General features: G+C 40.4%; 97 protein-coding genes and 2 pseudogenes (1 of these 99 running past the window's edge). 54 read left to right on the top strand and 45 right to left on the bottom strand.

The window, feature by feature from the left end; translation table 11 throughout:
• Positions 1 to 394: 394 nt before the first annotated feature.
• Positions 395 to 1,087 (bottom strand): TIGR04219 family outer membrane beta-barrel protein, encoded by a 693-nt coding sequence (locus tag GTU69_RS08185; RefSeq protein ID WP_166169668.1) that lies wholly within the window; start codon positions 1,085 to 1,087, stop codon positions 395 to 397.
• A 614-nt stretch (positions 1,088 to 1,701) separates the two neighbouring features.
• Between GTU69_RS08185 and GTU69_RS08190 the strand changes: the two genes are divergently transcribed.
• A complete protein-coding gene (locus GTU69_RS08190) occupies positions 1,702 to 3,180 on the top strand; it encodes a sodium-dependent transporter (protein WP_166169670.1) in 1,479 nt (492 codons plus the stop codon).
• A 10-nt stretch (positions 3,181 to 3,190) separates the two neighbouring features.
• Positions 3,191 to 3,334, top strand: coding sequence for a methionine/alanine import family NSS transporter small subunit (locus tag GTU69_RS08195; protein ID WP_086197760.1), 144 nt, complete (start codon positions 3,191 to 3,193; stop codon positions 3,332 to 3,334).
• A gap of 222 nt (positions 3,335 to 3,556) precedes the next feature.
• Here the strand turns inward: GTU69_RS08195 and rsmB are convergent, their stop codons facing one another.
• The gene (gene rsmB, locus GTU69_RS08200; protein WP_166169672.1) at positions 3,557 to 4,864 is read right to left on the bottom strand and encodes a 16S rRNA (cytosine(967)-C(5))-methyltransferase RsmB; all 1,308 of its coding nucleotides are present in this window, start codon (positions 4,862 to 4,864) and stop codon (positions 3,557 to 3,559) included.
• Complete coding sequence (gene fmt / locus GTU69_RS08205; protein ID WP_166169674.1) at positions 4,864 to 5,823, bottom strand: methionyl-tRNA formyltransferase; 960 nt, start codon at positions 5,821 to 5,823, stop codon at positions 4,864 to 4,866. Before fmt ends, rsmB begins: the two co-directional genes overlap by 1 nt.
• A 384-nt stretch (positions 5,824 to 6,207) precedes the next feature.
• On the opposite strand from fmt, the gene ilvD (GTU69_RS08210) reads away from it, so the two are divergent.
• The 4 genes from ilvD (GTU69_RS08210) to GTU69_RS08225 all read left to right on the top strand — a co-directional run bounded on the left by ilvD (GTU69_RS08210) (position 6,208) and on the right by GTU69_RS08225 (position 11,768).
• Positions 6,208 to 8,037 (top strand): dihydroxy-acid dehydratase, encoded by a 1,830-nt coding sequence (ilvD, locus tag GTU69_RS08210; protein ID WP_166169676.1) that lies wholly within the window; start codon positions 6,208 to 6,210, stop codon positions 8,035 to 8,037.
• 397 nt (positions 8,038 to 8,434) lie between these two features.
• On the top strand, positions 8,435 to 10,120 hold the full coding sequence (gene ilvD, locus GTU69_RS08215) for a dihydroxy-acid dehydratase (RefSeq protein ID WP_166169678.1): 1,686 nt from the start codon (positions 8,435 to 8,437) through the stop codon (positions 10,118 to 10,120).
• Positions 10,121 to 10,189: 69 nt separating this feature from the next.
• Positions 10,190 to 11,500 carry a hypothetical protein gene (locus GTU69_RS08220; RefSeq protein ID WP_166169680.1) on the top strand — a complete coding sequence of 437 codons (1,311 nt, stop codon included), beginning with the start codon at positions 10,190 to 10,192 and terminating at the stop codon, positions 11,498 to 11,500.
• Positions 11,481 to 11,768 (top strand): chorismate mutase, encoded by a 288-nt coding sequence (locus tag GTU69_RS08225; RefSeq protein WP_166169682.1) that lies wholly within the window; start codon positions 11,481 to 11,483, stop codon positions 11,766 to 11,768. Before GTU69_RS08220 ends, GTU69_RS08225 begins: the two co-directional genes overlap by 20 nt.
• Before the next feature lie 94 nt (positions 11,769 to 11,862).
• Here the strand turns inward: GTU69_RS08225 and GTU69_RS08230 are convergent, their stop codons facing one another.
• The 4 genes from GTU69_RS08230 to GTU69_RS08245 form a co-directional block, all read right to left on the bottom strand.
• Entirely contained in the window at positions 11,863 to 12,351 is a 489-nt protein-coding gene (locus GTU69_RS08230; protein ID WP_166169684.1) for a hypothetical protein, read from the bottom strand.
• Between the two features lie 526 nt (positions 12,352 to 12,877).
• A complete protein-coding gene (locus GTU69_RS08235) occupies positions 12,878 to 14,179 on the bottom strand; it encodes a solute carrier family 23 protein (protein ID WP_166169686.1) in 1,302 nt (433 codons plus the stop codon).
• Positions 14,180 to 14,476: 297 nt separating this feature from the next.
• The gene (ppc, locus tag GTU69_RS08240) at positions 14,477 to 17,161 is read right to left on the bottom strand and encodes a phosphoenolpyruvate carboxylase (protein ID WP_166169688.1); all 2,685 of its coding nucleotides are present in this window, start codon (positions 17,159 to 17,161) and stop codon (positions 14,477 to 14,479) included.
• A gap of 149 nt (positions 17,162 to 17,310) precedes the next feature.
• Positions 17,311 to 17,934: a TetR/AcrR family transcriptional regulator gene (locus GTU69_RS08245; protein WP_086196778.1), complete on the bottom strand. Its 624-nt coding sequence runs from the start codon at positions 17,932 to 17,934 to the stop codon at positions 17,311 to 17,313.
• A gap of 146 nt (positions 17,935 to 18,080) precedes the next feature.
• Between GTU69_RS08245 and GTU69_RS08250 the strand changes: the two genes are divergently transcribed.
• From GTU69_RS08250 to GTU69_RS08290, 8 genes are all read left to right on the top strand, one after another.
• The gene (locus GTU69_RS08250; protein WP_166169690.1) at positions 18,081 to 19,199 is read left to right on the top strand and encodes an efflux RND transporter periplasmic adaptor subunit; all 1,119 of its coding nucleotides are present in this window, start codon (positions 18,081 to 18,083) and stop codon (positions 19,197 to 19,199) included.
• A complete protein-coding gene (locus tag GTU69_RS08255) occupies positions 19,196 to 22,345 on the top strand; it encodes an efflux RND transporter permease subunit (protein ID WP_166169692.1) in 3,150 nt (1,049 codons plus the stop codon). Before GTU69_RS08250 ends, GTU69_RS08255 begins: the two co-directional genes overlap by 4 nt.
• Positions 22,346 to 22,478: 133 nt before the next feature.
• The gene (locus tag GTU69_RS08260; protein ID WP_086176574.1) at positions 22,479 to 22,856 is read left to right on the top strand and encodes a hypothetical protein; all 378 of its coding nucleotides are present in this window, start codon (positions 22,479 to 22,481) and stop codon (positions 22,854 to 22,856) included.
• A gap of 107 nt (positions 22,857 to 22,963) precedes the next feature.
• Complete coding sequence (gene dnaJ / locus GTU69_RS08265) at positions 22,964 to 24,076, top strand: molecular chaperone DnaJ (protein WP_166169694.1); 1,113 nt, start codon at positions 22,964 to 22,966, stop codon at positions 24,074 to 24,076.
• Positions 24,077 to 24,300: 224 nt separating this feature from the next.
• On the top strand, positions 24,301 to 24,867 hold the full coding sequence (locus GTU69_RS08275) for an IS607 family transposase (protein WP_205683474.1): 567 nt from the start codon (positions 24,301 to 24,303) through the stop codon (positions 24,865 to 24,867).
• A 2-nt stretch (positions 24,868 to 24,869) separates the two neighbouring features.
• Positions 24,870 to 26,252: a transposase gene (locus tag GTU69_RS08280; protein WP_166169696.1), complete on the top strand. Its 1,383-nt coding sequence runs from the start codon at positions 24,870 to 24,872 to the stop codon at positions 26,250 to 26,252.
• 64 nt (positions 26,253 to 26,316) lie between these two features.
• Positions 26,317 to 27,138, top strand: a complete 822-nt coding sequence (dapB, locus tag GTU69_RS08285) for a 4-hydroxy-tetrahydrodipicolinate reductase (RefSeq protein WP_166169698.1) — start codon at positions 26,317 to 26,319, stop codon at positions 27,136 to 27,138.
• Between the two features lie 58 nt (positions 27,139 to 27,196).
• Positions 27,197 to 27,841 carry an START domain-containing protein gene (locus tag GTU69_RS08290; protein ID WP_166169700.1) on the top strand — a complete coding sequence of 215 codons (645 nt, stop codon included), beginning with the start codon at positions 27,197 to 27,199 and terminating at the stop codon, positions 27,839 to 27,841.
• Between the two features lie 88 nt (positions 27,842 to 27,929).
• Here the strand turns inward: GTU69_RS08290 and GTU69_RS08295 are convergent, their stop codons facing one another.
• The 14 genes and pseudogenes from GTU69_RS08295 to GTU69_RS08360 form a co-directional block, all read right to left on the bottom strand.
• The gene (locus GTU69_RS08295; protein ID WP_166169702.1) at positions 27,930 to 28,952 is read right to left on the bottom strand and encodes an NAD(P)-dependent alcohol dehydrogenase; all 1,023 of its coding nucleotides are present in this window, start codon (positions 28,950 to 28,952) and stop codon (positions 27,930 to 27,932) included.
• Positions 28,953 to 28,983: 31 nt separating this feature from the next.
• The gene (locus GTU69_RS08300) at positions 28,984 to 29,556 is read right to left on the bottom strand and encodes a DNA-3-methyladenine glycosylase I (protein ID WP_166169704.1); all 573 of its coding nucleotides are present in this window, start codon (positions 29,554 to 29,556) and stop codon (positions 28,984 to 28,986) included.
• A 20-nt stretch (positions 29,557 to 29,576) separates the two neighbouring features.
• Positions 29,577 to 29,822, bottom strand: a complete 246-nt coding sequence (locus tag GTU69_RS08305; RefSeq protein ID WP_166169706.1) for a hypothetical protein — start codon at positions 29,820 to 29,822, stop codon at positions 29,577 to 29,579.
• A gap of 16 nt (positions 29,823 to 29,838) precedes the next feature.
• The gene (locus GTU69_RS08310) at positions 29,839 to 30,378 is read right to left on the bottom strand and encodes a M23 family metallopeptidase (RefSeq protein ID WP_166169708.1); all 540 of its coding nucleotides are present in this window, start codon (positions 30,376 to 30,378) and stop codon (positions 29,839 to 29,841) included.
• Positions 30,379 to 30,440: 62 nt separating this feature from the next.
• Positions 30,441 to 31,475: an A/G-specific adenine glycosylase gene (mutY, locus tag GTU69_RS08315; RefSeq protein WP_166169710.1), complete on the bottom strand. Its 1,035-nt coding sequence runs from the start codon at positions 31,473 to 31,475 to the stop codon at positions 30,441 to 30,443.
• A 90-nt stretch (positions 31,476 to 31,565) separates the two neighbouring features.
• Positions 31,566 to 31,955 (bottom strand): annotated as a pseudogene (locus tag GTU69_RS08320) (transposase); the annotation flags it as partial.
• Between the two features lie 203 nt (positions 31,956 to 32,158).
• The gene (locus GTU69_RS08325; protein ID WP_166169712.1) at positions 32,159 to 32,521 is read right to left on the bottom strand and encodes an HIT family protein; all 363 of its coding nucleotides are present in this window, start codon (positions 32,519 to 32,521) and stop codon (positions 32,159 to 32,161) included.
• A gap of 71 nt (positions 32,522 to 32,592) precedes the next feature.
• Positions 32,593 to 33,333: a dienelactone hydrolase family protein gene (locus tag GTU69_RS08330; RefSeq protein ID WP_166169714.1), complete on the bottom strand. Its 741-nt coding sequence runs from the start codon at positions 33,331 to 33,333 to the stop codon at positions 32,593 to 32,595.
• Between the two features lie 363 nt (positions 33,334 to 33,696).
• Entirely contained in the window at positions 33,697 to 34,398 is a 702-nt protein-coding gene (locus tag GTU69_RS08335; RefSeq protein ID WP_166169716.1) for an FKBP-type peptidyl-prolyl cis-trans isomerase, read from the bottom strand.
• A 49-nt stretch (positions 34,399 to 34,447) separates the two neighbouring features.
• A complete protein-coding gene (locus GTU69_RS08340; RefSeq protein WP_086196753.1) occupies positions 34,448 to 35,152 on the bottom strand; it encodes an FKBP-type peptidyl-prolyl cis-trans isomerase in 705 nt (234 codons plus the stop codon).
• Between the two features lie 180 nt (positions 35,153 to 35,332).
• The gene (locus GTU69_RS08345) at positions 35,333 to 36,403 is read right to left on the bottom strand and encodes an RNA-guided endonuclease TnpB family protein (RefSeq protein ID WP_166169718.1); all 1,071 of its coding nucleotides are present in this window, start codon (positions 36,401 to 36,403) and stop codon (positions 35,333 to 35,335) included.
• A gap of 247 nt (positions 36,404 to 36,650) precedes the next feature.
• Positions 36,651 to 38,843 carry a polysaccharide biosynthesis tyrosine autokinase gene (locus tag GTU69_RS08350; RefSeq protein WP_166169720.1) on the bottom strand — a complete coding sequence of 731 codons (2,193 nt, stop codon included), beginning with the start codon at positions 38,841 to 38,843 and terminating at the stop codon, positions 36,651 to 36,653.
• An 18-nt stretch (positions 38,844 to 38,861) separates the two neighbouring features.
• Entirely contained in the window at positions 38,862 to 39,290 is a 429-nt protein-coding gene (locus tag GTU69_RS08355; protein ID WP_166169722.1) for a low molecular weight protein-tyrosine-phosphatase, read from the bottom strand.
• Positions 39,290 to 40,369 (bottom strand): polysaccharide biosynthesis/export family protein, encoded by a 1,080-nt coding sequence (locus GTU69_RS08360; protein ID WP_166169867.1) that lies wholly within the window; start codon positions 40,367 to 40,369, stop codon positions 39,290 to 39,292. Before GTU69_RS08360 ends, GTU69_RS08355 begins: the two co-directional genes overlap by 1 nt.
• A 412-nt stretch (positions 40,370 to 40,781) precedes the next feature.
• On the opposite strand from GTU69_RS08360, the gene tviB reads away from it, so the two are divergent.
• The 32 genes from tviB (at position 40,782) to galE (ending at position 74,034) form a co-directional block, all read left to right on the top strand.
• Positions 40,782 to 42,059 carry a Vi polysaccharide biosynthesis UDP-N-acetylglucosamine C-6 dehydrogenase TviB gene (gene tviB / locus GTU69_RS08365; protein WP_166169724.1) on the top strand — a complete coding sequence of 426 codons (1,278 nt, stop codon included), beginning with the start codon at positions 40,782 to 40,784 and terminating at the stop codon, positions 42,057 to 42,059.
• Between the two features lie 26 nt (positions 42,060 to 42,085).
• Positions 42,086 to 43,111 carry an NAD-dependent epimerase/dehydratase family protein gene (locus GTU69_RS08370; RefSeq protein ID WP_166169726.1) on the top strand — a complete coding sequence of 342 codons (1,026 nt, stop codon included), beginning with the start codon at positions 42,086 to 42,088 and terminating at the stop codon, positions 43,109 to 43,111.
• Positions 43,108 to 44,280, top strand: a complete 1,173-nt coding sequence (locus GTU69_RS08375) for an oligosaccharide flippase family protein (RefSeq protein ID WP_166169728.1) — start codon at positions 43,108 to 43,110, stop codon at positions 44,278 to 44,280. The genes GTU69_RS08370 and GTU69_RS08375 overlap by 4 nt, the downstream gene beginning before the upstream one ends.
• Positions 44,280 to 44,873, top strand: a complete 594-nt coding sequence (locus GTU69_RS08380) for an acyltransferase (protein ID WP_166169869.1) — start codon at positions 44,280 to 44,282, stop codon at positions 44,871 to 44,873. Before GTU69_RS08375 ends, GTU69_RS08380 begins: the two co-directional genes overlap by 1 nt.
• A 94-nt stretch (positions 44,874 to 44,967) precedes the next feature.
• Positions 44,968 to 45,516 carry an acyltransferase gene (locus GTU69_RS08385; protein WP_166169730.1) on the top strand — a complete coding sequence of 183 codons (549 nt, stop codon included), beginning with the start codon at positions 44,968 to 44,970 and terminating at the stop codon, positions 45,514 to 45,516.
• A gap of 24 nt (positions 45,517 to 45,540) precedes the next feature.
• The gene (locus GTU69_RS08390) at positions 45,541 to 46,659 is read left to right on the top strand and encodes a glycosyltransferase (protein WP_166169732.1); all 1,119 of its coding nucleotides are present in this window, start codon (positions 45,541 to 45,543) and stop codon (positions 46,657 to 46,659) included.
• Positions 46,656 to 47,756, top strand: a complete 1,101-nt coding sequence (locus GTU69_RS08395; protein ID WP_166169734.1) for a glycosyltransferase — start codon at positions 46,656 to 46,658, stop codon at positions 47,754 to 47,756. The genes GTU69_RS08390 and GTU69_RS08395 overlap by 4 nt, the downstream gene beginning before the upstream one ends.
• Complete coding sequence (locus GTU69_RS08400; protein WP_166169736.1) at positions 47,753 to 48,901, top strand: glycosyltransferase family 4 protein; 1,149 nt, start codon at positions 47,753 to 47,755, stop codon at positions 48,899 to 48,901. Before GTU69_RS08395 ends, GTU69_RS08400 begins: the two co-directional genes overlap by 4 nt.
• A gap of 46 nt (positions 48,902 to 48,947) precedes the next feature.
• A complete protein-coding gene (locus GTU69_RS08405) occupies positions 48,948 to 49,487 on the top strand; it encodes a serine acetyltransferase (RefSeq protein WP_166169738.1) in 540 nt (179 codons plus the stop codon).
• A gap of 21 nt (positions 49,488 to 49,508) precedes the next feature.
• Complete coding sequence (locus GTU69_RS08410; protein WP_166169740.1) at positions 49,509 to 50,114, top strand: sugar transferase; 606 nt, start codon at positions 49,509 to 49,511, stop codon at positions 50,112 to 50,114.
• A complete protein-coding gene (locus GTU69_RS08415; RefSeq protein ID WP_166169742.1) occupies positions 50,111 to 50,773 on the top strand; it encodes an acetyltransferase in 663 nt (220 codons plus the stop codon). Before GTU69_RS08410 ends, GTU69_RS08415 begins: the two co-directional genes overlap by 4 nt.
• A gap of 16 nt (positions 50,774 to 50,789) precedes the next feature.
• On the top strand, positions 50,790 to 51,959 hold the full coding sequence (locus tag GTU69_RS08420) for a DegT/DnrJ/EryC1/StrS aminotransferase family protein (RefSeq protein ID WP_166169744.1): 1,170 nt from the start codon (positions 50,790 to 50,792) through the stop codon (positions 51,957 to 51,959).
• Between the two features lie 63 nt (positions 51,960 to 52,022).
• Positions 52,023 to 53,867: a nucleoside-diphosphate sugar epimerase/dehydratase gene (locus GTU69_RS08425; protein WP_166169746.1), complete on the top strand. Its 1,845-nt coding sequence runs from the start codon at positions 52,023 to 52,025 to the stop codon at positions 53,865 to 53,867.
• Positions 53,868 to 53,973: 106 nt separating this feature from the next.
• Entirely contained in the window at positions 53,974 to 55,164 is a 1,191-nt protein-coding gene (locus GTU69_RS08430) for a UDP-N-acetylglucosamine 4,6-dehydratase (protein ID WP_166169748.1), read from the top strand.
• Complete coding sequence (locus tag GTU69_RS08435) at positions 55,164 to 56,315, top strand: LegC family aminotransferase (protein WP_166169750.1); 1,152 nt, start codon at positions 55,164 to 55,166, stop codon at positions 56,313 to 56,315. The genes GTU69_RS08430 and GTU69_RS08435 overlap by 1 nt, the downstream gene beginning before the upstream one ends.
• A gap of 1 nt (position 56,316) precedes the next feature.
• Positions 56,317 to 57,453, top strand: a complete 1,137-nt coding sequence (gene neuC, locus GTU69_RS08440) for a UDP-N-acetylglucosamine 2-epimerase (protein WP_166169752.1) — start codon at positions 56,317 to 56,319, stop codon at positions 57,451 to 57,453.
• Positions 57,443 to 58,537 (top strand): N-acetylneuraminate synthase family protein, encoded by a 1,095-nt coding sequence (locus GTU69_RS08445; RefSeq protein WP_166169754.1) that lies wholly within the window; start codon positions 57,443 to 57,445, stop codon positions 58,535 to 58,537. The genes neuC and GTU69_RS08445 overlap by 11 nt, the downstream gene beginning before the upstream one ends.
• Positions 58,538 to 59,182 carry a sugar O-acyltransferase gene (locus GTU69_RS08450; protein WP_166169756.1) on the top strand — a complete coding sequence of 215 codons (645 nt, stop codon included), beginning with the start codon at positions 58,538 to 58,540 and terminating at the stop codon, positions 59,180 to 59,182.
• A complete protein-coding gene (locus tag GTU69_RS08455; RefSeq protein ID WP_166169758.1) occupies positions 59,175 to 60,233 on the top strand; it encodes a nucleotidyltransferase family protein in 1,059 nt (352 codons plus the stop codon). Before GTU69_RS08450 ends, GTU69_RS08455 begins: the two co-directional genes overlap by 8 nt.
• Positions 60,233 to 60,940, top strand: coding sequence for an acylneuraminate cytidylyltransferase family protein (locus tag GTU69_RS08460; RefSeq protein WP_166169761.1), 708 nt, complete (start codon positions 60,233 to 60,235; stop codon positions 60,938 to 60,940). Before GTU69_RS08455 ends, GTU69_RS08460 begins: the two co-directional genes overlap by 1 nt.
• Complete coding sequence (locus GTU69_RS08465) at positions 60,937 to 62,136, top strand: oligosaccharide flippase family protein (RefSeq protein WP_166169763.1); 1,200 nt, start codon at positions 60,937 to 60,939, stop codon at positions 62,134 to 62,136. The genes GTU69_RS08460 and GTU69_RS08465 overlap by 4 nt, the downstream gene beginning before the upstream one ends.
• Positions 62,109 to 63,047: a glycosyltransferase family 52 gene (locus tag GTU69_RS08470; RefSeq protein WP_166169765.1), complete on the top strand. Its 939-nt coding sequence runs from the start codon at positions 62,109 to 62,111 to the stop codon at positions 63,045 to 63,047. The genes GTU69_RS08465 and GTU69_RS08470 overlap by 28 nt, the downstream gene beginning before the upstream one ends.
• Position 63,048: 1 nt before the next feature.
• Positions 63,049 to 63,936 carry a glycosyltransferase family A protein gene (locus GTU69_RS08475; protein WP_166169767.1) on the top strand — a complete coding sequence of 296 codons (888 nt, stop codon included), beginning with the start codon at positions 63,049 to 63,051 and terminating at the stop codon, positions 63,934 to 63,936.
• Complete coding sequence (locus GTU69_RS08480; RefSeq protein ID WP_166169769.1) at positions 63,937 to 64,995, top strand: glycosyltransferase family 4 protein; 1,059 nt, start codon at positions 63,937 to 63,939, stop codon at positions 64,993 to 64,995.
• The gene (locus tag GTU69_RS08485; protein WP_166169771.1) at positions 64,992 to 65,987 is read left to right on the top strand and encodes an EpsG family protein; all 996 of its coding nucleotides are present in this window, start codon (positions 64,992 to 64,994) and stop codon (positions 65,985 to 65,987) included. The genes GTU69_RS08480 and GTU69_RS08485 overlap by 4 nt, the downstream gene beginning before the upstream one ends.
• A gap of 1 nt (position 65,988) precedes the next feature.
• Complete coding sequence (locus tag GTU69_RS08490) at positions 65,989 to 67,050, top strand: glycosyltransferase (RefSeq protein WP_166169773.1); 1,062 nt, start codon at positions 65,989 to 65,991, stop codon at positions 67,048 to 67,050.
• A complete protein-coding gene (locus GTU69_RS08495; RefSeq protein WP_166169775.1) occupies positions 67,040 to 68,188 on the top strand; it encodes a glycosyltransferase family 4 protein in 1,149 nt (382 codons plus the stop codon). The genes GTU69_RS08490 and GTU69_RS08495 overlap by 11 nt, the downstream gene beginning before the upstream one ends.
• A gap of 367 nt (positions 68,189 to 68,555) precedes the next feature.
• Entirely contained in the window at positions 68,556 to 69,176 is a 621-nt protein-coding gene (locus GTU69_RS08500) for a sugar transferase (protein WP_166169777.1), read from the top strand.
• A gap of 29 nt (positions 69,177 to 69,205) precedes the next feature.
• Positions 69,206 to 70,081: a UTP--glucose-1-phosphate uridylyltransferase GalU gene (gene galU / locus GTU69_RS08505; protein WP_166169779.1), complete on the top strand. Its 876-nt coding sequence runs from the start codon at positions 69,206 to 69,208 to the stop codon at positions 70,079 to 70,081.
• 11 nt (positions 70,082 to 70,092) lie between these two features.
• On the top strand, positions 70,093 to 71,349 hold the full coding sequence (locus tag GTU69_RS08510) for a nucleotide sugar dehydrogenase (protein WP_166169781.1): 1,257 nt from the start codon (positions 70,093 to 70,095) through the stop codon (positions 71,347 to 71,349).
• Positions 71,349 to 73,022, top strand: coding sequence for a glucose-6-phosphate isomerase (gene pgi / locus GTU69_RS08515; protein ID WP_240921610.1), 1,674 nt, complete (start codon positions 71,349 to 71,351; stop codon positions 73,020 to 73,022). The genes GTU69_RS08510 and pgi overlap by 1 nt, the downstream gene beginning before the upstream one ends.
• Entirely contained in the window at positions 73,015 to 74,034 is a 1,020-nt protein-coding gene (gene galE / locus GTU69_RS08520) for a UDP-glucose 4-epimerase GalE (protein ID WP_166169783.1), read from the top strand. The genes pgi and galE overlap by 8 nt, the downstream gene beginning before the upstream one ends.
• A 51-nt stretch (positions 74,035 to 74,085) precedes the next feature.
• Here the strand turns inward: galE and GTU69_RS08525 are convergent, their stop codons facing one another.
• From GTU69_RS08525 to GTU69_RS08600, 16 genes and pseudogenes are all read right to left on the bottom strand, one after another.
• Positions 74,086 to 75,456: a phosphomannomutase CpsG gene (locus GTU69_RS08525; RefSeq protein ID WP_166169785.1), complete on the bottom strand. Its 1,371-nt coding sequence runs from the start codon at positions 75,454 to 75,456 to the stop codon at positions 74,086 to 74,088.
• 198 nt (positions 75,457 to 75,654) lie between these two features.
• Entirely contained in the window at positions 75,655 to 77,247 is a 1,593-nt protein-coding gene (locus GTU69_RS08530; RefSeq protein WP_166169787.1) for a Tn7-like element transposition protein TnsE, read from the bottom strand.
• Positions 77,248 to 77,250: 3 nt separating this feature from the next.
• Positions 77,251 to 78,780: a TnsD family Tn7-like transposition protein gene (locus tag GTU69_RS17380; RefSeq protein ID WP_166169789.1), complete on the bottom strand. Its 1,530-nt coding sequence runs from the start codon at positions 78,778 to 78,780 to the stop codon at positions 77,251 to 77,253.
• 26 nt (positions 78,781 to 78,806) lie between these two features.
• Positions 78,807 to 80,489, bottom strand: coding sequence for an AAA family ATPase (locus GTU69_RS08540; protein ID WP_166169791.1), 1,683 nt, complete (start codon positions 80,487 to 80,489; stop codon positions 78,807 to 78,809).
• Entirely contained in the window at positions 80,486 to 82,606 is a 2,121-nt protein-coding gene (locus tag GTU69_RS08545) for a Mu transposase C-terminal domain-containing protein (protein ID WP_166169793.1), read from the bottom strand. Before GTU69_RS08545 ends, GTU69_RS08540 begins: the two co-directional genes overlap by 4 nt.
• Entirely contained in the window at positions 82,593 to 83,396 is an 804-nt protein-coding gene (locus tag GTU69_RS08550) for a TnsA endonuclease C-terminal domain-containing protein (RefSeq protein ID WP_166169795.1), read from the bottom strand. Before GTU69_RS08550 ends, GTU69_RS08545 begins: the two co-directional genes overlap by 14 nt.
• A gap of 783 nt (positions 83,397 to 84,179) precedes the next feature.
• Entirely contained in the window at positions 84,180 to 86,018 is a 1,839-nt protein-coding gene (glmS, locus tag GTU69_RS08555) for a glutamine--fructose-6-phosphate transaminase (isomerizing) (RefSeq protein WP_166169797.1), read from the bottom strand.
• Positions 86,019 to 86,031: 13 nt separating this feature from the next.
• A complete protein-coding gene (gene glmU, locus GTU69_RS08560; RefSeq protein WP_086196724.1) occupies positions 86,032 to 87,396 on the bottom strand; it encodes a bifunctional UDP-N-acetylglucosamine diphosphorylase/glucosamine-1-phosphate N-acetyltransferase GlmU in 1,365 nt (454 codons plus the stop codon).
• Between the two features lie 21 nt (positions 87,397 to 87,417).
• Positions 87,418 to 87,939 (bottom strand): phosphatidylglycerophosphatase A, encoded by a 522-nt coding sequence (locus GTU69_RS08565; RefSeq protein ID WP_086196723.1) that lies wholly within the window; start codon positions 87,937 to 87,939, stop codon positions 87,418 to 87,420.
• The gene (gene thiL, locus GTU69_RS08570) at positions 87,917 to 88,834 is read right to left on the bottom strand and encodes a thiamine-phosphate kinase (protein ID WP_086196722.1); all 918 of its coding nucleotides are present in this window, start codon (positions 88,832 to 88,834) and stop codon (positions 87,917 to 87,919) included. Before thiL ends, GTU69_RS08565 begins: the two co-directional genes overlap by 23 nt.
• Positions 88,835 to 88,852: 18 nt before the next feature.
• Complete coding sequence (nusB, locus tag GTU69_RS08575) at positions 88,853 to 89,302, bottom strand: transcription antitermination factor NusB (protein ID WP_086196721.1); 450 nt, start codon at positions 89,300 to 89,302, stop codon at positions 88,853 to 88,855.
• A gap of 4 nt (positions 89,303 to 89,306) precedes the next feature.
• On the bottom strand, positions 89,307 to 89,777 hold the full coding sequence (gene ribE, locus GTU69_RS08580) for a 6,7-dimethyl-8-ribityllumazine synthase (RefSeq protein WP_086196720.1): 471 nt from the start codon (positions 89,775 to 89,777) through the stop codon (positions 89,307 to 89,309).
• 18 nt (positions 89,778 to 89,795) lie between these two features.
• Complete coding sequence (gene ribBA / locus GTU69_RS08585; RefSeq protein ID WP_166169799.1) at positions 89,796 to 90,911, bottom strand: bifunctional 3,4-dihydroxy-2-butanone-4-phosphate synthase/GTP cyclohydrolase II; 1,116 nt, start codon at positions 90,909 to 90,911, stop codon at positions 89,796 to 89,798.
• Between the two features lie 583 nt (positions 90,912 to 91,494).
• The gene (locus GTU69_RS08590; protein ID WP_125502527.1) at positions 91,495 to 91,731 is read right to left on the bottom strand and encodes a VF530 family protein; all 237 of its coding nucleotides are present in this window, start codon (positions 91,729 to 91,731) and stop codon (positions 91,495 to 91,497) included.
• Positions 91,732 to 91,876: 145 nt separating this feature from the next.
• Positions 91,877 to 92,030: pseudogene (locus tag GTU69_RS17150) on the bottom strand (type II toxin-antitoxin system HipA family toxin); the annotation flags it as partial.
• Between the two features lie 64 nt (positions 92,031 to 92,094).
• Positions 92,095 to 92,397: a helix-turn-helix transcriptional regulator gene (locus GTU69_RS08600; RefSeq protein ID WP_125502623.1), complete on the bottom strand. Its 303-nt coding sequence runs from the start codon at positions 92,395 to 92,397 to the stop codon at positions 92,095 to 92,097.
• Positions 92,398 to 92,596: 199 nt separating this feature from the next.
• On the opposite strand from GTU69_RS08600, the gene GTU69_RS08605 reads away from it, so the two are divergent.
• From GTU69_RS08605 to GTU69_RS08615, 3 genes are all read left to right on the top strand, one after another.
• The gene (locus GTU69_RS08605) at positions 92,597 to 93,688 is read left to right on the top strand and encodes an ATP-binding protein (protein WP_005001570.1); all 1,092 of its coding nucleotides are present in this window, start codon (positions 92,597 to 92,599) and stop codon (positions 93,686 to 93,688) included.
• A gap of 330 nt (positions 93,689 to 94,018) precedes the next feature.
• Positions 94,019 to 94,297, top strand: coding sequence for a helix-turn-helix transcriptional regulator (locus GTU69_RS08610; RefSeq protein ID WP_005001571.1), 279 nt, complete (start codon positions 94,019 to 94,021; stop codon positions 94,295 to 94,297).
• Positions 94,298 to 94,481: 184 nt separating this feature from the next.
• The gene (locus GTU69_RS08615; RefSeq protein ID WP_005001572.1) at positions 94,482 to 97,829 is read left to right on the top strand and encodes a DEAD/DEAH box helicase; all 3,348 of its coding nucleotides are present in this window, start codon (positions 94,482 to 94,484) and stop codon (positions 97,827 to 97,829) included.
• A 17-nt stretch (positions 97,830 to 97,846) separates the two neighbouring features.
• On the opposite strand, the gene GTU69_RS08620 is transcribed toward GTU69_RS08615, so the two are convergent.
• From GTU69_RS08620 to GTU69_RS08655, 8 genes are all read right to left on the bottom strand, one after another.
• Positions 97,847 to 99,136: a HipA domain-containing protein gene (locus GTU69_RS08620; protein WP_004907127.1), complete on the bottom strand. Its 1,290-nt coding sequence runs from the start codon at positions 99,134 to 99,136 to the stop codon at positions 97,847 to 97,849.
• Complete coding sequence (locus GTU69_RS08625) at positions 99,133 to 99,441, bottom strand: helix-turn-helix transcriptional regulator (protein ID WP_004282130.1); 309 nt, start codon at positions 99,439 to 99,441, stop codon at positions 99,133 to 99,135. The genes GTU69_RS08620 and GTU69_RS08625 overlap by 4 nt, the downstream gene beginning before the upstream one ends.
• Positions 99,442 to 99,631: 190 nt before the next feature.
• On the bottom strand, positions 99,632 to 99,892 hold the full coding sequence (locus GTU69_RS08630; RefSeq protein ID WP_004907126.1) for a helix-turn-helix domain-containing protein: 261 nt from the start codon (positions 99,890 to 99,892) through the stop codon (positions 99,632 to 99,634).
• A gap of 295 nt (positions 99,893 to 100,187) precedes the next feature.
• Positions 100,188 to 100,550, bottom strand: coding sequence for an MbcA/ParS/Xre antitoxin family protein (locus GTU69_RS08635; RefSeq protein ID WP_004907123.1), 363 nt, complete (start codon positions 100,548 to 100,550; stop codon positions 100,188 to 100,190).
• Between the two features lie 130 nt (positions 100,551 to 100,680).
• Positions 100,681 to 103,896, bottom strand: a complete 3,216-nt coding sequence (locus GTU69_RS08640; protein ID WP_004907120.1) for a tyrosine-type recombinase/integrase — start codon at positions 103,894 to 103,896, stop codon at positions 100,681 to 100,683.
• Positions 103,880 to 106,207 carry a hypothetical protein gene (locus GTU69_RS08645; RefSeq protein ID WP_004907117.1) on the bottom strand — a complete coding sequence of 776 codons (2,328 nt, stop codon included), beginning with the start codon at positions 106,205 to 106,207 and terminating at the stop codon, positions 103,880 to 103,882. The genes GTU69_RS08640 and GTU69_RS08645 overlap by 17 nt, the downstream gene beginning before the upstream one ends.
• Complete coding sequence (locus GTU69_RS08650) at positions 106,207 to 106,875, bottom strand: hypothetical protein (RefSeq protein WP_010588950.1); 669 nt, start codon at positions 106,873 to 106,875, stop codon at positions 106,207 to 106,209. Before GTU69_RS08650 ends, GTU69_RS08645 begins: the two co-directional genes overlap by 1 nt.
• Positions 106,876 to 107,428: 553 nt before the next feature.
• Positions 107,429 to 108,847, bottom strand: coding sequence for a hypothetical protein (locus GTU69_RS08655; RefSeq protein ID WP_016165642.1), 1,419 nt, complete (start codon positions 108,845 to 108,847; stop codon positions 107,429 to 107,431).
• A 304-nt stretch (positions 108,848 to 109,151) separates the two neighbouring features.
• Between GTU69_RS08655 and GTU69_RS08660 the strand changes: the two genes are divergently transcribed.
• The 5 genes in view from GTU69_RS08660 to GTU69_RS08680 are tightly spaced (at most 18 nt apart) and all read left to right on the top strand, a layout consistent with a single transcriptional unit that may run on beyond the window.
• Positions 109,152 to 109,847 (top strand): TetR/AcrR family transcriptional regulator, encoded by a 696-nt coding sequence (locus GTU69_RS08660; RefSeq protein WP_016165641.1) that lies wholly within the window; start codon positions 109,152 to 109,154, stop codon positions 109,845 to 109,847.
• A 4-nt stretch (positions 109,848 to 109,851) separates the two neighbouring features.
• Entirely contained in the window at positions 109,852 to 111,249 is a 1,398-nt protein-coding gene (locus tag GTU69_RS08665) for an efflux transporter outer membrane subunit (protein ID WP_016165640.1), read from the top strand.
• Positions 111,250 to 111,267: 18 nt separating this feature from the next.
• Positions 111,268 to 112,326 (top strand): HlyD family efflux transporter periplasmic adaptor subunit, encoded by a 1,059-nt coding sequence (locus GTU69_RS08670; protein WP_005137629.1) that lies wholly within the window; start codon positions 111,268 to 111,270, stop codon positions 112,324 to 112,326.
• Positions 112,323 to 115,079 (top strand): ribosome-associated ATPase/putative transporter RbbA, encoded by a 2,757-nt coding sequence (gene rbbA, locus GTU69_RS08675; RefSeq protein ID WP_016165639.1) that lies wholly within the window; start codon positions 112,323 to 112,325, stop codon positions 115,077 to 115,079. Before GTU69_RS08670 ends, rbbA begins: the two co-directional genes overlap by 4 nt.
• A 1-nt stretch (position 115,080) precedes the next feature.
• Positions 115,081 to 115,343: the start of an ABC transporter permease gene (locus GTU69_RS08680; protein WP_016165638.1), read on the top strand. 862 nt of this gene lie beyond the right edge of the window; the window shows 263 of its 1,125 coding nt (coding positions 1-263); its start codon is at positions 115,081 to 115,083; its stop codon lies beyond the right edge, outside the window.

Below are 115,343 nucleotides of genomic sequence, written 5' to 3' on the forward strand. Positions count from 1 at the left end.
TCCCTTCCCGAACTCAGAAGTGAAACCTCTTAGCGCTGATGGTAGTGTGGGATTACCCATGTGAGAGTAAGTCATCGCCAGCTCATTATTCCTAAAAAGCCCCCTCAAACGAGGGGGCTTTTTTTTTGTCTGGAATTAATGAAATTTAAAAACCAAGAATAAAAAATGCTATATATGCAGACATAAAAAAGCCCCGACAGGATGTCGAGGCTTTTTCGTATGGGTTAAACATATCACTCCTGATCTACCCTCAGCATCCTGCTGTTTTGTACTTTTATTTTTGTTGTTTTAGAAACATCCTGTTTCGGTATGGGTTAACTATAATTTGAACGCTGCCGCATGCCTAGCCTTCATTTTCTGCAGTCCATGTACGCGAAAGCCTACAAGTACGGTTTTAAAAATGTGCTTCTATGCCCAGATAAGGACCTTTAAATTTGAGTTTGGTTTCTGCATTTGAACCTTCTTCTAGCTGAATGTCTAAAATGCGATACCCAACTCTGGCACCTACGTCGACCAAGAGGTTATCGATGAAATTATATTTGAGTTCTGCTTGAGCATCGCTAATTTGTTTATCATTCAGTGCAGCAAAACTGGCTTCAGCTCGAGCACTTAAGCCGGTAAAGGGCAGGTTTACCCCGGCCTTGGCATAAAGCATCGGTAGCGTACTAGTCACATCTAATGTGTCGGTATAGTTTTGCAGAATATCTCCGCTTAGACGTTTAGCTCCAAAGCCGACATCTGCATCGACAATATTGTCCAGCACTTCATAATAGAGAATGAAATCTGTATAAGTGAGGTCGACTTGATGGCTTTTTACACCTTCAAAACTTTGATCGCTATCAGCCTGTAAATGGCTATGTTTAATTTTTGCATTGGGTAAAAATGGCACCGGATGTTCTAGTGCAACCGAGAATGAGAGCGCATGATCATCTTCAATTTGTGCTTGTGTAAGCGAAGATGCCGGTTGAGTTACATCGGTGCTGTAGTACCAGTAATCAATATTGCCTTTAACCGCAATAACATCGGCTTGGGTGGAGCTGAATGCGCCCAGTCCTAGGGCTAAGCAAAGAATTTTGAATGATTGCATAAAAATCCTGAAGTGAGGTGAACTGTTATTTTTGGAAAATCTTTTTGTGACTTAAATGCAGCAGATACAGACTTAACTCAGCGCATCATATAGTGAATGATAAAAAATTGCATTGTTGTTGTTTCTCAAAATTACAGGAAATTTATCTTTCATCTTTAGTAAACGAGTTGAAAAAGCCATGCGGCATTTAATTTTTAAATCGTTATTCCAACACCATAAATAAGTAGATTGAAGCATCTTAAGATAACTTCAGGTTTTTATATGTAATTTATGTATTCCCAAAAGTTTATTATTCAATAATAAAGAGAGATTAAAAATAAGCCGATTAAATGAGCATTCAAACTCAACAGATTATAAAAATGAAATGTTTGGTAAATAAATTACAGAAAATTTTTATAAAAGTGAGTATTGTTAAGTTCATATAAAGGATGGGTATTGATCAACATTTTTAAGCAAAATTTGATCCTTACTAATCTGTTTGCAATTTAGAATACTGCACCCAAAAGGTGAACTCTAAATCAGACACAAGAATTATTTTTGAATGGTACTTTTTTGCTTGCGATATAAACCCGATAACAAGCAGCAACTGAAGATACCGAAGGTTTAGGTGTTGTATGACAGATTCTCGTGAAAACTGGACCTCACGATCCGGCTTTATTATTGCCGCTATCGGATCGGCGGTCGGTTTAGGTAATATTTGGCGCTTTCCATACGTTGCCTATGAAAATGGCGGTGGTGCGTTTCTTATCCCTTATTTGATTGCTTTAATTACTGCGGGTTTACCGCTGTTATTTCTGGACTATGCAGTCGGGCATCGTAGCAGTGGCTCGCCTCCGAAAGCATACCGTAAATTGTTCCGGGGAGGCGAAACCCTCGGGTGGTGGCAAGTCAGTGTCTGTATCATTATTGGCTTGTATTATGCCAGTGTTTTAACCTGGGCAGGCAGTTATGTTTATTTCTCGATTGGTCAAATGTGGGGTAGTGATCCGGAAGGGTTCTTCTTTAAAACCTATTTGCAGACTTCAGAGGCAACAGGGTTTGATCCCCGTTTTGTCAGTCATATTTTCTGGCCACTGGCCGGAATTTGGGTACTGACCTTAATCATTTTATATGGTGGGGTGAAAAAAGGCGTTGAGCTTTCCAACAAGATTTTCATGCCTTTATTGTTTGTTTTATTTACCCTGTTAGTGATTCAATCCCTGCGTTTGCCGGGTGCAGTGGAAGGCTTGAATGCCTTCTTTACCCCGAACTGGGCAGCCATGATGGACTATAAAGTTTGGCTGGCGGCGTATGGCCATACCTTCTTCTCATTATCCGTCGGTTTCGGGATCATGGTGACCTATGCGTCTTACCTGAAGCCGAAAACCAATCTAACCGGTTCAGGTTTGATTGTGGGCTTTGCCAATGCTTCAACTGAAATTTTAGCAGGTATCGGGATTTTCTCAGCGCTGGGCTTTATGGCGTATAGCTCGAACAGCAATGTACAGGATGTGGTGAGTGGCGGTATCGGGCTGGCCTTTATTGCCTTCCCTAAAATCATTTCCAGCCTGGGTGCTGGTTCGGATTTATTTGGTATCCTGTTTTTTACCTCATTGTTTGTTGCCGGTATTTCATCGATGGTCAGTATTTTGGAAGTTCCAATTTCTGCCATGATGGACAAGCTGAAATGGGGCCGTAAGAAAGCGGTTACCATTGTTGGTGGCGGTAGTGCCTTGGTTTCTATCGTTTTATTCTCCAGTGTCAATTCGATTAAACTGGTGGATATCATTGACCATTTCATCAATAACATCGGTATTATTGGTGGTGCATTAATTTCAATTATCAGTATTGCCTGGTTTAAGCGTTCAGCTTTGCTTGAGATCCGGAATCACGTTAATGCCATTTCAACCGTGCATTTAGGCAAAGGCTGGGATTTTACCCTAACGGTCATTACCTCATTGATTTTATTGATTACATTGGCCATGACCATTTATAACTTGTTATTAAAAGGCTATGGTGATTATAGTATCAGTATGCAGTGGCTGTTTGGCTGGGGCTGTGTGATTTTCTGTGCTGTGGTGGCGTTTGTTTTAGCCAGAATGAAAGATCGCTAGGAGAATAAACATGAATACTTCAGCAATTGTCATGATGATTATCTCGATGCTGTTTTTATGGGGCGGATTGGTGTTATCTATTCTACACTTGATGAAACATCCGGAAGAACTGGATGAGGTGCTGGAAGAAGTGAAAGACCAGCATACGCTTTAAATCCGTAAATACTTCAGTTCATACTGTTGCAAAAGAAAGCCATTATCATTGATGATAATGGCTTTCTTGTTTCTTGAATACTTGTGTCTTGAATGGAACATGCTGTTGCCCAACCTTGTGCTATCACAAGTCTGGGTCACATTTGCACCGATCTTCCTGGCAGCATGGCATATCTCAATAAAAAAGGAGGATTTTTGCTCCCTCCTTTTTTAAGTATATGGCTTAAGCTGTTTTCTGGATACGGCAATAGAAGAAGCCATCGCCCCGGCCGACTTGTGGCAGCAATTGGCGACCATGGATTTGTTCAATGCCCCAGTCGGCTTCAATTTTGATTTCTTTAGCATCTGGATGGTTGGCGAAGAACTCGATCATTTGCTGTTCATTTTCTGCTTTTAAAATCGAGCAGGTGATGTAAAGCAAGGTGCCACCGACTTTTAGTTGCTGCCACATGTTGTCCAAAATCTGTTTTTGCAGTTGGACTGTTTTGGCAATATCAGTTGATTGACGCAGTAAACGGATGTCTGGATGACGGCGCATCACCCCAATCGCTGAACACGGTGCATCTAAAACAATGCAATCAGCTGGTTCAGGTGCTGTCCAGGTTACGGCATCTGCGCTGACAATTTCGACATGTTTGCCATCGAGAACCAAACGTTCCAGGTTTTCAGAAACACGTTTTAAGCGTTTTTCATCTTGGTCGAGGGCAATCAGTTTTTTCGGCTGATATTTCTCTAAAATGTGCGCAGTTTTACCGCCTGGTGCCGCGCAGGCATCAATTACGATTTTGCCATTCAAGTTCGGCAATAAAGTAGCGCACAGCTGGGCATGTTCATCCTGTACCGAGAAACCGCCAGCTTCAAAGCCCGGCAAACTTGGAATGTGCAGGCTTTCGTCCATGACAATGCCGACTTCGGAAATTTCGCAGCGATGTGCATCGATGCCTTCATCTTCAAGAATGTCGAGATATTCGTCACGGCTGACCTGACGGGTGTTAACGCGTAAAGTCAGGGGTGCAACCTGTTTCAGCTCATAGCTGAGTTCAGCAAATTGATCGCCCCAGTCTTTTTTCAGACGTTTAGACAACCAGCTTGGTAAATTCGTCGCTTGTTCAAGCACGTCATAGAACTGCTCAGATTCACGGGTGGCACGACGTAAAATCGCATTGACCACGCCACTTAAACTTTCCATTCCCAATTGTTTGGTCGCTTCAACGGTTTCAGAAATCGCGGCATGGGCAGCCACGCGGGTGCACAGCAATTGGTATAAACCAAGGTACAAACAAGTTTCAACCACTTGATTATCCAGTGGTTTAGAGAGTAATGGTAAAGTCAGTTGTTTCAATGCATGCCATTGACGTAAACAACCCAGTACCAATTCATGGAACAAAGCACGGTCTTTGTCTGATACGATGTTCATTTGCTGCGCTAGCACAGATTGCAGCGATTGACCATTTTGGACAGCCAATAACGTCTTCACCACCTGAGCACGTAAATTAAGGTTTTTGGCTGAGGCGTTGGGAGATTGCTTCATTATAAAATTTGTCCAATAGTCAGTTTTTGGGTTTGTAAAATTTGTACAGGGTTAAGCGGTTTAGCGCCCGGCCATTGTAAAGCAGTCAGCGTGATGACCGTGTTATTTGCACAGGCAACATGAACGCCATCTTTATCAATGGCAATGATTTCACCCGGTTGAGCATTTTCCGCAGTAGCATGAGATAACTTGGAATTCCACACCCGCAAGTTGTTTTTCTCGTCGAGTACGATAAATGCCACTGGCCACGGATTGAAGGCACGAATATTGCGGTCAATCTGTGCGGCATCTATAGACCAGTCAATTTCCGCTTCGGCTTTGGAAAGCTTGTGAGCATAGACAGTTAATGCTTCATCTTGCACTTCACGGGTCGCTAGATAGTGTTGCAGTTTTTCTTCCGATGCTAAAACAGCTGCAATGGCGCTTGCACCTTGTCCAGCCAGTTTGTCATGCAATGTTGCAGAAGTGTCGCTTGCTTCAATCGGACAGATGGTTTTAAACATCATGTCGCCGGTGTCCAGACCCGCCGCCATTTTCATAATGGTCACGCCAGTTTCAGCATCACCTGTGGCAATGGCACGCTGAATCGGCGCTGCACCACGCCAGCGTGGCAACAGTGAACCATGAATATTGAGACAGCCATATTTAGGTGTATCGAGTACCACTTGAGGTAGAATCAAGCCATAAGCGGCCACCACCATCACGTCGGCATTTAAAGCGGCTAATTCTGCCTGTGCGGCTAAGCCTTCTTCAGTCGAAGATTTAAAATGAAGCGGCTGGTAGACTGGAATATTATTGGCTAAAGCCAGCTGCTTTACAGCAGAAGCCGTGAGTTTTTGTCCTCGTCCAGCTTTGCGGTCCGGTTGAGTATAGACCGCAACAATGTCATGTTCGGTTTTAAGCAGTGCAGCCAATGCAGTGGCGGCAAATTCTGGTGTACCCGCAAAGATGATTTTCACACAAAAGCTTCCAAATAAACGTGATGTCTATTATAAGGCAAAAGCATTTATTCACCTAAATTGCGTCTGAATACAGACCGAAGAAGCCTATTTTTATAAAAAAAACTTATGCAAAATTTAAAAATTATTCATGAAAGTTTTGCATTGTCTGGCCGGGGATGGCGGTATAGTAGATTTCAGTTAAAGATTTTTGTCATCAAATCACGAAGTTCAAATTATAGACCCATCTACCCCTATACTAAAATGAAAATGCCATCTTGAAAAACAATGGCTTGGTGTATGATAGGTTGGAAATTCGACTGATTTCATGCTCTCGATCTGTAAGATTTCGCCAGAGTGAATGAGCTCATTCAACTCAAGCACAAACTTTGTTGGAATAACACAATGCCTGACTATCGTTCAAAAACATCGACACACGGAAGAAACATGGCGGGTGCGCGTGGCTTATGGCGCGCAACTGGGATGAAAGATGAAGACTTCGGTAAACCGATTATTGCAGTGGTGAACTCTTTCACTCAATTTGTACCGGGTCATGTGCATCTGAAAGATTTAGGTCAACTCGTGGCTCGTCAAATTGAAGCATCAGGTGGTGTGGCCAAAGAATTCAATACCATAGCGGTGGATGACGGTATTGCGATGGGGCATGACGGCATGCTGTATTCACTGCCTTCACGTGACCTGATCGCTGACTCGGTGGAATACATGGTCAGTGCGCACTGTGCCGATGCCATGGTGTGTATTTCCAACTGTGACAAAATCACCCCGGGGATGCTGATGGCTGCTATGCGCCTGAACATTCCAGTGGTATTCGTGTCTGGCGGTCCAATGGAAGCCGGTAAAGTGAAAATCCGCGGCAACGACAAAGCCATCGACCTGATCGACGCGATGATCGTTGCGGCAGATGACAACTATACTGATGAAGAAGTGGCGGAATACGAACGTTCTGCCTGCCCAACCTGTGGTTCATGTTCAGGTATGTTCACTGCCAACTCAATGAACTGCTTAACTGAAGCTTTGGGTCTATCTTTACCGGGTAATGGTTCAACTTTAGCAACTCACGCCAACCGTAAAAAATTATTTGAACGTGCAGGCTCGTTAATTGTTGAATTGGCTAAACGCCACTATGAACAGGACGATTACAGCGTTTTACCACGTTCAATGGTGACCAAAGCATCGTATGAAAATGCCATGACGCTGGACATCGCCATGGGCGGTTCAACCAATACCGTACTGCACTTATTGGCTGCTGCAAATGAAGCGGGCGTTGATTTCACCATGGATGATATCGACCGTTTATCTCGTAAAGTGCCAGTACTGTGTAAAGTCGCGCCTGCGAAAAATGATGTGCATATGGAAGATGTACACCGTGCCGGCGGCATTATGTCGATTTTGGGTGAACTGGATCGTGCAGGTTTACTGGATACGTCTGTAGGTACCGTTCACGAAGCAACCCTGAAAGATGCTTTGGACAAATGGGACATCATCCGGACTGAAGATGAAGACGTTTACCAATTTTTTAAATCGGCACCGGGCGGCGTACCAACACAAACAGCCTTCTCACAAGACCGTTACTATTCACGTTTAGACGGTGACCGTGAAAATGGCGTGATTCGTAATGCAGAACATGCTTTCTCGAAAGACGGTGGTCTGGCTGTGCTTTACGGCAACATCGCACTGGATGGCTGTATCGTTAAAACTGCCGGCGTTGATGATTCAATTTTGAAATTCAACGGGACTGCCCGCGTATTTGAAAGCCAGGATTCTGCTGTAGAGGCGATCTTGGGTAATGAAATTAAAGCCGGTGATGTCGTGGTGATTCGTTACGAAGGTCCACGTGGCGGTCCGGGCATGCAGGAAATGCTGTACCCAACTAGCTACCTGAAATCGAAAGGTTTAGGTAAGGAATGTGCCTTGCTGACTGACGGCCGTTTCTCGGGTGGTTCATCAGGTTTGTCGATTGGTCACGTTTCTCCTGAAGCAGCGGAAGGCGGTGCCATTGGTCTGGTTGAAGATGGTGATTTAATCGAAATCGATATTCCAAACCGTACCATCCATCTGGCTGTGGATGAAGCAACTATGTCTGCTCGCCGTGAAGCACAAGAAGCGAAAGGCTGGCATCCAGTGGAAGAGCGTCCACGTAAAATTTCTAAAGCACTAAAAGCGTATGCTATGCATACTACCAGTGCGGCAAAAGGCGCGGTACGTGAAATCTAAGCTTTAGATTTTTACTAATAAAAAGCACTCCAGATCGGGTGCTTTTTTATTGATTATTGAAAATAGCACGGTCGCATTTTATTTTGTGATTTTGAAATAGGATTGCGTAGACGATATTTTACTTTTGACAGCGCAAAAGTAACAAAACGCTTTTGTTTTCCTGATGCAGCGTCCTGAACAAGTTTAAAGCACTGCTTTTAAATGCAGTGCAAGACAGGAAAACAGCGACATCCATGTCACTTTATCATGTGATTTGATTCGGGTAGAAAAACAATAAATGGGTGAATGAGATACACAGAGTTTCACTTTTACATATCGTATGCCTTCTATACAATGATCTTAGAATAATTTGCCAAAGACTGAAGCTGAAAATCAGTCATCGCCAAGGAAGAAACCAATGAGTAAAGATAATATCCGTGAGCACTCTGCCCCGGTTTACGAAGGCATTGAAAATGCGCCGGCACGTTCCATGATGCGTGCGACCGGTTTTAAAGATGCAGACTTTAGCCGTCCTTTTATTGGCATTGCCTCAACCTGGGCCAATGTCACACCATGTAATATGCATATCGATGGCTTGGCGCGTGAAGTGGAAAGAGGGGTGAATGCCGCAAATGGCAAGGGCATTATCTTCAATACCATTACCATTTCTGACGGGATCTCAAACGGTACTGAAGGGATGAAATACTCACTGGTCTCCCGTGAAATCATTGCTGACTCCATTGAAGCCGTTGTTGGTTGTCAGGCCTATGATGGCGTGATTGCGATTGGTGGCTGTGATAAGAATATGCCGGGTTGCATCATGGGGCTGGCGCGTTTAAACCGCCCGGGTCTATTTATTTATGGTGGAACCATTAAACCGGGTGCCGGCCATACCGACATGATTTCGGTATTTGAAGCTGTGGGCCAGCATGCCAAAGGCGAAATTAACGAAATTCAGGTCAAGCAGATTGAAGAAGTCGCATTACCGGGTCCGGGTTCTTGTGGTGGTATGTATACTGCCAACTCGATGGCTTCCGCAATTGAAGCTTTAGGCATGAGCTTACCGGGTTCATCAGCGCAGGAAGCAGTTTCAGAAGAGAAAAAAATTGACTGTCTGCGTGCGGGCGAAGCGGTGATGAACCTGCTACGTCTGGACATTAAACCGCGTGACATCATGACCAAGGCGGCATTTGAAAATTCAATTAAAGTGCTGATCGCTCTCGGTGGTTCAACCAATGGTGTACTGCATCTGCTGGCGATGGCACATACCGCAGGGGTGGAACTGACCCTGGATGATTTCGTGCGCATTGGTAAAGACATTCCTGTGGTGGCAGATGTGCGTCCGTCAGGAAAATACCTGATGTCGGAACTGATTGCGATTGGCGGTATTCAACCTCTAATGAAGCGTATGCTGAATGCAGGCATGCTGGATGGTTCTTGCTTGACCGTAACCGGTAAAACCTTGGCGGAAAATCTGGCCGATGTTGAAGATTATCCAGAAGGGCAGCAAATTATTCTGCCATTTGATGCACCGATCAAAAAAGACTCCCATCTGGTGGTATTGAAAGGCAACTTGTCGCCTACAGGCGCCGTGGCAAAAATTACCGGTAAAGAAGGGTTGTATTTTGAAGGACCGGCACGTGTATTTGAAGGTGAAATTGGTGCCATGCGCGGTATTCTGGATGGTGAAGTGCAGGAAGGTGAAGTGGTGGTGATTCGTGGCGAAGGGCCTAAAGGCGGACCAGGTATGCCGGAAATGCTGAAACCGACCTCAGCCATTATTGGAAAAGGTTTAGGAAAATCAGTCGCACTACTCACAGATGGTCGTTTCTCTGGTGGTAGCCATGGTTTTGTGATTGGTCATGTCACTCCGGAAGCCTATGAAGGCGGGCCGATTGGTCTGGTCAAAAATGGCGATAAAATTTCCATTAATGCCGAAACCCGTGAAATGACACTGCATATTTCCGATGCAGAGCTGGCGGCACGTAAAGCAGCCTGGGTCAAGCCGGAGCCGAATTATCGCTATGGTGCTTTGGCGAAGTTTGCCAAATTGACTACAGGTGCTGAAAAAGGGGCAGTGACCGATCTAAATTTAGATGTATAATTGATCATTACCTAACAAATTGTTATAAACCCTTGTAGCACACAAGGGTTTTTTTTCGAGGCTGATCTCATGTCACTGTTACGCCGTTGGTTTGATCCACTTCGATCGAGTTGGTTTTATCAAAAGCCGACTCGTCAGGTGGAATTATCTACGGAGCAGGGTTTAACCATCCACTTGCGTCTGGATGATGTCTATAGTTATTTGGCTGCACAGCAGTTACCTGAACTTGAAGAAATCTTGAGTGATGAAATCAAACCCTTAAAGGTGATCATTTCCAGTCGAACGGCAGAACCTCCCAATAACATGTCAGAAATGGAGTGGCAAAGTTACTGCCTCAACGATGCCAAAATTCTGTCCAAACAGCATCGTTTTAGTTTTCATGAAACCCCCGAACAGCCGCCGCTTGAGGCCATTGCTCAAGCAGAAACCATCCTTCGCAATACGCCCTTACGCAGTCAGGATTTCCTGTATTTACTCGAAGATGTGTTCCACATGCTTTGGCAAAAACAGTATGGCAAATTGCGTACCTTGCACGCTATGGCAAGCCGCCATCATCCAGCGCAAAACTTTCCGGAACGGATTTTTAACGATGATGAAGTGCTGGTCAGCTATTTTGAATTCGGGGAACGCAAGTATCATGCAGTGGATGATCTGCTGCGTTTGACCCGCCGTTTGAAACAACAAAAATTACTCACTGGCAATCCCATCTTCCTGATCAACCATATTGAATGGCGTGAACATCTGATCAGTGATGCCGAAGAACTGAATGAAATTCAGGCGCTGGATCCGGAACTGGATTTATATATTGCTCTGGAAGACCCAATTTCCTGGCTATTATTGGCCTATATTAAAGAAGAGCTGGCCAATTTTTATAATATTCACCTCAACGTTTACCCGCTATCTTATCATGGACGGGACCTGTTTGACTGGGGGCTGGCAACACGCTTGTCCAAACGTACCGAAGTGAAATTTACCCCGTTTTGCCGTCCTACCCAGCAAGCAACTTATGAGATGGCGAAACTGTTTTATAGTGTTCCTGAAGAGCAGCGTGTGGAAGCCATGTACAGCATTTTGCAGGCGGTCTGGACCAAAGGCAAAGATCTCTCATTCAGGCCGCATTTTGACCAGATCAAGCGTGATTTAGAGATCAATGAACTGAGCACTGAAGATATTGCTGCCAAATTAAAAGAAAATGACATACTCTGTGAAATGAAGTCTCAGCCCGATTTTCCTGTGCTCGAACTGCGCATTGATGGTCAAAGTTATGTGTTTAATAGTTTGTACCGGGTCTGGATGATCGAAAGTATTTTTAGTAATGTTTTAGAAGACCAATATAAAAGTGAAAATGATGATAGCAAAGATGAAGAAAGAGAAATGTGAGTCTTTAGAACAGGCCCGTGCACAGATTGATGCCATTGATACCGCACTCATTGAGATGATTGCCACCCGTCAGTTTTATGTCGATCAGGCTACGCGTTTTAAGCGTACTGTACAGGACGTACAATCTCCGGAACGGGTCGAGCAGGTCATTCAGAAAGTACGTGCACAAGCGCTAGATCTGGGAACCGATCCTGATCTGGTGGAACATTTATATCGTGAAATGATCCAGCGTTTTATTCAGCGCGAATTGCGAGAAATCCGACCATAATTTGATTGCGCGTAGTATAAGCTCAATATAAAAGCTCAACCTGTCCAATAAAAAAGACACCTGAAAAAGTGTCTGAACCGCGCTATTTCATCTGTTACACCAAACGGTAATAGGTATAGCGGACCTGATCATTCTTATAAACCGCATGACTGTTTTGGCGGAAATCAGATACCCATTGGCGGCCGGTATAGGCAGCAATATGGCCGTAAACATGCTTCTGGGTTCTGTTGATAATATAGATATCGCCTTCTTGCGGATGATCAAAAGAAGGGTTGATTTTTTTATAGCCAATCGCCTGGAGGGTATGTCCCCAATCTGCAGCTGCCACTGGATGATTCAAAATTCGGGCACCTGCCGACTGTAGTGCAATGCGGATACTCCGTGCACATTTTTTGGTACTGGTCGCCGACGACATGCTATGTAACTTTTGTGTGAATTTACGTACATCCAGAAAGGGAATGCCTTTATTTTTGGAATTTTTAGCGCCTGAACCTGCCTGGTTTTTCTGGAAATTTTGCGAGATTACCGCAGTATTCTGATCCGCAGCATTAATCATATTGCTATGATGTCCATCATAAATCATTCTTCAATCTCTACCTGATTTTCAATTACTTTTAGAAAAAATAGACAGCATTTTTCAGAACTAAAACCCGAATATTCTTTCTTTCAATGGTATAAATGCAATGTTATTACATAGCTCATTTATACGAAGCGCGTACTTTAAAGAGCTTTTGTTTGAAAATCCACCTGTTTTAGTATGATAAATAACCAATTTAGGACGAGAAAAGCGCTAAATTTGCCGCAATCAGGACAGAAAATAAGTACAAGATAGTTAGCAAATCATGTAGTTAAGATCAACTTAATAATATATTAATAATTGATGGATTTATTATGTAAACATGCAATTACTTGCTTAATTATTAATCAAAAATTAATATTTTGTCATATTTATAGTAGATATTTTTATTCTTTGCAGTCGCAAAAGCCTTAGCTTTTTCTTGAGATTTAGTCTGGAACAGGGTGACTTTTTAACTCCTCATATTCAAATTTCCTCAATCTCAAACATAAAAAAAGCAGCCTTGCGGCTGCCTGAAAATGTGTATTTATCTTTATGATTTATCGCCCAGGCTAAAGAACCAGTTTAGAATTAAGGCTGCAAAGGTAGCGGTACCAATACCCCCCAGGTTAAAGCTGCCAAATTGCAGGGCAAAGTCACCGGTGCCTAAAATAATGGTCACCGCAGCCACCATCAGGTTTTTGTTTTTAGAAAAATCAACCTTGTTTTCAATCCAGATTTTTGCCCCTGCAATGGTAATTAAACCGAAGACCACAATCGATGCACCAGTTAAGATAGCAGTCGGAATGGTATGGATAATGGCACCAAATTTTGGTGAAAGTCCCAACAAAACTGCAAAGATACCGGCAAAAACAAAGATGATGGTGGAATAGACACGAGTCACCGCCATCACGCCAATATTTTCACCATAAGTGGTCATCCCCGGAGCACCGACACCACCCGATAAAGTGGTTGCAAGACCATCGGCAACAAAGGCTTTACCAATATGTGGATCAAGGTTTTCACCGGTCATGGCACCCACTGCTTTGATATGACCCAAGTTTTCAGCCACTAAAATCAAGGCAATCGGCGCAATAATCAGCATGGCATTGGCGTCGAATACCGGTGAGTGGAAGGTAGGAATACCAAACCAGTCTGCCTGTTGAATTGGAGCAAAATTAATGGGTGTGCCATGTCCCATCACATTGGAAACAATATAATAAATTAAGTAAGCTAATAATAAACCGATCAATAACAGCAGACGTTGCAGCAGGCCTTTGGTAAATACCGCAATAGAACCCATGCACATCACCGTGACCAGTGACATCCACATATTGAAGTTATTCCCTGCTACGCCTTTAACAGTCACCGGTGCCAAATTCAGGCCGATGATCATGACCACAGCACCGGTCACTACAGGTGGCATGAGTTTTTCAATCCATTTGGTTCCGGTTGCCATCACAATAAAACCAAAAATCGCATACAGAATACCGCAGGCCATAATACCGCCAGCGGCCAGGGCCAGATTGGTATTGGGTGCACCCGTACCCGATGCGGCATAACCCGTTGCTGCAATGACCACCCCAATAAAGGCAAAGCTGGAACCCAGATAACTCGGCACACGTCCCCCGGTCATCAGGAAAAACAGGATGGTACAGATGCCTGACATTAAAATAGCCAGATTAGGATCAAAGCCCATCAGGAAGGGTGCAAGTACAGTCGCCCCAAACATGGCAAAAGCATGTTGTACACCCAAAACTACACTTTGTGCAGGTGGAAGGTATTCATTGGTACCGACAGGACGTGCATCGATACTGCCTTCATACGGGCGCCATTTGGGAAACCAATTGGACATTTTTTGAGCACTCTAAAAACAAATTGTGCACATCATACGCTTCTTTTTTGGAAGGTTTAATCATTGAAACAAAATTTTATTTATACTAATACCATGACTTTTCAAATATTTTTACCATGTGATAAAAAATTTAATAATTAAAAATAACGCTAAATCAATAGTTAATAGGTATGAAGATGGGTTGATAAATTCATAAATATTTTTTGTTTTATTTATAAAAAATAATGGGAAACTTTTGACCATAAGGTTAAAAAAAGCACATTGCAGGAATGTGCTTTTTCTATGTTAAATCAGAATTTAACCGGTATTACGCAATCCGGCTGCAATCCCGGCAATACTCACCATTAAGGCATGATCGACTGGGGTATGTTCTGCCTGACGTTCTGCCAGATAGCGACGACGGCGTTTCATCAGTTCCGCCTGGAGTAAATGCAGCGGCAGTAAATACGGTTTGCGTACCCGCATAGACTGGTCCAGTACTTCATTGCTGCTGAGCAGTTTGGATTCGCCTTTCAGCGCCAGCAAGGTTTGTACCGCATCTTTTAAGCGCTGACGCAGTTCATTGCCCAGGACTTTTAAGTCTTCATCCTCGGTCAAATGTGATTCGTAATATAAGGCGACATTACTATCTGCTTTGGACAATACCATTTCCAGCATGTCAATCAGGGTCTGGAAATATGGCCATTGTTGCAGCATCTCATCCAGCAGTGGTTTTTGCCCTTGATCAATCACCTGGTTAATGGCTGCTCCAGTACCTAGCCAGGCTGGAAGCATCAGACGGATTTGGGTCCAGGCAAAGACCCAGGGAATGGCACGTAAGGATTCAATCCCGCCGCTGACCTTGCGTTTGGCCGGTCGTGAACCGAGTGGCAACATTTGCAATTCCAGTTCCGGTGTAACCGTACGCAGGTATTTTACAAAATGTGGATTTTCACGCACGGTTTGACGATACACCTGTACCGACAAATCGGTCATGCTATGCATCAGTTCACGCCATTCATCCTTAGGCACCGGTGGCGGCAATAAGGTTGCCTCTAAAGTGGCTGCTGTATAAATCTCCAGATTTTGTAAGGCAATACCTTCCAGACCAAACTTAAAGCGGATCATTTCCCCTTGTTCGGTCACGCGAATGGCACCGGAAATCGAGCCTGGCGGTTGTGAAAACAGTGCCTGCTGGGTTGGAGCACCACCCCGGCTGATGGAACCGCCACGGCCATGGAACAGGGTGAGTTGTACGGCATGTTTTTTTGCAATGGCAGTCAGTTCTTCCTGCGCACGGTATTGCGCCCAGTTGGCAGACATAAATCCGGCATCTTTGGCTGAGTCGGAATAGCCAATCATCACCTCGTGCTTGCCCTGAATATGCTGTTTGTACCAATGCATATTGAACAGGGTATTCATGGTACTGGCTGCACCGTCCAGATCTTTCAGGGTTTCAAACAGCGGAACTACACGAAGTGGATGCTTGATGCCGGCTTCTTTTTGCAGCAATAACACGGCCAAGACATCACTCGGATATTCCGCCATGGAAATAATATACGCACCCAGACTTTCTTCCGGCTGTTCTGCTAGCGTGCGCATGGTGGCAAACACTTCCTGCACATCCCGATGTTCAATCAGGCTTTGTTTCGGTTCATTCAGATGTTTAGGCAACAACGGACGTTTGCTTTGTAATTCCTGCAACAGGAAGTTTTGGCGTGCCTGTTCGGTCCAGGTTTCAAAATTGCCTAATCCTAAATATTCGGTAATGGCAGAAATGGCCTGACGATGACGACCGGATTCCTGACGGATATCCAGTTTTAGCAGTTCAATGCCAAAGCAGTTGACGCGATGGATAAAGTCCAGCAGTTTGCCATTGGCAATTTCTGGCAGGTTGCAGGCAATCAGTGAACGGTAGCACAGCAATAAAGGCTGTAATAATTCATCTTTGCTTTTAATCACCAGATGATCATCGGCATCTTGCCCTTGCAGTTTTTGCGCCAGCCAGTGACGGGTGGCTTTGAGGCGTTCGCGGGTATCCCGCAGATATTCACGGTAGGGTTCAGGGTGGCTATGGCCCAGTGCCTGCATCAGTTCATCGCTGCAGTTTTGAATCGACAGTTCCCAGCGCAGGTCTTCCATATCACGCAGATATAAATCAGCCGCTTTCCAGCGCGACAGCCAGAGCACTTCCTGGGTAATGTTATGCGTGACGTTCGGGTTGCCGTCACGGTCACCGCCCATCCAGGAGGCAAAACGCACTGGTGCAACGGTTAAAGGTAAACGCTGGCCACAGTGATCTTCAACCATTTCATCCAGTTCGCGAATAAACTTGGGAATGGCATTCCACAGCGTCTGTTCAATGGTGGTAAAGCCCCATTTCGCTTCATCGACTGGGGTTGGGCGATGCTGGCGGATTTCATCGGTCTGCCAGGCGGAACAAATTAGTTGTTTGAGTTCTTGCAGTACGGCTTTGCGTTCACGTGGGGTCAGTTTTTGTTGATCAGACTTAAACAGGCAGTCATTAATATCATCATATTTTTGAATTAAGGTACGACGGCTGACTTCAGTCGGATGTGCAGTCAACACCAGTTCAATTTTCAGTTCACAGATTTGCTTGAATAGCGTGTCGGCTGAAATTTCGTGATCTTTAAATTTCTGGAACAGATGATCGAGCGGATTGGGAGAGGGTGCATGTTCATCGAATTCGCTTTGACGGCGACTGCGTACTACATTGTACTGTTCGGCAATATTGGCAAAATTCAGAAAGTGGGTGAATGCACGGGTAAGTGGAAGAATCTCATCATCTTCCAGACTCAGGAATAGTTGTTCAAGCTGTTTTTCGGCTTCTACCTGCCCATCACGTGCACCTTTGGACAGGGCACGAATCTGCTCCACCTGATTAAACAAATCTTGTCCCGCATGTTCCTTGAGGGTTTCTCCCAGTAAGTTCCCAAGTAAGCGTACATCCTCACGCAGTGGAGCATCAATTTGTTGAATCATTTTTTTTCATTCTCCTAGGCTACTCCTTTGAATATACCCCGATTCAATGACATTCCAAGTAGGGGGCAGACAAAAGTCGGTAATTTTTTGCTGCTAAAACTAGCAATTGAGTTGCCGTTGGTGCAGTCAGGAAAATGGAATTACAGATTTTACGGTTTTTTCTGATATTTCAGCATAAAGATCTCAATACTGTTCAAGATAATCTGCTGTTTCTCTTCAGCAGTTGGAACTTCACGCACCCCAAGCAGCACTTCATGATGGCGCAGGCCCAACAGTAAAGAAAGGATCAGTAAGGTCAGGTTTTTTAAAGCTTCTGGCTGAATAAAGCCCAATTCGATAGCCTGCTGAAAAAAGTTTTCCCACAGTGCATTCATACGCAGATGGCAGGCATTATAAAATGTCTGTGCCAGTGGATTTTGTTCCGCCGCCAGTTCCACCAATAAGCGTTCCAGTTTGATGGCTTCTGGCAAATTGGTGATATTGAGGGCCAGTTCACAGGCATGCACAAATTCTTGATAAAAATTACTGTCGGCTTGCAGGTTTAAGGGGCGAGCACTGAGTAATTCTTCGCATGTGGCAACAATGGCACAAACAAATAAATTGGCTTTATCCTGAAAGTGATTGTAGACCGTCAGTTTGGTGACACCCGCCTCCTGGGCAATCTGGTTCATGCTGGAACCATGGTAGCCACACCTTAAAAATAAGCTTTTTGCTGCAGTTAAAATGCGCTGACGTTTTTCTAAGTCTTTGGGGCGACCCACATTTATTTGCACAATTTTTTCCAAAAAAATGAAAAAGGTCATTGATTTGACCCTCGATTCCCAATTAATGTACCGGTAAGTATATTAATTAAAAAACGATCAGTTTAAGATAATGCTTATTTTGCCTTAAAAAACATTTTGAGATAAGAGCCAACCTCATGAGCACAGTAAAGATTGCAGTAAAAACCGCCCTGGTCAGCATGATGATTATTTGCAGTGTGACTTTATTGGGCTGCAGCACGGAGGCAACTGAAACAGAACAGGTTCCGTTTGTGATGGTGACTCAGCCGAACAGTACTCATAATGAACAGAAAAGCTATGCCGGAGATGTGCAGGCACGCCAGCAAACAGCTTTGGCCTTCCGGGTGGGCGGACAGATTATCGAACGTTATGTCGATGTCGGTGATCAGGTCAAGGTGGGGCAGGTACTGGCAAAACTCGATGTGAAAGATGCCCAGCTGCAGCTCAATGCAGCAAAAGCTCAACTGGAAAGTGCCCAATCGGCCGCAAAAATTGCCGCAGATGAACGGCAGCGCTTTAAGCAACTGCTGCCGATGAATGCGGTCAGCCGTTCGCAATATGATGCGGTGGATAACCAGTATAAGTCAGCGATGTCCGCGCTGAAACAGGCGCAGTCCAATTATCAGGTTACGAGTAACCAAACCGGTTATAACCAGCTGATTGCCAATAAAAATGGCGTGATTACCGCGCGTAACATTGAAGTGGGGCAGGTGGTCGCGGCAGGGCAGGCTGCTTATCAGATGGCGATTGCCGGTGATCGTGAAGTGGTGATCGGGGTGCCGGAACAGGCCATTTCAGAGATTAAAGTCGGTCAGACGGCATGGGTCACTTTATGGTCCAAACCTGAAGATAAATTTGCCGGCTATGTGCGTGAAATTTCTCCGGCAGCTGATCAGTCCCGAACTTTTAGTGTCAAAGTCGCTTTGCGTGAAGGCAATGCTGCCATTCAGCTGGGCCAGAGTGCACGGGTATTTTTTAACAATAGCCAAAACAATGTACTCAGTGTGCCGTTGTCCAGTGTCTCGGCCAATGGTCAGCAGGCCTATGTCTGGGTGGTGAAACCGGACCAGACTATTCATAAGGTGGCCGTGAACCTGGGAGCCTACGGTCGTGACAGTGTGCCGGTATTGTCCGGTCTAAATCCGCAGGATTATGTGGTGATTGGCGGTGTGCATTTATTGCGTGAACAACAGAAAATCCAGCCGATCGACCGGGAAAATCGTGCCGTGAAAATTCGGGCAGGAGCTGCATCATGAATTTAGGCTCGAACTTTAACCTGTCGGAATGGGCCCTGAAAAATAAAGGCTTGATTCTTTATTTCATGCTGCTGCTCGGCATTGTCGGCATTGTTTCCTATTCCAAACTGGCCCAAAGTGAAGATCCGCCGTTTACCTTTAAGGTGATGGTCATCCAGACCTACTGGCCGGGTGCAACCGCACAGGAAGTGTCGTTGCAAGTCACTGACCGCATCGAAAAGGAGTTGATGAGTACCGGTAACTACGAACGCATCATGGCCTATTCACGTCCCGGTGAATCACTGGTGACGTTTGTCGCCAAGGATTCGCTGCGCTCAAACCAGATTCCCGATGTCTGGTATCAGGTGCGCAAAAAAGTGGGCGATATCCAGCATCAATTGCCGAGTGGGGTGCAGGGGCCGTTTTTTAATGATGAATTTGGCGATACCTTCGGAAATATCTATGTTTTGACCGGTAAAGATTATGACTATGGCATATTGAAGGAATATGCCGACCGTCTGCAACTGCAACTGCAACGGGTCAAGGATGTCGGCAAGGTCAATCTGGTGGGGCTGCAAGACCAGAAAATCTGGATTGAACTGTCTAATACCAAAGCGGTACAGCTCGGCATTCCGGTCACAGCCATTCAGCAAGCCCTGCAACAACAAAATACCGTGGCCAGTGCCGGCTTTTTTGAAACCGGCAGCGACCGCATTCAGATGCGGGTCAGTGGTCAATTAAAAAGTATTGATGAACTTAAACAAATGCCCCTGTTGGTGGCAGGAAAAACCATTCAGCTGGGCGATGTTGCGGACATTTATCGTGGCTTTAGCGAGCCGGCCCAGCCACGCATGCGTTTTATGGGCGAAAATGGGATTGGCATTGCCGTATCCATGCGCAAAGGTGGTGACATTCTGGCTTTGGGTAAAAATTTAGATGCTGAATTTGCCCATTTGCAAAAATCTTTGCCCTTGGGCATGCAGCTAAAAAAAGTTTCCGACCAACCGGTTGCGGTGAAACGCAGCGTGAATGAATTCATGAAAGTGCTGGCAGAAGCGGTGATTATTGTCCTGCTGGTCAGCTTCTTTTCCCTGGGTTTTCGTACCGGTCTGGTGGTGGCATTTTCCATTCCACTGGTGCTGGCCATGACCTTTGCCGGCATGAACCTATTCGATGTCGGCCTGCATAAAATTTCACTGGGCGCTTTAATTCTGGCGCTCGGTTTATTGGTGGATGACGCCATTATTGCCATTGAAATGATGGCCGTAAAAATGGAGCAGGGCTATAGCCGGCTCGAGGCGGCAGGTTTTGCCTGGAAAACCACGGCTTTTCCCATGCTGACTGGCACTCTGATTACTGCAGCCGGCTTTTTACCGATTGCTACTGCTGCGTCCAGTACCGGTGAATATACCCGTTCTATTTTCCAGGTGGTGACCATTGCCTTGGTGGTGTCCTGGTTTGCAGCAGTCCTTTTTGTCCCCTATCTGGGCGATAAACTGCTGCCAGATTTTAATCAAGACCTGCTGCAAAAAGCGCCATGGTATCAGCGCTTATGGGCGCGCTTACGCAGGCAACCCGAACCGCAAGCTGTGCTGCATCATGCCGGTGAACATCATGATCCCTACCAAACCAGATTTTATCAAAAATTTAGAGGTTGGGTGAGTCAGTGTATTAGCTACCGTAAAACCGTGATTGCAACTACGGTGGGCATTTTTGTGCTGTCGGTGCTGATGTTTAAACTGGTACCGCAGCAGTTTTTCCCGCCGTCTAACCGGGCTGAAATTCTGGTCGATTTAAAGCTGGAAGAAGGGGCATCGCTCACGGCCACAGAAAATGCCGTGAAAAAGGTAGAAAAATTCCTGTCGACCAAACAAGGCATCGACAATTATGTGGCTTATGTCGGCACGGGTTCCACCCGCTTCTACTTACCACTGGACCAGCAATTGCCACAGGCCAGTTTTGCCCAGTTTGTGGTTTTGGCTTCGTCTTTAGATGACCGCGATGAAATCCGCAAATCTTTAGATCAGGAAATCCGTAAATTGCTGCCGGATGTGCGTACCCGGGTCTCGCTGTTGGAAAATGGTCCGCCTGTCGGTTATCCATTGCAGTATCGCGTTTCTGGTGAAGACCTGAATCTGGTGCGTCAATGGGCACATAAGGTTTCCGCCGTCATTGCAGAGAATCCGAACACCACCAATGTTCATCTGGACTGGGGCGAACCGAGTAAGGTCATTCAGCTGAATATTGATCAGGATCGCGCCCGTCAAATGGGAGTATCAACTTTAGATTTGTCACAATTCCTGAACAGTTCCATCAGTGGTGCTGTGATTAACCAGTATCGTGAAAAACGTGAACTGATTGAAATCCGTTTGCGTGGAGACCAGAACGAACGTATCAATGTGGAATCTTTGTCTAGTCTGGCCGTACCGACTGCCAATGGGGGTTCTGTACCTTTGGCGCAAATTGCCAAAATTGAATATCAGTTTGAAGATGGCCTGATCTGGCATCGTAACCGTTTGCCGACTATTACCGTACGTGCCGATATTCGGACCAAGTTGCAGCCTGCAACCGTGGTCGGGCAACTTGCTGATAAAATGGATCAGCTGCGGGCCGAATTGCCAAGCGGTTATCTGGTTGAAGTGGGCGGTACGGTCGAAGAGTCGGCTCGTGGACAAAATTCGGTTAATGCCGGTATGCCGTTTTTTCTGGCGGTGGTGATGACCTTGCTGATGATTCAGCTCAAGAGTATGTCTCGTGCATTTATCGTCTTTTTGACGGCACCTTTAGGCCTGATTGGAGTCGTACTGTTTCTGTTATTGCTGAATAAACCCTTTGGTTTTGTGGCAATGCTGGGAACCATTGCCCTGTCAGGCATGATCATGCGCAATTCTTTAATCCTGATTGACCAGATTGAACAGGACATTCAGGCTGGACATGATCCCTGGAATGCCATTATCGATGCAACCGTACGTCGTTGCCGCCCGATTGTGCTGACCGCCCTGGCCGCAGTATTGGCGATGATTCCACTCTCCCGCAGTATTTTCTTTGGTCCGATGGCGGTGGCGATTATGGGCGGTTTGATTGTGGCGACCCTGTTGACGCTGTTCTTTTTACCGGCATTGTATGCACAATGGTTTAAAGTGAAAAAAAATAGCCAAACGGAGTAATTTTTTGACAATAATCAGGTGCGAAATGTTGAAAACTTCAATATAGTAGCACCTAATATTTGTATACATTTTTATCAAGCAATTTACTGCATATTAAAACTCTAAACATGCGGTAAATGGGGTTGAAACGCACATGAAGCAAGACAACTTAAGCCGACTTCGCCGTTCCGTTGCGATTTCCTATGTCTTGATGTTTTTCGCGTTATTTACTGTGATTAGTGGCATATTTGCTTATTGGTTTGCGCGTAAAGTTACACAAGTGGATGAAGTGGAGGTCTGGCTTGAAGCCCAAGCCCTCTGGATCATGCGTAATATTGTGATTTATATGATTTTGGTATGTTTTGCAGCACTCTGGTTTATTCCGCTGATTTTCTTTTATTGGGATAGTGCAGTTTGGGTAAAAGGTTGTACCGTTGCAGGCGTGGTTTTCGCCATGATTGCCTTCTTATTCTTGTTGAATGCCTGGCTGAAAGGAATCTCCCGGTTTTTCAAAAATAAAGCCGTTTTCTAATCCGAGTAAACTTTTTTCCCCTCTTTCCCTTGTAAAATTTGTTTCCGTCCCCAATTTCACACCACAGTTAAGTATTAAATAAAATTCCGTGAGGAGCATCGCCAGACATGGCTAAACGTGATTATTATGAGGTTTTGGGCGTCGCTAAAACCGCTAGTGATGATGAAATTAAAAAAGCCTACCGTAAGTTGGCGATGAAATATCATCCAGACCGTAACCCGGACAACCCTGAAGCTGAAGAAAAATTTAAAGAAGCTGCTGAAGCTTATGAAATTTTATCCGACAGTGAAAAACGCAGTATGTATGACCGTATGGGGCACAATGCCTTTGAAGGCGGCATGGGCGGTGGTGGCTTCGGTGGTGGTTTCAGCGCTGAAGACATTTTTAGTCAGTTTGGTGACATCTTTGGTGGCGCATTCGGTGGCGGTGGCGGCCGTGGTCAGCAACGTGCACGTCGCGGATCAGACCTGCGTTACGTGATGGAATTGACCCTTGAAGAAGCGGTCAAAGGCGTGAAAAAAACCATTACTTTTACTGCACCGGCACCGTGTGATGACTGTGATGGTAAAGGTTCTAAAAATCCGAACGATGTTGAAACCTGTAAAACCTGTCATGGTGCAGGTCAAGTGCGTATGCAACAAGGTTTCTTCTCTGTTCAGCAAACCTGTAGCACCTGTCGCGGTCAAGGAAAAATCATCAAGAACCCATGTAACACCTGTCATGGTTCTGGTGTAAAAGACCGTCAGCAAACCCTTGAAGTGACCATTCCTGCTGGTGTGGACAATGGCGACCGCGTACGTTTAAGCGGTAAGGGCGAAGCGATCCGTGATGGTCAATCCGGTGATCTATACGTAGAAGTAGTGGTGCGCGAGCATGACATCTTCCAGCGTGATGGTGCAGACCTGTATATGGATGTGCCGGTATCTATTGCTGATGCCGCTCTGGGTAAAGAAATCCAGATTCCAACCCTGGATGGCCGTGTCAGCCTGAAAATTCCTGAGGGCACTCAAACCGGCAAACTGTTCCGCTTGCGTGGTAAAGGTGTTAAACCGGTACGTACCAGCATGCAGGGTGACTTGCTTTGCCGCGTAGTGGTAGAAACTCCAGTGAATTTGACTGCTCGTCAACGTGAGTTGTTAAAAGAATTGCAAGAAACGATGGATGGTGATGACAATAAATCATCGCCTAAGAAAAAATCGTTCTTCGGTCTGTTTGATTAATTTCAGACATAGTTTGAAAAAAGGGGGGAATATTCAATATTCCCCCCTTTTTTTTCAAATGGAGCGTAAAACTCTGTCCTTCAGGTCAGAGATATAAGTGACACGACATAAAATGTCGTTTAATTTTTAATAATCAATATTTTTAATTTAATAAAAGCTAATATAAGGCTATGAAAATGCTTAAATTATGCATAAAAGACAAACATTCTAGGATGCTAGGTTAATTGGCATCTGAAGTGAATTTCGTCTGGAATTATGTCAATGATTTAAGCTTTAGACACCTTAAAAGAAAAGGTGAACTTCTCAGTGTTTACGATATTGCTAAATATATGAAAGGCACATCCAAACAATGTAATTTACATATTGTTGTGTATTCGAGAGTGTCCAGTGTGGAGCAAAAGCCTGACTTAACCAACCAGATAACAGCTTTGGAAAATTTTTGCGCTGCAAATGGTTATGCTGTGACCGAGTGGCTATCAGAGATAGGTAGTGGTTTAAATTACAATCGAAAGAAATTTAATAAGCTTTTCCTTGATATTGAAATGGGTAAGGTTTCAATATTGATCATTGCTCACAAAGATAAGCTTGTGAGGTTTGGCTTTGAGTGGTTTGAGTCTTTCGCAGAAAGACATGGCTGCAAAATAATTATTATGAATCAAGAATCCCTTTCTCCAACAGAGGAAGTTACACAAGACCTTTTGGCAATTATTCATTGTTTTTCATCGCGCCTTTATGGGTTAAGGAAATACAAAGAAAAAGTTAAAGAATTGGTGCAGACCAAGGAACAATAATTGTGAAATTGACACGCATTCATCACTGCAAAAACCTGAATCGAGAGAAGTATAAGCAGCTTGAAAAGCAAGCTGCTTTGCTTGGTCGTGTTCGCAGTGAGGTTTGGCGTAAATACGGTGCTGTTGCTGGCCTGAATATTGGTGACAGAACAATTCGTGATGCTTGGATGCGCGAAGGTCGTGAATTTCATGTATCAGCCAATGCCTGGAAAGAAACTTTGCGTGACTGTATTGGAGATATTAAAGCCTATCGTGAAGCTGCCAAGGAAAAGGTAAAACAAGCCATTCGCAAACGTACCAATTGCGAAAAAGAACTGAAAAGGCTTTATACACTGTTAAAAAAAGATGCCTGGATGGAAGATAATTTTCTTCACCGCCAGATGCGAAAACATTTTAGACATGGCGTAAACCATACTTATAATCAGATCATTGTTCGTGCCGATATGTGCAAGACCTTTGAGTTAAATGGTCAGTGTTGGCTTAAAGTCCCAAGTCTAGTGCCACGACAAACTATTAAGATTCCACTGAACACCACTATGGAATTTGCACCTCAAGGCACACTTAGAATCATTCTAAGAAATGGCAATGTTGAAGTTCATTCGACTTATGATGCTATTGAAACTAAAGATTGTGGTGAAGCTACTGTAGGTGTTGATAAAGGTTATTCAGAAGCTTTTGTGGATTCGGATGGTGATGCGTATGGTCAAGGTTTGGGCAAGCTGATTTCAAGTGAATCAGATTACTTGAACCAGAAATACAAAAAAAGAAACAAGCTGAGAGCAATTACCAAAGCAAAGCCACATAAGAAGCAAAAGATTGAACAAAACAATTTAGGAAGAAAGAAGCTAGATAAAAGACAAAATACTCAGAAAGCCAAACTAAAAACGCTGATCTATACAGCGACAAATCGATTGGTTGATAAGGCAGGGTTGATTGTTGCGGAGGACTTAACTTCACCAATCCAAAGCAAGCGTAGCTATGGGAAGAATACCAATAGACGATTAAACACATGGGTCAAAGGCATATTAGCTGATGCCCTGACAACTATATCTCACCGCAGAGGTTCTATGGTGCATCTAGTTAATGCTGCGTACACTTCGCAAAGTGATTCTTTATTGCATGGGCTGTTAATCGGCACACGCAAAGGAGATCAGTTTTACCGATTTAATGGGGAAGTTGTGCAAGCAGACTGGAATGCTGCGAGAAACGTACTTGCAAGATTAAATGACCCTGAGATAAGTCGTTACACACCTTACCATGAGGTAAAGCGTGTATTGCAAGAACGGACTGACCGCTACAAGTCGGAACTGATCGACTTAGGCTCTAGTTACATGCTTGGAGACAAGACATTAACAGAGTGCGAATTAGTCCTTGCCCATGTTTGATTACATATTAAGGAACAGTTTTGATATAGTAAGAACAATTTAAAATCAACATTAGGAATATGTTATGTCAGCAGCTCCACGCATTGGTGTATTGGGTGCAGGCGGCCGTATGGGACGCATCCTTATTCAGGCAGTTAAAGAAGCGGGTTACCAACTTGCAGCAGCAGTTGAACGCCCTGAAAGCAGCCTGATTGGTGCAGATGCAGGGGAACTTGCCGGTATTGGTGCTGTTGGCGTTAAGGTTGTGGGCAATCTGCAAGACGTATTAAAAGACTGTGACGTGGTGATTGATTTTACTGCCCCGGTTGCAACTGCCCAGCATTTAAAATTGTGCCGTGAAGCAGGGGTGGCGATTGTGATTGGTACCACAGGCATGAATGATGAACAAAAAGCCTATCTGGATGACAGTGCAATGCAAACTCCTGTGGTTTATGCAGCAAATTATTCGGTTGGCGTGAATGTTTCCATTAAACTGTTAGAACTGGCATCTAAAGTGTTTGGTGATACAGTCGATATTGAAGTGATCGAAGCACATCACCGTCATAAGGTCGATGCACCGTCAGGTACAGCGCTGATGATGGGCGAAGCTATTGCTGACACTTTGGGGCGTAACTTAAAAGAAGTCGCGGTGTATGGCCGTGAAGGTCATACTGGCCCGCGTGATCGTCAAACCATTGGTTTTGAAACGATTCGTGGTGGTGACATCGTCGGTGAACACACGGTGATGTTTATTGGTGAAGGCGAACGTGTGGAAATCACCCATAAAGCCACCAACCGTATGAACTTTGCCGCAGGTGCGGTTCGTGCCGCAGCATGGGTCGTGGGCCGCGAAGCACGCAAATATGATATGAAAGACGTACTGGGTTTTAACGATATTCAAGTATAAAAAATCGTCAAAATCATTTATAACAATACAACAAAATTAAAATAAGAAGCTCAACGGAATGAAAAAAGTGATCTTGATGGCTTGTGCCGTAGCCTGTTTGGCTGCTGCACAGGCTAAACCTGTCGATAATGCCAATCTCAGTATTCACAAGAATAATATTAAAGTCTGGACCTACCAGAACAGCCAAAATCCGGTATTTTTATACAAAGCCGAAACCACTTATGATACATCTTTCGAAAAAGCAGTGGGGCTGATTCTGGATGTCGACCATGCGGTGAAATGGGTACCGTATATGGGCAGCGTGAAAGTGCTATCGCGCGATGATAAAAAAGGCGAATTTTTATTGTATATGGTGCTGGATTTTCCTTTTCCGCTAAAAGACCGTGATTTAGTGGTACAAGGTAAAATGATAAAAGATGCTCAAGGCATCATCACGATCAAGAATAAAGCGGTTGATAAAGCTTATGCCAAAAATCCGGATTGTATTCGTTTAACCCATTATGAAGGCGATTGGACCTTTCAGAAATTAGCCAATAATAAAGTCAAGGTTTCAACTTATGGTTATGCTAATCCTGAAGGTTCCATTCCCTTAACCTTTGTGAATATGTTTGTACAGCAGCAGCCTTATCAGATGCTGCAAAAGATGAAGACAGAACTTGCCAAACCCTCAAGTATTCCGCTGTTACCTGAAGCATTACGCTAATTAACAAAACGAAAAAAATTCCGCATTAGGCGGAATTTTTTCCTCATCGTATCTGATGAAATTTGAATTCAGCCGAATCAAATAAAAATTAGAAATCAGCTTTTAACACAATCCGGTAACGGGCCTGACCTGAATGCAGACGTTCAATCGCTTCATTCAGTTGTGACATTGGAAAAACTTCAATTTGCGGGGCAATATTTTTCCGCGCAGCAAATTTCAGTAACTGACGCAGTGCAGCAGGCGAGCCAGTAGGCGAACCGGTAACCGATTTTGCGCCGCCTATCAGCATGCCAGCAGAAATCTGCATCGGTTCAAGTACCAGACCCAGCATATGTACCGTACCGTTTGGAGCCAGTGTGGTTAAATAGGCAGACCAGTCCAGAGTGACATTGACGGTACTGAGTAGCAAATCGAATTTACCACGTTGAGCTTTTAATGCGGCTGTATCACGGCTATTCACCACATGGTCTGCACCCATGGCTTTCAGTTCTTCGGTTTTATCTAAGTTAGACGTGAATGCGGTAATTTCACAGCCCCAGGCTTTCAGCAGTTTAATCGCCATATGCCCTAAACCGCCAATCCCGATCACACCCACATGATGAATGGCCTGAATCTGGTGTTTGAGGATCGGATCAAACACGGTAATGCCACCGCAGAGCAGCGGACCAGTACTTTCAGGATCCAGATCTTCTGGCAGGGGAATCACCCATTGCCAGCCGGCACGGACTTTATCAGCAAATCCACCCGCATGACCCACAATGGTTGCTTTTTTCTCACCGCTACACAGGACTTGCTGACCTGATACACAGGGATCACAATGCTGGCAGCTTTCAGCAGTCCAGCCGATGCCTACGCGTTGTCCCACTTTCAAACCTTTGGCTTCTGAACCCAACTGGGTAATAGTGCCAATAATTTCGTGTCCGGCCACCACCGGATAAACCGAAGATTTCCAGTCATTATTAATCACTGAAATATCAGAATGGCATAAACCGCAGTATTCAACTTTAACTTCAACTTGATGGGGCTGTAGTTCTCCGGCATCAAACTGATAGGGTTCAAGTGCTGCACCTGCCTGCATCGCTGCATAGGCATGGATGATATTGTCACTCATGGCAGAATCCTTTTATGGTTGTAGTCACGTGTTAAGTTGATTTAAAAGTGCAATTATTTTCATGGTCATCGACCATACCCACAGCCTGCATAAAAGCATAGCAAGTAGTGGGTCCAACAAATTTAAAGCCTTTCTTTTTTAAGGCTTTGGATAGTGCAAGGCTGATGTCGGTCTGGGCAGGTGCCTGACGATAATCCGGCACATCATTGTGTAGGATCTGATGTTCAACAAAGCTCCATAACCAGTCGCTGACATTCATTTGTTGTGGTTTTAATTCTTGTGTTAACTGCTGCCAGGCCATGGCATTGTCACGGATGGCCTTGAGCTTGCCGATGTGCCGGATCAGACTGGTATCTTGTAATTTATTGTCCAGCTCTGCATCACTGAACTGGGCGATCTTGGCAATCGGGTATTGAAAGAAATGTTCATGGTAAGCTTCACGCTTTCTCAGCACGGTAATCCAGGACAAACCGGCCTGCTGTCCTTCCAGACACAGCATTTCAAATAATTGGGCCTCATCATGACTGGCTTTGCCCCACTCATGATCATGGTAGGCCATATACATTCGATCATTCGAGCACCAGCCACAGCGTTGAATCGACATTTCTGATACTCCTTAAGTACCTATAGCTTAAATTCAGTCCATTGATCTTGCTGGTTATCCCAGTAATACAGTTCGGCTTGCGGTAAGTCAGCGAATTGAATCCACATGTCTTTGCCGGCTTTTTCTGCAAAACCGGTGCTAATCAAAAGCGCCTCTTCGGTAATTTCCATCACCCAGCCTTGGTGGGTTTGTCCTGCCAACACAATTTTTTGTTGATTGCCTGATTCAGCAAATTCGACCAAACGATTGATCAACGCTTCTGACATGAATAGTTCCTAAAAATTAACGTAAATAAGGATAGGGATTCACTACACCACGACCCTTACCCTCGAGGTAAATAGCATAGTGTAAATGTGGGGCAGTATGACGTGCATTGCCAGTATTGCCGACATAACCAATCAGATCACCCTTTTTGACATAATCGCCGACATTTAGGCCACGTTTATGCTCATCTAGATGGGCATAGTAATGCCAGCTTCCACCGGGTCCCAGAATCCAAACCACTTTACCACCCAAATTGTTATTGCGTAAGTCGGCAATGAGGCCTTCTGTGGCACTCAATACTTTTGTTCCACGTGGAGCCATAATATCGATGCCTTCATGGGTACGGCCATGACTACGCGAAGCTCCCCAAGTATCTTTTAATTGTCTAGCTTTGATATTTTTTACCGGTATAGGCAATGATGATTTCAGCTGCATACTTTTCAGTTTTTGCACCTGAGCTGGGGGAAGTGCGGAAGAAGGTTTTTGCGGCGTCGAGGTACATGCCGCAATCCACAAAATGCTAAAACCTAAGAATAAGGTTGAAATAAAACGTAGCACTGTTCATCCTTTTTTCATTCTAATCTATGTGAAAATTATTCGAAGTACAGTGCCTGACTATGTCATAAATTTACTGCAGAGATCAATTTTTTCATCGCAGTGGGCAGACCCATGGCGGTTGCCTTTTGTGGTGTTAACCAGGTGCCATTCAGTTCAATGGCCAGATGTTCCTGCTGGTCAGCATCCAGTTCAAAACAGAGGGCTTCCAGTTGCCAAGTAAAATGGGTAAAACTATGCGAGATGGCAGCGCGGTGAATCACTTTTTTTAAGCCTAAAGATTGGCACAGTCGTTCAAATTCGGCAGGATCTTCAATAATTGGCAGGCACCACAAGCCGCCCCACAAGCCGCTATTGGGGCGTTGTTGCCATAACCATTGCTCATGAGACTGAATCAGCAAAACTTGTGCTGATTTTACCGGAACAGGTTTTTTGGCTTTTTTAAATGGCAGCTCGGTTTCCAGTCCCTGTTGGTGCGCTTTACAGTGCTGCTGCATCGGGCAATATAAACACAAGGGTTTTTTCGGTGTACAGATGGTTGCCCCGAGATCCATAATCGCCTGGGTATAGTCATGATTGCGTTCAATAGGACACAACTGTTCTGCCAGTTGCCACATGGCACGTTCATGCACAGGTTTGGACAGGTCATCTTCAATGGCAAAGAAACGCGCCAATACCCGTTTGACATTGCCATCCATAATCACACCGTACTGACGCAAACCGAGGGACATCAGTGCCCCCGCAGTGGATGGGCCAATTCCGGGAAGCTCAATCCATTCTTCTAATGTAGCTGGAAAATGACCTCGACGAGCCACCATTCCCGCAGCTTTATGCAAATTTCGGGCGCGGGCATAATAACCCAGACCTGCCCAATACGGAGCTACATCATCCCAACTGGCCTGTCCCAAATCTGCTACCGTCGGAAAGCGTTCGATGAAACGCTCGAAATATTGCAGCACCGTTTTAACCTGAGTTTGCTGCAACATGATTTCTGAGACCCAGACCTTGTAGGGATCATCCGCGACTTGCCAAGGCAAATCATGACGGCCATGAACGTCAAACCAGGAAAGTAGGGCATCGGCAAAAGAAAACTGTGACATGTGAACCGTAGCGTGGGAATAGATGAACAGTTTGACATACTCCCACCACTTTCGCATAGCTCAAGTGGAGGATTCTAAAAGCATAAGCTCCTAGGCGACTTCCTTACGGATTTCTCTTGTTTTCTGTATCGCAGGGCGACCTTTACCGCATCCTCCCTCCACAGACAAAACGGTGTGTCCCACCGCTAAAATGTTACATGCAGCATTAAAATCTGCATTCGCAACAAAACCGCATTCGACACACTCAAATTTCTCTTGGGTCTGTCGGTTTTCTTTCGCTACATGACCACACTGAGAACAGGTTTGACTGGTGTACTGTGCGTTTACCTTAACAAGCAATCCACCGCTCCATTTTTGTTTATACTCAAGCATATTAACAAGCATCGACCATCCTTGATCTAGAATGGCCTTGTTCAAGCCTGACTTGGCTTTCACGTTTTTGCCTTTCTGCTCTTGTGTGCCACTTGCTGACCTCGACATAATTCGGCAATAGCCTGAATTTATATTGTTGTGAAATCTTCATTTAAACCATTGTTTAAAAATAATTAATATCGTCGAATTATACCCAAAATTGTTAAAAACCAACTGAAATTAATTTTAAATTGGCTTTCGCCACTCGCTTATATCCCCCACCTGACTGTCGGTGGAGGCTTACGCTCGATTCAGATAAAGCTCAATCCATTTTATTCGCTGCTCATGCCCCAACGCTCATCAAGTTTCAAGGTTTGGCCTTCATAGCGTGGAATAATATGAATATGCAAATGTTCATCAACCTGGCCAAACACCGCACCATCATTAAAGCCAATATGAAAACCTGTAGGATGGTAACGTAGCTTCAATTCATTACGGGCAAGCTCCAACAGAGACATCAGGCTTTTGCGTTCTTTGTCCGTGATATCAAAAAAGGAACTGACATGGCGCAAGGGAACAATAACCGAGTGACCTTTGGATAAAGCATTTGGTTCGGGTAAAATGACCCCGAAATCATTTTTATCAATGATGTCATATTCATCAAAATTGCAATATGCACAATTATTTGTAGTCATTATTGTATCCTCTCTAAATTATCCATGTCAGTGGATCGGTAAAAATAGCCAAACTATCTTTACCTTCATTGTTATTCACCAAGTTGTGTTTTAAATAATTCATACATGGCAGATAAACCTTGCTGTTCGGCTGCTGCGTTATAGCCCAGATCAATACCATTGGCTTTGGCACGTTCGTCTGCCAGCGGGTTGCTAAAGCCATGTTTAGCATCTTCAAAGATAATCACTTCATGCTCGACTTGAGCAGCATGCATCTCTTCTTTAAAGCGTGCGACATCGTCCAGGCTGACCATACTGTCCAGTTCTCCGTGGAGCACCAGAATTTCAGCTTTTACCTGTCCGGGCTGTGCAGGGACTTTGGGTGTCAAGTTACCATGGAAGGTCACAACGGCTTTTAAATCCGCGCCAGAACGAGCCAGATCCAGAACCACCTTGCCACCATAGCAGAAGCCTATAGCTGCCAGTTTATCTGCATTTACTTCTTCTTGCGCAGCTAATGTGGCTAAACCTGCAGACGCACGGGTCACAATTGTTTCAGGATCTTCAAAGGTTTGCATCATCCATTCGCTGGCTTGAGGCACAGCCGTGGTGACTTTTTTATCTCCGTACATATCAATGGCAAGGGCGGCGTAGCCATGTTCGGCAAGCTCACGTGCACGTTGTTCGGTGTAATCATTTCGTCCCCACCATTCTGGTGCAACAATAATGCCAGGGAGCGGTTTTTCCGATTCAGGTGCGGCAAAGTATCCGATCAAATGTGTTCCATCTGGTGCAGTGTACTGAATTTCGCGAGTTTTAATGCCGAGAGCCATGGATTCAATCCTTGTAATAAATAAAAAATGTCTGAATTAAAAATATAGAAATGAATTTTCTTTAATGATTGTACAAGATTGTTCAACTTTGACGACATACTAAGATGCATAAATTGAAACATGCTTTTAATTCAGTAGAATATGTATCTAAGTGTTTAATAAATATGGATTTAATATTATTTTTAGGTATTGGAAAAAGAGAAAATAGATCGGCAGGATTTCAGAAAAATGACATCTTCCAGAGTAACGCGCAACATGGGCTAGAGTATCTCATCCATGCTAAAAATGGCGAGCAGTCATAACTGCTGAGGGAGTTTCACATTGACCCACTCGCTATTTTAACATGAAACAGGAACCGACCAATTATTTGCTGGCTTTAGGCAATACCTCAAGCAGTTCGACATCAAAAATCAAGGTACTATTTGGTTCAATTACATCGCCGGAGCCAATTTGACCGTAGCCCAGTTGTGCCGGAATGAAAAAGCGATATTTTGCCCCTTCTTTCATCAACTGCAAGCCTTCCGTCCAGCCTTGAATCACTTGGCTGACCTGAAATTCCGCTGGCTGGTTTCTGGCAATCGAGCTGTCAAACACGGTTCCATCAATGAGCCGGCCTTCATAATTGACTTTAACCACGGAATTGGCCTTCGGTGATTTTCCGTTACCCTGTTTTAAAATCTGATACTGCAAACCTGATTTGGTGCTTTGAACACCTTCTTTTTTGGCATTGGCTGCTAAAAATTCAGCCCCAATTTTGGCATTGGCTTCGGCTTTTTGTTTTAATTCAATCAGCTGTTTTGCTTCACTTAGCTTTTTATGCTGATTCAAAACACGAGCCATTTCTTCATCCGTCAGGGCAGATTTAGCGCCTTGCGTGGCTGTTTTTAAACCCAGGATGAAAGCCTCCAAGTCTAAATCTTTAAATGATTCAGCATTGCTGCGTCCCATTAAGTAACCGAAGCTGTAACCAACCTGTTCTTTTAAACTGCTGCTATTGGTCACAGTTTTTGCAAAACTTGCCGTTGTGCACATGCATAAACAAAGTAGTGTTATAGATGTTTTCATTTTCTTATCTCAAGATAAATAAGGAGAGCAAAAGCTCTCCTTAAAATTTTTATTTTACTTTAATCAGTTCGACATCAAAAATTAGGGTGCTATTGGCAGGAATCGTGCCTGGAACACCTTGTTCGCCGTAGCCCAATTGTGACGGAATATAAAGGGTGGCTTTACCGCCTTCTTTCATCAGTTGTAGACCTTCAGTCCAACCGGGAATGACCTGATTGAGCGGGAATTCAATCGGTTGACCACGTTCAATCGAGCTGTCAAATACCTTGCCATCGACCAGTTGGCCTTTGTAATGAACGGTAACCACAGAAGTAGCAGTCGGTTGTTTACCTGTACCTTCTTTGGTGATTTTGTACTGCAAGCCTGAAGCTGTGGTTTTCACACCTGGTTTTTTTGCATTTTCAGCCAAGAAATTGTCACTTGATGATTGAGCTGTTTTGGCTTGATCCAGCTGTTTCTGTTGCATTTCTTTCTGGAACTGCTGATAGGCTTGTTGAAGTTCTTGTTCTGTATAAGCCGGTTTATTACGAGCATGCCCTTCACGTACACCTGTAACAAAACTGTTAATGTCTAATTCAGGCGGGGTTTGATGTGCGACCTCATAACCGAGTGCATAACTGATTTTTTCAACAGCAGAGGCATTTTTTGATGCTTTTGAAGTCACTGTAGCCGGGTTTTGAGTTGCATAATAAACAGGTACAAGAGCAGCACCGCCTAAAAGAACAGCGACAGCGATGGGTAAGGCTTTACTCATAGGTTTTCCCAAAATCATTTTATATTAAAAAAGTTGCATTAATTTTAGCAGACTTTTCTATGCAGCACGTTTCGAGCGAATCGTGGTGTACAGAAATCCAATATATTCTTATCAACGCAACTATTCTATAACAGTCTAAATATATAAAACATTTCTCATACATTGACATCCTCCCACCACCTACGCTTTCGCTAGGTGGGGGATTCCTACTGCTAGACGCTTATGCCCAAGCGCAAGTATGTTTTTAGCACTGTTCAAGTCCCTATCCAGGACACTTAAGCAGTTTTCACATTCCCATACCCTTATTCCAAGACCTGTTCTACCTTTCGGACTGCTTACGGTGATCTCACCACAACACGAACAAGTCTGGGTTGTGAAACTTTCATTGACTTCTTCAAACAATACACTTGCGTTCTCGCATTTATACTTGAGCATTGTTTTTAGTGCTGAAAACCCTGTATCTAAAACAGATTTTGCCATTTTAGTTTTTACCAGTTTCTTGGCACTGAGATCGCCAACGACAATGAGTGCATTTTCCCTAACAAGCATGGTGCTTGCCTTGTGCAAATGATCTTTACGACAATTCGCAATCTTGGCGTGTAATGCACGAACACGTTTTTTGTTCTTAGCTCTTTGAGCGATTCCTAATTTCTGCTCATACTTTCGATAGAATTTCGGATTACTGATGACAGTGCCATCGGAACAGGTCGCAATATCTTTTAAGCCTAAATCAATGCCTATGGCTTTGGTTGCAGTTGGTTTATCCTGTTTTGGACTATCGACAACCAGACAGACATACCATCGACCTCGCGCATCTTCCACGAATGAGCCTGTCCTAACGCTGTACTGACTTAAACCGTAACTGTCCCAAACCTTGAGCTGATGCTTGCCGTACTGAACGTATCCATCGGCATATTTAATCGCTACTTTCTTGAAGGGTATCCATCCAAGTGATCGTCTTGCTGATTTCTTATTGCTGACACGCCATCTGAGTTTTGCTTTTTTGAACTGTTTTTGGCGTGTGACCAATTCTTCGGTGACGGCCTGGATGGTTTGGCTGTGCAGATTGCACTCTTTTGATGTGCCTTTAGTATATTTAGCAATATCGTAAGCACTGAGAAATTCACCTTTTTGTTTAAGGTGTTTAAACCCTAAATCATTCACATAATTCCAGACAAAATTAACCTCAGATGCCAACTGGTCTAGCACCTTGCAATGTTTATCCTTGATACGCAATTTAAGGGTTTTCATGTGCTTATATTAACAATCAAAACTCAAACAAAATAGACTTTGATTAAAGCAATACGACATTTCATGTCGTGTCGCTTATATCCTCCACCCTTGCGAAGCGATGCTTCTCAGGTGGAGGTCTTACGCTCCATTTAGATAAAATATCTGTTTTTTCTTTCCGTAAAAAATAAGCTTCAAAAGCAAAAGCCAGTGATTTTTCCACTGGCTTTTAGCCTACAGCATTTTAAACGATATCGATGAAAAAGATTTAATCATTGTCTTTTGAGGCTTTATAACCATAAGTATAGTTATAGCCATAGCCATAGCCATAAGCGCCCGGGCCACGTTGAATATCATTCAGAATAAAGCCATTGACCTTAACATTGACTTGTTCAAAACGATTGACAGTTAATTCCAGTTCTTTCATCTGTGATTTTGCATATCGTGCGATGACTAAATTCACACCCGCATATTGTGAAATGATAATACCGTCTGTTACTGCCAGTACAGGTGGGGTATCGATAATAACGTGATCATAACGGGGGGAAATTTGCTCTAGAAGTTCCGAGAATTTTGCCGAACTTAAAAGCTCTGAAGGATTTACCGGGCTTTTGCCACGGGTAATTACATCCAGGTGGGGAACGTCAGTGGATTTAACAATATTTTCAGGTGTTTGTTGACCATTTAAATATTCAGCCAAACCGGATTGGTTGTCATGGTTGAAATACTTATGTAAATAACCACGACGCATATCACCATCAATAATTAATACCCGCTTATTACTTTGCGCCAAGATTGTTGCTAAGTTTGCAGAAATAAACGATTTACCCACTTCAGGAGCAGGACCGGAAATCATGATGATATTGTTTTTGGCGTTGCTTAAGGCAAAATGAATGGCGGTACGCATACTGCGTAAGCTTTCGATGGCAATATCATCGCTATTTTTAACGGCTAAAATAGGAATATGCTTTTTCTTTTTCAGAAGCTTAATCCGACTTTCTTGAATTGGTGAACGCGGAACAGTGGCATAGACTGGTAAATCCAGTTCATTTTCAATTTGATCGGCATCTTTAATCCCTGAGCGCATCATATTACGTAATAAAGCCAGTAGGGTTCCCAAGAAACCACCTAGGAATATGGCCAAAATTAAAATTTGCAGTTTCTTTGGTTTAATTGGTTCAATTGGCAATACAGCTGTATCTACAACCCGAACATTGCCAATTTCACCGGCTTTGGCAATACGTAATTGCTGGTATGAGTTAAGCAGAGCGGTATAAAGCTGCTGTTTGACTTCAACCTCGCGGTAAAGCTGCAAATAGCGGCGTTGCAAGTCTGGTAACTGTTTTAATGTGCCATTCAGCTCGGCAATTTTCTTATTGATTGCGCCCAGTTGAGCATTCATTTGCTCCATCACCGGATGTTCATTGGTGTATTTTGCAGAAGCTTCCGCCAGTTTCTGCTCCAGTTCAGCTTTGGAGGTTTCCAGCTGAATGCTTTGTGTTAAATACAGTTCAGATTCTTTGGTCACATCAACAGTATTATACTGTTGGCGGAATTGGTTGAATTCGCGTTCAGCCACATCAAGCTGCTGCTTTAATTCTGGTAACTGCTCTTCAAGAAATTTAAGCGTTTGTGCAGTTTCAGCGGAGCGGCGTTCAATATTTTGGTGGCTATAGGCAACCAGAATTGAGTTAAGGACTTTGGTAATATGTTCTTTGTCTTGACCTTGATAATTTAGGCCCAAGATGCCGGTCAGTTTGCCTTTTTCGGCCACAGAATAGTTATTTGTGATTGAACCCATTGCTGCGGGTAAAGACATTTTTTGAATATTATAGCTGTCTTTTAGCTGGTATTGAGTGTAAATTGCGACTTTCCAGGTTCCGGATGCTGAGCTTTGCTGGCTTTCTTGGTTGATTGGGCCACTAATAACCACTTGCTTGGTTGCTGCATCTGTCAGAGTGAATTTATTGCCATTAAAATTAAGCGACAAATTTTTGTCTAAATAATCAGCTGGAACTTCAAACTTGCGAACCTCAAAGGACTGAGCATCATCCTTAAATAAAACAGATTTGTTTTGATATTGGGTTTGATAATCATGGGGGTGTAATAAACGATCAAAAAAACTGTTTTCTGTGCCTGAAATTTTTAAATCGAGGTTTAAGTTTTTAATAACAGAACCCAGTACCAAACGGGATTTGAGCAGTTCTATTTCAGCTTGAGCCGGTTGCTTCTGCTCAATCATATTGGATAAATCACCCAATAAGGCAGCAGATGTTCCCTTACTCTCCTCTACTTGTACCAAGGCATCCACTGAATAGGTATCCGGCGTTGTTTTTAAATACAGCAGTGCAGAAACCAGACTTAAAATGATGCAGAGTGCAATAAGTTTCCATTGTGCAATAAGTGAAAAGAAGAGTTCTTTTAAATCAATCGTATCTTCAGTATTGGTATTTTGGCTCATAATTTTGCTATCAAAAAGTTAAATATGTTGTGTCCAGTCGCTAATACAATCCCGTATTAACTGACAGGTTTCATCAAAGACCAATTGCTCATGCTGGTAAGGGTCAGGAACGTTTCTGCCTTGCCAATGCCCTAAGCGGAAAGTTTTTCCTTTCGCGAAAGGCCAGGTCTGCTCTATATGCTTTTGCTGATTTTGACTCATCACTAAAACCAGGTCTGCTTGCTTGATTTGCTTTGCATCCAGTTTTTTTGCAATATGAGCACTTATATCAATACCTAGATGCTGCATACAAAGTGTTGCTTTTGGGTCTGCGGTATGGCCGACTAAAGCGGCAATACCTGCAGACTCAATATGAAGGTTTGGATACTGCTCTTTTAACAAATATTCAGCCATCGGGCTACGGCAGATATTGCCTACACAAACTACAAGAATGTTCTGAATTTGCATTATTGCCCCAGGCGATCCAAATTATAAAGTGCATTCGAGAATGGAATAATTTGGTTCACGACACGTTGCCAACGCGCCAGGCCGGAAGCATCGACATAGACAATATCATTGCTGCGCATTTTGAACTTGTTGGCTAAACCAAAATCGGCAATACTGGTTAAATCCAGTTGATAGACTTCAGTCAAGGGATTCATAGCATCGCTACGGACGACATAAATTTTACTTCGGCTCGCAGATAGCGGATTTAAACCTAAACTTTCACCTAAAACATCACTTAAACTCATGCCCTGATCACGCATCGGCAGGGATTGGTTTTTACCCGATTCACCCATCACATAAATTTTTTGGTTTTCACGTGAATTGACATATAAAGTGTCATTGGGTTGGATCAGCAGGTTATGTAAGGACAGTCCGGCTTTTTCCAGTTCAATACTATTGAGCTGATAGGTGCGACCTTGTCTGACTAGGGTAATAGATGTGTTATCGCCTTGCTGGGAATTCACTCCACCTGCCATGCCTAAAGCGGTATATACACTGACAGGTTGATCACTCAGTGCAAATTGTCCACCTTTCATCACATTGCCTTGCACTGAAAAGCGCTGACCTTGATAAGACAAGACGCGAGCAATGACATCCGGTGTTTTTAAATAACGAGAAAGTTGGCTACGCAACTCTTGGTTGACTTGAGTTAACGATTTCCCTGCTGCTTTATAACGGCCAATCATGGGAAATTGAATATAACCACTTTGGTCAATTTGATAACCATTAGCCTGAGCAGATTGTTCACTACTAATTGAACTTGTAGGAGGGGTTATGTCTGGATAAGCCCAAAGATAAATAGAAAGAATATCTCCGGGACTCAATTTATAATTTTTATGCGAAGCATTAAATAAATGGGCATAATCCTGACGAATATTAATTTCGGCAGGCTGTACGGCAAATAAAGATTCCTGAGTGAGTTTGATTACATTGACTTGAGTGCCCAAATCCGTTTGATAAACCCCTTCACTAGGTAAATCATAAGTTTGTAAACCAGAAGTGATTGCACAACCAGTCATTCCTAAACTCAGTGCAAACATAACGCTATAACGGTAGTAACTCACTCTAAATCCTGTTTATAAAAATAATTTGAAATTAATATATAGGCGTAACTTGTCCAATAAATAAAATTTGAACAATAATATTTTATACCATTAATGTTTTGTTACCTAGTTTAAGATGTTGTTGAATGGTAAGATGTTGGGTATAGCCGCGGAAATACTACTGGGTTATCCTTAAATAAGAAATAGCAAGAAAATTAAATTTATTTATTGTGTGATGTTTTTGGCGTTTATAAGCTCTCATTTTAAGATTCACATAAATTGTCCGTTTGAATGATCTCTCCCATAAAGACAATATTTTACAATTAAAATTACTACAATTTCTGTTATATTATAATGCTATTTACAACGTCACGATGATCAAGAATTCATCGATCGCATAGGCTTCTATATGTTACAACTCTCTGAACTGAAAATAGCAATTATTGGGCTAGGTTATGTCGGTTTACCCTTAGCTGTAGAGTTTGGAAAACAAGTCCCTGTTGTTGGTTTTGATATTCATCAAAAGCGTATTGATGAATTAAAAAACGGTCAAGACCATACCTTAGAGGTTTCGCCTGAAGAATTAAAACAAGCCCATCAATTAGCCTATAGTGCAAATTTAGAAGATTTAACAGACTGCAACTTCTTTATTGTGACAGTGCCGACCCCGATTGATGAATATAAACAGCCGGATCTGACGCCACTGGTTAAAGCCTCGCAAAGTATTGGTAAAGTGCTGAAAAAAGGCGATATTATTGTTTATGAATCAACGGTTTATCCAGGGGCAACTGAAGAAGTGTGCATTCCTGAACTGGAAAAAGTTTCCGGTTTAAAATTCAACCAAGATTTCTTTGCTGGTTATAGTCCAGAGCGCATTAATCCGGGTGATAAACTGCACCGTGTGACCAATATTTTAAAAATTACTTCAGGTTCAACACCAGAAGTTGCTGATTTTGTTGATCAAGTTTATAACCTGATTATTCAGGCGGGAACCCATAAAGCAGCTAGCATTAAAGTGGCTGAAGCGGCTAAAGTCATTGAAAATACCCAACGTGATGTCAATATTGCGCTGATTAATGAGCTTGCCTTGATCTTCAATAAAATGGGGATTGATACCGAAGCAGTTCTACAGGCTGCAGGCACGAAATGGAACTTCCTACCGTTCCGTCCTGGTCTGGTTGGTGGTCACTGTATCGGGGTGGATCCGTACTATTTAACCCATAAAGCGCAAGCCATTGGTTATAACCCTGAAATTATTTTAGCCGGACGCCGCTTGAATGATGGTATGGGTGCCTATGTTGTGACTCAATTAGTCAAGGGCATGCTGAAAAAACGTATTCAGGTGGAAGATGCCAAAGTGCTGATTTTAGGTCTTAGTTTTAAAGAAAACTGCCCCGATATCCGTAATACGCGAATTATTGATATTGTCAATGAACTGAAAGAATATCACGTGAATGTCGACGTTTATGATCCATGGGTAGATCGTGCCGAGGCCGAGCATGAATATGGAATTCATCCTGTTTCGACATTAATAGACAACAGCTATGACGCCGTTATTTTGGCGGTGGCACATGAGCAGTTTAAAGAGATGGGCGTAGAGAAAATTCGTGCCTTGGGTAAAGCGGAACATGTTTTATATGATTTAAAATATGTTCTTGCGCAGTCTGAATCTGATCTCCGTTTGTAATTTAAAAAGTGTTAGGAAGCATAGCCATGAGTCAATATCACCTCGTTTGTGAACAGTTAAAGCAGGCGCCGAAAACGTGGCTGGTCACGGGGGTTGCCGGTTTTATTGGCTCTAATCTGCTAGAAACGCTCCTAAAACTTGATCAGACTGTTGTTGGTCTGGATAACTTCGCTACCGGTCATCAATATAATCTGGATGAAGTGCAGTCATTAGTCAGTGCAGCGCAATGGGCGAGATTTACCTTTTATGAAGGGGATATCCGTAAGCTAGAAGACTGCCAAAAAGCCTGTGCCGGTGTGGATTATGTCCTGCATGAAGCTGCTTTAGGTTCAGTACCACGTTCAATTGCCGACCCGATCACCACCAATGAAACCAATATCAGCGGCTTCCTAAATATGCTGACTGCTGCACGTGATGCTAAAGTTTCCAGCTTTACCTATGCGGCCAGCAGCTCAACCTATGGTGACCATCCGGCATTGCCGAAAGTTGAAGAAAACATTGGCAAGCCTTTGTCACCTTATGCCGTGACCAAGTATGTCAATGAGCTCTACGCTGATGTGTTTGCCAAAACTTATGGCTTTAAAGCGATTGGTTTACGCTACTTTAATGTATTTGGCCAGCGCCAGGATCCCAACGGGGCCTATGCAGCGGTGATTCCAAAATGGACTGCAGCCATGATTGCCGGTGATGATGTGTTTATCAATGGCGATGGTGAAACCAGTCGTGATTTCTGTTTTATTGAAAACACGGTACAGGCCAATATCTTGGCGGCGACCACGCAAGATGATGCAGCTAAAAATCAGGTTTATAATGTCGCAGTCGGTGACCGTACCACATTGAATGATTTGTATCGTGCAATTCAGGCTGCACTTGCGGAAAATGGCGTAAATTACAGCAAATATGCGGTGTACCGTGATTTCCGTGCCGGAGATGTACGTCATTCACAAGCCAGTATTGCTAAAATTGAACAGGCCTTGGGTTATGCACCTGAGTTTCGAATTGATGCCGGTATTCAGCTGGCCATGCGCTGGTACGTTAAAAATCTGACATGATTGCGCGTATTTTTACCAAATATCAATCGATTGGCTTAATCACGTCGAGTTTATTAGTAGGTGCGATAATTACATTTATCGCACTTCCTTTTTTAACGCGTCTGTATTCAGTTCAGGATTTTGGTGAATACGGTATTGCCTTGGCCGTGGTCAGTGTTCTGTCGACCATTGCCAATTTACGTCTCGATCAAGCTTTACTGGTCGCGGAAGAGCAGGACAAGAAAAGCCTGATTTTTGAAGGGACGATGTTCTCTGCAGGTATTGTGGTGATCAGTGCCATCATCTTAAGTTTTATTTTTAATGCGGCTGTGGTGGCTGCCATCTGTAGTGGTGTGTTGGCCAATACCCTGATTCAAACTATCTATAACTATAAATTTGCCGCGCATGCCGAATATTTCTGTGCCGGACTGAATATTTTGCGTAGCCTGATTGTGGTGCTGGTGCAGCTGGGTTTGCCCTTCTTGATGAGTATCAGTCTAGTCAATAGTTATAATGTCAGTTCGGTGCTGATGCTACTGTTTATATTGATTTATATTGTAAAAAATCAGCTCTATCAGCTCAGTTGGCAGGCATTTAAGCACTATAAAGATTTTATTTATTCCAATACTCCGCATGCCTTGCTGAACAGCTTTTCGCATAACTTGCCTTATTATGTGGTCTCGCATTTTGTCGGTGTTCAGGCGATGGGCTTTTATGCCATTGTAGAGCGGACCTTGCGCGTGCCGATCAATTTAATGTCGCAAACCATTCGCCAGTTCTTTATCCGCAAATTTAAAAATCTGGAAAATAGCCAGGAAGCTTTAAAAAGCAGTGTGCTGCTTAGTTTGCTGTCTTTGCCCTTATTTGCTGCATTTTTTGTCCTGCCAGAGTCCCTATATTTATGGGTGTTTGGCAAAGACTGGGTGGGCATTTCCACCTATTTTCAGATTTTGGCCTTGGGCTATTGGGCAATTTTCTGTAATCCGCCCAGTTCGGCTTTCCTGATTGCGCAGCGCAATAGTCATGTGCTGTTTAGATTGCAGGTCATTGAATTATTGATTAAATTCGTTTTATTTTTCGGCTTCTATGTACTGGTAGAAGATAAAATTTATATGCTGCTTGCCGTACCGGTTGCCTTGATTTTTTATAACTTTGCCATTTTATTCTCTGTGTGGAGTAGCAAAAAGTGATGTTTTTTAAAGCTTTAAAACTCATGAATTGGTTCGCTGCACAATGCCGCAAGGTTCTTTATAATCAGGCTTTTGGTACCCAGTTTAAATATTTTGGTAAAGCGTGTACCTTGGAAATTTCCGGTCAGGTGCATATTGGTAAAAATGTCTATATCGGCGATCAGGTCAGCCTGATTGTGGAACCAGGGGCAACGCTCAGCATTGCCGACAACAGCTTTATTGGTGAAAGTTGTTATATAAAATGTTTTGGCGGTACTGTCAGCATTGGTCAGGATGTCAGCATCAACTCCAAGTCATTTATCAATGGCTGTGGTGGGGTTAGCATAGGTGATAACACTCGTATTGGTACGCAAAGTATTATTATTGCCAGTAACCATAAATTTGGTGAACCTGATCTCTTAGTGAAAGATGCAATTACCAAGCAGGGGGTCAGCCTGGGTGAAAATATCTGGCTCGGTGCCCGGGTGACGGTTCTGGATGGCGTCGTAATCCCAAATGATAGCGTCATTGGTGCCTGTAGTTTGGTCTCCAAACCTTTACCAGAGTCCGGTGTCTATGTCGGGATTCCGGCTAAAAAAATCAAATCGGTGTGATGGCTCATCCATATCGTTTACATCATTTTCAGCGTAAAATATTGCACTGATTTTTCTTCTTTCCGATTTAGATCCTTCTACTCAGGTCATGCTTATGGCATTTATGGTTTCTGCTTTTCGACAGCTGTTTGATCTCGCTTATTTTTTGGCGAAGGGCAGCGTGGCTTATGCACGCCGTAAAGGGGTGAGGGTCGGAGAAAATTGCCGTATCTATATTCGCAGCTGGGGCTCAGAACCCTTTCTGATTGCTATTGGCGATCATGTCACAGTGACTTCTGGGGTAAAATTTATTACCCATGATGGCAGTACCTGCCTGGTCAAAGATCAGCATGGCAAGCGTTATCAACGCTTTGCTCCGATTCAGGTCGGTTCGCATGTGTTTATCGGGGTCAATACGATTGTTATGCCGGGGGTGAAGATTGGCTCTAATGTCGTCATTGGTGCCGGTTCGGTGGTGACCAAAAATATTCCGGATAATAGTGTCGCGATTGGCGTGCCCGCCAAGGTGGTTTCAAGTTTTGCGGACTATGCTGCCAAGATTCAAGCCAGCTGTGCCAGCGATACGGAACTTGCCGGCATTCATGATTATCAGCAACGTGTGCAATGTGCGATGGATCTGCAAGCCTCCAAAAATCCTCATTAATTTCTTCCATTTTCAGGTATTGTTATGCTCAATAAAATCATGTTTTTTTTGCCGACCTTAGGTGGTGGTGGGGCAGAACGTACCGTGATTCAGTTGGCCAATAACCTGGTCCAGCAGGGGCGCAAAGTGGATGTGGTGGTCTGTGATATCAGCGGGGTAAAAGGTAAATTACTGCCCGAGGTAGATTCGCAGATTCAATTGATTAATCTAAGCTGTGGCCGTGTTGCCAATGCCATTTTCCCACTGAAAAAATTGTTGCAGGCGGTGGATTATGATGTGCTGGTAGCGACCCAAACCCATAGTAATATTATTGCTGCCTTGACCAGACGTTTAGCCAGAAGTCAGGCCCGGTTGATTCTGCGCGAGGTTTCCACGCCTTCGAAAAATTTGAAATTACAAGGCATTGCAAAGTGGCTGCTAAAAACACTGGTCAAAATGACCTATCCCTCTGCTAGTCAGGTGGTCTGTGTGTCCAATGGCGTGCTGGATGATTTTCGTGAATATTATGACTATTCCAAGAACAATTTAGTCACCATTTATAATCCGGTGATTGACGAAACCTATGTTGAAAAACTGCAAGTTACGGTTGAGCATCGTTTCTTTCAGCCTGAAAATAAAGCCATTTTGGCGGTGGGGCGTTTAACCGAAGCGAAAAATTTCGGTTTTCTTATTCGTTCTTTCCATGCTTTGTATCAACAACACCCGGAAACCCGTTTGATTATTCTGGGTGAAGGGGAATTACGCGGTGAACTAGAGCAATTGGTTCATGACCTAAGCTTAAGCGATATAGTTGATCTGCCCGGCTTCGATCCTAATCCCTATGCTTATTTTAAATATGCAGAACTGTTTGTGTTAAGTTCCAACTGGGAAGGTTTGCCTGGGGTGCTGATTCAGGCTTTGGCCTCGAAAATTAAAGTGGTGAGTACCAATTGCCCGAGCGGTCCAAAGGAAATTTTGGCTAATGCCAAGTTTGGCTTACTGGTGGAATGTAATGATCAGGCGGGTATGACAGCGGCGATGCAACAGGCGATTTTCGGTGCATATGTCACTTATGATGACACTGAACTGGCTGCACATTGTCTGCAATTCCATAAACATACCGTGCAACAGCGTTATCTGCAGCTGATGGAGCAATCCGCATGAGTCAGCAGAAACCAACCATGCTGCATGTGATTACCAACTTTGCCGGAGTGGGTGGCGCAGAGATGATGCTGGCACGCCTGATTCAGCAGACCCAGGATCAGTATAATCATGTGATTATCGCGCTGATGAAAACATCGGATGTTTATGCCGAAACTTTAGCGCTTTGCCAAAGCCATTATGCATTGGGCTGGAATGGGCTGAATACGCTGGGGACGATTGCCAAACTGCATGATTTATTGAAAAGTATAGCGCCAAAAACGGTGCAATGCTGGATGTACCATGCCAATGTGTTGACCAGTTTAAGTTGCATCGGTCTCAGTCCAAAACCCGATATTTTTTGGGGCATCCATCATTCGCTGGCCTCTCCCAAAGAGGAATCGTTGAGTACCAAAGTTGCGTTGCTGATGAGTAAAGTTCTGGCCGCTCAGCCCAAAGGCGTGATTTATTGTGCGCATTCATCTTTACAACAACATCAAAGCTTTGGCCTGAAAAATAGTAATACTCAGGTGATTGCCAATGGCGTATTTTTAGATAAATTCCAGCCCAACCCTGAATTGCATGAACCCTGCGTGATTGGTTTTGCCGGGCGTTATCACACTGCAAAAGGCTATCCCTATCTGTTTGCTACCATGGCCCGGCTGAAAGATCAGCCGATTATTTTTAAAATTGCTGGCAGTGGGGCAAACTTAGAGAATCCCGAAGTAAAAGCTTTATTTGAGCAATTTGGGCTAGATAAAAATAAAGTCCATTTGCTCGATCAGGTTTCTGATATGCCGGCATTTTATCAGTCGGTTGATGTATTCCTCATGACCTCAATTACCGAAGGTTTTCCCAATGTTCTGGTTGAAGCCATGGCGTCTGGCTTACCCTGCATCAGTACCGATGTAGGTGATGCCAAATATATTGTCGATCAGCTGGGCGCCATTGTGCCGCCACGCGATCCGGAGGCGCTGGCTAATGCCATTTTGGACTATGTCCATTCTAGCCAGGCGGAAAAATTACAGTTGAAACAAGCCACTCGTGCACGGGTGGAACAATATTTTAGTATTGAAAGCGTGAGTCAGCAGTATATGGACATATGGAGACAAAGTGCATGAAGTTTTTGATGATTTGTAGCTATCTACCTTCAGCATTGAACTTCAGGGGCAAACTGTTAGAAGCGATTCATGCTCAAGGTTATGAAATTCATGTGTTCGCACCGGACCTGACGGATTTTCCCGATGAATTAAAACGGTTGCAGCAGTTGGGCTATCAGGTTCATTGCATCCCCATGCAACGCGCAGGTACCAATCCACTGGCCGATCTTAAGCTGCTGCAAACCCTGTATCAGCTGATCCGAAAAATTCAGCCGGACATAGTGCTGAGCTATACCATTAAACCGGTGATTTACGGCACTTTAGCTGTATGGCTGGCGCGGGTACCACAGCGTTTTGCCTTGATTACCGGGCTGGGTTATGCTTTTCAAAATATTGAATCGGGCAAACGCAGCCTGTTCCAGAAACTGGTGCATGGCTTGTATGCCCAGGCACTGAAACATGCCGATAAAGTGTTTTTCCAGAATCCGGATGATTTAAAACTCTTTCAGGACATGCAACTATTGTCCGCAAATAAGCCGACTGTAGTGGTCAATGGTTCAGGGGTGAATGTACAGGATTTTGAACTGATGCCTTTACCACTCACTGAAGAAGGGCAGGTGAAAGCCTCATTTCTGTTGATTGCCCGTTTGCTCGGTGATAAAGGTGTACGCGAATATGCCGAAGCAGCCCGCATCATCAAGGCCCGATATCCTGAAACGGAATTTCATCTGGTCGGCTGGATTGATGACAATCCCTCTGCGATTTCGCAAGCTGAGCTTGATACCTGGGTACAGGAAAAAACCGTGAAGTATTGGGGTAAACTGAGTGATGTACGTCCGGCCATTGCGGCAAGTTCAGTCTATGTCTTGCCTTCTTATCGGGAAGGAACACCACGTACCGTATTGGAGGCCATGGCGATGGGTCGTGCCATTATTACCACCGATGCTCCGGGCTGCCGTGAAACGGTGAGCAATGGCGTAAATGGCTATTTGGTCGGGGTGAAATCGGTCGATGATCTGGTGCAGGCGATGCAGTACTTTATTGAAGATCCTAAGCTGATTAGCTATATGGGACAACGTTCACGGGAAATGGCACTTAATAAATATGATGTGCATCAAGTGAACCGACATATGCTGACAGAAATGCAGATCATTTCTCAGCCATGATCGAGATGAATTGGCTGGACAGGATAAATAATTCAGAGATGGTTTTATGATCGTGAAATACATTAAAAGTGACTTGTATCGCTATACCGGAAAGATCAGCTTTAAACTCTTTTTAAAAAACTATTTGTTTAATCGTGGTTTTAACTTTTCAGTCTGGCTGCGACTCGCCAGCGCAAAATCCATGTGGGCAAAATTTGCCTATCCGATTTATTATTATAAGAAAAAGCAATACGGCATTGATATTCACATCACCACAAAGATTGGCTATGGTTTGTATATCGGTCATGGCGGGCCATTGGTAGTCAATCCTTCAACCGTCATTGGCAATAATGTAAATTTATCGCAATTTACCACCATTGGTGCGAATGGCGGGCATCAGGCTGCCGAAATCGGCGATAATGTTTATATTGGCCCTCAGGTCTGTATTGTGAACCAGGTTAAAATTGGCTCCAATGCAACGATTGGGGCGGGCAGTGTCGTCACCAAAGATATTCCAGAAGGTGCCACCGCTGCGGGCAATTATGCAAAAGTATTGCATATGAACAATCCGGGTGGATTAGTGAATAGACGTTGGACTGATCTTTAATATATAAAATGAGTGAAATGAATGTTAAAGCGTGTTCTGGATGTCGTGATTGCCTCGACGGCCTTGCTGCTGCTGTCTCCAGTCTATTTTTTTGTCGCCTATAAGGTACGTAAAAATTTAGGCTCACCGGTGCTGTTCCGTCAGGTACGTCCGGGACTGCATGGCAAACCCTTTGAAATGATTAAGTTTCGCAGCATGAAAGATGCGGTGGATGAAAATGGAAATCCATTACCTGACAGTGAGCGCCTCATCCCATTTGGTCAAATGCTGCGTGCCACTAGTCTGGACGAAATGCCGGAACTGTGGAACGTGATTAAAGGTGAGATGAGTATAGTTGGACCACGGCCACTATTGATGGAATATCTACCTTTATACAATAGCGAACAAGCCAAACGTCATAATGTGCGTCCGGGTATCACAGGCTATGCGCAGGTGAATGGTCGCAATGCCATTTCATGGGAAAAGAAATTCGAGCTGGATACATGGTATGTGGAAAATCAATCGCTATGGCTCGATTTTAAAATCATGCTGAAAACCGTGAAAAAAGTGCTTGCCAAGGATGACATCAGTGCCGAAGGCGAGGCAACGATGAGCAAATTTACCGGCACACCGGAACAAAAAAAATGACAACACTCTATGCGATTTATGGGGCTTCAGGTTGTGGACGTAGCCTGATGCCGGTGGCACGGCAGCAGTTGGCCCGTGAACATACTAACTCTGAAATTGTGTTTATTGATGATGCACAGACAGAAATTACCACGGTCAATGGCCATCGTGCCATGAACTATGCGGCCTTTCTGGCTGAACCCGTTGCGCAAAAATATGTCTTGATTGCGATTGCCAATAGCCAAGTCCGTGAAAAAATAGCCAATCGCCTGCAAGCGGATGATATTCAGCTCTGGTCGGTTATGGCAGATAATGTGGTGCTGATGGATGATGCTCAGATTGCAGCTGGTGCAGCCCTGAGTCCATTTGTGACGATTACCTCGAATATTAAAATTGGAAAATGCTTCCATGCCAATTTATACAGCTATGTCGAGCATGATTGCGTGATTGGGGATTTCGTTACCTTTGCACCGGGCGTAAAATGTAACGGCAATATTCACATCCATGACCATGCTTATATTGGCGCAGGTGCCATGATTAAGCAGGGTACACCTGATCAACCTCTCATTATTGGCGAAGGTGCGATTGTCGGTATGGGTGCCGTGGTCACCAAAAGTGTCCCTGCAGGCGCAACAGTGGTGGGTAATCCTGCGCGGATTGTAACTGCTTCACAGAAATAAGTTTTAGGAAAATTCCATGTTAAACAGTGCATTTGAAGCGTGGCCAAGTTTCACGCAAGCAGAGGCAGATGCGGTTTCAAAAGTTCTTTTATCCAATAAAGTGAATTACTGGACCGGTCAGGAATGTCGTGAATTTGAAAAGGAATTTGCACAATTTGCAGGAACCAAATATGCAGTAGCTGTTGCGAACGGCACTGTGGCACTGGATTTGGCTTTAAAAGCCCTGGGCATTGGTCAGGGTGATGATGTGATTGTCACCTCGCGTACTTTCCTGGCATCTGCAAGCTCGATTGTGACCGCGGGGGCCAATCCGGTTTTTGCCGACGTTGAACTGGATTCACAGAATATTTCACGCCGTACGATTGAAGCCGTATTGACACCAAAGACCAAAGCCATTATCTGCGTGCATCTGGCCGGCTGGATGTGTGATATGGACCCGATCATGCAATTGGCCGAGGAACAAGGCATCTTTGTGATTGAGGATTGTGCCCAGGCGCATGGTGCAATGTATAAAGGCAAATCAGCAGGTTCGATTGGTCATATTGGCGCATGGTCATTCTGTCAGGACAAGATCATGACCACGGGTGGTGAAGGCGGCATGGTTACCACCAACGATGAAGCACTGTGGAAAAAAATGTGGTCCTATAAAGACCACGGCAAAAACTTTGATAGCATCTATAACAAACAGCATCCACCGGGATTCCGCTGGTTGCATGACTCCTTTGGCACCAACTGGCGCATGATGGAAATGCAGGCGGTGATCGGACGACTCCAGCTGAAACAGATGCCCGAGTGGACAGCAAAACGAAATGCCTATATGGCACGTATACAAGCTGCTTTTGAAAATAGTCCGTATTTTACTGTGTATAAACCCTCTGCTGACTATGTGCATGCCGCTTATAAGTGTTATGTGCAAGTCAATACGGCTGCTTTACCTGAAGGCTGGTCGCGGGACCGCATCATGGCGGAAATCAATGCCTTGGGTGTGCCGTGTTTTAGCGGTTCATGTTCAGAAGTGTATTTAGAAAAAGCCTTTGATGACAAACCGTGGCGTCCTGAACAGCGTTTGCACAATGCCCAGCAATTGGGTGAAACCAGCTTGATGTTCCTGGTACACCCTACTTTGTCTGAACAGAGCATGCAAAAAACCATAACTGCAATTCAGACGGTGATGGCAGATATTTAAAGCGGAATGGGCGTATAATATGCGCCATTCAGTTTTCTGACTTTGACCGATTTAGAGCCCTTTGTGAAAGACATCATCCGATATTTAGCATCTTTGCCGCGTCGCCAAAAACAAATCGTGTTAGTGGCGATGGATATCTGTGTTTTGCCTGTGATCATGTGGCTGGTGTATGCCATCCGTTTGGCGACACCAAATGTTGCAGTCATGCAGGGGTTGGATTTTTGGTATGTCTATGTGGGCGTTTTTGGCGTTGTGATTTTTACCCTATTGGGTATTTATAGCGCCATTGTTCGTTCATTTAACGAAGACTATTTACTGCGTTTATCGATTGCGACCTTTATCCAGATTGTGGGTTTGTATGCGATAAAAAAACTTAATTTGGCATTTATTCCCATGAGTATTCCACTCATGTATGGCTTTGTGCTGTTCTCTTACATGTGGTGGAGCCGCGCAGTCATTCGTTATGCCACGCTGCGCACTTTTGCCAAAAAACAGAACCGTAAGCGGGTGGCCATTTATGGCGCAGGGCTAGCAGGCCAACAGATTGCTGCCGCTTTGCACCGGTCTGATGATTATCTGCCAATTTGTTTTATTGATGATAAAGCATCGCTGCACGGTCAGTCCCTTAGCGGTTTAAAAATTTATGCACCGAAAAAAGCCTTGGGTAAGTTAGTTAAATTTCATATTGAAGAAATCCTGTTGGCCATGCCTTCGGTCAGCCGGGCGCGTAAAAAAGAGATCATCGAATCTTTTGAGCTGGCTGATGTCAAAATTATGGAATTGCCGGGCGTGACCCAACTAGTTGGGGGGCAAGTACAGGTTTCCGATATCCGTGAAGTGGATATTATTGACTTGTTGGGTCGTGATCCTGTACCGCCAAAGCCTGAACTTCTAGAAAAGAACATTAAAAATAAAGTAGTGATGGTGACGGGAGCAGGTGGCTCGATTGGTTCGGAACTGTGTCGCCAGATAGTCAAACATCAGCCAAAACTATTGGTTCTGTTTGAAATGTCTGAATTTGCGCTGTATTCAATTGACGGTGAATTGCAAAATTCGGGTATCCAGGTTGTTCCTGTTCTGGGTTCTGTCACCAATCAGGCCAAATTAGAACGTATTATTGCTGAATATCAGGTACAAACAGTTTATCATGCTGCGGCCTACAAACATGTGCCATTGGTGGAAGCCAATCCCTTTGAAGGTATTTATAACACCTCGATTGGCACTGCACGCAGTGTTGATGCGGCAGTGAATCAGGGGGTGGAAACCTTTGTTTTAATCTCCACCGATAAAGCCGTACGTCCGACCAATGTCATGGGGGCATCTAAACGGATGGCAGAACTGTACTGTCAGGGTTTGGCTGCAACAAAACCGCAAACACAAATCAGTATAGTACGTTTTGGCAATGTACTGGGCTCATCGGGTTCAGTGGTTCCATTGTTTAAAAAGCAGATTGCCCAGGGCGGACCGGTAACGGTGACCCATCCGGAAGTGACACGCTACTTTATGACCATTCCTGAAGCAGCCCAGCTGGTGATTCAGGCAGGGGCCATGGGTACAGGTGGTGACGTATTTTTACTGGATATGGGCGAGCCGGTAAAAATTGTGGATTTGGCCAAACAGATGATTCGTTTAAGTGGGTTTAAAACAATAGATGATAAAGGGCTTGGAGATATTGAAATTCAGTTTACCGGATTGCGTCCGGGGGAAAAACTGTATGAAGAATTATTGATTGATGCGGAAAATGTAGAAAAAACTGAGCATGAGCGGATTTTGAAGTCTTATGAAAAATATTATTCATTGACTGAAATAAAAAATGTATTTAATTGGTTAATTATTAGTGTGAATTCAAATAATTCAAATGATTTATATACTATTATTGTCCACTATGTTGATGGATATAAAAAGTAAAGTTTAATTTTAACTGTGACTTATACTTTTATTGCTTACTTTGTATAGAAAGTTAGTTTTTAATTTCTCAATTTGGATTAAATGTAAAATATTAGGATTAAAGTTTATGAGTAGCTTGTTAAGTTTAATTGGTCGTCAGCAAGAACTTTTTACTAATGATATTAAAATTTGGAATGAAGAATTAAAAAAAATTGTTTCAAACTCTAAATTTTTGGTTTTAGGTGGGGCGGGATCTATTGGTCAGGCAGTTGTTAAAGAAATTTTTAAACGCAATCCTAAGAAATTACACGTTGTTGACATTTCAGAAAATAATCTAACAGAAGTCGTTCGTGATATTCGTAGCTCGTTTGGTTACATTGATGGTGATTTCCAAACATTTGCACTAGATATTGGGTCTGCTGAGTATGATGCCTATATTCAGAATGATGGTGATTTTGACTACGTTTTAAATCTTTCCGCTTTAAAGCATGTGCGTAGTGAAAAAGATCCGTTTACATTAATGCGAATGATTCATGTCAATATTTTGAATACTGAAAAAACAATTCAGCAGTCTATTGAAAAAGGGGTGAAAAAGTATTTTTGTGTTTCGACAGATAAAGCTGCTAACCCTGTAAATATGATGGGTGGCTCAAAGCGTATTATGGAAATGTTCCTTATGCGCCAAAGTCAGCATATTGATATTTCCACAGCTCGTTTTGCGAATGTGGCATTTTCGGATGGTTCATTACTGCATGGCTTTAATCAACGTATTCAAAAACAACAACCAATTGCTGCGCCAAACGATATTCGACGTTATTTTGTGACTCCTAAAGAATCGGGTGAACTTTGTTTAATGTCATGTTTACTGGGTGAAAACAGAGATATTTTCTTCCCAAAATTAAGTGAACATTTACACCTCATTACTTTTGCTGATATCGCAGTGAAATATTTAAAGCATTTGGGTTATGAACCACATCTTTGTGAGACTGAAGATGAAGCCCGAGAATTAGTTAAGACTTTACCAAAACAAGGTAAGTGGCCATGTCTATTTGCTGGTAGCACGACGACTGGTGAAAAAGATTTTGAAGAGTTTTTTACAGATCATGAAGTTCTGGATATGCAACGCTTCAATAATTTAGGTGTAATAAAAAATGCACTAAATATTGAAGAAGATAAATTACAGACTTTTGAAAACAAAATCAGTGCAATGCTAGAAGCCAAACAATGGAATAAAGAAGAAATAGTCGATTTATTTAACTATATGATGCCTAACTTTGGTCATAAAGAAACTGGTCTATATTTAGATGGGAAAATGTAGTGGAAATTGCAAAATTTAATCAATTTGTACGTGATATTTATAAAACGGATCAATTCATTCCACTGCATGAGCCCCGTTTTATTGGAAATGAAAAACAGTACGTATTAGACACGATAGAAAGTACATTTGTATCCAGTGTGGGAGCATTTGTTACTGAGTTTGAAGAAAAAATTCAAAATTTTACAGGTACTAAGCGGGCTGTAGCTACAGTGAACGGCACTGCTGCACTTCATGTTGCATTGCTGATGGCAGGAGTTAAGCGAGACGATCTTGTGGTAACACAAGCATTAACCTTTGTCGCAACATGCAATGCACTTTCCTACATCGGTGCAGAACCTTTGTTTGTTGATGTTTCCTTAAAAACGATGGGATTATGTCCTACTGCATTAGCACAATATTTAGATGAACATGCCTATATTAATGATTTAGGTGAGTGCCGTCATAAATCAACAAATCAGAGAATTTCAGCAGTTGTACCAATGCATACATTTGGTCATCCTGTAGAGTTGGATGAGTTAATGGTTGTATGTCAAAAATGGCATTTAACATTGGTGGAAGATGCTGCGGAGAGTTTAGGGTCATATTATAAAGGTCAGCATACAGGAACTTTAGGTCCAATTTCAGCATTAAGTTTTAACGGTAATAAAGTTATCACTACGGGTGGTGGTGGAATGGTTTTATGTCAAGATGAAAAACTTGGTATCAAAACAAAACATATTACGACAACTGCAAAAATTCCTCATCCCTATGAGTTTTATCATGATGAGAACGGATTTAACTATCGTATGCCAAATTTAAATGCTGCGTTAGGTTGTGCTCAAATGGAAAACTTAAATGATTTTCTTGATAAAAAAAGAAGCCTTGCTCAGCACTATTTAGAGTTTTTTAAAGACTCAGATACTCAATTTTTTGTAGAACCTCAAGACTGTCATTCAAACTATTGGTTAAATACGATTATTTGTGAAAATAAAGCGCATCGAGATCAGGTATTGCAAGGTACTAACGAAAGTAAAGTAATGACTCGTCCAATTTGGACATTAATGACCAAATTACCAATGTACAAAAGTGCGTTACAAGACCATTTAACGCATTCAAATTGGTTAGAAGAGCGCGTTGTCAATATTCCAAGCTCTGTTCCATTGGAGGCGTAATATGAAAAAAATAGCCGTATTTACAGGAACTCGGGCTGAATATGGGTTGCTGTATTGGTTAATGAAAGATATACAAAGTGATCCAGACCTTGAGCTACAGATTTTGGCCACGGCTATGCACTATTCTCCAGAGCATGGTGAAACTTGGAAAGGAATTGTAAAAGATGGTTTTGAAATCACCGAATCTGTAGAAATGCTACTTTCATCAGATACCTCAAGTGCTGTTGTTAAATCTATGGGAGTGGGGCTGATAGGTTTTGCAGATGCATTACGTCGTATGCAACCTGATTTACTAGTGGTTTTAGGTGACCGCTTTGAGGCATTAGCCGTGACGCAAGCTGCTTTAATTATGCAAATTCCTATAGCGCATTTACATGGTGGTGAAATTACCGAAGGTGCTTATGATGAATCAATTCGTCATGCGATTACGAAAATGGCGACTATTCATTTTGCTGCAGCTGAGCCATATCAAAAGCGAATAATTCAATTGGGTGAGCGGCCAGAAAATGTCTTTAATGTCGGTGCTGTGGGTTTAGATCATATACAACGAACCAAATTTAAAAGTATTGAAGAGTTAAATAAGATATATGAGTTTGATTTTTCAAAACCATATTTTCTGATTACTTATCATCCTGAAACTAATCTAAAAGATGAAGATGTAACTCCTTTATTTAATGCTCTAAAAATGCAGTCTGATGTCAATTTTATATTTAGTTATCCAAATGCGGACAATGGGAATACTGAAATTGTAAAAGCGATGTTGGCATTAAAAGCAGAAATACCAGACCGTGTGCTTTTAGTTAAAAGTTTTGGTATTCAGAACTATTTGAGTGTATTGAAATATTCACTTGCAATGGTTGGAAATTCTTCTAGTGGTTTATCAGAAGCACCTGCATTACAAGTAGTTACGATTAATATTGGTGACCGTCAAAAAGGGCGTTTACGTTGTAAATCGATTATTGACGTAAAACTTGATCAAATTGAGATTCAGAATGCGTTAAAGCAGGCGCAGGAATTTCCAAAATCTGAACTGGAGCAAGTTCAGCCTCCATTGGGTTACGGAAATACTTCTCAAAAAATTATAGAAGTAATTAAGACAATAGATTTTAAGAAAAAGGCGCCATTTTATGATCTTTGATGAAAATGAAATTTATGTGATTGCTGAAATTGGTGTGAATCATAATGGTTCTGTAGATATAGCAAAAGAACTCATTTTAAAAGCAAAAAAATGTGGGGCTAATGCTGTTAAGTTTCAGACTTTCAACGCAGATAGTTTACTCTCAGATCAAACGGAAATGGCTGCTTACCAAAAAGAAAATACGGGCTCAGCACAAAGTCAGCTTGAACTTGTGAAAAGCCTTGAGTTGACGTATGAGCAAACAAAAGAGATTCAGCACTTTTGTTATGCAGAAAATATTACGTTTATTTCAACACCTTTTGATTCAGAAAGTTTAAGGTTTTTGGTCGAAGACCTTGATGTGCCATTTTTAAAAGTTTCATCGGCAGATATTTCTAACTTACCGTTTTTATATGAATTGGCATGTACTGGAAAACATGTAATTTTGTCGACAGGTACAGCAAGTTTAGGGGATATTGAACAAGCATTGTCTGTTTTTGCATTTGTGATTGATAAAGGTACTCAGATTAGACCATCACAACAGTTATTTAGAGAGTCATATTCAAAGTTTGCTGTTCGTAAAAAGTTAAAAGAACAGGTATCAATTTTGCACTGTGTGACGCAGTATCCTGCGTTATTTGAGCAAACCAACTTACGTGCGATTGAAACAATTAAAAATGTTTTTGGATTAACGACTGGCTATTCTGATCATACTTTAGATGAATATGCAGCAGTCATTAGTTTGAGTTTAGGTGCTCGAATTTTTGAAAAGCATATAACCCTTGATAAAAATATGGCTGGACCAGATCATGCGGCATCTATGGAAGCTGATGAATTTAAGGGCTATGTTGAGATCTTACATAAAACCCATGCAGCTCTTGGTGATGGCATAAAATTTATGCTAGAGCAAGAAAGTGATAATTATTACTTAGTGCGACGTAGTATTGTGGCGAGTAAAGAGATTGCCGAAGGTGAACTGTTTACAGAAGAAAATATTACAGCCAAACGTGCTGGTAAGGTTGTCTTAGAACCAAATAAATATTGGGATGTTTTGGGGACTTATGCAACCAAGGCATTTAAAAAGAATGATTTTATTGAACTATAAATGAAAAAACTGGCGATTTTTGGAACAGGCGGCTTTGCAAAAGAGCTTTTAGATTTAGCTCTCGATCAAGGTTATACTGATATTTGCTTTTTAGAAAAGGAAGTGGAGCAAAACCAAACTTTGTTAGGTTTCCCTGTGTTTTTGGAGTCTGAAATTGTTGGTGTTTCCAATATTGACTTTACTATAGGTGTCGCTGCTCCGAAAATCCGTCAAAAAATTTATGAATTTTATCCTCACTTGAATTTTCCAAATTTAATTCATTCTCAGGCCACATTGGGTTTTGGAATTCGCGAACAACTACATCATTCTAAAGGCGTGATAATTGCTGCTGGTGCAAGGGTTACCAATTCTTGTAGCTTTGGAGATTTTGTAGTGGTGAGCTTCAATTGCACTATTGGGCATGACTGTAAATTAAATAGCTACGTGTCGATTATGCCAGGCGTGAATTTGTCTGGTTGTATCCATGTGGGTACTGGCGTATACATTGGCACAAATGCTGCAATTTTGCCAGGTAAGGGACCTCTAGAATTAAAGAAGTTGGGTGAGTACTCAATAATTGGCGCTGGTGCTGTAGTGTCAAAAAATACTTTAGTGCATACAACATATGTAGGTGCACCAGCGAAGGAATTAAAACGTAATGATTGATGTAAAAAAAATAGTTCTGAATAAGAAAGACACGATATTAAAGGCATTAGAGTTGTTAGACTTATATGCATTAAGAATCGTGTTAGTGGTAGATGAAGATAATCATTTACTTGGTAGTATCACTGATGGTGATATTCGTCGGGGTTTACTCAAAGGGAAAGATTTGCATGCTTCAGTTGAAACGATTATGCATGTAACCCCTTATTCAATTGAGGAGAGTGAGTTAACAAATCGGCAGATTTTTGAAATAATGCGAGAAAAGCGTTATTTGGCTCTACCTGTTTTAAAAGCAGGTCAATTAGTTAATATTATTACGTTAGAAGACCTAATTAGCCGCAAAAGAAAAGAAAACTCTGTATTTATTATGGCAGGCGGTTTTGGTACCAGATTACGACCATTGACTGATAAATGCCCGAAACCTATGTTGCCTGTTGGTGGAAAACCGCTGTTAGAAACCATCGTATTAAGCTTAAAAGAACAAGGGTTTTATAAGTTTTATATTTCAACCCATTATTTGCCTGAAATTATTCGCGAGCATTTTGGTAATGGTGAAAAATTTGATGTTCAAATTCAATATGTGCATGAAAATGACCCACTGGGCACGGGTGGAGCACTAAGCTTATTACCGAAAGAAGAAATCAAGCTACCTTTTGTAGTCATCAATGGTGATGTGCTTACAAATATGAATTTTGGTAAACTTTTAGATTTTCATGAGAAAAATCAATCTATAGCAACAATGTGTGTGCGTGAATTTCAATACCAAATACCCTATGGCGTGGTTAATTCAGAAAATAATGTCATACAAAGCATGACAGAAAAGCCAAGTTATTTCTTTGATATAAATACAGGCATATACGTGATTTCTCCTGAGTTACTTGCACAAGTGAATGCTGAATTTATAGGAATGCCGACAATATTAGAACAGCAAATTGCTTTACAGCAAAAAGTCACGAGTTATCCATTGCATGAATACTGGTTGGATATTGGGCATATGGAAGATTATAATCGTGCTCAACGAGATATTATAAATTTAGATTTTGGTAAATTCTGATGTTAGGACAATACCACGTAACGGCTATTATTCCTGCACGAGGGGGAAGTAAGAGATTACCGCGGAAAAATGAAAAATTACTATGTGGGAAACCTTTAATTGCTTGGTCGATTGACGTTGCTCTGGCTTCAAAATATATAGACCATGTTGTAGTATCAACAGATGATTTAGAAATTAAACAAATTGCTGAGCAATATGGTGCCGATGTTCCATTTCTAAGACCAGATGATCTGTCGAATGATTACGCATCTAGTTTTGATGTGATCAAGCATGCGATAAAACAACTGGATATCCAGAAAAAGAACCATCTTATTGTATTACTCCAACCAACTTCTCCACTACGTTTGGTAGATGAGTTAGATTATGCATTAGAGTTTTTTGTGGCAAAGAGTGCAAAAGGTGTTGTTTCTATTTCTGAAGCAGAGCATAGTCCGATGTGGTCGAATATCTTGCCCGAAAATGCTAGTCTATCGGAGTTTATTCGGCCTGAGGTACAAGGTAAAAGAAGTCAGGATTTACCTACATATTATCGCTTAAATGGATCAATTTATATTTATGACGTTTTGGCCTTATTAGATAAGGATAAAATCTTTTATGATTCGGATGTATATGGTTTTCAAATAGATAAGGATACAGCCGTCGATATTGATACAGCACTCGATTTCTTAATTGCAGAAACAATGATACTGCATAGGTCAAAAGAATGAAGGTTTTAAAAGACACTTTCATTTATTTGATTGGGGAGCTTTTTGCGAAAAGTCTCCCTTTTCTCATGTTGCCATATCTAACACGAAAATTAGGACCTGATGGTTTTGGCGAACTCTCATATTATTTAACTATGCTAGCATTATTTGGTATTTTTGTGGGATTAAGCCAAGATGGTGCAGTAACACGTTACTTTTATTTCTACGGGAAAAAAGCTTTAAACATAGTAGTTACGGCTGGCTATCTCTTCAATATTCTAATTTCTAGTTTAGTGCTTGTAGCTTGTTGGTGGTTCAAAGCTGAAATTATGGCTTACATTGTGTTGGCAACGATGTTTCAGTCATTTGTAAGTGTACAATTGGCATTAAGACAATGCCAGAAGCAACCATTCAAATATATTACTATTCAAATTATTCTTTCTTTAACGAATGTTGCATTCACAATAGCTGCGTTAGAGTATTTTACTAAAGATCTAGTTGTATATCGAATTTTGGCAATAGTTTTTGCGAATGCTGTAACTTTTTTTATTGCAAGTATTGTATTAGGCAATTTATTTTCTAATGAAAATAAAATTACGGTAAACCGTTTAAAATTAGGTTCCTTCTATATATTTTCTTTTGGTACTCCTTTGATTTTGCATCAGTCAAGTTTTTTTGTTAAAGGGCAACTTGATCGTTTGTTTATTTATGAACAATATACAAAAGCAGAGCTAGGCATTTACTCAGCAGGTGTACAGGTCGCATCCGTATTACCAATTATATTAATGGCACTGAATAAAGCAATAGTTCCATATTATTATCAAAAGCTTAAAGCACAAACGTTATCTATCCAAACTATTAAGAAATATACGCTTCTTTGTATACCATTATGTATAATTCCAGCTTTGATTGGTTATGTTTTGCCTGAGTCAACATATGAATGGTTTTTAGGTCAAAGATATGCTGAATCAAAATATTATGTCGTATTGTATTTGCTTGGTTTTAGTTTTAATTTACCATATTTGATGTTGGTTAATTATCTATTCTTTTATGCAAAGAATAAAAAAATTGCAAAAATTACTTTTGGTAGTTCGGTTATATATCTTTTTTTATTGATTTTAACTGGTTTTTATTCAATAGCTTATATTCCTTATGCTTTGATAATTTCTAATTTTGTTATGGTGGTAATGTTGTGGTTAAATTTAAACAAAGAAAATTAATTATGTGTGTAACACCATTACAATTAGTTATTGCAAAAAAAATTATTGAAAAGCATCAGCTAAAAAATGTTGATGTTTTAATCACTGCTCATAATAATGAAAAATTTAAATATTATATTAATCTTATTGAACAAGTTAGTGAAAATATATATGTATTAAACACGGGAACTGGAAGTCGCTTAAAAACTTATTATAATTACTTTAAAAATTATTTTTATGTAAAATTCTATCTTAAGTATTACTATCATGAGGTATATCTTTCTAGTATAGATTCAATTTATTTTCATATGGTTTTATCTAAAATAAAAAAAGGAAAAATTTATACCTTTGATGATGGTTTGGTAAATATTATTAAAAATTCCTCATATTATATTGAGAGTGAATTTAGTTTTAAAGATAAAATTCTTAGGAAATTATTCGGGATTTTATATACTAAAGAAATTGTTAGGGGTGAGTCTATTAAACATTATACGATATATGATGGCGTGAGTAATATTATTGAAAATAAAGAATATATTAAATTAATTGAATTAAATGAAATTAACGAAAATACTAACACTATAACTATTTTTGTTGGTCAACCTATTGCTGATCCACTTTACTCAAAAATCCCTGAAATTATAAAAAAACTGAATGTTGATTACTATTTCCCACATCCAAGAGAGAGTGAGAAATTTAGTGGTATTGATTATATTAATACTGTTAAAATATTTGAGCATTATATAATTGATTTTATTTTAGAACATAAGTGTAAGGTTAAGATTTATGGGTTTTTTAGCACAGTTCTTATTAACTTAAAAGGCATAAAAAATATTGAAATAATATCAGTTTTTAATTCTGAATTGATGAAAAAATACTATATGCAATATGATTTTTTAAAAAGCTATCAAGTTGTTGTTGAGGAGATTTAATATGTTATTAACAATATTTACACCTACTTATAATAGAGGTAATACACTTGGTAGGCTATATGAAAATTTAAAAGAACAAAATTTTAAAAATTTTGAATGGCTAATCATAGATGATGGTTCGACAGATAATACTGAAGAGGTGGTTAATTCCTTTTTAAAGGAAAATAAAATTACAATTAAATATATAAAACAAATAAATAAAGGGAAACAAGCATGTTGGAATTTAGCTATTGATTTGGCATCAGGTGATTTATTTTGCGGGGTTGATTCTGATGATGTATTGAATGGTAATATTTTAGATATAATAATAAAAAAATATTTATCTACCTTTCTGGAAAATCCAGTTTTAATTGGTATTCGTTGTAATAGTATTAATAGTAAGACTTTATTAAATGATGGTGGGAAGGTTGTAAATATTCCTAAGGTATTAAGCTATAATGATGAAATTTCCAAAAAAAAATATATAGGGGAAAGGATTGATATTTTTAAAACAAAATTATTGAAAGATTTTAAATATCCTGTTGATAAGGATATTAAATTTATTCCTGAATTGTGGTTTTATATAAAAGTTACAAAAGAAAATTATAAATTTCTATATGTTCCAGAAACATTAGGATTTTTTTTTAATGATGTGGAGATTAATAGATTAGGTAAAAGTTCAATAAAGAATAATTCAGTAGGCCATTATATTTCAAGATCTTGTATTCTTAAAAACACACCGATAAGGGTTTTTTTAAATAACCCTAAATTTTATATATACTCTTTGATAAGATTTATACAATGTGCAAATTATAGTAAAATATCTTTTAAAAGAAGATGTGCTGATACAAATGTATTTTATACTTTACTGTCTTATATGCTATTTTTTTTAATGCTAGGTTTGAAATAAATGAAAAGAATATGTTTTTTAATTGGTGATATTACTCGTTCAGGTGGGACAGAAAGAGTAACTACATTGATAGCAAATGAATTAACAAATAGAAAAAAAAATGTTTGCATACTAAGCTTGTGGGGGAAAGGGGATCCTTTTTTTTCTCTTAGTTCATCAGTTAAGACTTATTCTATCTTCGAAAGTAAAGTTTCTGGAAAAATGAATTTCTTTAATTATATATTTTATATTAGAAGGTTTATTAAAAAAAATAAGATAGATACTTTAATAGTTGTTGATAGCATTAGTTGTATTTACACGGTGCCAGCACTTTGGGGTCTTAATATTCAACATATTTGTTGGGAACATTTTAATTTTAACAATAATTTGGGAGTGAAGCTCCGTGATTTTGGTAGAAAATTTGCTGCGAAATATTGTGATTATGTTGTTGTCTTGACTGAAAAGGATAAAATTCTGTGGAAAAAAGGTTTGAATTTGATTAAGGCTAAGATAAGAGTAATTGCTAATCCTGCACCATTTTTAAATATTAAAAATTATCCTAGTTCCCAGTATAAAATCGTTTTAGCAATTGGTAAGTTGACCTATGTAAAAGGCTTTGATTTATTATTAGAAGCATGGTCTATTGTTTGTAAAGAGAATTTTGATTGGAAATTACAAATTATTGGAAGTGGAGAAGAGGAAAATAACTTAAAAAAACAAGCCTTAGAGTTGGGAATAAATAATAGGGTGGATTTTATTGCTGAAACTAAAAATATAGATTTATATTATAGATGTTCATCTTTATATTGTATGTCTTCAAGAAATGAAGGTTTTCCTATGGTTTTATTAGAAGCTCAGGCTTATGGAATACCTATTATTGCTTATGATTGTGATACTGGACCAGCAGATATTGTTTATAATTCTAAATTAGGTTGTTTGGTAAAAGAAATTAATGAAGTCAGCTTAGCAAATTCTATATTATATGCTATGCAGATGAATTGGGATTATAAGTATATTAAAAGTGTTGTTAATAAATATAGAATTGATTCGATTGTAGAAAAGTGGGAGGAAATAATTTGATCCTTTATAAAAGAATGGTTTTATTTTTCACCATTTTTATTCTTTCTTTTTTTATAAATCAAATAAATTGGTTTTATTTTATTACATATGATGGGCTTGATAATCCAACTTATGTTGTTATGCTTGAGTCTGGAGCATATGATAGTAAACCTTATTATACTATTCTAGATTATTTTAAAAATGAATGGTTGTGGTCTAAAATTTTGACACAACTAGAATTTTTTTTTAGTGCTAAATTTATTTTTTTTGATTTATTCCCATTTTTAAATCTTTTTTTTATTATATATTTAATATTAAAAAAAACAAATTTTTACTATATTTTTTGGGTAACTTTTCCATATTTTATACTTTTTTGGGGTGCTCAACTAAGATCTGCATTTGCAGTTTCTTTATTTTATTGTTTACTTTTTTTATTTAATGCTTTGGATAAGAGTAAGTATTTTATTATAATTTTTTTTGGATTATTATTATCTTTAATACATACATCTATTTTATTTTTTTCTTTAATTACGGTAGTGGTTGTCTTTATTTCTAACTTCAAAAAAATGAATGCTCTTCTTAGTACTATTTCATTTTTATTGATAGGTGTTTTTACGGCTTTAATCACTGGGCCATATCTTGGAAAATTATTAGAAAATTTGGATGATCGAAGACAGGAAATTTATAGTACCAATTTGACAATGGGGGTTGATTTTAAATCGTCATTTTTTTGGGGGGGGGTCCTTATTTTATTAATTTTAGGTGTTCTGAAAAATAGAGATAAAGAAATTGATTTTGCATATGGAGTGTCATTAATTTTTATTTCCTCTTTAGTTATTACGCCATTTATAGGGGGAGGATATGCTTATCGATATTTGATGATGATATTTCCATTTGTAATAATTGCTATAAGTAATCAAAGAAAATATATACGTATATTGCTTTTAAGCATAATGATGATTGCATATGTATATTTGTTTTTTGTACAATTAAATTTTATTAGGCTGTTTTAATTTGAAAATTTTATATCTCATTACTGGATTAGGCTTGGGTGGTGCTGAAAAAGTTGTTGCTGATTTGGCCGATCAAATGACACTTCTTGGTCATGATGTTAAAATCGCTTATTTAAAAGGTGAGATATTAGTTCAGCCAGTGTCTCCAAAAATTGAATTAATTTGTCTTGATTTTGATTCATTAAGTAATTTTTATTCAGCATTAAAAAAGTATAAGAAAGTCCTCCGAGATTTCCGACCAGATGTAGTTCATGCACATATGGTACATGCTAATATTTTTGCTCGTATCTCTCGTTTTTTTATATCAAATAATAAGTTAATTTGTTCAGCACATAATTCTAATGAAGGTGGTTACATTAGAATGATTGCCTATAGATTTACAAATTTTCTATCAGATTTAAATACTAATGTGAGTAATGAGGCATGTATTTCTTTAATACGCAAAGGTGCTTTTTCAAAAAATAATATAATTACAGTTTATAATGGTATAGATTTAAATCAATTTAAAAAACAAGAAAAAATAATAGCTAATAATGAAATAAAATTTCTTTCAGTTGGACGTTTTAGTGAGCAAAAAGATTATCCAAATTTATTTCATGCAATTGCTTTAATAAAAAATGATTTAAGTCCTAATATTAAATTTTATATTGCTGGTGATGGTGAACTAAGAAGTGAATTAGAAAACCTAATTCAACAACTTGATATTGGGGAAAATATTCAATTACTTGGAAAGCGTAATGATATTCCAGAGTTATTAAATAGTGCGAACTTTTTTATTTTAGCATCTAAACATGAAGGATTACCAACTGTGGTTATTGAAGCTATGGCCTGTGAAACGTTTGTTATTGCAACTGATTGTGGTGGTTGTTCAGAAATAATGGGCGATACAGGTCGACTAGTTCCAATTAGCAATTCTAGAATTTTAGCAGACACAATTCTTGATGTGCTTAAATTACAAAAAGCAACACTTACTATGAATAATGTAAAAGCAAGAAAACGTATCGAAGATAATTTTTCATTGCAAACCTCATTGCAAAAATGGTTAGAATTGTATGAAAGTTAATAAAATTTTTCTTATTGGTACAACTGCTTCTAACCTATATTTGTTCCGTAAAGATTTTATAATTTCTTGTATTGAACAAGGACATCAAGTTTTTACTCTTGTATCAGAGTACGATGATGTTTGGTTAGACAAAATTAAAAGTCTTGGTGCGGAAGTCATTACTTATGGTCTAAGCCGAAGTGGCTTAAACCCATTTAAAGACTTAAAAACACTTTTGCAATTAAGGGAAATTATTGTAGAACACCAACCCGATCTTGTTTTTTCATTCTTTACAAAACCTGTGATTTATGGTTCTTTAGCAGCTCGTTTGGGTAAAGTTCCAAATGTAATTGGTATGATTGAAGGGCTGGGTTCTCCATTTACAGACCATCCAACTGGCCAAAGCTTAAAAATGAAACTTGTGCAATTTTTTCAGGTTTCACTTTACCGTATTGTATTTCCATTTATCGATAAAATTATTTTTTTGAATGATGATGATCCGAAGGATTTAATCATTTCAAAAAAAATTTATCATCGTAAAGATGCAATTCACGTCCTTGGCGGGATTGGTTTAAAACTTGAAGATTATCCATATAGTCCATGGGATACTTCATCAAATATTTCGTTTGTGATTGTTGCAAGATTATTGATTGAAAAAGGTATTTATGAATATTTAGCTGCAGCTAAAATTGTAAAAGAAAAATATCCGAATGCTTGTTTTAAAATTGTTGGAAGCTTAGATACAAAAAATCCGTCTGGACTTACACAAGATGAATTAGATAATGTAATTCAATCTGGTGTGATTGAATATAAAGGTTTTACTAACCAAATTGCTGAAGAATTAAAGAATTCTAGTGTTTTTGTTTTACCTTCGTATCGTGAGGGGGTTCCTCGTAGCACTCAGGAGGCTATGGCAATTGGACGGCCTATAATTACTACTGATGTTCCAGGGTGCAGAGATACTGTCATCGATAGTGTAAATGGATTTTTGACTCCTAAATGGGATGTAAATGCGTTAGCGAATAAAATGATATATTTTATCGAACACCCAGAACAAATTAATATTATGGGGCAAGAAAGTTATAAAATGGCTCAAGAAAAATTTGATGCTGAAAAAGTAAATGTTAAGTTATTGAGAATAATGGGTATATGTAACTGATACGAAAAGGTTATTTTATTATTCTGATTTTTTACATTTTATTATGAATAGAAGATCTTTGAAATAATTTTATCGCTTAAATTATGTACCAAAACATATTGTACTACATATGATGCATATATATTCCATTTTAGTAAATAACTGTAAATTTCAGTATATAATTGAAAGCTGTAAAGATATGTAAAAACTTTCATTGTGGAATAGTTTTTACTATTTTTCCCTCATGAAATTCACAGTATACTTCACGTTAAGCTTAAAATATTTTAAAGCTATAAATGCTACAGAAACTAACAGTTAGATAAAATTTCAGTGCTCATATTTTTTAATCTGATGAGTAAATTTGATTATTTAAGGATAGGGTGGGGTGATGAAACGACTCTTGGACATTATTATTGCAACTTTGGCATTAATTAGTTTATCTCCGATATTCCTGTTGGTGTGTCATAAAGTAAAAAGAAATCTTGGTTCACCAATTTTTTTCTTACAAGAACGTCCAGGTAAGAATGGTAAACTTTTTAAAATGATCAAGTTCCGTTCTATGAAAGATGCCGTTGACAAAGAAGGGAATCCTTTACCAGATGAACACCGAATAACACCATTTGGTCAAAAGCTTAGAGCTACCAGCTTAGATGAAATGCCTCAGCTCATTAATGTTTTAAAAGGTGATATGAGTATTGTAGGTCCTCGACCAATGCTAAAAGAATTCGTAGAACTTTATTCACCCGAGCAGGCTCGTCGTCTTGAAGTACGTCCTGGTATGACTGGTTTGGCACAAGTCAGTGGCCGAAATGAACTGGATTATGAAGAGCGTTTTAAGTGTGATGTTTGGTATGTAGATAACCATTCTGTTTGGGTTGACTTTAAAATCATGTTTAAAACTGTAGGTGTTATGACCAAGCGAGAAGGGATTAATGCCCCTGGACATGTGGGTCCATCTTTATTTAAAGGTAATGCCCCTCAAGTTCAGTCTGAAAAAGTAGAATCTTAAACTTCACATCAAAAGTTACATTTTAAGTTATGATCAAAAAAGCTATCCTCCCAGTCGCAGGCCTCGGTACACGCTTTTTACCTGCAAGCAAATCCATCCCTAAAGAAATGGTCACTGTGGTAGACCGTCCAGCCATTGAGTATGTGGTACGTGAGGCTGTCGCAGCAGGAATTGAACAAATTATCTTGGTGACTCACTCTTCCAAAGCTTCAATTGAGAACTATTTCGACCATAATTTTGAGCTGGAAACGACGCTTGAAAATAAAAAGAAATTTGATTTGCTTGCAGAAATCACAGAAATTTTACCCTCCCATGTTAGTGTGATCAGCGTGCGTCAACCACAACCCCTCGGTTTAGGTCATGCCGTGCTCTGTGCGAAAGCCGTGATTGGTGATGATGACTTTGCGGTTTTATTGCCTGATGTGTTGGTGAAAGATCCAGAGTCAATAAATGATTTGAGCTTAATGATTCAACGTTTTAATTTATCCCAAGCTTCACAAATTATGGTGGAAGCTGTGCCGGATCATCTAGTCGATCAATATGGCATTGTGGATGTGGTTGCATCCCCTGCAGAAGGCGAAAGTATGGCGATGCAAGGGATTGTAGAAAAACCAGCAGTTGGTACGGCACCCTCCAATCTTTCCGTGGTGGGTCGCTATGTATTGCCTGCCAAGATTATGCAGTTATTGGAAAATACCCCCAAAGGTGCAGGAAACGAAATTCAGCTCACCGATGCGATTGCAGAATTACAAAAGACTGAAACGGTTGAAGCCTATCGAATGAAAGGTCAAACCTTTGACTGCGGCAGCAAACTGGGTTATCTCAAAGCCGTGTTACATTATGGTGTAGATCATCCTAAATTGGGTGAGGACTTTAAAGCACTCATCCGGGAACTTGCATTATAAGGCGGTGAATAATGAAGGTTGCAGTATTTGGACAAACCCTGTATGCAGCTGTCTTGTCAGCATTGTTGGCCGAATGTGGTCATCAGGTGTATTGGTGTGATTTTCTAAAAAAAAGTGCTTTAGAACAAGCTTATGCCCAAGATGATGCAGTCAAACAGTTACTGGATAAACAGCAACACGGTGGGTTTTTAAAATACTGTCATCTGAACGATATTGCCCTGGATATGGATGCCTATTTCTTTAGTTTTAATCCGAATGAAGAAAATTTAGGCATTGAAATATTAAAAGAAATCGGCCAGCGTCCAATTATTCATCCTAAACTGATGATTAATGCATCTACGCTAGGCTTGCATGGTACGGACAAATTACAAAAGTATTTACCTGAAGATGATTGGGTGTATTTACCTGACATCATTCAGGAGGGAAATGCCTTGACCAGCATGACTCAAGCCGAACAGTTGATTGTGGGCTGTGAGCAAAGTAAGGTTCAACTCAAAATCCAGGAATTATTGCGACCATTATTTCCACGTCATCAGCAATATTTATTTATGCCCATTTTAGATGCTGAATTTACCAAACTTAGCATTTCAGGCATGTTGGCGACACGCATTAGTTATATTAATGACCTCGCCGTAGTTGCGGAAAAACTGGGCATTGATATCGAGCATGTGCGTCAGGGCATGGCAGCAGACAGTCGGATCGGGTCATCGTATCTGTATCCAGGTGCGGGTTTTGGTGGAGAGAACTTCTCACATGATATTCTCACTTTGGCCAATACCGTGTCCGGGACAGGGGCTAAAAGTCAGCTGTTGGCGCAGGTTTGGGAAATCAATGAACAACAAAAAGAGCTGCTGTTTAGAAAGCTGTGGAATTATTACCATGGCGATTTAAAAGCTAAAACAGTGGCAATTTGGGGTGCCTCTTTTAAAGAAAATACGGCACGTATCCAGCAAGCCCCGATTCATATCATGCTGAAAGCCTTATGGGCGCAAGGAGTGACGGTCAAACTGCATGATCCGCAGGCTTTGCCTGAAATTGAGAAAGTCTATGGACATCGTGAGGACTTGATTTATTGTACCGAGCAGTATGAAGCTGTAAACGGCGCACATGCCTTATGCCTATTAACCGCCTGGAAACAATATTGGAGTCCCGATTACCCAACTTTATTAAAAATAATGCAGCATCCCCTGATTTTAGATGGTCGAAATATTTACGATCCAGACTATGTGAAAGCACAGGGGTTTGCCTATATGGGGGTAGGGCGTTAATGATGACTCAAACACAATTTTATCCGGTAGAAGATACACATTCAGTTCTGGGCAAGCTATTAATCTTAAAAAATAAATTAAAAAATAAACATTTAACCGATTTTTTTGCAGAAGATGATGAGCGTTTTCAAAAATTTTCTGTAAATTTAGACAATGTGGTTTTTGATTTTAGCAAGCATCGGGTCAATCAGACTGTAATTGACCGTTTGGTTGAATGGGCCAATACACAAGAGCTTAAACCCTGGATTAAACTGCTGTTTTCCAGTGAAGCCATTAACTATACCGAACAGCGTGCGGCGATGCACTGGGCATTACGTTTGCCTCTACATAATCAACAGCATGCTGACGTTGCAGCGCAGGTTCATCAGCAACTTCAGCGCATGTATACCTTGGTGGAAAAAATCCATGCCGGTCAATGTCGCGGTGCGACCGGTGAAGTGATTCAGGATGTGGTCAATATTGGTGTTGGAGGTTCGGATCTTGGGCCAGTGATGGTCAGCCATGCGCTATCTGATTTTAAAAAACAGACCACCAAGCCTTTAAATATACATTTTGTCTCGACCATGGATGGTAGCCAGCTATCAGCATTGCTGCATCAGCTACGCCCTGAAACTACCTTATTTATTATCTCATCCAAGTCTTTTGGCACCATTGATACCTTGTCCAATGCGCAAACCGTGCGTTTATGGCTGGAAAAAGCCTTAGGTCAGCATCAGCATATTCTGAAACATCATTTTATCGGCGTCTCGACCAAACCTGAGAAAATGACCGAGTGGGGCATTGCTCCTGAAAATCAATTGTTGCTTTGGGACTGGGTCGGCGGGCGTTATTCGCTCTGGTCATGTATTGGTTTGCCCGTGGCACTTAGTATCGGGGTTGCAGGCTTTAAGCAGCTGCTGGCCGGGGCTTATGCGATGGATCAACATTTTCAGAATGCCCCTTTTGCACACAATATTCCGGTATTGATGGGCTTGCTGGGCGCCTGGAATACCAACTTTCTAGATATCCAGACCCATGCCATTTTGCCTTATGATGGCCGTTTAAAATACTTTGCGGCCTATTTACAGCAGCTGGAAATGGAATCGAATGGTAAATCGATTCAACGTACAGGTGAGCAGGTTGAAACCAATACTTGTCCGATTGTTTGGGGTGAGGTTGGACCCAATGCCCAGCATGCTTTCTATCAGTTATTGCATCAAGGTACACAAGCCGTCAGCTGTGATTTTATTGCACCGGTCAAACGCTATAATGCCCAGCAATTTACTTATGTAGACAATGCCGATGCCTTGATTGAGCAGCATCATTTGGCACTGTCCAACTGTTTGGCACAGTCACGCTTGCTGGCATTTGGTAATCAGGCATTAGATCAGACTGAACTCAATGATTTACCTGCCTATAAACAATATGCAGGCAATCAGCCTAGTAGCACCATTTTACTCAAAGAGCTGACACCTTATAATCTGGGTATGTTAATTGCCATGTATGAACATAAAGTGTTTGTGCAGTCTGTCCTCTGGAATATCAATCCCTTTGATCAATGGGGTGTTGAAAAAGGCAAGGAAATTGCCAATCAGCTGTTGCCGATTTTAAGTGGTGAAAGTCAGAATATTTCAGATTTAGATGCCTCGACTCGAGGCTTAATAGATATTTTATTAGGAAAAACTCATGGCTAAAATTTTAGTGACTGGTGGAGCAGGTTATATTGGCTCACATACCTGCGTGCAACTGTTAAATTCAGGCCATGAGGTCATTGTGCTGGATAATCTCTGCAATAGTTCGGAAGAATCTTTAAATCGTGTACAACAGATCAGTGGCAAACCCCTGACTTTTGTGCAGGGTGATATTCGTGATGCACAGGTTCTAGATCAGGTTTTTCAGCAGCACATTGATGCCGTGATTCATTTTGCCGGACTAAAAGCAGTAGGGGAAAGCCAGCAAATTCCACTGGCTTATTTTGATAATAATATTTCTGGTTCCATTCAACTGGTACAGGCCATGCAGCGTGCAGGGGTATTTAATCTGGTCTTCAGTTCATCGGCCACAGTGTATGATGAGGCCAATGTATCGCCTTTAAATGAAGACATGCCTACAGGTATGCCAAGTAATAACTATGGTTATACCAAACTGATTGTTGAACAGCTTTTACAGAAATTGTCCGTGGCAGATGAACGCTGGTCGATTGCCTTACTGCGTTATTTCAATCCGGTCGGTGCGCATAAAAGTGGCTGTATTGGGGAAGATCCGCAAGGTATCCCAAATAATCTGATGCCTTTTGTCACTCAGGTGGCAGTGGGCCGTCGGGAAAAACTGGCGATCTTCGGCAATGATTACGATACTGTTGACGGAACTGGCGTGCGCGATTATATCCATGTGGTGGATTTAGCGAATGCGCATTTGTGTGCCTTGAATAATCGCCTTATGGCAAAAGGCTGTCGTGCCTGGAATATTGGAACCGGTCAGGGTTCATCGGTTTTAGAAGTGGTGAAAACGTTTGAACGGGTCAACCATGTGCCGGTCGCCTATAGCATTGAGCCGCGTCGTGAAGGCGATGTAGCGACTTCATTTGCAGATAATACCCGTGCTGTGCAAGAGTTAGGCTGGAAACCGCAATATACTCTGGAAGATATGCTGGCGGATAGCTGGAACTGGCAAAAGCAAAATCCGAATGGTTATCGCAGCCAGTAGATATGAAAAAGGAGCTTTCGATTGAGCTCCTTTTTTTAATACCAGCAATCCTTAGCCTTGAATCAGTTGGGTCAATTCATCCACATAATCTTGTATCGGTTCAGGATTTTTATCTGCACGGCTTTCAATATTTAAGCGCAGTAATGGTTCGGTATTGGAAGCACGTACGTTTAAACGCCATGCACCAAAATCCAGGCTCACACCGTCTGTTTGATCAATAGCTGGATTTTGATCGGCATAGTGATCAAAAATCTTTTGAATGGTCGTTTGGGTATCTGCCACTTTGAAGTTGATTTCACCTGAGCATGGGAATTTTGTAATCATTTCTTCTACCAGAGCAGACAACGGTTTTTGGGTTTCAGACAATACCGACACGGCTAACAGCCATGGAATCATGCCGCTATCGCAATAGGCAAAGTCACGGAAATAATGGTGTGCACTCATTTCTCCTCCATACACGGCATTATGCTCACGCATTTTTTCTTTAATGAAAGAGTGGCCGGATTTAGACTGGATTGCTTCCCCTTGGTATTGTTTAACAATGTCAAAGGTATTCCAGACTAGGCGAGGGTCATGCACAATTTTCTCACCCGACTGTTTCAGCAAGAATGCTTGGGCCAATAGACCGACAATATAATAGCCTTCAATAAACTGGCCTTTTTCATCAAACAGGAAGCAGCGGTCAAAGTCGCCATCCCAAGCAAGCCCCATGTCAGCCCCATACTCAATGACGGCTTTACGCGTGCTGTCACGGTTTTCAACAAGCAGCGGGTTAGGAATACCATTCGGAAAGGTGCCATCGGCCTCATGATGTATTTTAATAAATTCTACCGGTACATTCAGAATTTTGAATTTTTCTTCAATCGCATCAATCACATGACCCGCTGCACCATTACCCGCGTTTACCACCAATTTCATTGGTGCAATTTTTGATGGTTCGATGTAAGTCATGAGATGATCTACGAATTCAGGCAGGATATTATATTTTTCGGTCGTCCCTTTTTGCTCGACCTCTTTAAATACTCCCGATTCTGCTAAAAGCTGGATGTCTTTTAAACCCGTATCTGCACTGATCGGACGTGCATTTTCACGCACCAGTTTCATGCCATTGTAATCCATTGGATTATGACTGGCAGTCACCTCAATACCGCCTTGAACATCCAGGTGGAAGGCACCGAAGTAAACTTCTTCCGTACCCGTCATGCCTAAATCGAGTACGTTAACACCAGCATCATTTAAACCGCGAATAGTCGCCTGTTTCAGACCTTCACTGCTGAGACGGATATCACAACCGATTACCACTGTTTTAGGTTGATAAATCTGGCCATAAGCCCGACCAATTTTATAAGCAATTTCTTCATTTAGTTCAGTGCCGAGTTTGCCGCGAATATCATAAGCTTTAAAACAAGTGAGTTCTGTCATCTGAATTCTCGAAATAATTCCTGAGAAGTAAGGGAAGTATAATTATAGGAGGAAAATAGTTTCTATATGCTAAGTTACTGTTTAACTTTTATATCTTCTGTAAAAAAGAGATATTTAAGCGGATAGAGTGCTTTTTAATCTAACTTTTAAAGTTTAGTATTCTAGCATGCTGTTTTATATGTCAGCTCTTAATAAAATTTATATCGATTTTACCTTTTCTAAGATCCGTTGAGCCCAGTCAGTGTAATAATTCAGTTCTTCTACCTGTTCCTTTTTTGAAGGATGATTAATTGTAGTAAACATAGTAATGCCTCTTACTTCAGATAGAAATTTTTTAGGCCAACTTAGTGATTGAGAAAGTATAGAATTATTTAATTTTTCCAACTCTGTTTCGATTAATAATTGAGTTTTTTCCTCATATTTGAGTAATAGCGTAGATATGTTCTTTTTGCCATCTGACGTATCAATTTCACATAGATAGAATTGCTCATCATTTTGTATATTTAGAATTTTATATACATAAAAGTATCGTGGTTGAGTATTGGCAAACTTGTGTCCTCTAAAAAGCTTATATTGTTTAAAAGGTGAATTTTTGATCTCTTGAACTTTGTATCCCTTTTTCTTAATTTCCTCTAGTACCTTAATCAGATCTTCATGGGTAACTCGCTTTAGTTGAATTTCTGATTCTGTTGTAAATCCAGGCACCGTACCCTCTATATCTCCTTCGCCTCCAGCAAATCCTTCTTCTTGATTTTGATCTTTATCCATTTGTTTTCGTCTTTTCCGTACTACAGTTTCAGCAGGAGGTGTCTCTAAAGAAATTTTTAATTCTTCTATAGTATAAATTTCTCCAGGTATATTTCTTAGTTTGGTCAGTAGTTTATCAGTATCTGCTTCAGCATTTTTATTCAATTTCTCTTTAGGCTGACTTGCTGGTTTTAGTTTATTTGAACCTTGCCCCTGAGCATTTTTGACCTGTTGTATAATTTTTTTTGAAGTGAAATGAAATTGAATAGGGCGGTTGATAGCTGTATCAAGATTTTTGAAAGATGTGATGCGCTCAATTCTGTAAATACCTATTTCTTTATCATAAATTCCATCTACTGTTAGATCAATATTTTTGATCTCAGGGGCCTCCATGTCAAAATTAAAATCTTTAGCACTGTTTTGATCAGTAATTGTTTTTTGATAAATGCTAAGGAAGGCTTTATTTAAATCAGGTTGTAATAGAATTAAAGCTAATTTTTTCAAAAAATGAGGATCAGAGAGATCTTGTTTTAAAATCTTTTTATTTTGTGCAATAAAAATGTGGATTGCATCAGGATCTTCCATGTCTACTAAAATATCTGTTGAATAGTTTTCTGCAAAAAGTGCAGCACGTAAAAGATATGGGTGAGAAAAGAATAGATCTCGAGCTAAAATAAGTTTAGGTATTTGAATATTAATATTTTTATTTAAAACTTTCGAGTAGTAATAAAACTCAAAACAGATCCGGCCTTGATGCATCTCTTGATGCTCATCCTCAGATAAAATGATAGTTTTGAATGTTGTGAAATTTACACTTTCAAGTGTATGGTCAAATAATTTCTTTGGATAGTGATCAGCAATTGGAGTGAGATAGTCATAAAGAAGAATGCTCTCAATTGGTAATTGAAGCTGAATATAGTGGTTAATAATAGGGTTAAACAAATAAGTATCAATATCAAACCGAGTTTGACCACGTCGACTAATTTTTGTTGCAGTATAGTAAATTATATCTTTCGGTAAATAGTCGATTAGACAATCACTCATTCTTTATTTCCCCATAATATTATCAAAAAATCGACGCGCTTCAGGTGTTAATCGTTGTGGACTTAATCCTGCAAGACGTAAAAAAACACTCGGTGGATAGTATTTATTCTCAGTTTGTTGACGAATATATGTTCGAGTCAGACGACGTATTTGATAACAATCCACCGACTCAGCATAACGCTCCAAAAATGTTTTGGTCAACGGCAGAAAATGCCAGTTTTTTTCAATCAGGCTGACATGACCTAGTTGTTTGATCAAAAATTTTTTAGTCCATTGTGGTGAGTCTATGTCTTCTAATAATTCATCACGTATCTTAATCAGTTGTTTCATAAACTGACGATCTCGAGTATTCCAGTCGATACGTGGCTTGGGTGGGGAGAGTGGTGCCATGACAGCGGTTTGATTGATCTTTAATAGCCATTCTTTTTGGCTACGATACAAACGAGCATACAGTGCACCATTTTTTTGGCGGGCTGATTTGACTGGTAATTCCTGAATTAACTGTATCCATTTGATTTGATCATCTGAAAATATTTGATTATTCTCAGGTTTCACATTGACTTGGATGGTTTGTTCTTCTATAGCTGTGGCCGCCATATCAAGGTATTGTTGATACGTGTGAATTGGGCTGCATGTGGGAACAAGAGCCCTTATCAGGATCAAATGTTCGAGATATGAAAAAGCTTTTCGGTGTTTTCTGCAGATATTCTTGAGCCAGCAATTCTCAGACCGCAGATCACCTAGGTGATAGTATTGAAGAAAACTTTCACCCCAATAATCGACAACAAGTTGACGGACTTTTTCATAGTTGACATTTTTTTGACCTGATAGTAAATCCCTGTCTTTCAAGAGATTGAAATAGGCATTCGATAAAGTCGAAAAATTTTGTACAGTGATGTAGGTTGAATGAGTGAGTAGCTCGTCGATTAGTTCTGCAAGCTCGATATGGTGATGTAAGTCCTGTGGATTAAATTTGAGCTGTGAAGAATCCTTAAGAGCATTTAAATGAGCAACATAAAATTTTCGGTCTAGTCCATTACAAGGGACTGAGCTTACAAAAAGGGGGGATGCATGCTTTGTACAATATTCATATCCTGTAATCTGCCAGCTGCGTTTCCAGTAAACTTCACCATATTGCTCCATCTGTTCTTGCCAGCAATGAGGGCAGAACCGAAAAAAATTCACAGATTTGATCCGCGACGCATTTTTTCCCAGCTTGGTATGCACTGATTGGTATTGTTCACCTTGTAATACCTGTACAGCATAAATCATCACAGCTTTAGGTTGAAATGGTTGATAAATTGGCAACAAGGTGTGCTGGTTGATTAAACGGAGTGCATCATAGTAATCCGGTAAATAACTGGCCAATTTGTCTAGATGAGATGGTAAATCGTAAGTTGGTGTTAAGTTCCTATTATCGAATAATTCTTGTGTGAGATATTTTGGACTCAGAATTCCATGGTGAACTGCATAACGTGCAATCACACTGTAAACTAACTCATCCGAATATGGGGTTGGAAAATTCGAAATCACGATGTCTCACCCTCCATTCTTTCTGCTTAATGCAAAATTGGCTGTGTAGGATTAAACAAGTAGTTCGATGATTTTAATAGTTCATAAACATCTATTTCCTGTTCTTGTGCTTGACTGAAAAAATTTCGTAAATCATTCGTTTCAGTACTCTTCCATTCCTCTGCTTTCATCACTTTACGTGATGCTCTTGGCTTCTTTACTGGAGTTGTAATCTGATCTTTTTCAAGTTCATCTTCAGTGGAAGAGCTATCTAATATCTCTAAAATATGCTGGAGAAGTACCTGTAATTTTTCGTTTGGATATCGTTTTAATGTAGAAGTAACATACTGTTCTATTGTAGCAGCCGGGTGACCAAAGGCTGTCAGCATACCAATGAGGGTAGAATAATGCGGTCCTAAATCTTTATGCTGTTTTTCCATTTTTAATTCAGATTTAAAACGTTGTTTTTCAACATACTCTTCAATTTGAACTTGAGGGATGGTTAGGTCAGAATACCGTGCAATACGTGCGGGATTGCCTGAACGCAGTGCATCTAAAATGTCGTGGACTGGCTGTAATTGTTCTTCATAGACCTTTTTAAATAATTCTGAGGTGATTTTTTCCAGGCCGATGGTGATGGCGTGAATTTGTACCAGACAGAACAGCTTAACCACTAGATCTGGAATACCCTGCGTATAATAATACCAAGTGTTTCTTAATTCATCGGTCAGTTCAGCTGGTTGTTGAACCCATTGATATTGCCACAGCTTGTTGGTAAAGGCATACCATTCAGAAATGATCATTTGATCAGGGTCGCCAGAATCGGGAATAGGCGCTTCATTTCTCATCGGTTCCCAGATTAAAGAGCCTAATCCTGCACTGCGTCTAGCTGACCTTAAGTCTTCTTGCAGGATTTCATTCGCTTTAGGTGTCCCAATCATCACGATAGGGATCGATGCCACATTCACCAGCGTGACAAAGAAATTAAGAATGATCTCAGCCCCGCCAGATTTTTTTGTATTCAAATGCTGGATTTCATCAATGATTAAAAGTCCAATAGAATAATTATTTGCGATAATTTTCATCTGTTGCAGCATGGCATTCACATTTAAGCGGCTTCTGGTGAAACGATGCTCAAAGTTAGTATCTCCTAACGCTAAATCTACTGCTCTAAAAAAGTTTGAACATAAGTTTTTTAAAGAGCTGTCATGAGGGCAATCAATTTTAAGGAAAACAATTTGTTTTAATCCTAGCTCTTTATGCTCAATCACTTGTGGGTAATAACGCAAAATCTTGTTCATCGTCGTTGTTTTTCCGCTTCCTGAGCATCCTATAATTGACATGCTGGTCGCAGTTGATTCTGGAGGTGCATAGCGGTAAGAACTTTCATTTGATGGTTCAAGTTGTTGAAAAGCGGCGTGCAAATGCCTTTGTCTATCACCATTATTGATGTTTCTACTCACGTAACCTTGCCGGATCATGATAGAAATTTTTTGTTCCAGTGATAGATGTTTGGTCAGTGGTTGAAAAAAATCATGAGGCAGCTGAGCAATCAGATGAATTCTTTCTGGTTGGGGTAAGAAACGCTGCTCTGGAATAAATTTCAGTTTTCCTCGTAGGTGTTTAATGACTGACTTTGTATTAAGGATCGGCGGTAATTTAGTAATGAGAGGATTATCCCCATAGATGTCTTGTATCGATGTATTAACTACTATTTCATTATTATTCATTCTTCATCGTCCTCTTCAAATAATTGTCTCATTAAGTCTGGTTGACTGGTTAAATCCAGATTGCTGTTGTCAGATTGGGATATTTGAGAATTGTCTTGGTTGGGATGGATAGTCCAGATAGAATTGCTAGGTCTGTTCTGGAGATGTTCTGCACGTTCCACTTGGATAGCTTCTTGTTTATTCTGACGGATATTCCGAGTACGTTGTGCTTTAGAAAGTTGGTGAACTCCTACTTGAGCCTGCCGACTCTGTGCTGCATGAATGATTTTGTCAGTAAAATCCTGCAATTCACTGATGGCTACAGACTTTAGTTGCGAATGCTGTTTTTCAACAGTTTTGATCGCTTTTTGAATTTGTTCAGCTTCCCACCAGGTCAGATGCTGATATTGACGTGAGGCATCACTTAAGTGGGCTTCCCAGTATTCCAATTTATTTTCATCAAAGAAAACATAAATGGTATTTACTGAGTATGGGTCAAAACCAATCCGCAACTTTTTCGGGCGGGATTTGGTCGTGTTACGAATAAACCAGCCTTGTTGATGCATTTCCAGACATTGATAGACTAATCCTTTGACTTTAAGTCCTTTATCACTTAAGGACGCATCGATCCTAGGTAGCAAGCCAACATATAGTGATTTGTTATCCACTTGTCTCAACATCCCAGTACGGTGCTGTAGGCCCCACTGCCAGAGCTTAAGAGGGATAGAAGGCAGGTCAGTTGGCATATCGGCACTGCGATCATATTTTGTCAAAACGTCAAAATTATTGCGTAATAAGACGCAGCTTAATATGATTTTTCTGAACTCTTCCAGAGTCAGACAAGCTTCTAGCCGATAATCATGTCCGCCTTTCTTTTTTTCCTTGAATCCAGAAACAACACCGATATTCTCGTAGGATTTAAAGCGTGACTGAATAATTCCGAAAGCCCTTTCCACAATACCTTTGGCATCGCTTCGATACGGTGGTGCATTTTCAATTCGAACAGAAAAGTTTTTTTCAAGCAGTTCAATTTGATAGCCAATTAGTTCACCGCGGTCTGCAAGTATTGCGCCAGGTAAACCATAAATAGGCCAGTCTTCCGGTTGTATTTGCAAGCCATAACTCTGACAGAAAGTCACTTTATCTTGGATTGCGACGCTGAGGCATTGTATGGCTGTGTTAAATGAACTGTTTTCCATACCGACATAAAGCCCAGTAATCATCCTGCTGAATACATCGATAACAATATATACGGTAGGTCTGCCAATAATCTGTGATGGATCTCGTGATGATACAAGGTAGATGTCAGCAACCGTTGAATCTATCTCATAACGTGCACCAGGACCATTAGCTTGCTTGGTCGCTGTTGACGTCAAAGGTTTGTGATCTTTCAGGGTTTTCTGATTCGTCAGAATTGCCTTGGAATTGGTCTTATTTCTGTATCGCGTATTATAAAAATAATAAAATTGAGCATAAGTTGGAATATCGGCAGCTTGCACTTGATGAAAGTGCTTGGAAAACAAATTTTTAAACCGAAGATAAGTTTCGTTAATGGATTGTTTTTTGACAGGAACTAAATACTCTTCGATGGCTTTCTTAAAATATAATTCAACCTGTTCAGTGACATTCTTACCTTCATTCGATTCATAGATGCGTGGTCTGCCAATTTTTTTATCACCTATGGCTCTTTTTTGGCCTTTTCCACCTGAGTTTTCATAGTCCGGTACCAAAGCATTTATAGTTTGACCACGCTGCCAGTAGCGTCGTAGGAGTCGTAAAATTTTATTAATTGATACTTCTTTTTCTAGATGTATAGTTTTAATTTTTGCAGTCCTGATTTTTGCATTGATAAGAACTTGTTCATCATTAATTAAATCTTGAATAATTAAAAAGTTTTCATCTCTTTTTTTGAGTTGAATCGAGTTTTCACCCAAGTTTAATAGTTTTAAATATTCATAAGGATCTTGTACTGGTATCAGGCTTTGATTATCTGAGAGAGTTTTAAGTTCCTCGGACAAAATGAGTTCAGGGAAAGCATTTTTATTATCAATCGTAATCCATACCGTATATTGCGGTAAGAATTTGAGTATCCGGTATTGTGTTGAATTCAAGACGTAAACTGAATTAATTAGTTGCATGGACTGTATTCTCATTCTGGAGCAAATTACTTGCATGAATATCAGAGAGTTTAAGCTCCAAGTATGAAATTTCTAGATTAAATTGCAGTATTCGCAGGGCAAATAGTTTTCTAAACAATGCGAGCGTCGTTCCGATACCCATTTTTTGAGTTTGGTCAGTATGGTTGCAGAATGTGATCAATGAGCTTTGAGGATACTGGCTAATTTCTTCCATAAAATAAACTGCTTGATCAAGCATGTGATTTGTTATTTCAAGATCATTTTTTTCTACATACATCCATTTAATATTTTCTAGTACCGTAGCAGGGATGTCTTTTTCAGTAATTAGCTTGAACGGGGTATTATGCTCTTCCTCCCAGTAACGACGTTTAATTTCTAATGACTCAATAATATGAGCTTTATTCAGATCCTTACTGTAAAGAGTGTCAAGGGCTATAGAAAATTTGCCGAAATCAACTAAAAAATCTGAAGATAGGGTAAAAGGTATATAATCAATCGATACCTTTTTCATCCGATAACGAGAACAGATGGAGTTAAGATCATAGATATCCAAAGGATAATGTTCGCGAATATCTGTAACGTTCTGATTCCAATCAAGCAGCAAAAAGGTTGATAGCTCTAGATCAGAAAACAAGTGATGAAGACGTTTGCTGACACGGCCTTGGACTCTGTGAGAGCGACCAATTGAACTGAAGTTTTGAACAGTTTTGCAAGGTTTATAATCGCGTCCATGGCCTTGGCCATACCCTTCTGTTAATAATTCTTCATAGTTTTTTATAATTTTTGCCATACAGAAGACCTGTGGGTTTTGATTGATAATTAATCGTATCTCAATGGGGCTAATTTTGTATTTGGCAAAAATATACAAACTTAAATATTTTTATATACAAACAAAAAATTATAATTTTTATTATATTATTGTTGTAATTCAATAACTTGTATTTTAATTGGGTATTTAAATACTCAATTAATGGATTTTGGAAGCATTATTGATAGGCTAAATGATCCAAAACACGTCTTAGTGAGCATGGTCCATTCTTGTCTTCATTTTACATTTATGACTAAAAGTTATGCTTAAATATTGGTATTTAATTAAGTTTGTTTTATTTTTTCTCTTAAATCATTGATATTTAGTATTTAGTGATTTTTAATTTAAAAATTAAGTTTGTATTTAAATTTAAAATCTTAAATGCTGGATGAAATAAAGTTTGTACTAATTCTTCCACTTTAAAATACGAATTTTTGCTTCATAAAGGCAAAAGAGTGTCCTTCATAGGAATGAAATATTTTCAAGGGGAGTTTAAAAAGTGATACTTGTTGAATCTAAAGTGGGTTTTTTATACTCATATTGTTGAATATATTAATAATAATTTTTATTTTTGGTAGGGTTCTAATCTGAATTGAATTATATTAAAAACCCTGTAGACTTGGTGAAGAATCACTAGGTCTACAGGGTAGGTTTTTTGTTCGCTTACTTCATTAATGTATAAACTAAAATAATTAAATCTAAACTTAATTATATGATACAAACTTAATTATACGAACACAACACCAGCCTTATTATCAAAATTTATTATTCAACCGTGACCGATTTTGCCAGGTTACGTGGCTGATCGACATCCGTTCCACGCAAGACAGCCACATGGTACGACAGTAGCTGTACAGGAATACTGTAAACAATTGGCGCAAGGAGTGGGCTGATACTTGGTATATGGACCACATGCTGACGCTCTTTGCCTTTAATGCCGCTGTTCTCATCGGCAAACACAAACAGTTCACCACCACGGGCCTGAACTTCTTCCATATTGGATTTGAGTTTATCCAGCATGTCGTCTTGCGGAGCAAGAATCACCACCGGCATGTCATTGTCCACCAGTGCCAATGGACCATGTTTCAGTTCACCTGCTGCATAGCCTTCGGCATGAATATATGAAATTTCTTTCAGTTTCAATGCACCTTCAAGGGCAATCGGGAACTCAGTACCACGACCTAAAAACAGGCAGTGCTGTTTTTCCACAAACAGTTCAGATAAACGCAGAATGTCTTTATTTTGTTGTAGGGTATCTAAGATAACCTTAGGGGTATGCCATAAATCAGTGGTAATGGCGGTAATTTGTTCAGCCGAGATAGTTTGCTTGACTTGACCAATCTTAAGTACCAGCAGCATGAGTGCGGCAAGCTGGGTGGTAAATGCTTTGGTTGACGCAACGCCAATTTCGGGTCCAGCCAAGGTTAACAGGCTATGATTGGTTTCACGTACCATTGAAGATGTAGCCACATTACAAATGGTCATAGTGGTAATGTTTAAACTTTTTGCAGCAGCGCGTTTTTGGGTATCACGCAGAGCAGCCAAAGTATCGGCGGTTTCACCGGATTGAGAAATACATACATAAAGTGTGTTATTGACAATCACAGGGGTGCGGTAACGGAATTCGCTGGCAATTTCGACTTGGCAAGGTAGGTCAATCAGTTGCTCAAACCAGTATTTTGCAATCATGCCGGCATGGTAACTGGTTCCACAGGCAATAATTTGCACCTGTTGAATCTTTTCAAAATCAGCAACGGCCTTATTTAAGAAATCTTCGCGTAAATCGTTGCCATTCAAGGCTTGGGAAATGGTCTGCTGAATCGCTTCAGGTTGCTCATAAATTTCTTTGAGCATGTAGTGCTTATATTCACCTTTAGACGCATTACTGACTGTTGCATCCAGTTCTTTTACTGGACGATTCACCAATTTCCCATCCACGAACACTTCAATACTGTTGCGTGTTAAACGTGCAATATCACCTTCTTCCAGGTAAATAAAACGGTTGGTAATTGGAAGCAGGGCCAATTGATCCGAACTGATAAAGTTCTCGCCAATGCCGACACCAATAACCAAAGGTGAACCCTCACGAACGGTAATCAGCTCATTCGGATGATCAGTATGCACGATACCCAGTGCATAAGCCCCTTTGAGCTGAGGAACAACCTGTTGAACCGCTTCTAGAAGACTGGAAGTTGATTTCAATGCATCATTCACCAGATGCGCAACAACTTCAGTATCTGTTTGTGAAGTAAACACATAGCCTAGAGCTTCAAGATCGTCTTTCAGTTCTTGATAGTTTTCAATAATGCCGTTATGCACCACAGCCACCGTACCAGAAACATGCGGGTGAGCATTATTTTCAGTCGGTTTGCCATGGGTTGCCCAGCGGGTATGGGCAATCCCCAGTGAACCTTCGATATTCGACTCATTCACTGCCTGTTCTAGGTTGATCACTTTACCCACACGGCGTTCGCGCAGGACATGACCGCCATTGATCAGTGCAACCCCAGCTGAATCGTAGCCACGGTATTCAAGGCGCTTCAGGCCTTCAATTAAAATATTGCTAATATTACGTTCTGCAACGCCACCGACAATTCCGCACATATTTATAATCCTCTTATTTTTTCAGTTTTTGGGGGCGTTGATAGTTTTCTTTAGCCACTTGTTTTGAGCGTTCAAAGGCCAAACTATTTTCTGCGACATCGCGTGTGATGACTGAGCCAGCACCCACAGTTGCTCCATTGCCGATACTGACCGGAGCAACCAGTGAACTGTTCGAGCCGATAAAAGCTGAATCACCAATAATGGTTTTAAATTTATTCGCGCCATCATAATTGCAGGTAATGGTGCCGGCACCAATATTTGAACCTGCGCCAACTTCGGCATCACCTAAATAAGTAAAGTGATTGGCTTTAGAACCGAGTCCAATACTTGAATTTTTAACTTCAACAAAGTTGCCGATATGGACTTCATTGGCCAGTTTGGCACCTGGACGTAAACGGGCAAATGGACCAATTTGCGTATCTTCACCGACCACGGCATTGTCAAAGATACTGTAGGGTTGTACCTTGGTGCCTGCTGCAATCTTGGTATTCTTAATGACACAACCCGCACCAATTTCTACATTATTGCCAAGTTCACAATCGCCTTCGATAATCACGTTGATGTCGATACGTACGTCTTGACCGACTGTAAGATTGCCACGTAAGTCGAAACGGTTTGGATCAATGATATGCACACCTTGCTGCATCAGAAGTTTGGCCTGATAGAGCTGGAATTCACGTTCTAAAGCTGCAAGCTGGACCCGGTCATTCACGCCTTCAACTTCAAAGGCACGTTCCGGTTCTACAGAAGCCACTTCAAGACCATCGGCAATCGCCATGGCCACGATATCCGTCAGGTAATATTCGCCTTGGGCATTGTTGTTGCTTAATTTTGGTAACCATTGATGCAGTTTGGCATTGCTGACACAGTAAATACCGGTATTAATTTCCTTAATTTGACGCTGTGCATCGCTGGCATCTTTATGCTCGACAATGGCCTGAATTTTATTGTTTTCACGCACGATACGGCCATAACCGGTCGCATCAGCCAAGGTTAAGGTCACCAGGCCAATTCCTGTTTCACGTGAAACAGCCAATAGTTTTTCTAAGGTTTCTTGGCTAATGCAAGGGACATCACCGGAAAGAATCAGGGATACGCCATCAGTAGGCAGCACCGGTAAAGTCACTTTTACCGCATGACCGGTACCGAGTTGCTCTGCCTGTTCAACCCACTGTACATTTTCCTGTGCAAAGGCTTGTTGAACTAGATTACCGCCGTGTCCAAAAATGGTAATAATATTTTTGGCATTTAATTTTTTAGCCGTTTCAATGACATGACCGAGTAGAGGGCGTCCTGCGAGCGGCTGCAATACTTTGGGTAAGCTCGAACGCATTCGAGTTCCTTTACCTGCAGCAAGAATAATCACAGAAGTTGACATAATACACCTTAAAAACTTGGCTTAAGCCATTGAAATGTTGAGGTACACGAGAATACAGATTGCGGCCCAAATGCCGGCAATAATATCGTCAAACATAATGCCAAAACCGCCTCCGACTTGACGGTCGATGACACGAATAGGCCAGGGTTTCCAGACATCAAATAAGCGGAACAGGACAAATCCGACGAACACCCAAAGCCAGCTCATTTGTGCGAAGTAAATCAGGGGCAGAAACGTAATCGATTGTCCTGCGAATTCATCCCAAACAATACGGCCATCGTCATGTACGCCCATTACTTTAGCGGTTTGCCCACAAATATAAATGCCAATAAGTGACATTAAAATCATGGCAATAATGGAGGCTGTAAAGCCAATTGCAAGCCAGGCAGGAATAAACAGCAATGCAAAGGCCGAACCAAAAGTGCCCGGCGCTTTGGGTAACAACCCGGAACCAAATCCGACACCGCAAAAAACGATAAAGCGGTTGTACCAGGACATGTCTTTAAAATGAATCGCAGGTTTATGCAAAGTGTTGATATCCATGAAAATGCAGCGAATGGTCTACGCCATTCTGCACAAAAGTTAACTCAGTTTTTTGGTCAATTTGTCCAATTTTGCTAATGTTGACATCTAATTGTTGTTGCAAAAGCTTTTCATAATTTTGCGGGCTTATTGTAAAGCATAACTCGTAGTCATCGCCACCCGCGAGGGCATATTGCCATTGCTGTTCTTGAGTTAAATTTTGTAAATCTGGACTGATCGGTAACTGGCTTAATTCCAGTATTGCACCCACTTTTGAGGCTTTTAAAATATGGCCTAAATCTTGCGCTAAACCATCAGACACATCAATCATACTGGATGCCAGGCCTTTGAGTTGTTGTCCAAGCTGGCAACGTGGCGTTGGATAATCCAGACGTTTTTGTAGCGGATGTCCTAAATTGTGCAAAGCAAATGCAGCATCACCGACTGTGCCAGAGACACAGACATAATCACCGACTTGTGCGCCTGAGCGTGTGATGGCTTTGCCGGTGTCTATCCAGCCAAGTGCAGTGACCGAAATGGTGAGATGAGGACTTTGCGTGGTATCACCGCCAATTAAACTCACCCCAAATTGATCGCAGCAATCATATAAACCCTGACTAAAGCCTTTGAGCCAGTCATGATCAATTTGGGGTAGGCTCAATGCCAGTAAAATGCTGTGCGGTTTGGCACCCATGGCGGCAATGTCAGATAAATTGACCGCAACAGATTTCCAGCCGATGGCATGGGGATTTGTATCTAAGGGGAAATGTCGTCCAGCAACTAAAGTATCGGCACAGATGACCAGTTGTTGCTGTGGAGGAGGGGTGAGCAAGGCTGAGTCGTCACCGACACCTAAATCGACCGACGCGGAAGTCTTCCGATTAAAATAAGTATCAATGATCGAGAACTCAGCCATACAACAAATCTACTTTATTTAGTTGGCTTGTTGCTTTTCTGCTGCACGTAAGGTTGTCGCTAAACGATCCAATACACCGTTGATGTATTTATGGCTGTCTGCACCGCCAAAATGTTTAGCCAGCTCGATTGCTTCATCTAAAACGACACGATATGGAATTTCAAGATGTTCTTTCAATTCATACGCACCCAGACGAAGAGTCGCGAGTTCAACGCCGTCAAGCGCACTAATTTCACGATCCAGCACAGGGATTAGGAGCGCATCCAATGCTTCATGATTGGCAACCACTTGAGTCAACAATTCATGATAATAGCCGAGATCCACTTTGTGCATGGCATTTTCCACACGTGTACGTGCTTCAATTTCATGTACCGGATTGTGGCTCATCTGCCATTCATAAATTCCTTGTACAGTAAAACGACGTGCTTTGCGTTTTGCTGCATAAGTTGCTTGAAGTGTTTGCGACATAGCGTTAAATAGCCTTTAACAAGTTAACCATTTCAATCGCAGTAAGAGCAGCTTCACTGCCTTTATTACCTGCTTTTGTACCCGAGCGTTCAATCGCCTGTTCAATACTATCCGTAGTCAATACACCATTAATGATCGGTAAGCCAGTGTCCAGGCCAACCACGCCTAAACCTTTGGCACATTCGCCAGCCACAAAATCGAAGTGCGGCGTGCTACCACGAATCACTGCGCCCAGGGCAATAATGGCATCAAAACGATCAGCAGCAGCCAGTTTCTTAGCCACTACCGGAAGTTCCCAAGCGCCAGGTGCATGAACAACAGTGATATTATCCTCTGATACACCATGACGTTTCAATGTATCAATTGCGCCTTCTAATAGATGTTCGACAACAAAACTATTAAAACGACCCACTAAAATCGCGTAACGGCCTTCGCTCGCGAGATGTAACATACCTTCAATACGGCGAACTGCCATAGCAACCTCGATGATTTCTTAAGTTGTTTGATGTGCAGTGATGTATTCCACCACTTCTAAGTTAAAACCTGATAACGCATTAAAACGTAATGGAGAGCTGAGCAATTTCATTTTCTCAACCCCTAAATCACGTAAAATCTGGGCACCGACACCAATGGTTTGGTACTGCTGAGACAGTGCAGCATTGGATTTGGCTGGTTTGGGTGTATTTAAACTTTCCAGTGCAGGGCCAAGGTCCGGTAGATGATGTTGGCCAATCCAGACCAAAACGCCACGCTCGCTAGAAGCAATTTCTTTCAGCGCCTTGTCGAGATTCCAGGCCGGTTCACCATCTTGTTTGTTGATTTTCAGCAGGTCACGTACTGGGTTAAAGCCATGAACGCGAACGGTAGTGACCCCTTCTTTCGGTTCCCCTTTAACCAAGGCTAAATGAATGTCCGGGTTACCAATTTCACGGTAACGGAACAGTTCGAAAGTTCCGTATTCGGTATTTAAAGTTTGTTGATCCAGACGTTCAACCGTTTGTTCATTGGTCATGCGGTAATGGATTAAATCCGCAATAGTCCCGATTTTTAAACCGTGCTTTTCGGCAAAAATTTCAAGATCTGGACGGCGCGCCATGGTGCCGTCTTCTTTAATAATTTCACAAATCACTGATGCAGGTTCAAGTCCTGCAAGACGGGCCAAGTCACAGCCGGCTTCAGTATGCCCGGCACGGTGCAATACGCCACCTGGCTGTGCCATCAACGGGAAAATATGACCCGGTTGTACAATATCCGCAGGTTTGGCGTGTGCAGCCACAGCAGTCTGAATGGTATGAGCACGTTCAGCTGCTGAAATACCCGTTGTAATACCGTTGGCGGCTTCAATTGAGAGCGTAAAGTTAGTTCCGTGCTGGGCGCCGTTGGCATCCACCATGAGGGGAAGATTGAGCTGCTGACAACGGTCGCGGCTCAAGGTGAGACAAACCAGACCACGTGCATGTGTGATCATGAAGTTGATGTCTTCAGGCCGTACGTGAGTCGCAGCAATGACGAGATCACCTTCATTTTCACGGTCTTCATCATCCATCAGGATGACCATTTTTCCTGCACGGATATCTGCTACGAGCTCTTCAACGGTATTGAGCGGCATCAACCTTCACCTTCTTTTTGTCTCAAATGACATTTTGCTTGCATTGATTGTTGCATAGTCTACCGTTTTTTTACGATGTTTGCCTATGCTTATTGATTTCCATTCCTGGTTCATTGTTATACACAGAGCCTGAACGCTTGAAAAGAGGCCTTCATTTTAAAAAACCGTGATTATGCTGAATCTTTAAGCAGTTGAAATACATAAATAATGACAAGCTTATGCAAAATGCTGCTGATTTATAGAGTTTTGTATGCCTAATAGAATAAAAAAGCCCCCATCTTTCGATGAGGGCTTTTTGAATCTGGAGCGGGAAAGGAGACTCGAACTCCCGACCCCAACCTTGGCAAGAGTCACCGACATAAAATATACTAAATAACATAATTGGTATTTTAATAAACCCTATATATAACAGTTATATAGGGTTTTTATTTTGTGTGGTGTAATTTAAGGTAGGGTAGGGTACTTTGATTTTTGGTCACTAGTTTTAATATTTTAATCAACAATAATAACCAACATACACATACTTAATCTAAAGGTATTTTAATGACTGGTATAATTTAATGATGAGAGAGGAGCTCTGGGTCTACGGTTTCTGTTTTGCCTTTTGGCGTAAGACGTACAAATATAAGCTTTCTACTTTTTCACGTGCCCATGGTGTGGTACGCAAGAATCGTAATGATGATTTAACACTTGGGTTTATACAAAAACATCTAATTTCAATTTTACGACTTAAACCTTCAAAGCCACCGTAGTAATCCAACAGTTCATCCAAAATGTCAGCAAGTTTTTTGCCGTGTAAAGGGTCATTGGGGGTATGCATAATAGATCAATCGTTTTTGGGTGGCCGTTATTATAACCTGGGCTAATTGGAAAACTAGAGAGTTGGAATGTAGGTAATGATGGACTGAATAGCCACCAAAATTCTGGAGCACGCCCAGCAATCGGGTGAGGCATCATATATGACTTGGTAATCCCATTTGCTGTGTAGGAAAGTTTTTCTTAATGGGTCACCTTTTAATGGAGGTAGGTAAGAGGAAGCTCTAAACCTTTACGGATCGCTTCAGCACTGTATTCAAAGGCAACTAATGGTCGACCTGTGATTGCTGTTGAGGAGACCAGTGTACCCTAAAGCCAATATTCACCCCATCTATTGTAGTAAACATTAAGTTTTTTGAGCATGGATTTATTTCCTTTTGATACGTTGGCGAGCCGTATTGCTCTCATAGCGAAGAATGTCATCTACACTGTTTAAATGAGGTTTGAAGAGTTCCTCTAATTCTTTTAATCGGCCTAGTACCATGGCAACGCGTATTAAATTTTCAAATGAAACATTTCGACCAGCTTCCAGATTAGATACTGTATTCGCACTAATACCAGCACGTGTAGCGACGTCTGCTTGAGTCATTTCCAGGTAAAGTCGTTCTTTACGAAGCCTCTCACATAGTAAAGTAACAACTTCTTCAGGTTTTCTGAATTTTAAATCTATTATATTGGGTCTTATGTCCATATATGTCTATTAAACCACAAAATAATGGAGTTATAAAATAAACTAGTTGATCGGTAAGAAGGTGCTTTATTGGCCTGATTAGATCCTATTAGATTAAAGAAATCTAATTAGACATTTACAATCTAATGGAATCTAATACAATCTATGGTAATAAATAAATCATTGCCGAGTAATTAAAATGATGACTATCTCCAATGACCCTTGGCACTTTCCACGTACAGAACTGGCGAAACAAATTTTAGGCATGTTTGAGACTGGACTAGCTAGTTCTCTTACTTTTTTTGCCCCACGCCGGATGGGAAAAACTGAATTTTTACGAAAAGATATTACGCCTCTAGCTGAACAGCTTGGATGGCGCGTTTTTTATTTCAGTTTTTTAGATGCAGGCCTGCATAGTGAAGGGCAGTTTGTAAAAGCTCTTGATGAGTTTTCAAAACAAAATGGCTTAATGGGGAAAGCCACACATTGGATTAAAAATATTGGTTCTTTAAGTACAGAGGTGGCAGGGGTAAAAGCTGAAGTGACACTTCTACAAGGACAAGTGAATTCCAGTATTTTGTCTAGCATTACTAAACTGGCTCAGCAGGGGAAACCTATTTTACTGTTACTTGATGAGATTCAGGCTTTAGCTAGTTCAAAATATAAAACCACGATTGCCAGTTTACGTACCGCTTTAGATATGCATAAAGAAACAATAAAGGTGATTTTTACTGGTTCAAGTCGAGAAGGCCTGAGACAAATTTTTTCTGTAAGTAGTGCTCCATTTTTTCATTATGGACAGAATTTACCTTTTCCAAATCTAACAAAAGCATTTACAGATCATCTGGCAGATGTATTTAATCAAACAACAGGACGTAGTTTGAATAAAGAAATTTTATGGCATGCTTTTTTAGATATGAAGCAAAGTCCTCAACTAGCAAGATCATTAGTGGAGCGTTTAGCCTTAAACCCGATGCTGGCTATAGATTTTGCCAAGGAACAGCTTATAGCCGATACAATGGGGCATCGTGACTTTTCGGGATTATGGGGAGAGTTTAAGTTATTAGAACAGCTAATTTTAAAAGCCATAGCGGAATCGCAAGTTGAACTTTATAGTAGTCAATTTAGACAACATCTGGCTGATTCCATTGGTGTAGATAACATTGCGGTATCAAGTATTCAATCGGCCCTACGTTCTTTATCAAAAAAACAAATTATTTTTAAACCAGAAAATGGTACTTATGAAATCGAGGATGCTCTTTTTAAAGAATGGATTATGGATGAAGCATAATTTTGAAAACTCACTTGGATAAAAATAATACTTTACTACTATAATAAGTATATAATAGGCAAAACTGCCTGTACTTTACTATTTAAATAGAATTATGAATGATTTTTGATCTTTCCAAATATTTCTGAATAATCAATCGATCGATTGTGCCACTATTGAAGTAATAGGTGAAAAAGCTAAAGGTTGGAAAGCTAGCTGCGGAACATATTATTCAATGGATTACGCAATTGAACATAACCAAGATGAAATCTATCGGGATAGATGATGAAATTCTAGAAAATTGTGCATATCGCATTGAAGGTATTTGCGCACAATTAAAGGAGATTTGTTATGGATAAACGTTTTATTCCACTCTCTCAAATAGAGCAAATTAAAAAAAGACAATATGTCTTAGAACAGATTCAACTGAATCCCGATTGGCCGATACATGTCATTGCAAAATTCATTAGAACAGAGCTGCATCTGACATTACATGAAATGTCCAAGATCACTAAAATTTCGCTTCAAACTTTACAGAAACTAGAGCGATCAGATGCAAATCCAACTCTAGAAACAATGCTAAAATTTTTAACCCCATTTGGTTTAAAATTAACGGTCGTGAAGAAATGATCACTTCTATCAGGATATTTTCGACCTCAATGATCTGTTTAACTTCTCGGATTTGATTGTCTTTACTCACAATATTCCTATTGAGTGAGTCGAATCTGTGCTCGGGTTGAGCAGTTCGGCTACTGTTCTGAAATGACAGCTTTGTCCGTTATAATTGTATAAACATTTTTAGTGTCTGGTAATTATGTCCTCATTGATCAATTTTCTATCTCGCTTTAGTACTGCAACTCTTCAGCGCAGCCAGAGCTATGCTAAACACATTGATAGGAAAACGATTGAGTTCTTTGAGGAAAATGACGATGTCACGATGTATGCCCAAATTGAAGGGACAGATTATTACGATACTGCAATTACCTATAATCTTAAAAAAGACCGTTTAATTGATGACGACTGCACTTGTCCGGTTGGATATAACTGTAAACATGCTGCTGCTTTAGCCAAATTATTTTATCAAGAATATCGAGAAGGATATCTGAAGAGCTATGTTGACTCTCAGTCATCATCTCACACTCAAAAAGATCGGGTTGCAATTAATCAAGCACAACGCTGGTTAAGTGAGTTTAAGCAGTATTTACAACATACCCAGTTAGAGCAGCAAAAGACAACGAGTAATTATTTACTTTATTATTTAGATCAGCCTTTAGGTCTATTCGGGTTAAAACTTGAGGTTCGCAAAGGTAGACGTAATAAAAGTGGGACGATCACAGGTGTCAGTTCTTATACTGAATATGGCAATATTCTAAAAAAACGTCTGTCTTTGCCTGATGGGAAGCGACAATTATTTAATCAAATTTATTATTATGCCAAGCTCAATCAGAATGAGTTTTCTTATGGAAATAGTCTTGATATATCAGGCATTGTTTTAGAGCATTTTAAATCTTTCATTCAGAGTGGCGATGTCTATTGGAAACAAAAAAGTGATGCTCCACTTACATGGTCAGAACAAAGCTATCAGCTTGAATTTTCTTGGCAAAAGAGCATTGAAAAACAGACTGAGCACTTAGATTTTGAGTTGGTCAATGGAAATGTTCGACTCAATTTAAAATCGAATCCACATCTTCAAATTCTTGTAAGTCAGCCACTTTGTTATATCGATATTCACAAGAATACGGTAGGGCAACTCTATAGTGAATATACATCGGATTTACTGTACTACCTTTGGCGGATGCCAGAGATGCCTGCGACGGTTTTGACTGAGTTCGAGCAGCTTACCCATCAATCTACAACGATACATAACTTGCCGAAACCTGGGTTTCTTCAAGAGATTGAAGTCTTACAGGGTAATCCCCAGCCAATTTTACGCTTCGGTGTTTTAGATAAATTTGATTGGAAATGGGAGGAGTCTGTTTGTGCTGAAATTGAATTCTCCTATGCAGGCGGGCGAATAAAAGCAGGTACATCAGGTGACAGTTTTATTGGTGAGCAGCATGGCAAAATGGTGCGACAGCTTCGGGACTTAGTTCAGGAACAACAGGCAATCCAGCGTTTACAGCTATTGGTCGAATCACTGGAGTGGGTGAAAGATCTGAGCAATGAACAGCAATTAAAACTTGATAAACAACGTCTCGATTCTATGGTTTTTGCTTTCTATGGAGACTGGATCAGGCAACTCATGCCCATCAATCAAATTGAGTTGATGGGCTGGCAGATAGAGCATCTGGAAAACAGCCCCTTTAACCTGCAATATGTAGAAAATTTAAATATTTCCATCACTGAATCTGAAAGCCAGCAGGACTGGTTCAATATCGGGGCGACGGTTCAGGATAGTGCAGGCAATTGTTATAATTTGCTTGATGCGCTCGTAGCTTTGGTGCGAGAAAATCCTGATTTACTTGATCCGCGGACTTTTATTCATCTGCATGACAGTCAAATTTTCACCCTGAAAACTGCAGTGGATCAACCTGATTTGGCTCTATCCGCCAGGGACATTAAGCCGGTATTGTTGCATCTGCAGAGCATTTTACAGCAAGAAGAGCGCAGTATCGATCGCTATGATGCGAGTCAACTATTAGAATTACAGCATAATCTTGGGATGACATGGCAGGTCAGTGACCAGCTGCAGCAATTTGTACAGAAATTCAAACAAGGCTATCAGCAACAACTGCCGACACCACAAGGTTTTCAGGGGGAATTGCGTCCATACCAGCAGCAGGGCTTAGGCTGGTTACAGTTTTTAAGGGAAACCCAGCATGGCGGGATTCTGGCGGATGATATGGGATTGGGCAAAACAGCACAAACTTTAGCGCATTTACTCATGGAAAAGCAGGCTGGACATTTGCAGGACAGACCTGCACTAATTGTTGCGCCAACATCGCTGATGTATAACTGGTTCAAAGAAGCGCAGAAATTTACCCCTGAGCTCAAGGTACTGCTGCTACAGGGCCCCGACCGCCATCAGTATTTTGAGCAGATTCCGCACTATGACATTGTGTTAACCACCTATCCGCTCTTGGCGAGAGATGAAGAACAACTGAAACAATATGAATATCATCAACTCATTTTGGATGAAGCACAGAATATCAAAAATCCGCGTGCCAAAGCTGCACAGGTGGTACGACAATTAAAAGCACGACATCGTCTATGTCTAACCGGTACACCTATGGAAAATCATTTGGGTGAGCTGTGGGCACTATTTTATTTTCTGATGCCAGGATTTTTATATTCACAAGAAATCTTTAATAAAAAATACCGCTATCCGATTGAAAAACGCGGTGATCAGCAGTTAAGGCAAAAGTTGGTAAACCGCATTAAACCCTTTATTTTACGTCGCTTGAAAACTGACGTCGCCAAAGAATTGCCAGAAAAAACCACGATTGAAGTCAATATTGACATGAATGAACAGCAATCCAAGTTATATGAGGCTGTTCGCGCCACGATGCAGGCAAGCATTCAGAAAATTGTGGCAGAAAAAGGCTTTAAACGTAGTCAAATTCAAATTTTAGATGCCTTACTGAAGCTACGTCAGGTGTGCTGCCATCCTAGCTTACTGAAACTGGATTCAGTGAAAACCGGGCAGGCACACTCTGCCAAACTTGAACAGTTGATCGATATGGTCGTTCCAATGGTGGAAGAGGGGCGAAAAATTCTTATCTTCTCTCAGTTTACCTCAATGTTGGAACTGATTGAGCAGCAACTTCATCACGCAGAAATTGGCTATGTGAAACTGACTGGGCAGACCAAAAAGCGAGATGAAGTTATTACTGCATTTCAGTCTGGACAAGTGCCTGTATTTTTAATCAGTCTGAAAGCAGGAGGGGTCGGTCTGAATTTAACAGCCGCAGATACAGTCATTCACTATGATCCATGGTGGAACCCTGCTGCTGAGGATCAAGCTTCAGATCGTGCATGGCGGATTGGACAGGACAAACCGGTATTTGTGTATAAGCTGATTACCAACCAAAGCATAGAAGAGAAAATTATTGCCTTGCAGCAAAATAAAGCCGAACTGGCACAGTCAATTTTAAGCACCGATCATGAGGGAGAAGCGAAACTGACGGAAAATGATGTGATGAACTTGTTTGAGAAATTTTAGTTTGGTTACTGGTTGCCCTAATCACCTGTAAGTATCTGAAAGTCTGGATGCAATTTTTTCCAATGTTCTCTTAATTTTTCTTTATGAGCGGAAATCATAGGTAAGTCTAGTAATAGCGCTGGCCATAATGATCGAGCATTATCCATAATATCGTGAAGTTGCTTCTCGATGATACGCCATGGAACGCCGACTTTTTCTGCCCATTGCTTAAAATGCTTCATCTCAGCTAAATACCAATCTTTATTTTTGGCAAGATTTAATGCGAAATGATGCTCATTTTCAATATATACACTGGTCATTAATATATCGTATGCGGGTGATAATCTTGGTGCACTTTTATCGTAATAAATCATACTCCAGTTCTTTAAGTGTGCATCTCCATTGGCGAGTAAAATATTTATGAGTAAACGGCTGGCAAATTGCTGAATATCAATAATTTTGTTATCTGATAATTGATAAATGATCTTTCCTATCTGCTCATAATTTGTGGTGCTGTATTTCTGATGTGGATATGCGCCGAAGATCTGAGCAAAATCTTCGATGTGAATAAGCTCTGTAGTATCAGCAGTACTCTGTCTATCAAATCTTTTGATTGCGAAAGCATATTGCTCTTGGGGTAAATTTAATGGTGGAAGGTCTTGTAAAAGGGCCATATCCACCAAGCGAATCTCAGGGACATCTATTCCGACCGTTTTGGCAAGGGTCATCATAGAATATTCATTTAGCGGAACAAAAGCATGTCTGGAAGAAGGAGTTTTGATAATCCAGTCCCCGAGTAGAGTCGTTTCCGTTGCCTGTGCTAGTGTAAAACGCCCATCTTTGGCTTTCATGGAAAACTTCATTTGGACGCCGGCCAAGGAAAACTTATTATCTGTTCGAATCTCTTGCTTTAAAATTTGATCTGGATTCGAGATCTGCAGTTTGAATTTTATTTCATCTGGAATTTCTTCTGGATCTAATGGAGTCGCAATGAGTGCTCCAGGTAAATCATGACCTAAAGCTGCCAATAACTGAAATTCATTGTCTATATGTACTTTGAGGCTTTGTGCAATCAGTTCACGTAATGCACCTTCTGGTAGCAAGTTTGATAGCAAGGGGTGTAAGCGCTGATGTGTAACATAGGTCTTTTCTAAAATTTTATCCGCTTGAGGATACAAGGGGGAAGTCAGCAGGCTCAAGGTCGGACGTTGCTGATCAAAGCGGAAAGAATCTGTAAAAACCAGAATATTTTTTCCGCTCTGAAATCCTGCCAAGTATCCAACGATACCGTGATGTAATGTTAATTTCAGGACGGCAACAGTATTCATGGTTCCTCTCCTCCGAGAAGACCCTTCCATGGGTTAGTCATTAAGTCATCCTGATCTTCAATAGTGACTTTAATTTCATCATTCAATAATTGTCTGATCAAATGAACCTTATCATCAGGGATGAGCATCAGTTGAGCATTTAATCCTGCCGCTATAATTTCTAAGGTCTCTAATCGAGGGTTGCCCTGACTTTCCAGTTTTTGGTACTGCTGTCTTGAAATGCCTGTACGGGATTGCATATCAACTTGCTTTAAGCCCAATTGGGTTCGTCTTTTTTTGATTTGCTGAAGTAAAGACTTATTCATTGTAGATACATTTATTGCTTTTAGGTCCTATAAGAAACATATTAGTTTCTTTTTTTTTGAAAAGCAATTTATGAATTTATCATTTCGATCTGTAAAATAGCCCTACTTGTATGAGAAATGGGTGTTCAAGTTGTTGTTGATTTTGCATTGTTGGATGTAAATACCAAATGATAAGAGCCTGTAAATAATTTCATTCATCATATTCTGAAAATATTTCTTCAATTTCATCCCACTGTGGCAATTTAAACTTTTTTTTATTCACTTCGAATTGTAAACCCACGCCATCAAGCACACGTTCAAATATGTCAAATGAACCTGTAAAACGGCCATTCTCTATCTCTGAAATTGTTGTTTTATTGACTTTAGTCTTTTCTGAAAGACTTTTCTGTGTATAGCCTAATCCTTTTCTTGCCAAACGTATTTCTTTACCTATTTCGCCTCTTGTAGCCATATCAATTTTTCGCTCCCGAAACTTGTTAGCCATATAGCAAACTTTTAACTAATTATGGTGAATGTTTGCTATATAGCAAACTTCTATAATGATTGTTGAATAGTTATTGAATTTATAAGGGGGATTTACCTCGCATCAGGTTAATAAAATCCAATATATAGCAGCAGTTCGCAATTAATTGACGGAATTAGGCCAGACATATACATCTTGAGAAGAAGGGGGATTCTTATACCTCGCATTTGAATTATTGGAGAGGACTATCACTTTCAAATTTTTCTATAATACTTTGCTTATCTTAAAGTTTAGCCCGAAGACCTTCCACCAATTGTAAAACAGAGGCCAATCCTTGAGGGTTCTGAATCTGTTCTATTGGAATACCACTCATCAATTTATTGGGTGATTTCATAAAATGCTGCATCCAGGCTGTATCCCCACCTGTAAGAGCATCTAGTGATGTGGTAATACGGATTAAAGTGAGGGCGATTTCTCCCTGTTTTGAAGTGGGATCTAATTCAAGAGAGGTTAATTTTTTCACTGAATCTATATTCAGTATTAAGGCTAGTTGATCTTGTGTAAGACCAAGGCGCTCAGCAGCAGCTAAAACTGCCTTAGCTAATATCATTTTCTGTTTTGCAGTTTTTTCTGATGTTGTACGCATGACTGATCCCTGTTTCAGACGCTGCTAATTCATAGAGTTTATACTATTTAATTATCGTTGATCAGACATCCAATTTTTACTAAAGATATATTAAATTTGACTTTAGATAAGGAAACAACGGTTAAATTATTTAACAGCATGTAGTGATTTCTAGTCCTGCAACTTGGAGTTCAAGAGATCGAGGTCTACCGATACAGGCTAAATGTAAACAGAATTTAAACGCTGCCAGTGCTTTGGCATCTTTTGTTGAGTAAAGCTGGAGACGAACATAATCTTCTTGAGTCGTAGGATGCTCTGTTGTGCTCGATTTAGTCAGCTTCAGTAATAAAGGTTGTTTCTTTTTATCTAACAATTGTACCAAGTCTTGTCCAAGCAAATGCCAAAATTGATGGGGAAACAGGTCTTTTACCTTGGAATAAAATGATTCCAATTGATCGATTTTATTCCATCGATAATGAATGCCGGTATGAGAAACTGTAACACGACTTAAAAATGTCTCAAGCACCGCTTTTATTTGATCTGGCTTTTTTTCAAATATATTTTGAATATTTTCAAAAAAATAGTTCCTTGCTGTGCGCTCTTCAACGGTATCTATCATGGCGGGTTTCAAAGGTTTATCCAGATGATTTGTGTTGTTGAGATCAAATAATCTTGGGTTATTTTTTTGAGACTTGAGCTGGCCTAGTTGTTTTGCATTTTCATACCAGTAGTTAACCAGTTCTACAGGTAAACACATTTCCTTTGAGACTAGATCTGGATCATGATGAATTTCCAGTAAATTTAAGCATTTAAAAAACCATGCAAATGAAATTTTGGATTCCTTTGTTCCTGCAAAATATTTAAAAAAATCATGAGGCTGAGCGTTAAATGAAACCTCATCTAGAATATCTTCTACGTTACTTTTTAACCAGTCAGTTTGATCGTTGAGTAACTGCTGACTTAAATGGACAGCATGTTTTTCGAAATTGAATGGAGCAGAATCTTTTACTGTGTTTAAAAATTTGAAAGAAGGCAGGTAGCCCATCATTTTCTTTGCTAATTGAGTATCTATGTCTGGGTGATATTGCAGTATTTTATGTCCAGCGATCAGGTAGCTCAGATGAATATAGCTTTTAAAGGTTTCCGTAGGGTCAATGTGACCCAGTAAATGGGCAATCATAAACCAATGATTTTGACCATGCGTATTACGGAGTAACTCTGTCCGAATGGACTGATATTCTTCTGCAGTATAATCCGTAAGATTCTTGACCAGTGGAGCATAATCGCAGTTGAGCAGAATGGATAAGTGATTGGCAGCCGTGTGTCGAAATGAGTGAAAAGAATAGTCATGAGTTTTAAAAAGCTCGTTCATAATCATTCTGAAAGGTGTTGTCACCGTATGTTTGTTCAGCTTGCTATTTTCATTCCAGTTGCTGAATAGGTATAAGTTTTCCTGATTGAGTAATCGTTGCTCGACTACATGATTATGAAATATTTGATATTCATCGGTTTTTAATAAGCAATATACAGGGACTTTGCGTTCAGCACTATCTGTTTTAAGTTGATGTAAGTTTCCTTTCTTTTTTGAGCCGTAGGGCTGAATCCAAACGGATAAACAGCTCAAGCCCTCGATATCCCGCACACGTAAGCCGAGAATTTCATTAATACGCATACCGGTACGGTAAGCTAAAATATAGATGATTTTTAATGTCTTATACGTATTTTCTTGACTATTAGCCCCTGAAAATAAGGTATCTAACTTGTTCATGAAAGCTTGATAAGTCATGGGACCAATGATACGTGCTCTCGGTCTGTTTTGTATGGCAATTGACTCTAATTCGAGAGACTCAGCGTCAAAAACTGTTTGTTGAAAGCTATGGAAGCGTTTCAACATTCTGACGGTCTGACCACTGGATTTTTTAAAGTTAAGCTCGCCTGCCTCATCTGCAAGTCGGGTATTCGTAATGATTTGCTGATAGATATTAGCCAGTATCGTATTCAGATCATCTTCGCTATCTAGATATTGTAAAGAATGGGTTAGCCAAGGCTCGGCAATACGCGAATAATAAGTGTAAATCGAACCGTCTTTTAAACGCTTATTCTGCTGAAACGATTTTTGAAATTGGTTTACGCAAAAATTAAAACGTTCAGCCAGTGGCTGAATCTGTTCTAATTCTGGTTTATAAAGGCTGATGAGCCATAAGGCGACACGTTTACTATACTCATTAAATTTATTAGTATTTTCAATGCAATATTTAATGATTAATGCATCGATACTTTGATCAGTTTGTGATGTACGAATCAGTTGTAAAAGGTCTTTGTGAATCTTTATAACATCATCCAAGGCTTGCTGAATGTCATCATTAGAGTAGGATTCCCTCACAGTAGATGGTGATTTTTCTACATTTGAATCAGTAAGAGTGTCCTGCTGATATTTAAATTTTGGATGAAGAAATCTTTCAAATTCTATTTCTGATAAGCCACAGGTTGCAGTATTCTCAATGAGGCATTGTGAAAGTGCAGGATCAATGTCAACTTTCGGGAGTTGCATCCAGTTAAAGTTGGCGTAGTCGCGTAACAATTTATAAGTTTTGAGATTAAATGGTAACTTAATCTTATTAAAAATAAGCTGTAGATAGTCTTCTACATTCTGGTTTACTGTACGAATATTTCTGCTATTAAAATGAATTAACCATAAGCGTGTAATTTGATCCGGAATAAAATTACGCGATTTACGGATGGTTTTTTCATCAATAAAGAGATCTCCATAAGAGGGGGAGAGCGGTTCTAAAAATATAATGTTCAGATCTTCGATCTTTCTGATTTTTGCCGGATCTTTTAAGTGTTCAAGCAAAGCTTCTAAAGAGGATTTTTGATTTAAGCCTGAGTAAAGCAGGGCAGAAATAACAATATTTCCAATGATTTCATCATCAGAAAATGTCTTGCTATCTTTCGCTAGAATCCAGTAGTCCCAAAGCTTATCAAGAACTTCATCAACCTGATGTCCCTTCTCGATCCAGTCCATTGTAAAAACCGGCTGATCACGCTGCATCTCAAATGTCAGATTTGGTAGGGGCAAAGTCTCACGACGATTTAAATTGATTTGCTTGATATATGACCGAAAAAATTCATGCGCATATTTTTTCCAGGCCAAGCTTGGAGCTTTGCGTTTAATAAACTCATAAATTGCTGGATAGAAGGATTCAAGATGCCCTTTTTGTTCCAAATCTTGTTCTTGGAAGTATTGAATTAGCTCCTGTTCTACATCTGCTCGAAGCTGTTTTTCCTGATCGAGTCGGTCTTGTTTTCTACGTGCTTCGGCATATAGTGTTCGAGTTTGCTTAGTACGTTTATTGAGTGAGGACATCTAGTTCAATACCGGTAATATTAAAATGATCTTTCATTTGTTCAAGAATATGAGCAATGCTTGAATATTGTGAAATAGATAAGCTGGAATAAGGATGAGCAGCTTCTTGCTGCATCGGTTCATGACCGAATAAAGCTAAAATTTCAATTTCGTTAATTTTATTGCTGAGAAACGCACGGGCAGTATGCCGGTGCCAGTTTTCATGCTCCAAACCTAACTCAGGATGAAAGTTTTTTACAATTGATGGCCTTAATGGGTGCCATTGACCATCCTGAAAGATATTCAAAAGTGGAAGCTTGCTCTCTAAAATATGTTGAATATATTGTGGAATTTCTGGCTGACTAGGAGCAATTTGAGTTTTAAAATAATGTAAAAATTCTATGAATTTCTGGAGTTCTTGTGCGACAAAATGACCCAGTGGAATTAAACGTCCATAGCCTTGACGCCCACCCACCTCTTTATCAGAAACCATGCATATTTTTCTTTTCAGGTTAAAGCTTTTTAAAAAACCTGGAAATTCAGCGACGGGTCGTGCAGCAGTAAAGAGCAACAAGAAATGCCACATCCACAGATTGTAATGATTGAAAATTGCTATCCAGTCGTCTTCTTTTTGTGAAATTATTCTGAATTTGAGTGTGGCAAAGATATTTTGAATCACATTTGAAGTAGGTGCTTTGCGGCTACCAAAGTTTTTTTCTGCAGCATATTCGATATTCTGGTAGTCATCGGATAACGACTCACACAGCTCTTTTAAAATTGAGACATATTCAGTCTGTAAAGTCAGGATATTTTGATGACAATAAGAAGTAGAAGAAGACTTATTTGCATCAATACCGGTGAGAAGGTCAGCAAGCTGTTTATTTCCAGTGCGTTGCAAAATAGTCTGATGTAAAAGAGAGCTAATTCTTATTAATGATAATTTTGGAATATAAAGTTTGGCTCTCAGCTGTTTCAAATGTTGCTGAATGTCCTCTTCCGTAACGGTGTTACCATCTCGTAGCGAAGCAATAAATGAATTCGGGATCGGGATGTCCAGATGAACTGTTTGGTTGAGCAAGCCATCTGGATAAGCAAAATCCTTATTTTCAAAAATTGAAAATTTACTTCTCAGAAAATATTGCCCATTGCTTTGCTTGATCTGTTGGCGAGAATTCAATTTTTTAGCACGTTTACTTTGTAGATGTAGCCACTCCTGGATTTTATTTCCGGTCAGAAATGACAGCATCAGGATCAAGGATGCCTTCTTTTTTTTGGTTTCTTTATCCTTGTCTTTAGAGTCTTCTTCAATTTCAACAATGTAATTTTTATATAGTTCAGTAAGTAGAGCACTTATACTTGTGATATTAGGAAAGAGGCTGCTGTATGGCAGCAAATGTTCTTTTCGTTGAATATGTTTGGCAACCAGAGGCAGCACATAGCTCTGGCTGGATTCTGAATATTCAGCCAGAGGGGTAACGATGGTTGGGTCTACAAGTATTTGACGTGTATCTTGGTCATCTAGTTGTTTTTCTATATTGAGAGCTTTAGATTTTTGCCCTTTTTTAATTTCTGAACTTTCTACAATCAGCTGATCTTCGTCTAAAAATTCATGTTGCAGTTGAGTCTCGATGCTCTCTTTGGCAATTTTTGCTTTATTTTCCAAAACATAATTAAAGGTGATGCGGATCACTTTGAGCAGGTTTTGCATAAAATCATTAGATGACTCTTTATCACGTTCTTCATCAATAACCTCATTCAAATACCGAATAAATTCAACTAAGGAAAGGGATGGATCTTTAAGATACTTTTTCCAAAGAAGCATATATTCAGGAGTATTTTGATATTCTTTTTCGGAACTCAGAACCCGATTGGCGGTACGGAAGCGCTGGAATAAACGTTTTACAGTGTTGAAATGTTCTGTGTGATCATCTTTAAAAAGTTCAGGTTGAATGTCTGGAAGCGCAATTAGGTAAACTGCTGCTTTTAAGACCAGGATATTCCAGATTAACGCATTTTCTTCTGACTTTGCTAATTGTGCAATTGAGTTCACATACCAAGTGACTGGTGTTGCGCGAACAGTATGTTTTCGAGAGGAGACCAAGGCAGCGGGTCTAGCAACAACAGAACTGGTTTCTAGATCAAAATCTAATAGATCGAGATTCAGCCCTTCCAGACATTGATCAGTTGGATATGAAATCAGTAAATCAGCAACATATTGAATATGTTTGGTACGTTGGAGCTGCTCGTCACCAAAGAGTTTTTCCAGTGTCTGTTTTAATGATACCCGCGTAATATCAGCAGCATTTTGATGGCTTGGGTTAGATTCTGACATTATGCTTTCCATAGCTGATCTGGCGTGAGAACGAAGTCGGGATTGTTTAGAAGCTGCTGCACAATTCCACTGGTTTGCTGCAGTTGATCAAGCACATTCTGTCTTTTCCGGTTTATAACTTTATTGCGGTAATTCAGTTGATTTTGTGTGCATGACAGCAGTTCTGCAAGCAGATCCAAGCTCATAGTACGGTGAGGTTTGAAAGAATTTTCTTTGTTTAAAGCCAGGATAACTTCAGATGAAATATGGGCATTAATCAGCGATTGCATTTTTTTAGGGTTAAGTCGGTCCAGTTCATGATAAAAGGACAGAAATTTTATGAATTCTGAACTTGCCACTTTTTTTAATAGCTCAATTTTGTCCTCATCTTGAGGAAAAGAATGAACAAGTACGTTAATATTTTTTGGTATATGCTGAGACCAATATAGAAACCACTGAAAATTATTTGTAATGGTAAAACCAGAGAAATTAGGATCTTTCCATACGTGAAGTTCGAGACTTGGATTTAATGTAGACAAATCAGTTTTTAAGGATTTAAAAGCCTCTTGATAGCAAAGATAAATTCCAGAAAAATAAGGATGTACACTGATTTGGATTTTATTAAAATTTTTACACAACAATTTTTTAGGTGTGCCAAATTTTTCATTGAAATCAAAAGCCGTTTCCATAGTCCCCATAAGTGTAAAAAACAATCAATTGAATATTCTTATAATTTTTTGAAATATTAAACAAGATTGATATACCCCATATCTTGTGTATATTTACAATTAATATACAATATATTGTTATTTTTATATAATTTTAAGAACTAAATAACAACCTATAACATGCTGTATATTTGAAGATATAGAGGTTCTTACTTGGGAAATTAAACAATTGAAACAGGTAGAAGTTGTTACAGATATTCTATGCAATCAATCTCCCACTTGAGTTTTCAGCCTTATTCGCACATTGGAGGTATAGTTTCAAGCCTGATGAAAACGGAGCTTGGAAATTTTTATTAGCTAAAGAACTGAAAGAAGTTGAATATTAAATTAATACAGCCTCAAAATTAAAATGGACCTCTTTACCTAGAGGGCTATTATTTTGAGTTCATAGGGGACAGCTCTAGTTATCCCAGTATGAGACAGCCTCATTCTGCCCTGTTTCAAATGCTTTTGGACTCATTCTTTCGAGATGCTAATGGCACCTGATTTGATTATAAAATATCTTTATATAATCTTATAAGTTTTCTAAGTGACCTAAATTTTTATTTTGTACGCTATGAAGGATAGTTTGCAAAATTTCAATTCGTGCAGCATATTTACTATCATTGGCAATGATGTGCCAAGGAGAAATATCTGTGCTCGTATATTTGAACATATCTGATGCTGCTTGTAAGTAGGCATCCCACTTTTCTCTATTACGCCAATCATCTTCTGTTAATTTGAAGCTTTTTTGAGGTGTATTTTTTCGCTTGTAAAAACGACGTAATTGTTCATCTTTTGAAATTGCTAGCCAAAATTTTATAACAATTGTATTTGTATCAGACAGTTGTTTTTCGTACTGATTTATTTCTTCATAAGCATTTTGCCATTCTATTGGGTTAATTAAATCTTCTACACGTTCTACAAGTACACGTCCATACCAGCTGCGATCAAAAATATTAAGTGCCCCATTCGTTGAATGCTTATTCCAAAAACGCCACAAATAAGGACGTAATCGTTCAAAATTTTCTGGTGCTGAAATACTATGAATATTATATTCGTGTAGCCCTAGAAATTTAATGATGCGCTTAATTGAACTGCCTTTACCTGCGGCATCCATACCTTCAAAAACTAATACAACGTTATGTGATGAATAACGTAGAACATCTGCGACTTTCCTTTCTAGTTGTTTAATGGTTTTTTTATACTCTATGTGGCTAATTTCACTTTTTTTTATTTGAGTTAAACTTGAAGGAATAGGTGCCGCCTGATATTTTAATTTACTCTTAATTTGTACAGGTGGTAGTTTTAGATGTTTAAGTATTAATTGAGAAAATTGTGTATTTCTTTCTATATTGTTTTCACTATTAATGATTACCCAATCGTGGGTGAATCTATTTCTTAAAGTTTGAATTTGATTGTATAAGGTTTTAGTTTTCCATTTTTTTTGTGGAAAATCATCCCATGTAAAACGTGGAACTCTTTGGATTTTATTAATAATATCAATATTTTTTGTGCGAATTTTTACTTTGCTCCATGAAACATCAAACCAAACTTTAATAATATCTACATTATTATTTTTTAAGTAACTTTCAAATTCATATATACGCTTTAAGTGTTCGTTGAATGCATTATTTTGTATTTTTTCATCATTTAATATAGTTGACGCTAGTAAATCAGTATACCAATTCCCATAAAAAAACAGGATTTGTCCATTTTTTGGAATGTCATTTATGTATGGTTGCCAAATTAATTTATTTTCTTTGACTCTATTTGGGGTTTCAGCCTTAATTTTTAAATATCTAGGATCCATTAATTCACTTAGCTTTTTGATTGATTGATTTTTTCGCGTTAGTTCAATTCCGCCAATTATTACTAATATACTTTTTGATTTAGAATTCTTGAGTTTATATTGTTCTTGAATTAATTTAATGGAGAGGTCTTGATAATTCATTTTAAGTCTCGTTTAAAAAAATTTTAATAAAATAATTATAAATTCAGTTACAGTCAATGTTATTTTTTTATGGTTAAAGTTGTTTTGCAACAACTTTTTTTTGTGCCATTGAAACAAAGCCGACTAAAAAGATCGGTATTTTTTATTATTATTTTTATTAGTATGTTTAATATAAGTTATTGTTATTTATTGATATTTAAAATATTATAATATAAATTTTGACCTTTTATTATTTTAAGTTTATATTCTTTTCAGAAAATTTGTTGACAGCAATATTTTTATATGTCTTTGGAAGGGGGCTGTTGTGAGTCTTGAGATTTCAACTGTTTTAGAACATAAAGAAAACTTGAATAATGATTTTTTTAAGAAAAAGACACAGGTTAGAGCAATTGAATCTGATTTTAAGATGGTGAATCAGACTATTAAGCTTCTATCAGAAGGTGGCGTTAATGCAGTTACATTAGAGGCAGTAGGTGTGAATGCTGGATACAGTCGCGGTTTAGTTTCTCGGCGCTATGGTTCTAAGGATCAATTACTTGTTCGAGTTTTAAATTATTTGGAAAACTGGTTAAATGAGAAATCTAAAATTGCAACTAATAATAAATATGGTTTAGATGCTATTAATTCATTTATTTTAAGTATTTCAGATGATTTTTATTTGTATCGTGAAAAATATAGAGCATATTTTTGGTTGAGATTTTATGGTTTAGAGCAAAATAAAATTTTAAATGAATATCTGGTAAGATCTCATAATATGCGTGAGGAAAACATTATTAAATGGCTTAAAGAAGCATTAGCTCTAGAGGAATTATCACGAAATGTAGATATTGAAATGGTACATGATTTTATTAAAACATCATTGATGGGTTTAGTTCATAACTGGATGGTAGATCCTAATTTTAATATTGAAATTAGATTGAAGCAGTTAGTTTATATTCATTTAAAAAATATGTTTTCAAATTCTCATTTTTATCATTCTGTTAATTTTTGGGGTGAATAATATTATGCAATTTACCCAATTAAAATATAGTAGTTTTTTAATTATATTCAGTATTACTGGTTGTCAACAAATAGATCCTTATCAAAAGCCTAAAATTTCTTTATCTCATAATTATCCGATTCAAACTCAGCACTCTTACCAAGCACTTTCTTGGATTGATTATGTCAAAGATCAACAACTTATTAATATTGTCGATCTGGCACTAGTGGCGAATCAGGATTTAAAGATTGCTTCATTACGTATGCATGAAGCACAAGCGGCTTATAACATTCAACGTGCTGAACTTTTTCCGAATATAGGTGGTACTGCGAGCATGGAACGCAGTCATGTGCCTGCCGACTTATCTTATGTCGGTAGAGAAGTGACATCCAGTCAGTATTCTGTGGGTCTTGGCATGAACCAATGGGAGCTGGATTTGTGGGGTCGTATCCGCAGCTTGAATGAAGCGGCTTTGCAGCAATTTCTTGCAGTTGAAAGCAATGTGCGTGCAGCACGCAATAGTATTATGCAGCAAACTGTTCAAAGTTATTTAACGTTATCTGAACTGGATAAACGCATCCATTTTGCTCAGCGCTCTGTACAGAATTATGAAAAATCAGTACGAATTTTTAAGCGCCGTTTTGAGGTGGGTGCAGGCTCTAAAGTGGAATACATGCAAGCAAAAACAATGCTCAGTAATGGTCAAGCTTTAGTGGCTGAAATACAGAAATCCCGTGCACTGACTGCAAACTATTTAGTGCAATTGGTGGGACAGCCGATTTCTTTGCCTAAAACAGATTTAGATCAAGTGACTTTTAAAACAAGTATGCTACAAACGGGTTTGCCTTCAGACTTATTGTTGAACCGTCCTGATATTCATGCTGCGGAAGCAATGCTTAAATCTAAGCATGCCAATATCTATGCGGCACGCGCAGCATTTTTTCCACGTATCGCACTGACGGGCAGTTTTGGAACAGCCAGTGCAGATTTAGACGATTTATTTAAATCTGGCAGCAGTGTTTGGTCGTTTGCTCCAAGTATCAGTGTGCCGATTTTTACTGCGGGTCGTCTAAAAAATAATTTGACCTTAGCAGAAGTGCGTAAAGAGATTGCAGTGGCAGAGTATGAAAAGACGGTACAGAACGCATTCCGTGAAGTCTCTGATGCACTGGTTCAACAGAAATATTTAGATCAACAATTACGGATTCAGAAACAAGGACTCAGTGCTTTCCAGGAAACTGCACGGCTGGCACAACTGCGTTATGACAACGGTGCTGTGGGATATTTAGACGTTTTGGATGCACAGCGCAATTTACTTAGTGCAGAACAGCAATGGATTGAAACGCAAAGTAGCTTAATGCAGTCCTATGTCAGTCTTTATTTTGCCTTGGGTGGTGACACCGCATTTGCAAAAAAAATTTAAAATATTGGGTAATTAAACATGAATTTTAAGAAAATAACCATTGCTGGGTTCATCGTTGTTTTAGGGTTGGTCGCTTATCTGATCTGGAAAAATATGAATAAGCCAGACACTGATGCCTTAGTCAGTGGCAATGGACGTATTGAAGCCACTGAAATTAACGTATCTAGTAAGCTATCTGGTCAGTTAGAAGAAATTTTGGTTAAAGAAGGTGACTTTGTCGAGCCTGGTCAAATCTTGGCGCGGGTTAAAATTTCTGCTTTAGAGGCCCAATTGCGTGAATTGGAAGCACAACAGCGTCAAGCCCAGGATGCGATTGCGACAGCGGAAGCACAAGTGTCAATGCGCATTAGTGAAAAATCTGCTGCTGAGGCAATGGTACAGCAGCGTGAAACCGAATTGATGGCCGCTAAAAACCGTTTGGCGCGTACTGAGGTTTTAGCCAAAGAGGGAGCCTCATCAAAGCAGCAACTCGATGATGAACGTGCCTCTGCGCAGCAAGTAGCAGCGGTATTAAGCGCAGCTAAAGCACAAGTGCAAAGTGCGCAAGGTGCGATCGTGGCCTCTAAAAGTCAAGTTTCAGCGGCTCATTCTCAAGTTGATGCAATCAAAGCATCGATTGAACGTATTAAATTTGATATGGATGATGCGCAATTACGTGCTCCATTAAAAGCAAGAGTGCAGTTCCGTGTTGCACAGCCGGGTGAATTGGTGGCAGCAGGTGGACGTGTTTTAAATCTGATTGATCTGTCTGATGTGTATATGACCTTCTTTTTGCCGGAAACTGTCGCAGGGCATATCGCCATTGGTACAGAAGTTCGCATTGTGTTGGATGCCGCGAAAAATGTGGTGATTCCTGCCAAAGTGTCATTTGTTGCAGATACTGCACAGTTCACACCAAAATCGGTGGAAACTGAAAGCGAACGCCAAAAATTGATGTTCCGTGTTAAAGCGAAAATTGATCCGACTTTATTAAACAATAATATTGAACAAGTCAAAACAGGTTTGCCGGGTGTGGCATATATCAAAATTGATGATCAGGCAGTGTGGCCGACATTTTTAGAGAAAAAAGCTAAATGATGACACAACAATCTGAAAAAGGATCGTTTGTTGCAGAAATTGAAAATGTCAGCCTGAAATATGGAAAAACAGTCGCGCTTAATAAAGTGTCGTTAACGTTACCTGCAGGTTGCATGATTGGTTTGATTGGTCCAGATGGGGTAGGTAAATCTAGCTTATTGGCTTTGCTGTCAGGTGCTAAAATTGTGCAGCAGGGGAAAGTAACAGTCTTGGGTGGTGATATTGCAGATAAATATCATCGAATTCAGGTCTGCCCATATATTGCCTATATGCCGCAGGGTCTAGGAAAAAACCTCTATAAAACATTAACTGTTGAAGAAAATTTACAATTTGTGGCCCGGTTATTTGGACATGATGCCATCGAGCGCCGCAAACGAATTGATGAACTGACCAAGAGTACAGGTTTATACAATTTTTTAGATCGCCCAGCAGGAAAACTTTCTGGCGGGATGAAGCAGAAATTGAGTCTATGCTGCTCTTTAATTCATGATCCGGATTTTCTGATTTTAGATGAGCCTACAACAGGGGTTGACCCTTTGGCGCGAGCGCAATTTTGGGAATTAATTAACCGTATTCGCAAAGTTCGTCCACATATGAGTGTAATTGTTGCTACTGCTTATATGGATGAGGCACAAGGTTTCGACTGGCTTGCAATGATGGATGATGGGGAAATTTTAAAAACTGGCACACCGCAGGAGCTGCTCAGTCAAACCCAAAGCATCAGCTTAGAAGATGCATTTATTAAATTGCTGCCAGAAGAAAAAAAAGCCGGTTATGAACCTGTCGTGATCCCGCCCTTGCCAGATTATGGTTCAGATACCTTTGCACTTGAAGCGAAAGATTTAACAGTAAAATTCGGAGATTTTACTGCTGTAGATCATGTTAATTTTCAAATTAAACGTGGTGAGATTTTTGGCTTTCTAGGTTCAAATGGCTGCGGTAAATCTACCACCATGAAAGTGCTGACGGGCCTCTTAGAAGCATCGGAAGGGCAGGCATGGCTGTTTGGTCAGCCCGTTGAAGGCAGCAATATTGAAACCCGGCGTCGTGTGGGCTATATGTCGCAGGCTTTTTCCCTGTATAGCGAACTGACTATTGTGCAGAATTTGGTATTGCATGCCAAATTATTTCATGTGCCACAAGAGCAAATTGAGCCGCGTGTACAACTGATGCTCGAGCGTTTTGATCTTGAGAATGTGAAAGAAAAACTGCCTGATGATTTGCCCTTGGGGGTTCGTCAGCGTTTATCACTCGCAGTGGCACTGGTGCATAATCCTGAAATTTTAATTCTGGATGAACCAACATCTGGGGTTGACCCGATTGCGCGTGATAATTTCTGGCGCTATTTAATCAATTTGTCGCGTAATGATGGGGTCACGATCTTTATTTCAACTCATTTTATGAACGAAGCGTTGCGCTGTGACCGAATGTCAATGATGCACGCTGGACGAGTGCTTGACAGTGCGTCACCAGCACAGCTGATAAAAAACCGCCATGCTGAAACACTTGAAGAAGCTTTTATCGGTTATTTGATTGATGCTGGTGCAGGCACTAAAGATCAGCCCAATGATTTGGCGAAAAGTATTGCTGAAACAAATGGCAGTAAAGAACTGAATGCCAAGCCAAAAAAATTCAGTTTGCGCCGGTTATTGAGTGTTGCCTGGCGTGAATCTTTGGAGTTGGCGCGTGATCCGATTCGCGCCACCATGGCTTTAATGGGGTCATTAATTTTACTGCTGGTCATGGGCTACGGCATCACCATGGATGTTGAAGACCTCAAATTCGCTGTGTTGGATCGTGACCAAACGAGCTTAAGTCAAAACTACAGCATGAGTATTGCAGGGTCGCGTTATTTTATCGAACAGCCAGCGCTGCAAAGCTATGATGATATTGATCAGCGTATGCGTAGTGGGGATATTTCCTTGGCGATAGAAATTCCGCCAAATTTTGCTCGTGATGTTGCTCGTGGTGAACAGGTGCAAGTCGCTGCGTGGATTGATGGTGCGATGCCACAGCGTGCAGAAACTGTGCAAGGTTATGTGCAGGGGATTCACACGTATTGGCTGATGCAAAAAGCATTGGAACAAAGTGGTTATAAAACATCTAGTACTGTGAGTGTTGAAACTCGTTACCGCTATAACCCAGATATTAAAAGTTTACCTGCGATGACCCCCGCAGTATTGCCTTTATTATTACTGTTGATTCCTGCCATGTTGACTGCTTTATCTGTGGTGCGAGAAAAAGAATTAGGTTCGATTGTGAATTTGTATGTCACACCAGTGACGCGGACAGAATTTTTAATTGGTAAACAGATTCCATATATCTTGTTGGCAATGTTGAACTATTTCCTTATGTGTTTGGTCATGGTTACTTTATTTGATGTACCTGTAAAAGGTAGCTTCTTTGCTCTGACCTTAGCTTCTTTTTTGTTTGTAATTTTTGCCACAGGTATGGGCCTATTGGCATCTACTATTACCAAAAGCCAGATTGCTTCAATGTTTTTAGTCATGATTGGGACTTTGATACCAGTTATGCAGTTTGCTGGAATTATCAATCCTGTATCGTCTTTGGATGGGTTTGGACGCTGGTTTGGGGAAATTTATCCGGCAACGCATATGGTCAATATCAGTCGTGGAATTTTTAATAAAGGTTTGGGCTTTGATGATTTGAAACAGGCCATTTGGATCATGGCCATGGCTGTTCCGGTAGTAATGTTTGCTGCTATTGCCTTGCTGAAGAAACAGGAGCAATAAGATGTTCACAAAATTACAGAATATCTACCAGCTCGGCTGTAAAGAGCTTTGGAGTCTCTGGCGCGATCCAATCATGTTGGTGTTAATTATTTACACCTTTACTGTATCAGTTTACACATCATCAACTGCTGTAAAAGAAACATTGAATATGGCGCCGATTGCGATTATTGATGAGGATCATTCAACTTTGTCGGAACGGATTTCTTCAACATTTTATCCTCCGAATTTTACCAGTAAAACCACAACGCTTAGCACGATGGATGC

Source organism: Acinetobacter sp. SA01 (genome assembly GCF_011319235.1).
In the GTDB taxonomy this organism is placed as follows: Bacteria; Pseudomonadota; Gammaproteobacteria; order Pseudomonadales; family Moraxellaceae; genus Acinetobacter.

Excerpts from the sequence above, each read along its gene's own strand:
- GTU69_RS08185 (WP_166169668.1), bottom strand. The coding sequence starts at position 1,087 with ATGCAATCATTCAAAATTCTTTGCTTAGCCCTAGGACTGGGCGCATTC.
- GTU69_RS08190 (WP_166169670.1), top strand. The coding sequence starts at position 1,702 with ATGACAGATTCTCGTGAAAACTGGACCTCACGATCCGGCTTTATTATT.
- GTU69_RS08195 (WP_086197760.1), top strand. The coding sequence starts at position 3,191 with ATGAATACTTCAGCAATTGTCATGATGATTATCTCGATGCTGTTTTTA.
- rsmB (WP_166169672.1), bottom strand. The coding sequence starts at position 4,864 with ATGAAGCAATCTCCCAACGCCTCAGCCAAAAACCTTAATTTACGTGCT.
- ilvD (WP_166169676.1), top strand. The coding sequence starts at position 6,208 with ATGCCTGACTATCGTTCAAAAACATCGACACACGGAAGAAACATGGCG.
- ilvD (WP_166169678.1), top strand. The coding sequence starts at position 8,435 with ATGAGTAAAGATAATATCCGTGAGCACTCTGCCCCGGTTTACGAAGGC.
- GTU69_RS08220 (WP_166169680.1), top strand. The coding sequence starts at position 10,190 with ATGTCACTGTTACGCCGTTGGTTTGATCCACTTCGATCGAGTTGGTTT.
- GTU69_RS08225 (WP_166169682.1), top strand. The coding sequence starts at position 11,481 with ATGAAGAAAGAGAAATGTGAGTCTTTAGAACAGGCCCGTGCACAGATT.
- GTU69_RS08230 (WP_166169684.1), bottom strand. The coding sequence starts at position 12,351 with ATGATTTATGATGGACATCATAGCAATATGATTAATGCTGCGGATCAG.
- GTU69_RS08235 (WP_166169686.1), bottom strand. The coding sequence starts at position 14,179 with ATGTCCAATTGGTTTCCCAAATGGCGCCCGTATGAAGGCAGTATCGAT.
- ppc (WP_166169688.1), bottom strand. The coding sequence starts at position 17,161 with ATGATTCAACAAATTGATGCTCCACTGCGTGAGGATGTACGCTTACTT.
- GTU69_RS08250 (WP_166169690.1), top strand. The coding sequence starts at position 18,081 with ATGAGCACAGTAAAGATTGCAGTAAAAACCGCCCTGGTCAGCATGATG.
- GTU69_RS08255 (WP_166169692.1), top strand. The coding sequence starts at position 19,196 with ATGAATTTAGGCTCGAACTTTAACCTGTCGGAATGGGCCCTGAAAAAT.
- GTU69_RS08260 (WP_086176574.1), top strand. The coding sequence starts at position 22,479 with ATGAAGCAAGACAACTTAAGCCGACTTCGCCGTTCCGTTGCGATTTCC.
- dnaJ (WP_166169694.1), top strand. The coding sequence starts at position 22,964 with ATGGCTAAACGTGATTATTATGAGGTTTTGGGCGTCGCTAAAACCGCT.
- dapB (WP_166169698.1), top strand. The coding sequence starts at position 26,317 with ATGTCAGCAGCTCCACGCATTGGTGTATTGGGTGCAGGCGGCCGTATG.
- GTU69_RS08290 (WP_166169700.1), top strand. The coding sequence starts at position 27,197 with ATGAAAAAAGTGATCTTGATGGCTTGTGCCGTAGCCTGTTTGGCTGCT.
- GTU69_RS08295 (WP_166169702.1), bottom strand. The coding sequence starts at position 28,952 with ATGAGTGACAATATCATCCATGCCTATGCAGCGATGCAGGCAGGTGCA.
- GTU69_RS08300 (WP_166169704.1), bottom strand. The coding sequence starts at position 29,556 with ATGTCGATTCAACGCTGTGGCTGGTGCTCGAATGATCGAATGTATATG.
- GTU69_RS08305 (WP_166169706.1), bottom strand. The coding sequence starts at position 29,822 with ATGTCAGAAGCGTTGATCAATCGTTTGGTCGAATTTGCTGAATCAGGC.
- mutY (WP_166169710.1), bottom strand. The coding sequence starts at position 31,475 with ATGTCACAGTTTTCTTTTGCCGATGCCCTACTTTCCTGGTTTGACGTT.
- GTU69_RS08325 (WP_166169712.1), bottom strand. The coding sequence starts at position 32,521 with ATGACTACAAATAATTGTGCATATTGCAATTTTGATGAATATGACATC.
- GTU69_RS08330 (WP_166169714.1), bottom strand. The coding sequence starts at position 33,333 with ATGGCTCTCGGCATTAAAACTCGCGAAATTCAGTACACTGCACCAGAT.
- GTU69_RS08335 (WP_166169716.1), bottom strand. The coding sequence starts at position 34,398 with ATGAAAACATCTATAACACTACTTTGTTTATGCATGTGCACAACGGCA.
- GTU69_RS08340 (WP_086196753.1), bottom strand. The coding sequence starts at position 35,152 with ATGAGTAAAGCCTTACCCATCGCTGTCGCTGTTCTTTTAGGCGGTGCT.
- GTU69_RS08345 (WP_166169718.1), bottom strand. The coding sequence starts at position 36,403 with ATGAAAACCCTTAAATTGCGTATCAAGGATAAACATTGCAAGGTGCTA.
- GTU69_RS08350 (WP_166169720.1), bottom strand. The coding sequence starts at position 38,843 with ATGAGCCAAAATACCAATACTGAAGATACGATTGATTTAAAAGAACTC.
- GTU69_RS08355 (WP_166169722.1), bottom strand. The coding sequence starts at position 39,290 with ATGCAAATTCAGAACATTCTTGTAGTTTGTGTAGGCAATATCTGCCGT.
- GTU69_RS08360 (WP_166169867.1), bottom strand. The coding sequence starts at position 40,369 with ATGTTTGCACTGAGTTTAGGAATGACTGGTTGTGCAATCACTTCTGGT.
- tviB (WP_166169724.1), top strand. The coding sequence starts at position 40,782 with ATGTTACAACTCTCTGAACTGAAAATAGCAATTATTGGGCTAGGTTAT.
- GTU69_RS08370 (WP_166169726.1), top strand. The coding sequence starts at position 42,086 with ATGAGTCAATATCACCTCGTTTGTGAACAGTTAAAGCAGGCGCCGAAA.
- GTU69_RS08375 (WP_166169728.1), top strand. The coding sequence starts at position 43,108 with ATGATTGCGCGTATTTTTACCAAATATCAATCGATTGGCTTAATCACG.
- GTU69_RS08380 (WP_166169869.1), top strand. The coding sequence starts at position 44,280 with ATGTTTTTTAAAGCTTTAAAACTCATGAATTGGTTCGCTGCACAATGC.
- GTU69_RS08385 (WP_166169730.1), top strand. The coding sequence starts at position 44,968 with ATGGCATTTATGGTTTCTGCTTTTCGACAGCTGTTTGATCTCGCTTAT.
- GTU69_RS08390 (WP_166169732.1), top strand. The coding sequence starts at position 45,541 with ATGCTCAATAAAATCATGTTTTTTTTGCCGACCTTAGGTGGTGGTGGG.
- GTU69_RS08395 (WP_166169734.1), top strand. The coding sequence starts at position 46,656 with ATGAGTCAGCAGAAACCAACCATGCTGCATGTGATTACCAACTTTGCC.
- GTU69_RS08400 (WP_166169736.1), top strand. The coding sequence starts at position 47,753 with ATGAAGTTTTTGATGATTTGTAGCTATCTACCTTCAGCATTGAACTTC.
- GTU69_RS08405 (WP_166169738.1), top strand. The coding sequence starts at position 48,948 with ATGATCGTGAAATACATTAAAAGTGACTTGTATCGCTATACCGGAAAG.
- GTU69_RS08410 (WP_166169740.1), top strand. The coding sequence starts at position 49,509 with ATGTTAAAGCGTGTTCTGGATGTCGTGATTGCCTCGACGGCCTTGCTG.
- GTU69_RS08415 (WP_166169742.1), top strand. The coding sequence starts at position 50,111 with ATGACAACACTCTATGCGATTTATGGGGCTTCAGGTTGTGGACGTAGC.
- GTU69_RS08420 (WP_166169744.1), top strand. The coding sequence starts at position 50,790 with ATGTTAAACAGTGCATTTGAAGCGTGGCCAAGTTTCACGCAAGCAGAG.
- GTU69_RS08430 (WP_166169748.1), top strand. The coding sequence starts at position 53,974 with ATGAGTAGCTTGTTAAGTTTAATTGGTCGTCAGCAAGAACTTTTTACT.
- neuC (WP_166169752.1), top strand. The coding sequence starts at position 56,317 with ATGAAAAAAATAGCCGTATTTACAGGAACTCGGGCTGAATATGGGTTG.
- GTU69_RS08445 (WP_166169754.1), top strand. The coding sequence starts at position 57,443 with ATGATCTTTGATGAAAATGAAATTTATGTGATTGCTGAAATTGGTGTG.
- GTU69_RS08450 (WP_166169756.1), top strand. The coding sequence starts at position 58,538 with ATGAAAAAACTGGCGATTTTTGGAACAGGCGGCTTTGCAAAAGAGCTT.
- GTU69_RS08455 (WP_166169758.1), top strand. The coding sequence starts at position 59,175 with ATGATTGATGTAAAAAAAATAGTTCTGAATAAGAAAGACACGATATTA.
- GTU69_RS08460 (WP_166169761.1), top strand. The coding sequence starts at position 60,233 with ATGTTAGGACAATACCACGTAACGGCTATTATTCCTGCACGAGGGGGA.
- GTU69_RS08465 (WP_166169763.1), top strand. The coding sequence starts at position 60,937 with ATGAAGGTTTTAAAAGACACTTTCATTTATTTGATTGGGGAGCTTTTT.
- GTU69_RS08475 (WP_166169767.1), top strand. The coding sequence starts at position 63,049 with ATGTTATTAACAATATTTACACCTACTTATAATAGAGGTAATACACTT.
- GTU69_RS08480 (WP_166169769.1), top strand. The coding sequence starts at position 63,937 with ATGAAAAGAATATGTTTTTTAATTGGTGATATTACTCGTTCAGGTGGG.
- GTU69_RS08495 (WP_166169775.1), top strand. The coding sequence starts at position 67,040 with ATGAAAGTTAATAAAATTTTTCTTATTGGTACAACTGCTTCTAACCTA.
- GTU69_RS08500 (WP_166169777.1), top strand. The coding sequence starts at position 68,556 with ATGAAACGACTCTTGGACATTATTATTGCAACTTTGGCATTAATTAGT.
- galU (WP_166169779.1), top strand. The coding sequence starts at position 69,206 with ATGATCAAAAAAGCTATCCTCCCAGTCGCAGGCCTCGGTACACGCTTT.
- GTU69_RS08510 (WP_166169781.1), top strand. The coding sequence starts at position 70,093 with ATGAAGGTTGCAGTATTTGGACAAACCCTGTATGCAGCTGTCTTGTCA.
- pgi (WP_240921610.1), top strand. The coding sequence starts at position 71,349 with ATGATGACTCAAACACAATTTTATCCGGTAGAAGATACACATTCAGTT.
- galE (WP_166169783.1), top strand. The coding sequence starts at position 73,015 with ATGGCTAAAATTTTAGTGACTGGTGGAGCAGGTTATATTGGCTCACAT.
- GTU69_RS08525 (WP_166169785.1), bottom strand. The coding sequence starts at position 75,456 with ATGACAGAACTCACTTGTTTTAAAGCTTATGATATTCGCGGCAAACTC.
- GTU69_RS08530 (WP_166169787.1), bottom strand. The coding sequence starts at position 77,247 with ATGAGTGATTGTCTAATCGACTATTTACCGAAAGATATAATTTACTAT.
- GTU69_RS08540 (WP_166169791.1), bottom strand. The coding sequence starts at position 80,489 with ATGAATAATAATGAAATAGTAGTTAATACATCGATACAAGACATCTAT.
- GTU69_RS08545 (WP_166169793.1), bottom strand. The coding sequence starts at position 82,606 with ATGCAACTAATTAATTCAGTTTACGTCTTGAATTCAACACAATACCGG.
- GTU69_RS08550 (WP_166169795.1), bottom strand. The coding sequence starts at position 83,396 with ATGGCAAAAATTATAAAAAACTATGAAGAATTATTAACAGAAGGGTAT.
- glmS (WP_166169797.1), bottom strand. The coding sequence starts at position 86,018 with ATGTGCGGAATTGTCGGTGGCGTTGCAGAACGTAATATTAGCAATATT.
- glmU (WP_086196724.1), bottom strand. The coding sequence starts at position 87,396 with ATGTCAACTTCTGTGATTATTCTTGCTGCAGGTAAAGGAACTCGAATG.
- GTU69_RS08565 (WP_086196723.1), bottom strand. The coding sequence starts at position 87,939 with ATGGATATCAACACTTTGCATAAACCTGCGATTCATTTTAAAGACATG.
- thiL (WP_086196722.1), bottom strand. The coding sequence starts at position 88,834 with ATGGCTGAGTTCTCGATCATTGATACTTATTTTAATCGGAAGACTTCC.
- nusB (WP_086196721.1), bottom strand. The coding sequence starts at position 89,302 with ATGTCGCAAACACTTCAAGCAACTTATGCAGCAAAACGCAAAGCACGT.
- ribE (WP_086196720.1), bottom strand. The coding sequence starts at position 89,777 with ATGGCAGTTCGCCGTATTGAAGGTATGTTACATCTCGCGAGCGAAGGC.
- ribBA (WP_166169799.1), bottom strand. The coding sequence starts at position 90,911 with ATGCCGCTCAATACCGTTGAAGAGCTCGTAGCAGATATCCGTGCAGGA.
- GTU69_RS08590 (WP_125502527.1), bottom strand. The coding sequence starts at position 91,731 with ATGCATACCCCCAATGACCCTTTACACGGCAAAAAACTTGCTGACATT.
- GTU69_RS08605 (WP_005001570.1), top strand. The coding sequence starts at position 92,597 with ATGATGACTATCTCCAATGACCCTTGGCACTTTCCACGTACAGAACTG.
- GTU69_RS08610 (WP_005001571.1), top strand. The coding sequence starts at position 94,019 with ATGGATAAACGTTTTATTCCACTCTCTCAAATAGAGCAAATTAAAAAA.
- GTU69_RS08615 (WP_005001572.1), top strand. The coding sequence starts at position 94,482 with ATGTCCTCATTGATCAATTTTCTATCTCGCTTTAGTACTGCAACTCTT.
- GTU69_RS08620 (WP_004907127.1), bottom strand. The coding sequence starts at position 99,136 with ATGAATACTGTTGCCGTCCTGAAATTAACATTACATCACGGTATCGTT.
- GTU69_RS08625 (WP_004282130.1), bottom strand. The coding sequence starts at position 99,441 with ATGAATAAGTCTTTACTTCAGCAAATCAAAAAAAGACGAACCCAATTG.
- GTU69_RS08630 (WP_004907126.1), bottom strand. The coding sequence starts at position 99,892 with ATGGCTACAAGAGGCGAAATAGGTAAAGAAATACGTTTGGCAAGAAAA.
- GTU69_RS08635 (WP_004907123.1), bottom strand. The coding sequence starts at position 100,550 with ATGCGTACAACATCAGAAAAAACTGCAAAACAGAAAATGATATTAGCT.
- GTU69_RS08640 (WP_004907120.1), bottom strand. The coding sequence starts at position 103,896 with ATGTCCTCACTCAATAAACGTACTAAGCAAACTCGAACACTATATGCC.
- GTU69_RS08645 (WP_004907117.1), bottom strand. The coding sequence starts at position 106,207 with ATGTCAGAATCTAACCCAAGCCATCAAAATGCTGCTGATATTACGCGG.
- GTU69_RS08650 (WP_010588950.1), bottom strand. The coding sequence starts at position 106,875 with ATGGAAACGGCTTTTGATTTCAATGAAAAATTTGGCACACCTAAAAAA.
- GTU69_RS08655 (WP_016165642.1), bottom strand. The coding sequence starts at position 108,847 with ATGAATTATCAAGACCTCTCCATTAAATTAATTCAAGAACAATATAAA.
- GTU69_RS08665 (WP_016165640.1), top strand. The coding sequence starts at position 109,852 with ATGCAATTTACCCAATTAAAATATAGTAGTTTTTTAATTATATTCAGT.
- GTU69_RS08670 (WP_005137629.1), top strand. The coding sequence starts at position 111,268 with ATGAATTTTAAGAAAATAACCATTGCTGGGTTCATCGTTGTTTTAGGG.
- rbbA (WP_016165639.1), top strand. The coding sequence starts at position 112,323 with ATGATGACACAACAATCTGAAAAAGGATCGTTTGTTGCAGAAATTGAA.